Origin of the sequence: Phytopseudomonas argentinensis, from assembly GCF_900113905.1 — a bacterium.
Lineage (GTDB): Bacteria > Pseudomonadota > Gammaproteobacteria > Pseudomonadales > Pseudomonadaceae > Aquipseudomonas > Aquipseudomonas argentinensis.
Genome location: NZ_FORC01000001.1, coordinates 1071887 through 1186949, shown reverse-complemented (window position 1 = coordinate 1186949; position 115063 = coordinate 1071887). Strand labels below are relative to the sequence as shown.

At 63.4% G+C, this 115063-nt stretch carries 102 protein-coding genes, 2 tRNA genes and 1 other RNA gene (2 of these 105 cut by a window edge); 74 read left to right on the top strand and 31 right to left on the bottom strand.

What is annotated here, in order from left to right; genetic code table 11:
• Window positions 1-272 carry the 5' portion of an SsrA-binding protein SmpB gene (gene smpB / locus BM154_RS05400; protein WP_074881333.1) on the bottom strand. It extends 211 nt beyond the left edge of the window, so only the first 272 of its 483 coding nucleotides appear in the window; its start codon is at window positions 270-272; its stop codon lies beyond the left edge, outside the window.
• A gap of 203 nt (window positions 273-475) precedes the next feature.
• Between smpB and BM154_RS05395 the strand changes: the two genes are divergently transcribed.
• Complete coding sequence (locus BM154_RS05395) at window positions 476-913, top strand: type II toxin-antitoxin system RatA family toxin (RefSeq protein WP_074881332.1); 438 nt, start codon at window positions 476-478, stop codon at window positions 911-913.
• A complete protein-coding gene (locus BM154_RS05390) occupies window positions 903-1232 on the top strand; it encodes an RnfH family protein (RefSeq protein WP_074881331.1) in 330 nt (109 codons plus the stop codon). The genes BM154_RS05395 and BM154_RS05390 overlap by 11 nt, the downstream gene beginning before the upstream one ends.
• 73 nt (window positions 1233-1305) lie before the next feature.
• Here BM154_RS05390 and BM154_RS05385 read toward each other — a convergent pair whose 3' ends face one another.
• Window positions 1306-1815: an outer membrane protein assembly factor BamE gene (locus BM154_RS05385; protein ID WP_074881330.1), complete on the bottom strand. Its 510-nt coding sequence runs from the start codon at window positions 1813-1815 to the stop codon at window positions 1306-1308.
• Window positions 1816-1911: 96 nt separating this feature from the next.
• Here BM154_RS05385 and fur point away from each other — a divergent pair, with 96 nt between their 5' ends.
• Window positions 1912-2325 (top strand): ferric iron uptake transcriptional regulator, encoded by a 414-nt coding sequence (gene fur / locus BM154_RS05380; RefSeq protein WP_074881329.1) that lies wholly within the window; start codon window positions 1912-1914, stop codon window positions 2323-2325.
• Window positions 2326-2411: 86 nt separating this feature from the next.
• On the opposite strand, the gene recN is transcribed toward fur, so the two are convergent.
• Window positions 2412-4085 (bottom strand): DNA repair protein RecN, encoded by a 1674-nt coding sequence (gene recN, locus BM154_RS05375; protein ID WP_074881328.1) that lies wholly within the window; start codon window positions 4083-4085, stop codon window positions 2412-2414.
• A gap of 176 nt (window positions 4086-4261) precedes the next feature.
• On the opposite strand from recN, the gene grpE reads away from it, so the two are divergent.
• The 8 genes from grpE to BM154_RS05330 all read left to right on the top strand — a co-directional run bounded on the left by grpE (window position 4262) and on the right by BM154_RS05330 (window position 14742).
• On the top strand, window positions 4262-4828 hold the full coding sequence (gene grpE, locus BM154_RS05370; protein ID WP_074881327.1) for a nucleotide exchange factor GrpE: 567 nt from the start codon (window positions 4262-4264) through the stop codon (window positions 4826-4828).
• A 99-nt stretch (window positions 4829-4927) separates the two neighbouring features.
• Window positions 4928-6853, top strand: coding sequence for a molecular chaperone DnaK (gene dnaK, locus BM154_RS05365; RefSeq protein ID WP_074881326.1), 1926 nt, complete (start codon window positions 4928-4930; stop codon window positions 6851-6853).
• 123 nt (window positions 6854-6976) lie between these two features.
• Window positions 6977-8104 (top strand): molecular chaperone DnaJ, encoded by a 1128-nt coding sequence (gene dnaJ, locus BM154_RS05360; RefSeq protein WP_074881325.1) that lies wholly within the window; start codon window positions 6977-6979, stop codon window positions 8102-8104.
• Between the two features lie 68 nt (window positions 8105-8172).
• Window positions 8173-8973, top strand: a complete 801-nt coding sequence (gene dapB, locus BM154_RS05355) for a 4-hydroxy-tetrahydrodipicolinate reductase (RefSeq protein WP_074881324.1) — start codon at window positions 8173-8175, stop codon at window positions 8971-8973.
• Between the two features lie 329 nt (window positions 8974-9302).
• Window positions 9303-10439, top strand: a complete 1137-nt coding sequence (gene carA, locus BM154_RS05345; RefSeq protein WP_074881322.1) for a glutamine-hydrolyzing carbamoyl-phosphate synthase small subunit — start codon at window positions 9303-9305, stop codon at window positions 10437-10439.
• Window positions 10440-10614: 175 nt separating this feature from the next.
• A complete protein-coding gene (gene carB / locus BM154_RS05340) occupies window positions 10615-13836 on the top strand; it encodes a carbamoyl-phosphate synthase large subunit (protein ID WP_074881321.1) in 3222 nt (1073 codons plus the stop codon).
• Window positions 13833-14309 carry a transcription elongation factor GreA gene (gene greA, locus BM154_RS05335; RefSeq protein ID WP_070884261.1) on the top strand — a complete coding sequence of 159 codons (477 nt, stop codon included), beginning with the start codon at window positions 13833-13835 and terminating at the stop codon, window positions 14307-14309. Before carB ends, greA begins: the two co-directional genes overlap by 4 nt.
• Window positions 14287-14742 carry a DUF4149 domain-containing protein gene (locus BM154_RS05330; protein WP_083414453.1) on the top strand — a complete coding sequence of 152 codons (456 nt, stop codon included), beginning with the start codon at window positions 14287-14289 and terminating at the stop codon, window positions 14740-14742. The genes greA and BM154_RS05330 overlap by 23 nt, the downstream gene beginning before the upstream one ends.
• Window positions 14743-14751: 9 nt before the next feature.
• Here the strand turns inward: BM154_RS05330 and yhbY are convergent, their stop codons facing one another.
• Complete coding sequence (yhbY, locus tag BM154_RS05325; RefSeq protein WP_074881319.1) at window positions 14752-15063, bottom strand: ribosome assembly RNA-binding protein YhbY; 312 nt, start codon at window positions 15061-15063, stop codon at window positions 14752-14754.
• 97 nt (window positions 15064-15160) lie between these two features.
• Between yhbY and rlmE the strand changes: the two genes are divergently transcribed.
• The 16 genes from rlmE to BM154_RS05245 all read left to right on the top strand — a co-directional run bounded on the left by rlmE (window position 15161) and on the right by BM154_RS05245 (window position 31285).
• The gene (rlmE, locus tag BM154_RS05320) at window positions 15161-15793 is read left to right on the top strand and encodes a 23S rRNA (uridine(2552)-2'-O)-methyltransferase RlmE (RefSeq protein ID WP_074881318.1); all 633 of its coding nucleotides are present in this window, start codon (window positions 15161-15163) and stop codon (window positions 15791-15793) included.
• A gap of 178 nt (window positions 15794-15971) precedes the next feature.
• On the top strand, window positions 15972-17897 hold the full coding sequence (gene ftsH, locus BM154_RS05315) for an ATP-dependent zinc metalloprotease FtsH (RefSeq protein ID WP_074881317.1): 1926 nt from the start codon (window positions 15972-15974) through the stop codon (window positions 17895-17897).
• A 9-nt stretch (window positions 17898-17906) separates the two neighbouring features.
• The gene (gene folP, locus BM154_RS05310) at window positions 17907-18758 is read left to right on the top strand and encodes a dihydropteroate synthase (RefSeq protein ID WP_074881316.1); all 852 of its coding nucleotides are present in this window, start codon (window positions 17907-17909) and stop codon (window positions 18756-18758) included.
• A gap of 21 nt (window positions 18759-18779) precedes the next feature.
• Window positions 18780-20117, top strand: a complete 1338-nt coding sequence (gene glmM, locus BM154_RS05305) for a phosphoglucosamine mutase (protein WP_074881315.1) — start codon at window positions 18780-18782, stop codon at window positions 20115-20117.
• Between the two features lie 65 nt (window positions 20118-20182).
• Window positions 20183-20938: a triose-phosphate isomerase gene (tpiA, locus tag BM154_RS05300; RefSeq protein ID WP_074881314.1), complete on the top strand. Its 756-nt coding sequence runs from the start codon at window positions 20183-20185 to the stop codon at window positions 20936-20938.
• 4 nt (window positions 20939-20942) lie between these two features.
• A complete protein-coding gene (secG, locus tag BM154_RS05295; protein ID WP_074881313.1) occupies window positions 20943-21332 on the top strand; it encodes a preprotein translocase subunit SecG in 390 nt (129 codons plus the stop codon).
• Between the two features lie 10 nt (window positions 21333-21342).
• Window positions 21343-21428, top strand: a tRNA-Leu gene (locus BM154_RS05290).
• Window positions 21429-21525: 97 nt separating this feature from the next.
• Window positions 21526-21602, top strand: a tRNA-Met gene (locus BM154_RS05285).
• Between the two features lie 126 nt (window positions 21603-21728).
• Window positions 21729-22187, top strand: a complete 459-nt coding sequence (rimP, locus tag BM154_RS05280) for a ribosome maturation factor RimP (protein ID WP_074881312.1) — start codon at window positions 21729-21731, stop codon at window positions 22185-22187.
• 63 nt (window positions 22188-22250) lie between these two features.
• Window positions 22251-23732: a transcription termination factor NusA gene (gene nusA / locus BM154_RS05275; protein ID WP_074881311.1), complete on the top strand. Its 1482-nt coding sequence runs from the start codon at window positions 22251-22253 to the stop codon at window positions 23730-23732.
• Between the two features lie 26 nt (window positions 23733-23758).
• Window positions 23759-26251, top strand: coding sequence for a translation initiation factor IF-2 (gene infB, locus BM154_RS05270; protein WP_074881310.1), 2493 nt, complete (start codon window positions 23759-23761; stop codon window positions 26249-26251).
• A gap of 109 nt (window positions 26252-26360) precedes the next feature.
• Window positions 26361-26768 (top strand): 30S ribosome-binding factor RbfA, encoded by a 408-nt coding sequence (gene rbfA / locus BM154_RS05265; RefSeq protein ID WP_074881309.1) that lies wholly within the window; start codon window positions 26361-26363, stop codon window positions 26766-26768.
• A gap of 4 nt (window positions 26769-26772) precedes the next feature.
• The gene (gene truB / locus BM154_RS05260; protein ID WP_074881308.1) at window positions 26773-27690 is read left to right on the top strand and encodes a tRNA pseudouridine(55) synthase TruB; all 918 of its coding nucleotides are present in this window, start codon (window positions 26773-26775) and stop codon (window positions 27688-27690) included.
• Window positions 27691-27830: 140 nt separating this feature from the next.
• Window positions 27831-28100, top strand: a complete 270-nt coding sequence (rpsO, locus tag BM154_RS05255; protein ID WP_074881307.1) for a 30S ribosomal protein S15 — start codon at window positions 27831-27833, stop codon at window positions 28098-28100.
• Window positions 28101-28306: 206 nt separating this feature from the next.
• Window positions 28307-30412 (top strand): polyribonucleotide nucleotidyltransferase, encoded by a 2106-nt coding sequence (pnp, locus tag BM154_RS05250; protein WP_074881306.1) that lies wholly within the window; start codon window positions 28307-28309, stop codon window positions 30410-30412.
• Window positions 30413-30529: 117 nt separating this feature from the next.
• Window positions 30530-31285 (top strand): carbon-nitrogen hydrolase family protein, encoded by a 756-nt coding sequence (locus BM154_RS05245; protein WP_074881305.1) that lies wholly within the window; start codon window positions 30530-30532, stop codon window positions 31283-31285.
• Between the two features lie 66 nt (window positions 31286-31351).
• On the opposite strand, the gene BM154_RS05240 is transcribed toward BM154_RS05245, so the two are convergent.
• The 4 genes from BM154_RS05240 to BM154_RS05225 all read right to left on the bottom strand — a co-directional run bounded on the left by BM154_RS05240 (window position 31352) and on the right by BM154_RS05225 (window position 34692).
• Window positions 31352-31885 (bottom strand): BON domain-containing protein, encoded by a 534-nt coding sequence (locus tag BM154_RS05240; RefSeq protein ID WP_074881304.1) that lies wholly within the window; start codon window positions 31883-31885, stop codon window positions 31352-31354.
• Complete coding sequence (locus BM154_RS05235; RefSeq protein WP_013792664.1) at window positions 31882-32475, bottom strand: phosphoheptose isomerase; 594 nt, start codon at window positions 32473-32475, stop codon at window positions 31882-31884. The genes BM154_RS05240 and BM154_RS05235 overlap by 4 nt, the downstream gene beginning before the upstream one ends.
• A 101-nt stretch (window positions 32476-32576) precedes the next feature.
• The gene (locus BM154_RS05230; protein WP_074882389.1) at window positions 32577-32975 is read right to left on the bottom strand and encodes a YraN family protein; all 399 of its coding nucleotides are present in this window, start codon (window positions 32973-32975) and stop codon (window positions 32577-32579) included.
• Window positions 32935-34692: a penicillin-binding protein activator gene (locus BM154_RS05225; protein ID WP_074881303.1), complete on the bottom strand. Its 1758-nt coding sequence runs from the start codon at window positions 34690-34692 to the stop codon at window positions 32935-32937. Before BM154_RS05225 ends, BM154_RS05230 begins: the two co-directional genes overlap by 41 nt.
• Before the next feature lie 185 nt (window positions 34693-34877).
• Here BM154_RS05225 and rsmI point away from each other — a divergent pair, with 185 nt between their 5' ends.
• The 18 genes from rsmI to lpxC all read left to right on the top strand — a co-directional run bounded on the left by rsmI (window position 34878) and on the right by lpxC (window position 54232).
• Window positions 34878-35750 carry a 16S rRNA (cytidine(1402)-2'-O)-methyltransferase gene (gene rsmI, locus BM154_RS05220; RefSeq protein WP_074881302.1) on the top strand — a complete coding sequence of 291 codons (873 nt, stop codon included), beginning with the start codon at window positions 34878-34880 and terminating at the stop codon, window positions 35748-35750.
• Between the two features lie 41 nt (window positions 35751-35791).
• An RNA gene (gene rnpB, locus BM154_RS05215) (RNase P RNA component class A) lies at window positions 35792-36141 on the top strand.
• Window positions 36142-36444: 303 nt separating this feature from the next.
• Entirely contained in the window at window positions 36445-36900 is a 456-nt protein-coding gene (gene mraZ / locus BM154_RS05210; protein ID WP_013792660.1) for a division/cell wall cluster transcriptional repressor MraZ, read from the top strand.
• Window positions 36901-36902: 2 nt separating this feature from the next.
• Entirely contained in the window at window positions 36903-37844 is a 942-nt protein-coding gene (rsmH, locus tag BM154_RS05205) for a 16S rRNA (cytosine(1402)-N(4))-methyltransferase RsmH (RefSeq protein ID WP_139225386.1), read from the top strand.
• On the top strand, window positions 37841-38134 hold the full coding sequence (gene ftsL, locus BM154_RS05200; protein WP_074881300.1) for a cell division protein FtsL: 294 nt from the start codon (window positions 37841-37843) through the stop codon (window positions 38132-38134). Before rsmH ends, ftsL begins: the two co-directional genes overlap by 4 nt.
• Window positions 38131-39873, top strand: coding sequence for a peptidoglycan D,D-transpeptidase FtsI family protein (locus BM154_RS05195; protein ID WP_074881299.1), 1743 nt, complete (start codon window positions 38131-38133; stop codon window positions 39871-39873). Before ftsL ends, BM154_RS05195 begins: the two co-directional genes overlap by 4 nt.
• A complete protein-coding gene (locus BM154_RS05190) occupies window positions 39873-41336 on the top strand; it encodes a UDP-N-acetylmuramoyl-L-alanyl-D-glutamate--2,6-diaminopimelate ligase (RefSeq protein ID WP_074881298.1) in 1464 nt (487 codons plus the stop codon). The genes BM154_RS05195 and BM154_RS05190 overlap by 1 nt, the downstream gene beginning before the upstream one ends.
• Window positions 41329-42708, top strand: a complete 1380-nt coding sequence (locus tag BM154_RS05185; protein ID WP_074881297.1) for a UDP-N-acetylmuramoyl-tripeptide--D-alanyl-D-alanine ligase — start codon at window positions 41329-41331, stop codon at window positions 42706-42708. Before BM154_RS05190 ends, BM154_RS05185 begins: the two co-directional genes overlap by 8 nt.
• The gene (gene mraY, locus BM154_RS05180) at window positions 42709-43791 is read left to right on the top strand and encodes a phospho-N-acetylmuramoyl-pentapeptide-transferase (RefSeq protein WP_074881296.1); all 1083 of its coding nucleotides are present in this window, start codon (window positions 42709-42711) and stop codon (window positions 43789-43791) included. It abuts the gene before it with no gap.
• 7 nt (window positions 43792-43798) lie between these two features.
• A complete protein-coding gene (gene murD / locus BM154_RS05175) occupies window positions 43799-45145 on the top strand; it encodes a UDP-N-acetylmuramoyl-L-alanine--D-glutamate ligase (RefSeq protein WP_074881295.1) in 1347 nt (448 codons plus the stop codon).
• Complete coding sequence (ftsW, locus tag BM154_RS05170; protein ID WP_425272827.1) at window positions 45142-46365, top strand: putative lipid II flippase FtsW; 1224 nt, start codon at window positions 45142-45144, stop codon at window positions 46363-46365. The genes murD and ftsW overlap by 4 nt, the downstream gene beginning before the upstream one ends.
• Window positions 46355-47425 carry an undecaprenyldiphospho-muramoylpentapeptide beta-N-acetylglucosaminyltransferase gene (murG, locus tag BM154_RS05165; RefSeq protein WP_074881293.1) on the top strand — a complete coding sequence of 357 codons (1071 nt, stop codon included), beginning with the start codon at window positions 46355-46357 and terminating at the stop codon, window positions 47423-47425. Before ftsW ends, murG begins: the two co-directional genes overlap by 11 nt.
• The gene (murC, locus tag BM154_RS05160) at window positions 47418-48866 is read left to right on the top strand and encodes a UDP-N-acetylmuramate--L-alanine ligase (protein ID WP_074881292.1); all 1449 of its coding nucleotides are present in this window, start codon (window positions 47418-47420) and stop codon (window positions 48864-48866) included. The genes murG and murC overlap by 8 nt, the downstream gene beginning before the upstream one ends.
• The gene (locus tag BM154_RS05155) at window positions 48863-49813 is read left to right on the top strand and encodes a D-alanine--D-alanine ligase (protein WP_074881291.1); all 951 of its coding nucleotides are present in this window, start codon (window positions 48863-48865) and stop codon (window positions 49811-49813) included. Before murC ends, BM154_RS05155 begins: the two co-directional genes overlap by 4 nt.
• Window positions 49814-49815: 2 nt before the next feature.
• Complete coding sequence (locus BM154_RS05150; RefSeq protein WP_074881290.1) at window positions 49816-50670, top strand: cell division protein FtsQ/DivIB; 855 nt, start codon at window positions 49816-49818, stop codon at window positions 50668-50670.
• Window positions 50671-50692: 22 nt separating this feature from the next.
• The gene (gene ftsA / locus BM154_RS05145; protein ID WP_074881289.1) at window positions 50693-51940 is read left to right on the top strand and encodes a cell division protein FtsA; all 1248 of its coding nucleotides are present in this window, start codon (window positions 50693-50695) and stop codon (window positions 51938-51940) included.
• Between the two features lie 77 nt (window positions 51941-52017).
• Complete coding sequence (ftsZ, locus tag BM154_RS05140; RefSeq protein WP_074881288.1) at window positions 52018-53208, top strand: cell division protein FtsZ; 1191 nt, start codon at window positions 52018-52020, stop codon at window positions 53206-53208.
• Between the two features lie 112 nt (window positions 53209-53320).
• Window positions 53321-54232, top strand: a complete 912-nt coding sequence (gene lpxC, locus BM154_RS05135; RefSeq protein ID WP_074881287.1) for a UDP-3-O-acyl-N-acetylglucosamine deacetylase — start codon at window positions 53321-53323, stop codon at window positions 54230-54232.
• 183 nt (window positions 54233-54415) lie between these two features.
• Here lpxC and BM154_RS05130 read toward each other — a convergent pair whose 3' ends face one another.
• Window positions 54416-54874 carry a DUF721 domain-containing protein gene (locus BM154_RS05130; RefSeq protein WP_074881286.1) on the bottom strand — a complete coding sequence of 153 codons (459 nt, stop codon included), beginning with the start codon at window positions 54872-54874 and terminating at the stop codon, window positions 54416-54418.
• Between the two features lie 89 nt (window positions 54875-54963).
• Here BM154_RS05130 and BM154_RS05125 point away from each other — a divergent pair, with 89 nt between their 5' ends.
• The 7 genes from BM154_RS05125 to BM154_RS05095 all read left to right on the top strand — a co-directional run bounded on the left by BM154_RS05125 (window position 54964) and on the right by BM154_RS05095 (window position 63946).
• Window positions 54964-55890, top strand: a complete 927-nt coding sequence (locus BM154_RS05125) for a M23 family metallopeptidase (protein WP_074882384.1) — start codon at window positions 54964-54966, stop codon at window positions 55888-55890.
• 168 nt (window positions 55891-56058) lie between these two features.
• Entirely contained in the window at window positions 56059-58797 is a 2739-nt protein-coding gene (secA, locus tag BM154_RS05120; protein ID WP_074881285.1) for a preprotein translocase subunit SecA, read from the top strand.
• A 307-nt stretch (window positions 58798-59104) separates the two neighbouring features.
• A complete protein-coding gene (argJ, locus tag BM154_RS05115; RefSeq protein ID WP_074881284.1) occupies window positions 59105-60322 on the top strand; it encodes a bifunctional glutamate N-acetyltransferase/amino-acid acetyltransferase ArgJ in 1218 nt (405 codons plus the stop codon).
• Between the two features lie 139 nt (window positions 60323-60461).
• The gene (locus BM154_RS05110; RefSeq protein ID WP_074881283.1) at window positions 60462-61085 is read left to right on the top strand and encodes a glutathione S-transferase family protein; all 624 of its coding nucleotides are present in this window, start codon (window positions 60462-60464) and stop codon (window positions 61083-61085) included.
• Window positions 61086-61087: 2 nt separating this feature from the next.
• Window positions 61088-62038: a Nudix family hydrolase gene (locus tag BM154_RS05105; protein WP_074881282.1), complete on the top strand. Its 951-nt coding sequence runs from the start codon at window positions 61088-61090 to the stop codon at window positions 62036-62038.
• Between the two features lie 71 nt (window positions 62039-62109).
• Window positions 62110-63039, top strand: coding sequence for an AEC family transporter (locus BM154_RS05100; RefSeq protein ID WP_074881281.1), 930 nt, complete (start codon window positions 62110-62112; stop codon window positions 63037-63039).
• Window positions 63040-63061: 22 nt separating this feature from the next.
• Complete coding sequence (locus BM154_RS05095) at window positions 63062-63946, top strand: RluA family pseudouridine synthase (protein WP_074881280.1); 885 nt, start codon at window positions 63062-63064, stop codon at window positions 63944-63946.
• Here the strand turns inward: BM154_RS05095 and BM154_RS05090 are convergent.
• The 4 genes from BM154_RS05090 to BM154_RS05075 are packed head-to-tail and all read right to left on the bottom strand — an operon-like array spanning window position 63936 to window position 68446.
• Entirely contained in the window at window positions 63936-64511 is a 576-nt protein-coding gene (locus tag BM154_RS05090; protein WP_074881279.1) for a cob(I)yrinic acid a,c-diamide adenosyltransferase, read from the bottom strand. The two genes, BM154_RS05095 and BM154_RS05090, sit on opposite strands and share 11 nt — an antisense overlap.
• Before the next feature lie 14 nt (window positions 64512-64525).
• A complete protein-coding gene (locus tag BM154_RS05085; RefSeq protein WP_074881278.1) occupies window positions 64526-66529 on the bottom strand; it encodes a sensor histidine kinase in 2004 nt (667 codons plus the stop codon).
• Window positions 66530-66575: 46 nt separating this feature from the next.
• Window positions 66576-67487: a putative 2-dehydropantoate 2-reductase gene (locus BM154_RS05080; RefSeq protein ID WP_074881277.1), complete on the bottom strand. Its 912-nt coding sequence runs from the start codon at window positions 67485-67487 to the stop codon at window positions 66576-66578.
• Window positions 67484-68446, bottom strand: a complete 963-nt coding sequence (locus BM154_RS05075) for a GGDEF domain-containing response regulator (protein ID WP_074881276.1) — start codon at window positions 68444-68446, stop codon at window positions 67484-67486. Before BM154_RS05075 ends, BM154_RS05080 begins: the two co-directional genes overlap by 4 nt.
• A 257-nt stretch (window positions 68447-68703) precedes the next feature.
• On the opposite strand from BM154_RS05075, the gene BM154_RS05070 reads away from it, so the two are divergent.
• Window positions 68704-69183 carry a YajQ family cyclic di-GMP-binding protein gene (locus BM154_RS05070; protein ID WP_074881275.1) on the top strand — a complete coding sequence of 160 codons (480 nt, stop codon included), beginning with the start codon at window positions 68704-68706 and terminating at the stop codon, window positions 69181-69183.
• Between the two features lie 115 nt (window positions 69184-69298).
• Complete coding sequence (locus tag BM154_RS05065) at window positions 69299-70135, top strand: mechanosensitive ion channel family protein (protein ID WP_074881274.1); 837 nt, start codon at window positions 69299-69301, stop codon at window positions 70133-70135.
• Window positions 70136-70185: 50 nt separating this feature from the next.
• On the opposite strand, the gene BM154_RS05060 is transcribed toward BM154_RS05065, so the two are convergent.
• Window positions 70186-71730 (bottom strand): AmpG family muropeptide MFS transporter, encoded by a 1545-nt coding sequence (locus BM154_RS05060; protein WP_074881273.1) that lies wholly within the window; start codon window positions 71728-71730, stop codon window positions 70186-70188.
• Between the two features lie 100 nt (window positions 71731-71830).
• A complete protein-coding gene (locus tag BM154_RS05055) occupies window positions 71831-72199 on the bottom strand; it encodes an MGMT family protein (protein ID WP_074881272.1) in 369 nt (122 codons plus the stop codon).
• Between the two features lie 248 nt (window positions 72200-72447).
• On the opposite strand from BM154_RS05055, the gene BM154_RS05050 reads away from it, so the two are divergent.
• Window positions 72448-73452 carry a DUF481 domain-containing protein gene (locus BM154_RS05050; RefSeq protein ID WP_074881271.1) on the top strand — a complete coding sequence of 335 codons (1005 nt, stop codon included), beginning with the start codon at window positions 72448-72450 and terminating at the stop codon, window positions 73450-73452.
• A gap of 822 nt (window positions 73453-74274) precedes the next feature.
• Here the strand turns inward: BM154_RS05050 and BM154_RS05045 are convergent.
• Window positions 74275-75033: an SDR family oxidoreductase gene (locus BM154_RS05045; protein WP_074881270.1), complete on the bottom strand. Its 759-nt coding sequence runs from the start codon at window positions 75031-75033 to the stop codon at window positions 74275-74277.
• Window positions 75034-75351: 318 nt separating this feature from the next.
• Here BM154_RS05045 and BM154_RS05040 point away from each other — a divergent pair, with 318 nt between their 5' ends.
• From BM154_RS05040 to BM154_RS05015, 6 genes are all read left to right on the top strand, one after another.
• Window positions 75352-75810, top strand: a complete 459-nt coding sequence (locus BM154_RS05040) for an FxsA family protein (protein WP_074881269.1) — start codon at window positions 75352-75354, stop codon at window positions 75808-75810.
• 271 nt (window positions 75811-76081) lie between these two features.
• The gene (locus BM154_RS05035) at window positions 76082-76375 is read left to right on the top strand and encodes a co-chaperone GroES (RefSeq protein WP_042554944.1); all 294 of its coding nucleotides are present in this window, start codon (window positions 76082-76084) and stop codon (window positions 76373-76375) included.
• A gap of 48 nt (window positions 76376-76423) precedes the next feature.
• Complete coding sequence (gene groL, locus BM154_RS05030; protein ID WP_074881268.1) at window positions 76424-78064, top strand: chaperonin GroEL; 1641 nt, start codon at window positions 76424-76426, stop codon at window positions 78062-78064.
• A gap of 246 nt (window positions 78065-78310) precedes the next feature.
• Window positions 78311-78532 carry a hypothetical protein gene (locus BM154_RS05025; RefSeq protein WP_074881267.1) on the top strand — a complete coding sequence of 74 codons (222 nt, stop codon included), beginning with the start codon at window positions 78311-78313 and terminating at the stop codon, window positions 78530-78532.
• Between the two features lie 89 nt (window positions 78533-78621).
• Entirely contained in the window at window positions 78622-79452 is an 831-nt protein-coding gene (locus BM154_RS05020) for an isocitrate lyase/PEP mutase family protein (protein WP_074881266.1), read from the top strand.
• Window position 79453: 1 nt separating this feature from the next.
• Entirely contained in the window at window positions 79454-80143 is a 690-nt protein-coding gene (locus BM154_RS05015; RefSeq protein ID WP_074881265.1) for an extensin-like domain-containing protein, read from the top strand.
• A 12-nt stretch (window positions 80144-80155) separates the two neighbouring features.
• On the opposite strand, the gene BM154_RS05010 is transcribed toward BM154_RS05015, so the two are convergent.
• A complete protein-coding gene (locus BM154_RS05010; RefSeq protein ID WP_074881264.1) occupies window positions 80156-80569 on the bottom strand; it encodes a hypothetical protein in 414 nt (137 codons plus the stop codon).
• 110 nt (window positions 80570-80679) lie between these two features.
• On the opposite strand from BM154_RS05010, the gene BM154_RS05005 reads away from it, so the two are divergent.
• The 4 genes from BM154_RS05005 (at window position 80680) to BM154_RS04990 (ending at window position 85453) form a co-directional block, all read left to right on the top strand.
• On the top strand, window positions 80680-81459 hold the full coding sequence (locus BM154_RS05005; RefSeq protein ID WP_074881263.1) for a class I SAM-dependent methyltransferase: 780 nt from the start codon (window positions 80680-80682) through the stop codon (window positions 81457-81459).
• A gap of 306 nt (window positions 81460-81765) precedes the next feature.
• Complete coding sequence (locus tag BM154_RS05000; RefSeq protein ID WP_074881262.1) at window positions 81766-82275, top strand: (2Fe-2S)-binding protein; 510 nt, start codon at window positions 81766-81768, stop codon at window positions 82273-82275.
• On the top strand, window positions 82272-83261 hold the full coding sequence (locus tag BM154_RS04995) for an FAD binding domain-containing protein (protein ID WP_074881261.1): 990 nt from the start codon (window positions 82272-82274) through the stop codon (window positions 83259-83261). Before BM154_RS05000 ends, BM154_RS04995 begins: the two co-directional genes overlap by 4 nt.
• On the top strand, window positions 83258-85453 hold the full coding sequence (locus BM154_RS04990; RefSeq protein WP_074881260.1) for a xanthine dehydrogenase family protein molybdopterin-binding subunit: 2196 nt from the start codon (window positions 83258-83260) through the stop codon (window positions 85451-85453). The genes BM154_RS04995 and BM154_RS04990 overlap by 4 nt, the downstream gene beginning before the upstream one ends.
• Here BM154_RS04990 and BM154_RS04985 read toward each other — a convergent pair.
• The gene (locus BM154_RS04985) at window positions 85431-86396 is read right to left on the bottom strand and encodes a DMT family transporter (protein ID WP_074881259.1); all 966 of its coding nucleotides are present in this window, start codon (window positions 86394-86396) and stop codon (window positions 85431-85433) included. The genes BM154_RS04990 and BM154_RS04985 overlap by 23 nt on opposite strands.
• 98 nt (window positions 86397-86494) lie before the next feature.
• On the opposite strand from BM154_RS04985, the gene BM154_RS04980 reads away from it, so the two are divergent.
• The gene (locus BM154_RS04980) at window positions 86495-87346 is read left to right on the top strand and encodes a LysR family transcriptional regulator (protein ID WP_074881258.1); all 852 of its coding nucleotides are present in this window, start codon (window positions 86495-86497) and stop codon (window positions 87344-87346) included.
• Here BM154_RS04980 and hutC read toward each other — a convergent pair whose 3' ends face one another.
• The 8 genes from hutC to BM154_RS04940 all read right to left on the bottom strand — a co-directional run bounded on the left by hutC (window position 87347) and on the right by BM154_RS04940 (window position 96320).
• Window positions 87347-88057: a histidine utilization repressor gene (gene hutC, locus BM154_RS04975; protein WP_074881257.1), complete on the bottom strand. Its 711-nt coding sequence runs from the start codon at window positions 88055-88057 to the stop codon at window positions 87347-87349.
• 88 nt (window positions 88058-88145) lie between these two features.
• Entirely contained in the window at window positions 88146-89681 is a 1536-nt protein-coding gene (gene hutH, locus BM154_RS04970) for a histidine ammonia-lyase (RefSeq protein WP_074881256.1), read from the bottom strand.
• Between the two features lie 157 nt (window positions 89682-89838).
• Entirely contained in the window at window positions 89839-91500 is a 1662-nt protein-coding gene (gene hutU / locus BM154_RS04965) for a urocanate hydratase (protein WP_074881255.1), read from the bottom strand.
• Between the two features lie 38 nt (window positions 91501-91538).
• Window positions 91539-92864: a YjiH family protein gene (locus BM154_RS04960; RefSeq protein ID WP_074881254.1), complete on the bottom strand. Its 1326-nt coding sequence runs from the start codon at window positions 92862-92864 to the stop codon at window positions 91539-91541.
• Window positions 92865-92944: 80 nt separating this feature from the next.
• On the bottom strand, window positions 92945-93895 hold the full coding sequence (gene hutG / locus BM154_RS04955; protein ID WP_074881253.1) for a formimidoylglutamase: 951 nt from the start codon (window positions 93893-93895) through the stop codon (window positions 92945-92947).
• Window positions 93885-95099 (bottom strand): imidazolonepropionase, encoded by a 1215-nt coding sequence (hutI, locus tag BM154_RS04950; RefSeq protein ID WP_074881252.1) that lies wholly within the window; start codon window positions 95097-95099, stop codon window positions 93885-93887. The genes hutG and hutI overlap by 11 nt, the downstream gene beginning before the upstream one ends.
• Before the next feature lie 155 nt (window positions 95100-95254).
• Complete coding sequence (locus BM154_RS04945; protein ID WP_074881251.1) at window positions 95255-95626, bottom strand: GFA family protein; 372 nt, start codon at window positions 95624-95626, stop codon at window positions 95255-95257.
• A gap of 58 nt (window positions 95627-95684) precedes the next feature.
• Entirely contained in the window at window positions 95685-96320 is a 636-nt protein-coding gene (locus tag BM154_RS04940) for a TetR/AcrR family transcriptional regulator (protein ID WP_074881250.1), read from the bottom strand.
• Window positions 96321-96413: 93 nt separating this feature from the next.
• Between BM154_RS04940 and BM154_RS04935 the strand changes: the two genes are divergently transcribed.
• Together BM154_RS04935 and BM154_RS04930 are read left to right on the top strand one after the other, a co-directional pair.
• The gene (locus tag BM154_RS04935) at window positions 96414-97517 is read left to right on the top strand and encodes an efflux RND transporter periplasmic adaptor subunit (protein ID WP_074881249.1); all 1104 of its coding nucleotides are present in this window, start codon (window positions 96414-96416) and stop codon (window positions 97515-97517) included.
• Window positions 97518-97524: 7 nt separating this feature from the next.
• A complete protein-coding gene (locus BM154_RS04930) occupies window positions 97525-100605 on the top strand; it encodes an efflux RND transporter permease subunit (protein ID WP_074881248.1) in 3081 nt (1026 codons plus the stop codon).
• 623 nt (window positions 100606-101228) lie between these two features.
• On the opposite strand, the gene BM154_RS04925 is transcribed toward BM154_RS04930, so the two are convergent.
• The 3 genes from BM154_RS04925 to plsB form a co-directional block, all read right to left on the bottom strand.
• Window positions 101229-101906 carry a DUF4197 domain-containing protein gene (locus BM154_RS04925; protein WP_074881247.1) on the bottom strand — a complete coding sequence of 226 codons (678 nt, stop codon included), beginning with the start codon at window positions 101904-101906 and terminating at the stop codon, window positions 101229-101231.
• A gap of 132 nt (window positions 101907-102038) precedes the next feature.
• Window positions 102039-103064 carry a peptidoglycan-binding domain-containing protein gene (locus BM154_RS04920; RefSeq protein ID WP_074881246.1) on the bottom strand — a complete coding sequence of 342 codons (1026 nt, stop codon included), beginning with the start codon at window positions 103062-103064 and terminating at the stop codon, window positions 102039-102041.
• 159 nt (window positions 103065-103223) lie between these two features.
• Complete coding sequence (plsB, locus tag BM154_RS04915; RefSeq protein WP_074881245.1) at window positions 103224-105707, bottom strand: glycerol-3-phosphate 1-O-acyltransferase PlsB; 2484 nt, start codon at window positions 105705-105707, stop codon at window positions 103224-103226.
• 386 nt (window positions 105708-106093) lie between these two features.
• Here plsB and BM154_RS23745 point away from each other — a divergent pair, with 386 nt between their 5' ends.
• From BM154_RS23745 to BM154_RS23740, 4 genes are all read left to right on the top strand, one after another.
• Window positions 106094-107269: a hypothetical protein gene (locus BM154_RS23745; protein ID WP_139225384.1), complete on the top strand. Its 1176-nt coding sequence runs from the start codon at window positions 106094-106096 to the stop codon at window positions 107267-107269.
• 708 nt (window positions 107270-107977) lie between these two features.
• A complete protein-coding gene (locus BM154_RS04910) occupies window positions 107978-108604 on the top strand; it encodes a GAD-like domain-containing protein (RefSeq protein WP_074881244.1) in 627 nt (208 codons plus the stop codon).
• Between the two features lie 77 nt (window positions 108605-108681).
• On the top strand, window positions 108682-108858 hold the full coding sequence (locus tag BM154_RS24140) for a hypothetical protein (RefSeq protein WP_167364648.1): 177 nt from the start codon (window positions 108682-108684) through the stop codon (window positions 108856-108858).
• A gap of 362 nt (window positions 108859-109220) precedes the next feature.
• Window positions 109221-110117: a tetratricopeptide repeat protein gene (locus BM154_RS23740; protein ID WP_139225383.1), complete on the top strand. Its 897-nt coding sequence runs from the start codon at window positions 109221-109223 to the stop codon at window positions 110115-110117.
• Between the two features lie 73 nt (window positions 110118-110190).
• On the opposite strand, the gene BM154_RS04905 is transcribed toward BM154_RS23740, so the two are convergent.
• Both BM154_RS04905 and BM154_RS04900 read right to left on the bottom strand, forming a co-directional pair.
• The gene (locus BM154_RS04905; protein ID WP_074882382.1) at window positions 110191-111579 is read right to left on the bottom strand and encodes a M16 family metallopeptidase; all 1389 of its coding nucleotides are present in this window, start codon (window positions 111577-111579) and stop codon (window positions 110191-110193) included.
• A gap of 8 nt (window positions 111580-111587) precedes the next feature.
• Window positions 111588-113231, bottom strand: coding sequence for a Na/Pi cotransporter family protein (locus tag BM154_RS04900; RefSeq protein WP_074881243.1), 1644 nt, complete (start codon window positions 113229-113231; stop codon window positions 111588-111590).
• 398 nt (window positions 113232-113629) lie between these two features.
• Between BM154_RS04900 and BM154_RS04895 the strand changes: the two genes are divergently transcribed.
• Window positions 113630-114766: an RNA ligase RtcB family protein gene (locus BM154_RS04895; protein WP_074881242.1), complete on the top strand. Its 1137-nt coding sequence runs from the start codon at window positions 113630-113632 to the stop codon at window positions 114764-114766.
• Window positions 114766-115063, top strand: partial view of a peptide chain release factor H gene (prfH, locus tag BM154_RS04890; RefSeq protein ID WP_074881241.1) — the beginning only. It continues 323 nt past the right edge of the window; the window shows 298 of its 621 coding nt (coding positions 1-298); the start codon lies at window positions 114766-114768; its stop codon lies beyond the right edge, outside the window. The genes BM154_RS04895 and prfH overlap by 1 nt, the downstream gene beginning before the upstream one ends.

The window sequence follows — 115063 nt, the reverse complement described above, 5'->3', positions numbered from 1 at the left end:
TTGAGCAGGAGCTTGCGCGTGCGGGTCGGGTCGGCGATGACGTGGGTGCTGGCCGTCTTCAGCGGCGTGATGTGACAACCCATCAGCCAGGCTTCGTCATCCTTGAGCAGGACGTAGCTGTCGACCAATTGGGCCTTGCCGGCACGCAGACTCTTCACTTCCCAGCCGGCCAGAGCCAGCCCGGCTTCGAAGCGCGATTCGACGAAATAGTCGTGCATCGCCTTCTTGTTCTGGGCGATGCTGCCTTGCGGATGTTTCTTTTGTTTAGCCATAGGCGGCGCATTATAGGGAGTCTGGCGAGCGGGCGCCATGCATGGGCGTGCTAAAAGCGCTGCGGCAGTGCTGCGCTTGAGCCCTCAGGTCGAATCCTCGACAATATTGGATACTCGCCTTCTGGTTGGTGTCAGTTGTACAGGGCATCACCCCCGTGACATCGCGCTGCTGTGGTGTCGCCAACCGTGGAAATTCAACAGTTATGAGTACACACATTCAGCGCTCGGCCTTGCTCCCCTATCCGGCCCAGGCTCTTTACGACCTGGTCAACGATGTCGAGCGTTATCCCGAGTTTCTGCCCTGGTGTGCGTCGAGCGCCGTCCTTGAGGCCAGCGACACGCACATGGTCGCTACGCTTGAAGTGGCCAAGGCCGGGTTGAGTCAGCGCTTCACCACACGCAACGTGCTGGTGCCGGGGCAGTCGATCGAGCTGAGCCTGGAGGATGGTCCCTTCGAGCACCTGCACGGCCAGTGGACTTTCAAGGCACTGGGTGACAAGGCCTGCAAGATCAGCCTCGATCTGACCTTCGACTATGCCGGGTCGATCATGCGCGCCACCCTCGGGCCGCTGTTCAACCAGGCCGCCAACACCATGGTGGATGCCTTCTGCCAGCGCGCCAAAGAGCTCCATGGCCAGTAAGCAGCTATCCGTGGAGGTGGCCTTCGCCGCGCCGGACCGGCAGATGTTGATCACCTTGCAGCTGCCAGCCGACGCCACGGTTCGCCAGGCCGCCCTGCAGTCGGGCTTGCAGGCGCACTTTCCTGAGCTGGATCTGGCCGCAGCGCCCCTGGGCGTGTTCGGCAAGCTCGTGACGGCTCCCGACACGCAGGTGCTCGAGGAGGGTGACCGGGTGGAAATCTATCGGCCGCTGCTCGCTGATCCCAAGGAAGTGCGCAAGCGTCGCGCTGCCCAGGCGGCAGAGCGGGCCAAGCAGGCCGCAGCCGCTGAGCGAGGCTGAGCCAAGGCGCGTATTTGCATGCTGCAATAAAAAAGCCCCGGCACTGGCCGGGGCTTTTTTTATCGAGCTGAACTTACTGGGGTGAGGTTTCCAGTGGCTCGGGTGTCGGTACCGGTACGGTCTCGACGTTGTCGACGTCGCGCTGGATCTGCTCAAGCAGCGAGCCGGGAGCGGCTGGCTCGTCCTGTTGCTGGGTGGGTGCCTGCTCCGGGGAGCCGTCGCGGCCAAGGATCTGTTCATCGCGGCTGGTGCCGGGCATGAAGTCGCCGGACAGGCTTACCAGTTGATCGTTGCCATCGAAATTGAGCGTCACACGCTCCTGCTGGCGCTGGCTGCCGCCAGCCTGCATGCTGTATAGGTAATCCCAGCGGTTGGCATGGAAGGTATCGGTCAGCAGCGGGTTACCCATGATAAACCGCACTTGGCGCCGGGTCATTCCAGGCCTCAACTGGTCTATCATGTCCTGCGTGACGACATTGCCCTGTTGGATGTCGATTTTATAAACCCCGGGGAATGAGCAACCGGCGAGTGCGATGAGCCCCATGAAGGTGAGGCTGGTCAGCAGGAGTCTGGTTTTTTGCATCGGTGGGCGTCTTCCACTATCTTGGCTGGGCAACGTAAACCCCGATCATACCCGCAATAAGGGAAGCTGCGAAGCGCTTCCGCGAGAAAGCAGACCATGGTTGAAAATAGCGAACTGCGCAAAGCTGGCCTGAAAGTAACCCTGCCACGGGTCAAAATCCTGCAGATGCTGGACTCTGCCGAGCAGCGTCACATGAGTGCAGAGGACGTCTACAAGTCGCTGATGGATGCTGGCGAAGATGTCGGTCTGGCAACTGTTTACCGGGTTCTCACCCAGTTCGAGGCGGCCGGCCTGGTGGTGCGCCACAACTTCGATGGCGGCCATGCCGTGTTCGAATTGGCCGACGGTGGCCATCACGACCATATGGTGTGCGTGGATACCGGTGACGTGATCGAATTCTTCGATGCCGAGATCGAAAAACGCCAGAAGGAGATCGTTCGTGAGCACGGTTTCGAACTGGTCGATCACAACCTGGTGCTGTACGTGCGCCGCAATGCTGCCAAGCCGTAAGGGCATGGTTTGAATGAAAAAGGCGACCTGGGGTCGCCTTTTTCATGTCTGCCGGTTACCGATAGGGTGCACGACTGGCTAGTCGCTCAGTTCTGCGCGTTGCTGACCAGTTTGCGGGCGTGGGCCAGGGATTCGTCGGTAAGGTCGATGCCGCCCAGCATGCGGGCGACCTCCTCGACGCGCTGCGTTTCGCCGAGCTTGCTGACCGCCGTGCGCGTGGCATTGCTGCCGCGCACCTTGTGCACGAACAGGTGCTGGTGACCCTGGGCAGCGACCTGGGGCAGGTGAGTGACGGTCAGTACCTGGCCACGCTCGCCAAGGCGACGCAGCAGTTGCCCCACCACCTCGGCGGTGGGGCCGCCGATACCCACATCCACTTCGTCGAACACCAGGGTTGGCACCCGTGAAGTCTGCGCGGTGATCACCTGGATCGCCAGGCTGATACGCGACAGCTCGCCGCCCGAGGCAACCTTGGCCAGTGCCTTGATCGGTTGCCCGGGGTTGGCGCTGACCAGGAACTCGACCTGCTCCAGGCCATTGGCGTTCGGCTCGCTGCCTTCTATGGGCTGCAGCTGAATGCTGAAGCGCCCACCCGGCATACCCAGGGTCTGCATTTCCTTCTCGACCGCCTTGCCGAGCTTGCCGGCGGCCTTTTGCCGCTTGCTGCTGAGTTCCGCCGCCTTTTCCTGATAGTGACGGCCATAGGCAGCGAGCTCCTCGCCCAGGCGCTCGGCGGCCTGATCATCGGCATTGAGGCTTTCCAGCTCGTCGAACAGCTGCTGCTGCATCGCAGGTAGCTCGCTGGGGTGGATGCGGTGCTTGCGCGCCAGGGTGTAGATGGTGTCCAGGCGTTCTTCGAGTTGCTGCTGGCGCTCGGGGTCGGCGTCGAAGTGGTCGAGGAAGCGATTGAGTTCGCCCACTGCTTCTTCAACCTGGATCTGCGCGCTGGCCAGCAGGTTGGTGGCTTCGTTGAGGGCGCCGGGCTGACCCTGCAGGCCGCTCAGGCGATTGAGGCTGGCGGTGAGTACCGACAGTACGTTGCCGGCATCACTCTCGCTGCATTGGTCGATGACCTGGCGGCAGGCACTGAGCAGGCTCTCCGCGTTGGTCAGGGCTTTGTGATCCTGTTCCAGCTGCTCCAGTTCGTTGTCGCCCAAGCCGAGGTTTTCCAGCTCTTCGAGTTGGTAGCTGAGCAGTTGATGGCGGGCGCGCTGCTCGTCGCCCTGGGAGGTGACGCGCTCGAGTTCGCTGCGGGTCTGTTTCCAGCGTTGTGCTGCCAGCTGTACTTGGCGGGCCAGTTCCTGAACGCCTGCGTATTCGTCGAGCAGTCGGCGGTGGGTGTCGGTCTTGAGCAGCGACTGGTGTTCATGCTGGCTATGGATGTCGATCAGCAGCTCGCCGAGGGCCTTGAGGTCGCCAAGTGGGCAGGGCGTGCCGTTGATGTAGCCGCGCGAGCGGCCTTCGGCGGTAATCACCCGGCGCAGGATGCACGGGCCGTCGTTGTCCAGATCGCGTTCGGCGAGCCAGGCATGGGCCTCGGGAATGTCGCCCAGGTCGAAGCTGGCGAGGATGTCGGCTTTGTCGGCACCGGGGCGGACCACCCCGCTGTCGGCGCGATCGCCCAGGGTCAGGCCGAGGGCGTCGAGCATGATCGATTTACCGGCGCCCGTTTCGCCGCTGATGACGCTCATGCCCCGATCCAGTTCCAGATCCAGGTGTTCGACGATGGCGTAATTGTGAACGGACAGGTGCACCAGCATGGCGAGGCCTCTCAGGGTTTGTCTGGTTATTTATACAGTGGTTTGCCTTGGGGTGGCAATACGCTGACGACTGGCTGCTGGAAAGTGGACATGGCCCTTGAAACCCTACAAATCGTCCTTATATAGCCGGCAGACGCGCGAGTTGAGGCTCGTCGAATCATTCAGAGGAGAAATGCATGGCTGACGAACAGAACCTGGATCCGCAGACTTCCGACGCGCAAGAGAACGATGCTGCGCTGAACGAAGACATGGCTGCTCGCGTGCAAGCGCTCGAAGAGCAACTGGCGGCTGCGCAGGATCAGTCGCTGCGCATGGCTGCCGATCTGCAGAACGTGCGCCGTCGCGCTGAGCAGGATGTCGAGAAGGCGCACAAGTTCGCCCTCGAGAAATTTGCCAATGACCTGCTGCCGGTGGTCGATAGCCTGGAGCGCGGCCTCGAGTTGTCGAGCGCCGATGACGACGCGATCAAGGCGGTGCGCGAGGGCATGGAGCTGACGCTCAAGTTGCTGCTCGACACCCTCAAGCGTCACCAGCTGGAAGCCATCGACCCCCATGGTGCGCCGTTCAACCCGGAGCATCACCAGGCCATGGCGATGCAGGAAAGCACCAATGTGGAGCCCAACAGCGTGCTCAAGGTGTTCCAGAAGGGCTACCTGCTCAATGGTCGCCTGCTGCGCCCGGCCATGGTCGTGGTCAGCAAGGCACCGGCCGAAACGCCGCCATCGATCGATGAGCAGGCTTGAAATCGGCGAGCTGAGCCCCATTTAGTAAGTCAAGCGTATTAGTGCTACCGCAGCGGTCACGACAACGCTGCGGATATATCAAAGTTTCGGGAGAGTGAAATGGGCAAAATCATCGGTATCGACCTGGGGACCACCAACTCCTGTGTCTCCATTCTTGAAAACGGTAACGTCAAGGTCATCGAAAACGCCGAAGGCGCGCGTACCACGCCGTCGATCATCGCGTACGCCAACGATGGCGAGATCCTGGTCGGCCAGTCCGCCAAGCGCCAGGCGGTGACCAACCCGCATAACACCCTGTACGCGGTGAAGCGCCTGATCGGCCGTCGCTTCGACGAAGAAGTCGTGCAGAAAGACATCCAGATGGTGCCGTACAAGATCTCCAAGGCCGACAATGGCGACGCCTGGGTCGAAGTCAACGGCCAGAAGATGGCACCGCCACAGATTTCGGCTGAAATCCTCAAGAAGATGAAGAAGACCGCCGAAGATTACCTCGGCGAGTCGGTGACCGAGGCGGTGATCACCGTTCCGGCCTACTTCAACGACAGCCAGCGTCAGGCTACCAAGGATGCCGGTCGCATCGCCGGCCTGGACGTCAAGCGCATCATCAACGAGCCGACCGCAGCTGCACTGGCTTACGGTATGGACAAGGCCAAGGGCGACCACACCGTGATCGTCTATGACCTGGGCGGCGGTACCTTCGACGTGTCGGTGATCGAGATCGCCGAAGTCGACGGCGAGCACCAGTTCGAAGTGTTGGCCACCAACGGTGACACCTTCCTCGGTGGTGAAGACTTCGACATTCGTCTGATCGACTATCTGGTCGACGAATTCAAGAAAGAAACCGGCATGAACCTCAAGGGTGATCCGCTGGCCATGCAGCGCCTCAAGGAAGCTGCCGAGAAGGCCAAGATCGAGCTGTCGTCCAGTCAGCAGACCGACGTCAACCTGCCGTACATCACTGCAGATGCCACCGGTCCCAAGCACCTGAACGTGAAGATCTCCCGTTCCAAGCTGGAATCGCTGGTCGAAGACCTGGTGCAGCGCACCATCGAGCCGTGCCGCATTGCCCTGAAAGATGCCGGCATCGACGTTGGCGCCATCAACGACGTGATCCTGGTCGGTGGCCAGACCCGCATGCCGCTGGTGCAGAAGACCGTTGCCGACTTCTTCGGCAAGGACGCCCGCAAGGACGTCAACCCGGACGAGGCGGTGGCCATGGGCGCTGCCATTCAGGGTGCGGTACTGGCCGGTGACGTCAAGGACGTGCTGCTGCTGGACGTTTCCCCGCTGACCCTGGGTATCGAAACCATGGGTGGCGTGATGACCCCGCTGATCGAGAAGAACACCACCATCCCGACCAAGAAGTCGCAGGTGTTCTCGACCGCCGACGACAACCAGAGCGCCGTGACCATTCACGTGCTGCAGGGTGAGCGCAAGCAGGCCGCGCAGAACAAGTCCCTGGGCAAGTTCGACCTGGCCGAGATTCCGCCGGCCCCGCGCGGCGTGCCACAGATCGAAGTGACCTTCGACATCGACGCCAATGGCATCCTGCACGTCGGCGCCAAAGACAAGGCCACCGGCAAGCAGCAGTCGATCGTTATCAAGGCCAACTCCGGTCTGTCCGATGACGAGATCGAGCGTATGGTGCGCGACGCCGAGGCCAATGCCGAGGAAGACCGCAAGTTCGAGGAACTGGCCGGCGCGCGCAACCAGGGCGACCAACTGGTGCATGCGACCCGCAAGATGCTTACCGAAGCCGGCGACAAGGCGACTGCCGAAGAGAAGGCCGCCATCGAAACCGCGCTGGGCGAACTGGAAGTAGCCGTTAAGGGCGACGACAAGGCGGTCATCGAGGCGAAGATGAACGCGCTGTCCGAAGCGACCACGCCGCTGGCGCAGAAGATGTACGCCGAACAGCCGCAGCCAGGTGCTGCCGGCGCCGGTGCGGCGGATGCTGGCGATACCAAGGGCTCTGCCGACGATGTGGTCGACGCCGAGTTCGAGGAAGTCAAGGACAACAAGTAAGCCCCGGCTTGCCTGTGTTTACGCCCTGGCGCACCGCGGTGTGATAGGGCGATCCGCCGCGCGGGGGCTTGCTCCCGCGTTGGCGTGTCTGGACGGTACGAATTTTGAGAGTGTTAGAAACCCATGTCTAAACGTGACTACTACGAAGTGCTCGGGGTCGAGCGCGGTGCCAGCGAGGCGGAGCTGAAAAAGGCTTACCGTCGCCTGGCGATGAAGCACCACCCCGACCGCAATCCCGGCGACAAAGCGGCCGAAGATGCCTTCAAGGAAGCCAACGAGGCTTATGAAGTGCTGTCCGATGCCGGCAAACGCAGCGCCTACGATCAGTACGGTCATGCTGGCGTCGATCCGCAGATGGGCGGCGGTGGCGGTTTCGGTGGTGGCGGCGCGAACTTCTCCGACATCTTTGGCGATGTATTCAGCGACTTCTTCGGTGGCCAGCGTGGCGGTCAGCGTGGCGGTGCCCAGCGCGGCAGCGACCTGCGTTACACCCTGGAGCTGGATCTCGAAGAGGCGGTACGTGGCACCACGGTGACCATTCGCGTGCCGACCCTGGTCAACTGCAAGGTCTGTGACGGCTCGGGCGCCAAGAAGGGCACCAGCCCGGTGACCTGTACCACCTGTGGTGGTATCGGTCAGGTGCGCATGCAGCAGGGCTTCTTCTCGGTGCAGCAAACCTGCCCGCGTTGTCATGGCAGCGGCAAGATGATCACCGACCCCTGTGGCGCCTGTCACGGTCATGGCCGTGTCGAGGAGCACAAGACGCTGTCGGTCAAGGTGCCGGCGGGTGTCGATACCGGCGACCGCATCCGGCTTTCCGGTGAGGGCGAGGCCGGTACCCTGGGTGGGCCGGCAGGCGACCTGTACGTGGTGGTCAACGTGCGTGAGCACGCGATCTTCCAGCGGGACGGCAAGCACCTGTACTGCGAAGTGCCGATCAGCATCGTCGATGCGGCCCTGGGTGGCGAGCTGGAAGTGCCGACCCTCGATGGTCGGGTCAAGCTGAAGATTCCGGAAGGCACCCAGACCGGCAAGCTGTTCCGCTTGCGCGGCAAGGGCGTGGCGCCGGTACGCGGCGGTGGTGCGGGCGACCTGATGTGCAAGGTGGCGGTGGAAACCCCGGTCAACCTGGATCGCCGTCAGCGCGAGCTGCTCGAGGAGTTCCGTCAGTCTCTGGCCGGTAACAGCTCCAACTCGCCCAAGGCCAATGGCTGGTTCGAAGGTGTGAAGCGCTTCTTCGGCGACCTTTAACGCGATGATCCGCGGCAGGCAGCTGGTATCGGCCAGCTGCCTGCCGTTTTTGCTTTGGAGTTAAGCATATGCGTATTGCAGTCACGGGCGCCGCCGGGCGTATGGGCAAGAACCTGATCGAGGCGGTTCATCAGGCCGACGGTGGCGTGCTTGGTGCCGCCGTGGCGCGTCCGACCAGCACGCTGCTCGGTGCTGATGCCGGTGAGCTGGCCGGTGTTGGCAAGCTCGGCGTGGCGCTGTCCGGCAGCCTGGAGAGCGTGCTCGACGAGTTCGATGTATTGATCGATTTCACCCATCCCTCGGTGACCCTCGAAAACCTGGAAATCTGCCGCCGTGCCGGCAAGGCCATGGTGATCGGTACCACTGGCTTCAGCGCCGCGGAAAAGCAGCTGCTGGTCGATGCAGGCAAAGAGATTCCCATCGTCTTCGCCGCCAACTTCAGCGTGGGTGTGAACCTTTGCCTGAAGTTGCTCGATACCGCCGCCCGCGTGCTCGGCGACGATGTGGATATCGAGGTCCTCGAGGCTCATCACCGTCACAAGGTCGACGCGCCATCGGGAACCGCGCTGCGCATGGGCGAGGTGGTGGCCAATGCGCTGGGCCGTGATCTGGAAAAGGTCGCGGTCTATGGCCGTGAAGGTCAGACCGGTGCTCGTGCTCGTGAAACCATCGGTTTCGCCACCGTACGTGCTGGTGATGTGGTGGGCGACCACACCGTGCTGTTCGCTGCCGATGGCGAGCGCGTGGAGATCACCCACAAGGCGTCGAGCCGCATGACCTTCGCCAAGGGCGCGGTGCGGGCGGCTTCCTGGCTGCAGGGGCGTTCGCCGAGCCTCTATGACATGCAGAACGTACTGGGCCTGAAATGAGTCATGGCGAGGGCGCAGTGGGCGCCCTCGCCATAGGCGGCATGGCGCTATGCGCTGCAGGGCTCGAGCGGCTTGCCCGCGCTTCGCTTGCGGCTACTTAATCCGGGTCGCTCGGGCTGATACAGGCTCGCTCTGGCCGCCGTGGATCGGATTTCAGGTTTTTGCCCTTGCATGCCTTTCGAAAAAAGCGCTTTTCCTGTAAGCTTTCTGCTTTAGTGTGTCCACTAAAAGTTGCGCAGAATGAATCAATCAAAAAAGCGGGATGACCTTCACACGTCATCCCGCTTTTTTACAATCTGCGTTTGCTCCACGATCTACGGGAGGTCTTCTTGAGTAAGCCAGCCATACTCGCCCTTGCTGACGGCAGCATTTTTCGCGGCGAGGCCATCGGGGCCGACGGCCAAACTGTCGGGGAGGTGGTGTTCAACACTGCCATGACCGGCTATCAGGAAATTCTTACCGATCCGTCTTATGCCCAGCAGATCGTTACCCTGACCTATCCACACATCGGCAATACCGGCACCACGCCGGAGGATGCCGAGTCGAATCGCGTCTGGGCTGCCGGCCTGATCATTCGTGATCTGCCGCTGATTGCCAGCAACTGGCGCAACAAGCAGTCGCTGCCGGACTACCTCAAGGCAAATGGCACCGTTGCCATCGCCGGCATCGATACCCGTCGCCTGACCCGTATTCTGCGCGAGAAGGGTTCGCAGAACGGCTGCATCCTGGTGGGCGCCGATGCCACCGAGGAAAAGGCACTGGAGCTGGCGCGTGGCTTCCCTGGCCTCAAGGGCATGGACCTGGCCAAGGAAGTCAGCTGCACCGAACGTTACGAGTGGCGTTCCAGCGTGTGGAACCTGCAAGACGACAGCCACCCCGAAATCGCGGCCAGTGAGCTGCCTTACCACGTGGTGGCCTACGACTACGGCGTCAAGCTGAACATCCTGCGCATGCTGGTCGAGCGCGGTTGCCGCCTGACCGTGGTGCCGGCACAAACCCCGGCCAGTGACGTGCTGGCGCTCAACCCCGACGGCGTATTCCTGTCCAACGGTCCTGGCGACCCCGAACCGTGCGACTACGCCATCCAGGCGATCAAGGATGTGCTGGAAACCGACATCCCGGTATTCGGCATCTGCCTTGGCCACCAGCTGCTGGCGCTGGCCTCCGGCGCCAAGACCCTGAAGATGGGTCACGGTCACCACGGTGCCAACCACCCGGTACAGGACCTCGACACCGGCGTGGTGATGATCACCAGCCAGAACCACGGTTTTGCCGTGGACGAGAACACTCTGCCAGGCAACCTGCGGCCGATCCACAAGTCGCTGTTCGATGGCACCCTGCAGGGCATCGAGCGTACCGACAAGGACGCCTTCAGCTTCCAGGGTCACCCCGAGGCCAGCCCGGGCCCGAACGATGTCGCCCCGCTGTTCGACCGCTTCATCGAAGCCATGGCCAAGCGCAAATAGACGAGTCGTCTGGAAAGCGTAGCGAGCGCTGTCTGGGCAAGGCGCCCGGCACGCAACGACGAGACAGTACATGTGTTAGTACGGCGAGGAAGTGAGTACCGCGCAACGCAGCCCAGATAGCGCGCAGTAGCTTTCAAGATGACTCGCCGACTGACCTAAGGATTCGAGAGAGAACATGCCAAAACGTACAGACATCAAAAGTATCCTGATCCTCGGCGCCGGCCCCATCGTCATCGGCCAGGCGTGCGAGTTCGACTATTCCGGCGCCCAGGCCTGCAAGGCCCTGCGCGAGGAAGGCTTCCGCGTCATCCTGGTGAACTCCAACCCGGCCACCATCATGACCGATCCGGCCATGGCCGACGCCACCTACATCGAGCCGATCAAGTGGGCCACCGTGGCCAAGATCATCGAGAAGGAGCGCCCGGACGCCCTGCTGCCGACCATGGGCGGCCAGACCGCGCTGAACTGCGCCCTGGATCTGGAACGCCATGGCGTGCTGGAGAAGTTCGGTGTCGAGATGATCGGTGCCAACGCCGACACCATCGACAAGGCCGAAGACCGCTCGCGCTTCGACAAGGCCATGAAGGACATCGGCCTGGCCTGCCCGGTATCGGGCATCGCCCACAGTATGGAAGAAGCCTACGGCGTGCTGGAGAAGGTCGGCTTCCCGTGCATCATCCGGCCGAGCTTCACCATGGGCGGCACCGGTGGCGGTATCGCCTACAACCGTGAGGAATTCGAAGAGATCTGCACCCGTGGTCTGGACCTGTCGCCGACCAACGAGCTGCTGATCGACGAATCGCTGATCGGCTGGAAGGAATACGAGATGGAGGTGGTCCGCGACAAGAAGGACAACTGCATCATCGTCTGCTCCATCGAGAACTTCGACCCGATGGGCGTGCACACCGGCGACTCGATCACTGTGGCCCCGGCCCAGACCCTGACCGACAAGGAATACCAGATTCTGCGTAACGCCTCCCTGGCGGTGCTGCGCGAGATCGGCGTGGAAACCGGCGGCTCCAACGTGCAGTTCGGCATCTGCCCGAACACCGGCCGCATGGTGGTGATCGAGATGAACCCGCGGGTGTCGCGCTCCTCGGCCCTGGCCTCCAAGGCTACCGGCTTCCCGATCGCCAAGATCGCCGCCAAGCTGGCGGTCGGTTACACCCTCGACGAGCTGCAAAACGACATCACCGGTGGTCGCACCCCGGCCTCGTTCGAGCCGGCCATCGATTACGTGGTTACCAAGATCCCGCGTTTCGCCTTCGAGAAATTCCCCAAGGCCGATGCACGCCTGACCACCCAGATGAAATCCGTGGGTGAGGTCATGGCCATCGGCCGGACCTTCCAGGAGTCCCTGCACAAGGCCCTGCGTGGCCTGGAAGTCGGCGTCGCCGGCTTCGATCCGAAGCTCGATCCGGCCGACCCGGAAGCGGAAAGTACCCTCAAGCGCGAGCTGATCGTGCCGGGCGCCGACCGCATCTGGTACGTGGCCGATGCCTTCCGCGCCGGCAAGAGCGTCGAGGAAGTGTTCGAGCTGACCCGCATCGACGAGTGGTTCCTGGTGCAGATCGAAGACCTGATCAAGGACGAGCAGCGCATCCAGACTCTGGGCCTGGCCAGCATCGACCGCGATCTGATGTTCAGCCTCAAGCGCAAGGGCTTCTCCGACGCGCGCCTGGCCGCGCTGCTCGGCGTCACCGAGAAGAACCTGCGCAGCCACCGCCACAAGCTCAAGGTGCTGCCGGTCTACAAGCGCGTCGATACCTGCGCCTCCGAGTTTGCTACCGACACCGCCTACATGTACTCGACCTACGAGGAAGAGTGCGAGGCCAATGCCAGCGGTCGCGACAAGATCATGATTCTCGGCGGTGGCCCGAACCGTATCGGCCAGGGCATCGAGTTCGATTACTGCTGCGTGCACGCGGCGCTGGCCATGCGGGAAGACGGTTACGAGACCATCATGGTCAACTGCAACCCGGAAACCGTGTCCACCGACTACGACACCTCCGATCGCCTGTACTTCGAGCCGGTAACCCTGGAAGACGTACTGGAAATCGTCCGCGTCGAGCAGCCCAAGGGCGTGATCGTCCAATACGGCGGGCAGACCCCGCTGAAGCTGTGCCGTGCCCTGGAAGAAGCCGGCGTGCCGATCATCGGCACCAGCCCGGACGCCATCGACCGCGCCGAAGACCGTGAACGCTTCCAGCAGATGGTGCAGCGCCTCGGCCTGCGTCAGCCGGCCAACGCCACTGCGCGCAGCGAAGAAGAAGCGCTGACCCTGTCCAAGAACATCGGTTATCCGATGGTGGTGCGCCCGTCCTACGTACTGGGCGGCCGGGCGATGGAGATCGTCTACCAGGAAGAAGAGCTCAAGCGCTACATGCGCGAAGCGGTGAAGGTATCCAACGACAGCCCGGTGCTGCTGGATCGCTTCCTCAACTGCGCCATCGAGGTGGACGTGGATGCGGTCAGCGACGGCGAGATCGTGGTGATCGGCGCAATCATGCAGCACATCGAGCAGGCAGGGGTGCACTCCGGTGACTCCGCCTGTTCGCTGCCCCCGTACTCGTTGCCGGCACACATCCAGGACGAGATCCGCGATCAGGTCAAGAAAATGGCCCTGGAGCTGGGTGTGGTCGGCCTGATGAACGTGCAGATGGCCGTGCAGGGCGAAGACATCTACGTGATCGAAGTGAACCCGCGTGCCTCGCGTACCGTACCGTTCGTGTCCAAGTGCATCGGCGAGTCGCTGGCCAAGGTCGCCGCCCGCGTGATGGCGGGCAAGACCCTCACCGAGCTGGGCTTCACCCAGGAAATCATCCCGCCGTTCTTCAGCGTCAAGGAAGCGGTGTTCCCGTTCAACAAGTTCCCGGGCGTCGACCCGATCCTCGGCCCGGAGATGAAATCCACCGGTGAGGTGATGGGCGTCGGTGACAGCTTCGGCGAGGCCTTCGCCAAGGCCCAGCTGGGGGCCAGCGAGATTCTGCCGAACTCCGGTTGCGCATTCATCAGCGTGCGCGAGGACGACAAGCCAGAAGCCGTTCAGGTCGCCCGCGATCTGGTTGCCCTGGGCTTCGAAGTGGTCGCCACCGCCGGTACCGCCAAGGTGATCGAGGCCGCCGGCCTGCCGGTGCGCCGCGTGAACAAGGTAACCGAGGGGCGCCCGCACGTGGTCGACATGATCAAGAATGACGAAGTCACCCTGATCATCAACACCACCGAAGGCCGTCAGTCCATCGCTGACTCCTACTCCATCCGTCGTAACGCTCTGCAGCACAAGATCTACTGCACCACCACCATCGCGGCGGGGCAGGCGGTCTGTGAGGCGCTTAAATTCGGTCCCGAGAAGACCGTGCGCCGTCTGCAGGATCTGCATGCAGGAATCAAGGCATGAACAAGTACCCGATGACCGTCCAGGGCGCCCGCGCCCTGGAAGAAGAACTGGCGCACCTGACCAAGGTGCGTCGTCCGGCCCTCAGCCAGGCGATTGCCGAGGCTCGCGAGCTGGGTGACCTCAAGGAAAACGCCGAATACCATGCCGCCCGCGAGGAGCAGGGCATGGTCGAGGCGCGCGTGCGTGATATCGAGGGGCGCCTGCAGAACGCGGTGATCATCGACGTCACCACCATCGCCCACACCGGCAAGGTGATCTTCGGTACCACCGTGGAGATCGCCAACGTCGAGACCGACGAGAGCGTGACCTACCAGATCGTTGGCGAGGACGAGGCCGACATCAAGCAGGGCAAGCTTTCCGTAGGGTCGCCCATCGCTCGTGCCCTGGTAGGCAAGAGCGAAGGGGATGTGGTCGGGGTCAATACCCCCAGTGGTTTGGTCGAGTACGAGATTGTCGAAGTTCGCCACGTCTGATCGAGTCGCTGCGCCTGACCGCGCAGCCAATGCCTGGGTGCTGCTGCAAACCCTCTGGGTCGGCGGCATCTGGACATTGCATTTTCTGGTGCTGCCGGGCCTGGCCAGTGTTGGCCTGGCACCCTTGCTGATCGAGGAAGTGGCACGCACGCTGGTGCCGCAGATGGTCGGCGTTGCGCTGGGTGCCGCGCTGCTGCAGGTTCTGCTGCTGGTCAGGCAGCGCAGCGCTTCGGCGCTGTGGCGCGAGCGCAGCGGGCAATTGCTGCTCGCGGTGCTGGCCCTTTCGCTGGCCTTTCTGGTTTCCCTGATAGTCTGGCCGCAGGCGCTGCGCTGGCAGCTGTTCAGCTACCTGGTGCTGGCGTTCTTTGGCGTGTTGCTGGTCTTGCAGCCGGTGCCGCGCCGGCCCGTGGCAGCCGACCCGCAGGTCGGCTGAGCAGCAGGATCAGCCCTGGTAGCGGCTGATGTTGGACAGGTTGCGGTTGGCCTTGGGATTCTTGCGGTACAGCAGTGCCATCTTGCCGATGATCTGCGCCAGTTCGGCCTTGCTGGCCTTGCACAGCTCATCGATAACCGCCAAACGGTCGTCGCGCTCGGTGATGCGCACCTGGATCTTGATCAGTTCATGGTCGTTCAGCGCGCGCTCGAGTTCGGCCAGTACGCCTTCGGTAACACCGTTGTCGGCGACGATCAATACCGGTTTCAGGTGGTGGCCGATAGATTTGAACTGTTTCTTCTGCTCTTGAGTGAGCGGCATAATCTGAACCCTGCGTATTAATCTGGGAAAGCGGGCTATTTTAACCGAGCCGCCCGAGACACGCCCAGTTATTCATTCCGTTCTACCGAGGTGTTGTGTGGCCCGTTCCAAGACCAGCCAGCGTTGGCTGAAAGAGCATTTCGACGACCCGTACGTCAAAATGGCGCAAAAGGACGGCTACCGTTCACGTGCCAGTTACAAGCTTTTGGAGGTGCAGGACAAGGATCGCATCCTGCGTCCCGGCATGACCGTGGTCGACCTTGGCGCCGCGCCGGGCGGCTGGTCCCAGGTCACCAGCCGGGTGATCGGCGACAAGGGACGGCTGATCGCCTCCGACATCCTGGAGATGGACAGTATTCCGGATGTCACCTTCATCCAGGGCGATTTCACCGAGGATGCGGTGTTCGCGCGGATTCTCGAGGCCATCGACAATCATCCCGTCGACCTTGTGATTTCCGATATGGCCCCCAATATGAGTGGGGTGAGGGCCGCCGATCAGCCGCGTGCCATGTATCTGTGCGAGCTGGCTCTGGATCTGGCTGGCCGGGTGTTGAAGCCAGGCGGTGATTTTCTGATCAAGATCTTCCAGGGCGAGGGGTTCGACGAGTACCACAAGGAGGTGCGCAGCCTGTTCGACAAGGTGCAGATGCGCAAACCGCTGTCATCGCGTGGGCGCTCCCGCGAGCAATATCTGCTGGCCCGTGGCTTCAAGGGGGCGAAGGCCGAGTAAAACCAATGGCGTGGTTGTCAGTCCAAGCCAAGACGCGCATCGTAATGGGCAGATGTCTCATAAAGGGTTACAGACGGTGTCAGCCATGAGCGGGCGTTTGTAGTAAGTTAGATCGGTTTATAACTGGTCGTCATGCGAGGCACGCTTCAGCAAGGGGCCTGCTTCAGAGGGTAGCTAATTGAACGACATGGCAAAGAATCTGATCCTGTGGCTGATCATCGCCGCCGTCCTCGTCACGGTGATGAACAACTTCTCCAGCCCGAGTGAGACCAACAAGCTCAACTACTCGCAATTCATCGAGCAGGTTCAGAGCGGTGGGGTCAAGCGCGTCACCGTCGATGGGTACATCATCAGCGGCCTGCGTTCCGATGGCAGCTCCTTCGAGACCGTGCGCCCGGCGATCCAGGATAACGGCCTGATCAAGGATCTGATGGACAACAATGTCGAGATCGTTGGCAAGCAGCCCGAGCAGCAGAGCATCTGGACCCAGTTGCTGGTCGCCAGCTTCCCGATCCTGGTGATCATCGCCGTGTTCATGTTCTTCATGCGCCAGATGCAGGGCGGCGCTGGCGGCAAGGGCGGGCCGATGAGCTTTGGCAAGTCCAAGGCGCGACTGCTCTCCGAAGACCAGGTCAAGACCACTTTCGCCGACGTCGCCGGTTGCGACGAGGCCAAGGAAGAAGTCAGCGAGCTGGTCGAATTCCTGCGTGACCCGGGAAAATTCCAGCGCCTCGGCGGCCGTATTCCTCGCGGCGTGCTGATGGTCGGCTCGCCGGGTACTGGCAAAACCTTGCTGGCCAAGGCGGTTGCCGGCGAAGCCAAGGTGCCGTTCTTCACCATCTCCGGCTCCGACTTCGTCGAGATGTTCGTCGGTGTCGGTGCCTCCCGCGTGCGCGACATGTTCGAGCAGGCCAAGAAGCACGCGCCGTGCATCATCTTCATCGACGAGATCGACGCCGTCGGTCGCCACCGTGGCGCTGGCATGGGCGGCGGTCACGACGAGCGCGAACAGACCCTCAACCAGTTGCTGGTCGAGATGGATGGCTTCGAAATGAACGATGGCATCATCGTCATCGCTGCCACCAACCGTCCGGACGTGCTCGATCAGGCCCTGCTGCGCCCGGGTCGTTTCGACCGTCAGGTGGTCGTAGGCCTGCCGGACATCCGCGGCCGCGAGCAGATTCTCAACGTGCACATGCGCAAGATTCCGATGGGCGAAGACGTCAAGGCCTCGGTGATCGCCCGTGGTACGCCTGGCTTCTCCGGTGCCGATCTGGCCAACCTGGTCAACGAGGCCTCGCTGTTCGCCGCCCGGGCCGGCAAACGCCTGGTGGAAATGAAGGAATTCGAGCTGGCCAAAGACAAGATCATGATGGGCGCCGAGCGCAAGACCATGGTCATGTCCGACAAGGAAAAGCTCAACACCGCCTATCACGAGGCAGGCCACGCCATTGTCGGTCGCCTGGTTCCCGAGCACGACCCGGTGTACAAGGTCACCATCATCCCACGCGGTCGTGCCCTGGGTGTGACCATGTTCCTGCCCGAGGAAGACCGCTACAGCCTCAGCAAGCGCGCCTTGACCAGTCAGATCTGCTCGCTGTACGGCGGCCGTATCGCCGAAGAGATGACCCTGGGCTTCGATGGCGTTACCACTGGTGCGTCCAACGACATCATGCGTGCCAGCCAGATCGCGCGCAACATGGTCACCAAGTGGGGCCTGTCCGAGAAGCTGGGCCCGCTGCTATACGCCGAAGATGACGATCAGCCGTTCTTGCGTGGCGGTGGCGGCACCTCCGGTGCCAGTGTTTCCGGTGAAACGGCCAAGTTGATCGATTCCGAAGTGCGGGCGATCATCGACAACTGCTACAACACGGCCAAGCAGATCCTCACCGACAACCGAGACAAGCTCGATGCCATGGCCGAAGCGCTGATGAAGTTCGAGACTATCGATCTCGATCAGATCAACGACATCATGAGTGGTCGCCCGGCCCGTGAACCGAAGGACTGGACTGGCGGTGGCAATGACGCCGGCACGCCGTCTGCCAAGCCCGACGAGGCGGATCGTCCAGAGAAACCCATCGGCGGGCCTGCTGCCGAGGTATAAAACCGTCACATGTCTCTAGTGCAAACAAACAACCGGCTGCCTTGTGGCAGCCGGTTTCTTGATTTAAGCCATCCGCAAGTGATGGGTATCCTCAACGTTACCCCCGACTCCTTTTCCGACGGTGGCCGTTTCGCAATGCGCGATGCGGCGCTGCGCCATGCCGAGGGCATGGTGCGCGCTGGCGCGACGCTGATCGATATTGGCGGCGAGTCGACTCGGCCGGGCGCCGCACCGGTGTCGGCGCAGCAGGAGCTCGAACGTGTCGCGCCGATGGTCGAGGCCGTGGCCGCTGAGCTGGATGTGATCATTTCCGTGGACACCTCGACGCCTGAGGTCATTCGCCAGTCGGCCAGGTTGGGGGCCGGATTTATCAATGACGTGCGCTCGCTGCAGCGTGAGGGCGCGCTGCAGGCGGCGGCCGAGAGTGGATTGCCGGTATGCCTGATGCATATGCGTGGCGAGCCCACGACCATGCAGCACAGCCCTCAGTACGATGACGTGCTGGATGCCGTGGCGGATTTTCTGCGCGAGCGGTTGGCCGTCTGCGCAGCGGCCGGCATACCGGCGCAGCGTATCGTGCTCGACCCGGGTTTCGGCTTTGCCAAGACCCTGGAGCACAACCTCAGCCTGTTCCGGCGCATGCCGGCCCTGCAGGCTTTCGGTCTGCCGCTACTGGTCGGCGTGTCGCGCAAGAGTATGATTGGCGCCGTGCTGGGCCGCGAAGTGGATGGTCGCCTGTATGGCAGTCTGGCCCTGGCAGCCCTGGCGGTCGCCAAGGGGGCGCATATCCTGCGCGTTCACGATGTGGCGGAAACCGTCGACGTGGTGCGCATGGTCGCCGCGGTCGAGGCGGCGCAGTAAATAAACAAAGGAGTTGTCGTTTTGAGTCGCAAGTATTTTGGCACCGACGGTATTCGTGGGCGTGTCGGACATTATCCGATCACCCCCGATTTCATGCTCAAGCTCGGTTGGGCCGCGGGCATGGCCTTCCGCAAACAGGGCAAGTGCCGCATTCTGATCGGCAAGGACACGCGCATTTCCGGCTATATGTTCGAGTCGGCATTGGAAGCCGGTCTTTCTGCTGCCGGTGCTGACGTCATGCTGCTGGGGCCCATGCCGACGCCGGCGATCGCCTACCTGACGCGCACCTTCCACGCCGAGGCCGGTATCGTCATCAGTGCCTCGCACAATCCGCATCACGACAACGGCATCAAGTTCTTCTCGGGGCAGGGCACCAAGCTACCCGATGACGTCGAACTGATGATCGAAGAGCTGCTCGATGCGCCGATGACCGTGGTCGAGTCCGAGCAGCTTGGCAAGGTCTCGCGGATCAACGACGCGGCCGGTCGCTATATCGAATTCTGCAAGAGCAGCGTGCCGACCAGCACCGACTTCGCCGGGCTGAAGATCGTGCTCGATTGTGCCCACGGTGCGGCCTACAAGGTGGCGCCGGCGGTGTTCCAGGAGCTGGGTGCGGAAGTGTCGGTGCTGTCGGCCCAGCCCAATGGACTGAACATCAACGCCGACTGCGGTTCGACCCATATCGAGAACCTGCAGGCCGAAGTGGTGGCGCGCCATGCCGATCTGGGGATCGCCTTCGACGGCGATGCCGATCGTGTGCTGATGGTCGATCATACCGGTGCGGTGGTCGATGGCGACGAGCTGTTGTTCATCATCGCCAGGGACTTGCAGGCCCGCAGCAAGCTGCAGGGCGGTGTGGTCGGTACGCTGATGAGCAACCTGGGTCTCGAGCTCGCGCTGAAGGAGTTGGACATTCCCTTCGTGCGCGCCAATGTGGGCGACCGCTATGTGATCGCCGAACTGCTCGAGCGTGGCTGGCAACTGGGTGGCGAGAACTCCGGGCACCTGGTGTGCTTCCAGCATGTGACCACTGGTGATGCCATCGTCGCGGCGCTGCAGGTGCTGCTGGCTATTCGCCGTCGTGGCCAGAGCCTGGCGGAGGCTCGCCAGGGCCTGCGCAAATGCCCACAGGTGCTGGTCAACGTGCGTTTCGCCGGCGGCATCGATCCGCTCAAGCATCCGGATGTGCAGGCTGCCAGCGATAGCGTAACCGAGCGCATGGCCGGGCGTGGCCGTGTGCTGCTGCGCAAGTCCGGCACCGAGCCCCTGGTGCGGGTGATGGTCGAGGGCGAGGACGAAACCCAGGTTCGGGCTTATGCCAATGAATTGGCTGAAATTGTCTCGCGCGTCTGTGCTTGATTCGGCTTGCCAGTCCACAAGCGGTTGGGTAACATCTGCGCCCTCTTTGACCAACGAGGTAAAGCATGCGTCGCTCAATGGTTGCTGGTAACTGGAAAATGCACGGTACCCGCGCCAGTGTCGCAGAGCTGATCGATGGTCTGAATCGGCAGGCACTGCCTGCCGGTGTCGAGGTTGCGGTGTTTCCTGTCAGTATTCACCTCGCTCAGGTTGTCGAGGGATTGAAGGGTGTTGCGTTGTCGGTAGGCGCGCAGGACTGTGCAATCGAGGCTGGGCAGGGGGCGCTGACCGGAGAGGTATCGAGCGAGCAGTTGCGCGATGCCGGTTGCAAGCTCGTGCTGGTCGGCCATTCCGAGCGACGCCTGATTCTGGGTGACAGCGAGGAGCAGGTGGTACGCAAGTTCGCCGCGGCTCAGGCAGCTGGGCTGATTCCCGTGTTGTGCGTGGGGGAAACCCTGGAACAGCGCGAGGCGGGCGAAACCCTTGCAGTGGTTGCGCGTCTGCTCGACAGCGTGATCGATGCGTTGGGGGTGGCGGTGCTTTCGGCTGCGGTTGTGGCCTATGAGCCAGTCTGGGCCATTGGTACCGGGCTGACGGCCTCGCCTCAGCAGGCTCAGGACGTACATGCGGCCATTCGTGCACGAGTTGCTGCGAAAGATGCAGAAGTGGCAGGTGGCTTGAGAATTCTTTACGGCGGCAGCGTCAAGGCCGCCAATGCAGCCGAGCTTTTCGGCATGCCTGATATCGATGGGGGGCTTGTGGGTGGAGCCTCTCTGAATGCGGATGAGTTCGGCGCGATCTGTCGCGCTGCGGGAAACTAAGAATATGCTGGAAACAGTCGTTGTAGTTCTTCATCTGCTGGGTGCGATCGGTGTGGTTGTGCTGGTTCTGCTGCAGCAGGGTAAGGGTGCCGATGCAGGTGCTTCGTTTGGTGCGGGTGCTTCGAATACCGTGTTCGGTAGTCAAGGAACCACTACCTTTCTGAGTCGAGTTACTGCTATACTCGCCACCGCTTTTTTCATTACCAGCTTGGGGTTAGCGTATTTTGCTAATCAAAAGTCTGATACACTGGGTCAGGCTGGTTTGCCGGATCCGGCAGTGATGGAAGTGCCGCAGGCCAACAAGCCTGCAGAAGATGTACCGGTGCCTGAGCAGCAACAGCAGGCGCCAGCTTCGAGCGAGCAAGATGTACCTCAGGCTCCCGAAGCGCAGTAAGTGTCAAAATGCCGAGGTGGTGGAATTGGTAGACACGCTACCTTGAGGTGGTAGTGGCCATAGGCTGTAGGGGTTCGAGTCCCCTTCTCGGTACCAATTGAACAGGAGAGCCCGCTGCATGCGGGCTTTTCTGTATCTGGGGGTTGGTTGACCCGCAGGGCGGTTCGGTCGTATAATCCGCTCCCAGTTTTGACGCGGGGTGGAGCAGTCCGGTAGCTCGTCGGGCTCATAACCCGAAGGTCGTTGGTTCAAATCCAGCCCCCGCAACCAGTTGTAGCTGAGCCCCTTCCAAGGGGCTTTTTGCTAGCTGGTCGACAGATTTGCCGCCGCGTTGGCGGTCTTGTAGATGGGCGTTTCGCCCATTTTTTATTTGCACAGCATGCGCGAGGGGTTCAGGTGTCGAGCAAGCTAGAACAGTTGCAGGCCTTGGTGGCCCCGGTAGTCGAAGCGCTTGGCTACGAATGCTGGGGTATCGAGTTCCTGTCTCAGGGGCGGCATTCGCTGCTACGTATTTACATCGATCATGCCGACGGCATTCTCATCGACGATTGCGAGAAGGTCAGCCGGCAGATCAGCGGCGTTCTCGACGTCGAGGATCCCATCAGTGCGGAGTACACCCTCGAGGTGTCGTCGCCTGGTATGGATCGGCCACTGTTTACGTTGGCTCAGTTCGCCAGTCACGTCGGCGAACAGGTGAAAATCAAGTTGCGCTCACCGTTCGAGGGTCGCCGCAACTTTCAGGGTCTGCTCCGCGGTGTGGAGGAAGAGGACGTGGTGGTGCAGGTGGATGACCACGAGTTTCTTTTGCCGATCGATTTGATCGACAAGGCCAACATTATCCCCCGATTTGATTGAGACGCGGATCCTGCGGGATCGGAATGCGTGGATCCCAATGGATTGCGAAAGGCGAGGCGTACGATGAGCAAAGAAGTACTGCTGGTTGTTGAGTCGGTATCCAATGAAAAGGGTGTACCGGCCGCTGTGATTTTCGAGGCGCTGGAGTTGGCGCTGGCCACAGCGACCAAGAAACGTTTTGAAGATGAAGTCGAACTGCGTGTGGCGATCAATCGCCAGAGCGGTAGCTACGAGACCTTCCGTTGCTGGACCGTGGTCGACGAGGAAAACTTCGAAGATCCGGCGCACCAGGTAACGACTGACATGCCACGTGCGGTCGAGGCGAACGCCAAGGTCGGTGATGTGCTCGAAGAAAAGATCGAGTCCATCGAGTTCGGCCGTATCGCCGCGCAGACTGCCAAGCAGGTCATCGTGCAGAAAGTGCGCGAGGCCGAACGTGCTCAGGTCGTCGAAGCCTATCGCGAGCGTCTGGGCGAGATCATTGCCGGTACGGTCAAGAAGGTCACCCGCGACAACGTCATCGTCGACCTGGGCGCCAACGCCGAGGCGCTGCTGGCTCGTGAGGACATCATTCCGCGCGAAACCTTCCGTGTCGGTGTGCGCCTGCGTGCACTGCTCAAGGAAATCCGCACCGAGAACCGCGGTCCCCAGCTGATCCTGTCGCGCACCGCGCCGGAAATGCTGATCGAACTGTTCCGTATCGAAGTGCCGGAAATCGCCGAAGGCCTCATCGAGGTCAAGGCCGCCTCCCGTGACCCGGGCTCGCGTGCCAAGATCGCGGTGCGTTCCAAGGACAAGCGCATCGACCCGCAGGGCGCCTGCATCGGTATGCGCGGTTCGCGTGTACAGGCGGTCTCCGGCGAGCTGGTTGGCGAGCGTGTGGACATCGTGCTGTGGGACGACAACCCGGCGCAGTTCGTCATCAACGCCATGTCGCCGGCTGAAGTCGCGGCGATCATCGTTGACGAAGACGCGCACGCCATGGACATCGCCGTAGGCGAAGACAACCTGGCACAAGCGATTGGCCGTGGCGGTCAGAACGTACGCCTGGCCAGCCAGCTGACCGGCTGGACGCTGAACGTGATGACCGAGGCGGACATCCAGGCCAAGCAGCAGGCAGAGACCGGCGATATCCTGCAAGGCTTCATCGACGAGCTGGAAGTCGACGAAGAGCTGGCCCAGGTGCTGGTCGAAGAAGGCTTTACCAGCCTGGAAGAAATCGCCTACGTGCCGATGGAAGAGATGCTCAGCATCGATGGTTTCGACGAAGAAATCGTCAATGAGCTGCGCTCGCGAGCGAAGGATCGTTTGCTGACCAAAGCCATCGCCACGGAAGAAAAACTGGCAGACGCCCAGCCGGCCGAAGACCTCCTCGAACTCGAGGGTATGGACAAAGGCCTGGCGCAGGAGCTGGCAGTGCGCGGTGTGGTTACCCGCGAAGACCTGGCCGAGCAGTCTATTGACGACCTGCTCGACATCGACGGCATCGACCAAGAGCGTGCCGGCAAGCTGATCATGGCCGCCCGAGCCCACTGGTTCGAGTAAGTTTTACGGCCTGAGGAGAGAAGTGCATGACGCAAGTCACGGTGAAAGAACTGGCCCAAGTGGTCGACACACCGGTAGAGCGCCTGCTGCAGCAGATGCGAGAGGCGGGTTTGCCGCACAGCAGTGCCGAGCAAGTTGTCACCGACAATGAGAAGCAGGCCCTGCTTGCTCATCTGAAAAGCAGCCACGGCGAGAAGAAAGCCGAAGCGCCGCGCAAGATTACCTTGCAGCGCAAGACCACGAGCACCTTGCGCGTGGCTGGCAGCAAAACCATCAGCGTTGAGGTGCGCAAGAAGAAGACCTTCGTCGAGCGCAGCAACGAAGAGATCGAAGCCGAGAAGCAGCGCGCGCTCGAAGAGCAACGCGCCGCGGCGGAAGCCGCTCGCCTGAAGGCCGAGGAAGAGGCTAAGCGCAGGGCCGAAGAAGAAGCCAAGCGTCAGGCGCCTTCGCCTGCCAGCGAAGCCTCTGCGCCCGTTGAAGCGGCTCCCGCGCCGGCCAGCATTGCGGTGGCTGCCCCGGCGGTCGAAGAGCGCAAGAAAGACGAGCCACGTCGTCCGGACAAGGCCCGTAATGATGACGCTGATCGCCGTGGTGGTGACCGCAAGACCACTCAGCATCGCCCGACCGTCAAGGAAAAGGCGCCTGCTCCGCGTGTTGCACCGCGTACCACCGACGAAGAAAGCGATGGCTTCCGTCGTGGTGGGCGTGGCAAGGCCAAGCTCAAGAAGCGCAATGTTCACGGCTTCCAGAGCCCGACCGGGCCTATCGTGCGCGAAGTGAAGATCGGCGAGACCATCACCGTGGGCGATCTCGCCCAGCAGATGTCGGTCAAGGCTGCTGAAATCATCAAGTTCATGTTCAAGCTGGGCACCCCGGCCACCATCAACCAGGTACTGGATCAGGAAACTGCCCAGCTGGTCGCTGAAGAACTGGGCCACAAGGTGACCCTGGTCAGTGACACGGCGCTGGAAGATTCCCTGGCCGAGTCGCTGAAGTTCGAGGGTGAAGAGTTCGCTCGCGCTCCGGTGGTCACCGTCATGGGTCACGTCGACCATGGCAAGACCTCGCTGCTCGACTACATCCGTCGTGCCAAGGTCGCTTCCGGTGAGGCGGGTGGTATCACCCAGCACATCGGTGCCTACCACGTGGAAACCGAGCGCGGCATGGTGACCTTCCTCGATACCCCAGGCCACGCCGCGTTCACCGCGATGCGTGCCCGTGGTGCCAAGGCTACCGATATCGTGATCCTGGTGGTTGCCGCCGACGACGGCGTGATGCCGCAGACCGTCGAAGCCGTCCAGCACGCTGTCGCTGCTGGCGTGCCGCTGGTGGTCGCGGTGAACAAGATCGACAAGCCAGGCGCTGACCTCGATCGCATCCGTAGCGAACTGTCGGTACACGGCGTGACTTCGGAAGAGTGGGGCGGTGATACGCCGTTCGTACCGGTTTCGGCCAAGGTCGGTACCGGTGTCGACGAACTGCTCGAAGCCGTTCTGCTGCAAGCCGAAGTGCTTGAGCTCAAGGCAACCCCATCGGCCCCGGGCCGTGGTGTAGTGGTCGAGTCGCGTCTCGACAAGGGCCGTGGTCCGGTGGCTACCGTGCTGGTTCAGGACGGTACCCTGCGTCAGGGCGATATGGTGCTGGTCGGCTCGAACTATGGCCGCATCCGCGCCATGCTCGACGAGAACGGCAAGCCAATCAAAGAAGCCGGTCCAGCGATCCCGGTCGAGATCCTCGGTCTCGACGGTACGCCGGAAGCCGGTGATGACATGACTGTCGTCGCCGACGAGAAGAAGGCCCGTGAAGTCGCGCTGTTCCGTCAGGGCAAGTTCCGCGAAGTGAAACTGGCACGTGCTCACGCCGGCAAGCTGGAAAACATCTTCGAGAACATGGGCCAGGAAGAGAAGAAGACGCTCAACATCGTCCTCAAATCCGACGTCCGTGGTTCCCTGGAAGCGCTGCAGGGCTCGCTCAGCAGCCTGGGCAACGACGAGGTGCAGGTGCGTGTGGTCGGTGGCGGTGTCGGTGGTATCACCGAATCCGATGCCAACCTGGCGCTGGCGTCCAATGCGGTGCTGTTCGGCTTCAACGTCCGTGCTGACGCGGGTGCGCGCAAGATCGTCGAGGCCGAAGGCCTGGACATGCGCTACTACAACGTCATCTACGACATCATCGAAGACGTCAAGAAGGCGCTCACCGGTATGCTCGGCAGTGACGTTCGCGAGAACATCCTGGGTATCGCCGAAGTGCGTGACGTGTTCCGTTCGCCGAAGTTTGGCGCGGTTGCCGGTTGCATGGTGGTCGAGGGTACGGTTTACCGTAACCGTCCGATCCGCGTACTGCGCGACGACGTGGTGATCTTCGAAGGCGAGTTGGAGTCCCTGCGTCGCTTCAAGGACGATATGGCCGAAGTGCGTAATGGCATGGAGTGCGGTATCGCCGTGAAGAGCTACAACGACGTCAAGGTCGGCGACAAGATCGAAGTGTTCGAGAAAGTCCAGGTGGCTCGCAGCCTGTAATCGCGAGTCGCAACACGCAACGCCCGGCCCCGCTTTTGCGCGGCCGGGCGTTTGCCGCTTTTGAGTCCGGTGCTTTTGCAGGCGTCGAGACGAGTGGAAGGTAGCAACGATGGCCAAAGACTATAGCCGTGCCCAGCGCATCGGCGACCAGATTCAACGCGAGTTGGCGCAGCTGATTCGCACCGAAGTCAAAGACCCGCGCCTCGGTGGCCTGGTGACCGTCACCGCGGTGGATGTCAGCCGTGACGCCAGTCATGCCAAGGTGTTCGTCACCGTCATGGGCGCCGAGCCGCAAGAGGGCGTCGACCCCATCGTGCAGAGCCTCAAGGTGCTCAACGATGCCAGCGGCTTCCTGCGCATGCAGTTGGGCAAGGCGATGAAGCTGCGCAGCGTGCCCAATCTGCGCTTCCATTACGACGAGAGCATCGTCCGCGGTGCCCAGTTGTCGGCATTGATCGAGCGCGCGGTAACCGAGGACAGCAAGCACGTCGACAGCGATACCGAGGCCAAGGAGTAAGCGCGTGGCTCAGGTAAAGCGTATCCGTCGCAAGGTCGACGGCATCATCCTGCTCGACAAGCCCAAGGGCTTCAGTTCCAACGCCGCGCTGCAGAAGGTGCGCTGGCTGCTCAATGCCGAAAAGGCCGGGCATACCGGGAGCCTCGACCCGCTGGCCACCGGTGTGCTGCCATTGTGCTTTGGTGAGGCGACCAAGTTCTCCCAGTATCTGCTCGATGCCGACAAGGGCTACGAGACGCTCATGCAGCTGGGCGTCACCACCACCACGGCCGACGCCGAAGGTGAGGTGCTCGAACGCCGTGACGTCAATGTCACCGGCCAGGACATCGAGGCGCTGCTGCCGCGCTTTCGCGGTGATATCAGCCAGGTACCGCCGATGTACTCGGCCCTCAAGCGTGACGGTCAGCCGCTGTACAAGTTGGCGCGGGCCGGAGAAGTAGTGGAGCGCGAGGCGCGTTCTGTTACTATTGCGCGCCTGGAGTTGCTCAGTTGTACGGCCGACCAGGCGCGGCTGGCGGTAGATTGCAGCAAAGGCACCTATATCCGTACGCTGGTCGAGGATATTGGCCATCTTCTGGGTTGTGGCGCGCATGTCGCCGAGCTGCGTCGGGTCAAGGCCGGACCGTTCGGCCTGCTGCAGACCGTGACCCTGGAAGAGCTGGAGCAGGTGCACGCCGATGGTGGCAATGAAGCGGTCGATCGCTTCCTGCACCCGGTGGACAGTGGCCTCGAGCACTGGCCGTTGTTGAGTTTTTCGGAGCATAGCTCGTTCTATTGGCTGCAGGGGCAGCCCGTCCGTGCATCGGACGCGCCGAAGTTCGGCATGGTGCGAGTACAGGATCACAACGGTCGCTTCATCGGTATCGGTGAAGTGAGCGAAGACGGGCGCATTGCGCCGCGTCGTCTGATTCGGTCCGCGTGACCGTGGCAAGCCGCTCCGGCGGCTTGTAACGAGGGTGGCTGTCAATAGGCACGGTCATACCTCCTTTTAAAACACGGGAAGCGATTCCCGGCCTATTGAGATCGCCGTTCGCGACGATCTCCAGATGAGAGGATGCCCACATGGCACTCAGCGTTGAAGAAAAAGCTCAGATCGTTAACGACTACAAGCAAGCCGAAGGCGATACCGGTAGCCCGGAAGTTCAGGTTGCTCTGCTGTCCGCCAACATCAACAAGCTGCAAGGTCACTTCAAGGCCAACGGCAAGGACCACCACTCGCGTCGTGGCCTGATCCGTATGGTCAACCAGCGCCGCAAGCTGCTGGACTACCTGAAGAGTAAAGACACCAGCCGTTACAGCGCCCTGATCGGTCGCCTGGGTCTGCGTCGCTAAGCAATGCTTAGTCGTCGTTGACCGCAAAAGCTGGAAGTGGGCTCGCCCTGCTTCCAGCTTTTGCGTTTATGCTTCACCCGTTTTATGCCGTACCGAAGCCTTAAGTGGCTTCACCTCTGGACAGCGCCGGGCCGATTCCCGAAGCGATTGCCCACGAATTCGCAAGAACCGTTTCCCCCAAAGGCAACAAAGAGAAGGAAAACACCGTGAACCCGGTAATCAAGAAATTTCAATTCGGTCAGTCGACCGTCACCCTCGAGACTGGCCGTATCGCCCGTCAAGCCTCCGGCGCTGTGCTGGTCACCGTCGACAACGATGTCACCGTGCTGGTCGCCGTCACCGGTGCCAAGAGCGCCGACCCGAGCAAGGGCTTCTTCCCCCTCTCGGTCCACTACCAGGAAAAAACCTACGCTGCGGGCAAGATCCCTGGCGGCTTCTTCAAGCGTGAAGCGCGCCCGAGCGAGAAGGAAACCCTGACCTCGCGCCTGATCGATCGCCCGATCCGTCCGCTGTTCCCGGAAGGCTTCCAGAACGAAGTGCAGGTCATCTGCACCGTGGTCTCCACCAGCAAGAAGACCGATCCGGACATCGCTGCGATGATCGGTACCTCGGCTGCCCTGGCGATCTCCGGCATCCCGTTCAACGGCCCGATCGGCGCCGCACGTGTCGCCTTCCACCCGGAAACCGGCTACCTGCTGAACCCGACGTACGAGCAGCTCAAGGCGTCCAGCCTGGACATGGTCGTGGCCGGTACCAAGGACGCCGTGCTGATGGTCGAATCGGAAGCCAAAGAGCTGACCGAAGACCAGATGCTGGGCGCCGTGCTGTTCGCCCATGACGAATTCCAGGCCGTTATCCAGGCCGTTACCGAGCTGGCCGCCGAAGCCGCCAAGCCGACTTGGGACTGGCAGCCAAAAGCCGAGAACACCGCGCTGCTGTCGGCTATCCGCGCCGAGTTCGGTGAGGAGATTTCCCAGGCCTACACCATCACCATCAAGCAGGACCGCTACGCGCGTCTGGGCGAGCTGAAGGATCAGGTGGTTGCCAAGTTCTCCGGCGAAGAAGGCCAGCCGTCCGCGGCTGAAGTCAAAGACGCCTTCGGCGAGATCGAATACCGCACCGTGCGCGAGAACATCGTCAACGGCAAGCCGCGTATCGATGGCCGTGACACCCGTACCGTGCGTGGCCTGAACATCGAAGTCGGGGTGCTGGACAAGACTCACGGTTCGGCGCTGTTCACCCGTGGCGAAACCCAGGCGCTGGTAGTGGCCACCCTCGGTACCGCCCGTGACGCCCAGCTGCTCGACACCCTCGAAGGCGAGAAGAAAGACCCCTTCATGCTGCACTACAACTTCCCGCCGTACTCGGTGGGCGAGTGTGGTCGCATGGGCGCCACCGGCCGTCGTGAAATCGGTCATGGCCGTCTGGCCCGTCGTTCGGTGCAGGCCATGCTGCCGGCCGCTGACGTGTTCCCGTACACCATCCGTGTGGTATCGGAAATCACCGAATCCAACGGTTCGTCTTCGATGGCCTCCGTGTGCGGCGCTTCCCTGGCCCTGATGGATGCGGGCGTACCGATGAAGGCACCGGTTGCCGGTATCGCCATGGGTCTGGTCAAGGAAGGCGAGAAGTTCGCCGTGCTGACCGACATCCTCGGCGACGAAGACCACCTGGGCGACATGGACTTCAAGGTGGCCGGTACCGCCAATGGCGTCACCGCGCTGCAGATGGACATCAAGATCCAGGGCATCACCGAAGAAATCATGGAAATCGCCCTGGGCCAGGCCCTGGAAGCGCGCCTGAATATCCTCGGCCAGATGAATCAGGTCATTGCTCAATCGCGTAGCGAACTGTCGGAAAACGCACCGACCATGATCGCCATGAAGATCGACCAGGACAAGATTCGCGACGTCATCGGTAAAGGCGGCGCCACCATTCGCGCCATCTGCGAAGAGACCAAGGCGTCGATCGATATCGAAGACGACGGCTCGATCAAGATCTTCGGCGAAACCAAGGACGCTGCCGAGGCTGCCAAGCAGCGCGTGCTGGCGATCACCGCCGAGGCCGAGATCGGCAAGATCTACGTCGGCAAGGTTGAGCGCATCGTCGACTTCGGTGCCTTCGTCAACATCCTGCCGGGCAAGGACGGTCTGGTGCACATCTCCATGCTCAGCGATGCGCGCGTCGAGAAGGTCACCGACATCCTGAAAGAAGGCGAGGAAGTCGAAGTGCTGGTACTGGACGTCGACAACCGCGGTCGTATCAAGCTGTCCATCAAGGACGTTGCCGCTGCCAAGGCCTCGGGTGTCTGATCCGGGCTAAGGCCGCTGTTACAGAAAGCCAGTCAGGGTGACCTGACTGGCTTTTTTATTGCCCATCATTTTTGTCTGGCACGTTGGGTTAGAGTTGCGTCTTTTGCGGAGGGGCCCATGTCGTCACCTGTTCTGGTAGCGGCTCAATGCGCGGTGCAGGCTGGCGATCTCTCCGCCAACCTGGTCTTGCACCTGGCTTTCATGCGCCGTGCCGCCGAGCTGGGCGCGCGGCTGATCGTCTTTCCCGAGCTGTCGCTCAGTGGCTATGAGCCGGCTCTGGCCAGTGCACTGGCGCAGCATGCCGACAGTCCGTTGCTCGAGCCGTTGTGCGCTCAGGCCTTGGCAGCCGGAATGACGGCGGTTGTCGGTTTGCCGCTGCGGGTACCCGGGCACGACAAGCCGCAAATCGGGGCCTGCATTCTTCGCCCTGATGGCTCGCGTGCCATCTACACCAAGCAGTATCTGCATGCGGGTGAGGAAAGGTTTTTCAGCGTTGGCCAGGGTGGTGAGTTGCTAGTTGTCGAGGGTACGTCCGTGGCGTTATCGGTGTGTGCAGACTTCGCTCATGCCGAGCATCCCGCAGGGGCAGCAAAGCGTGGCGCCCAGGTGTATGCGGCCAGCGTGCTAATTGGCGAGGGCGGCTATCCCCACGACAGCTCGCTGTTGCAGGGCCATGCGCAGCATCACGGTTTGGCGGTATTGATGGCCAACCATGGCGGCCCTACGGGCGGTTGGGTTGCGGCAGGGCGCAGCGCGTTGTGGGATGAGCAGGGGCGTTGCATCGCCTCGACGGCGGCAGTGGGCAATCGTCTGCTGGTGGTTTCCAGGCAGCCGGATGGCTGGCTGGGAAGCGATATTGCGCTGTCTACCTAAGCGGCAGGTATAAAAAACGCCAGTCAGGGCAGGCCTGCTGGCGTTTTCCGTTACGGCGTCTAATGATCAGTCGGTGTACTGGAACAGCTTGACGATCTTCTGCACGCCGGATGTGCTCTGTACCACGTTGCTCGCGGCATTGGCTTCCTGGCGGCTGACCACGCCGAGCAGGTAGACGATACCGTTCTCGGTGATCACCTTGATGCGGCTGCCGGGCACGCCACTGTCGGCGAGCATCTGGGTCTTGATCTTGGTGGTCAGCAGCGAATCGTTGCTGCGTGCCAGGAGTGAGGTAGGCTGCTGGACCTGCAGTTCGTTATGCACCTTGCGCACACCTTGTACGGTGCGTGCGGCCTGCTCGGCAGTGCTCTTCAGTTCGGCGCGCGGCGTCTGCCCGGCGATCAGGATAACCCCGTTGTAGCTGGTCACCACAATGCGCGAGGTGGGGCTGGCGAGGTCGGCATGGGCACGGCTGATGGCGTTGGCTACGTCGGGGCCGACGAACTGGTCGTCGATCTTGTTGCCAATGCTGCGGCTGCCGCAACCACCCAGGATCAGGCTGAGGGCCAAGGCGGCGAAGATCAGTGGTGAACGGGTCATTCTTCACTCCCAAACAGTTGACTGTCGATAAGGTCGCACAAGCAGTGGATGGCCAACAAATGAACTTCCTGGATGCGTGCCGTGACCTTTGACGGCACGCGGATCTCGACGTCTTCGGGGAGCAGCAGCGAGGCCATGCCGCCACCGTCACGGCCGGTCAGGGCCACCACGGTCATTTCCCGGTCGTGGGCGGCCTGAATGGCCTGGATCACGTTGGCCGAGTTGCCGCTGGTGGAAATGGCCAGCAACACGTCGCCCGGTTGGCCGAGGGCGCGGATCTGCTTGGAGAAGACTTCGTTGTAGCTGTAGTCGTTGGCGATCGAGGTGATCGTCGAGCTGTCGGTGGTCAGGGCGATCGCCGGCAGGCTGGGGCGCTCGCGCTCGAAGCGGTTGAGCAGCTCCGAAGAGAAGTGCTGCGCGTCGCCCGCCGAGCCGCCGTTGCCGCAGGAGAGGATCTTGCCTTCACTGAGCAGTGCCTGGACCATTACCTGGCTGGCATGCTCGATAAAGGGCGGCAGTACTTCCATCGCGTGGTGCTTGGTTTCGATGCTGGCTTGGAACAGCTGGCGAATACGGGCTTGCATATCCATGTAGAGCTATGACCTTGACTGTAACGAGGCGTTGGCCTGTGGGCAGGTGGCGCCGTCGTTGGAAATGGCGGTGAATCAGGGTGTCGCAGCGAGCCTTTGTCTCAACTGTCGAATGCGTTTCTGATCCATTCCAGTGATGCGGATTTGCCATGGCCTACGGCTATGACATCGAAACGGCAGGGATGTTTGGCCCAGCGCTTCTCCTGTTGCAGAAATTGCATGGCCGTGGCGATCAGCTTGTCACGCTTGCGTCTGTCGACGCTTTCGACTGCGCCACCCCAGGCACTGTGCTTGCGGTAGCGCACTTCGGCGAATACTACTGTATCGCCATCTAGCATGACCAGATCGAGTTCGCCGCGTGGGCCGCGCCAGTTCTGGCAGATCAGCTGCAGGCCATGGCTCTGCAGGTGCGCCTGGGCAAGGGCCTCGGCCGCTCGCCCGCTAACGTGGCGTGGATCGTCACTCAATGCCGGTCTCAGGCAGGCGCTCAACCTGGCCATTGCTGAATTGCGCCCAGGGCAGGCGACGCTCGACACGCTGCGAGGCGTTCAGGCTCAGGTTGCCGGACAGGCCGTCGACACGGCTGTCGGGCAGGGTCTTGAGCTGATCGAGGCGCGGTGCCAGGCGGAAGGCGTCGACGCCCATGGCGTACAGGCGACCCAGGCTGCCGCCGGCCTGTGGCCACTGGCTGTTGACCTGCTGGCGCAGTGGGTCGTTGGCGTCCAGCAGCCAAGGGGTTTCGCAGAAACGGATGCCGTCCAGGTCGCGGTACTGGGCTGCGCTCATGCTGCCGCTGAACAGGTGCGAAGTGGCGTACACCGGCACGTCGCCGGCGTACTGGTAGGCCAGCGTCGGCTTGATCTGCTGCGCCTGCTGCGGGGTGGCGGCCAGGAAGATGAAGTCGACGTCCTGACGGCGCGAGGTGCCGCTGACCTGCAGCAGGCGGGCGACCTGGCTGGCCATGTCCACCGGCTGATCGATCTGCTCGGCGCCCAGGAAGGTGCCGCCGGCGGCCTGCCAGCTCTGGCGGAAGGCGTCCAGCACGCGGTTGCCCCAGTCGCCCTTGGGCACCAGGGCGACGGCGCTGCGCTTGCCATCGGCCCAGGCGCGACGTGCGACCTCGCGGGCTTCGTCCTCGGCGGCCAGGCCGAACTGGAACAGCTGGGCCGGGTTCTTGGCGCCCGGGTCGGCGTAGTTCAGCGCCAGGGTGGTGATCGGCAACTGCTCGCGATTGCCCAGTTGCGTCACCAGATTCTTCTCCAGCGGGCCGATCACCAGTTCTACACCGTCGGCCTGGGCCTGACGGTAGAAATCGTCCAGCGAGGTGAGGCGGGCGCTGTCGTACAGCTGAATCTGCGGCGGCTGCTCGCCGGCCTGCTGGGCCTGGTAATGGGCGGCCAGGAAGCCATCGCGCAGGGCGCGTGACACCGAGGCCAGCTGGCCTTCCTGGGGCAGCAGCAGGGCGATCTTCGCCAATGGCTTGCTCGACAGCGCGCGCAGGTCGGCGAGCGCCTTGGGCAGTTGCTGGGCGGCCGGATGGCTCGGGTGCTGGGCCAGCCAGCTGTCGATGGCGTCCTGCTGCTGCTTGAGCGTGCCGACGGTTTTCGCCACCTGGGCCAGCGACAGCCAGCCGGCCAGATCGGCGTCCTCGGTGCCTGGGGCGGGCTCTGCCGGCAGGCTGGTAACCAGGCTCCAGATATGCTCGTGGTTAGCCTGCGCCTGCTCGCCACTGAGCAGCGGAGCGATGAACACGCGCTCGCGGGCGGCGGCGAGGATCTGGCCGTCTTTCTCGAGAGCATTGGCGCGCGCCAGCTGGGTACGTGCCTGCTGCTCGACCGGCAGCTCGCCAAGGCGTTCGATGCTTGGGTGGGAGAGGGCCGTGAGGGCCGCCTTGGCATCATTACGTGCCAGGGCCAGCTCGGCCTTGAGGGTACTGGCGTAGATCTGCTGCGCCGGCTTGAGCAATTGCAGGTCGACCTGCTTGAGAATGCTCTCGGCACGCTGCGCGTTGCCCTGCTTGGCAGCCAGGTCGGCGGCCGACAGGCGCAGCAGCTGGGCGTCCTCGCTTTGGCTGGCGCCGGCCTTCTGGAGCATCTGCTCCACGCTGGCCTGGGGCGTGCGGGGCAGTTCGCCGAGGTTCGAGGAAGGCGAGCTGCTGCAGGCAACGAGCAGGCCGGCAAGGCAGAGTGCAGAGAGCGGACGCAGGCAGGCAATCATGTAAGCGATTCCGGTTCTTGAGCAAATTGAACGCGGGATTGTACCCAAGGCACCGCCTTGACGCGACGACGAAGGTGTTAACCGGTACGCAGAGGTCGCAGGCGCTCGGGTTGGCGGTGCGATTCCGCCCAGGCGCTTGCCTCGCGTTACAATGACCGTTTTACAGCTATTAAAGAGGCATTGCCGTGATCGCTAGTGAAGCACCCCGGTCCGCCACGGGCACCCTGTTCGTGGTGGCGACGCCCATTGGCAATCTCGACGATCTCAGTGCCCGGGCCCTGAAGGTGCTCGGCGCCGTCAGCCTGATCGCCGCCGAGGACACCCGGCACTCGGCGCGGCTGATGCAGCATTTCGGCATCGGCACGCCGCTGGCGGCCTGTCATGAGCATAACGAGCGTGACGAGGGCAATCGCTTCATCGAGCGTCTGTTGGCCGGCGATGACGTTGCGCTGATTTCCGATGCCGGCACGCCGCTGATTTCCGACCCCGGCTATCATCTGGTGCGCCAGGCCCGTGCGGCAGGCGTACGGGTGGTGCCGGTACCCGGTGCCTGTGCGTTGATCGCCGCCTTGTCGGCGGCGGGGCTGCCCTCGGATCGCTTCGTTTTCGAGGGGTTCCTGCCGGCCAAGACCGTTGGGCGGCGGGCGCGTCTCGAGCTGGTTCGCGAGGAACCGCGCACCTTGATCTTCTACGAGGCGCCGCATCGCATCCTCGAGTGCCTGCAGGACATGCGTGAGGTCTTTGGCGGTGAGCGCCAGGCGTTGCTGGCGCGCGAGCTGACCAAGACCTTCGAGACCTTGCAGGGCATGCCGCTCGACCAGTTGTGCGAATGGGTGGCAGGCGATGCCAATCAGCAGCGTGGAGAGTGCGTGGTGCTGGTCGCCGGCTGGCAGGCGCCCGTGGACGAAGCGGCGGTAAGTGTCGAGGCGCTGCGCGTGCTCGACCTGCTGCTCGCCGAAATGCCGCTCAAACGGGCGGCAGCGCTGGCCGCGCAGATCACCGGGGTGCGCAAGAACCTGCTTTACCAGGCCGCGTTGGAGCGCCAGCAGGACGTTTGAACTTGTTCTCGTCATGTCCCAGCGGTTACCCTAGGCGGCGGAGAGTCGATCGGACAGTCGCTGCCTTCCATCTGGGAGGGGGAGGAAAGTCCGGGCTCCATAGGGCAGAGTGCCAGGTAATGCCTGGGGGGCGTGAGCCTACGGAAAGTGCCACAGAAAATAACCGCCTAAGCGCTTCGGCGCCGGTAAGGGTGAAAAGGTGCGGTAAGAGCGCACCGCGCGGCTGGTAACAGTCCGTGGCTAGGCAAACCCCACTCGGAGCAAGACCAAATAGGGTTCCATTGGCGTGGCCCGCGCTGGAACCGGGTAGGTTGCTAAAGACGTGCAGTGATGTACGTCGTAGAGGAATGGCTGTCCTCGACAGAACCCGGCTTATAGATCGACTCTCCGCCTTCCTTCTGCTTTGCGCTACATCCCCTCATTTCTAATACCGAAAAAATCTTACTCTTAACAAACTACTTTAAGTTCGTTGGGTAGGTCTCGGTATGTGTTTGTTTTTTAGCCATCTTTCCCGCTTCAAGCGCTCGCTTTACCTCTCCTTTATTCGCTAAATCTCCGTTCTATAAGGAATTTTCCGTTCTGGCCCGCCTTGACGGTGGGGCATGCGCGTTCCTATAGTGTGCCCCGGTGGTGAAAAGTGGCATGAAGTGGGTTTTTTTGGATGCAGATGGCTGATTAAAGGGGAAACGCGATCGTGTTTCGCGGAGCTAACGCCATAAGTCTTGACGCCAAGGGGCGGCTCGCGATGCCTAGTCGGTATCGGGACGAGCTCGTTTCGCGTTCGGCCGGCCAGCTCATCGTCACCATTGATGCCATCGATCCCTGCCTTTGTGTCTACCCGCTGCCGGAGTGGGAAATCATCGAGAACAAGCTGCGCGAGCTGGCTTCCTTTCGGGAAGAGAACCGTCGCCTGCAACGTCTGCTGATTGGTAATGCCGTCGACCTCGAGCTGGACGGTAGTGGTCGTTTCCTGGTTCCACCGCGGTTGCGCGAATACGCCAAGCTGGACAAGCGCGCGATGTTGGTGGGGCAGCTAAACAAATTTCAATTGTGGGATGAGGATTCCTGGAATGCCGTGGCCGATGCCGATCTGGCCGCCATCAAGCAACCGGGTGCTCTTTCCGATGACCTTCGTGACCTGATTCTGTGAACATGACCGCTACCTACCGCCATATCACCGTGTTGCTTGAGGAGGCCGTTGCGGCGCTCTCATTGCGCGCCGATGGCTGCTATGTGGATGGCACGTTCGGGCGGGGCGGGCACAGCCGGTTGATCCTCGAGCGGATCGGGCCAGGCGGTCGCTTGCTGGGGTTCGACAAGGACCCTCTCGCAATCGCGACTGGAAATACGCTGGCGGCCGAAGACGGCCGCTTTGTCGTTGTGCAGCGCAGCTTTGCGGAACTCGGTGACGAACTCGCTGTCCGCGGCCTCGCTGGCAAGGTCAGCGGCATCCTGCTGGATCTGGGCGTGTCGTCGCCGCAGCTGGATGACGCCGAGCGCGGCTTCAGCTTTCTCAATGACGGCCCCCTGGACATGCGCATGGATCCCTCTCGTGGCGTCAGTGCCGCGCAGTTCATCGCCAGCGCCGATGAAGAGGAAATCGCCCGGGTATTCAAGGAATACGGTGAAGAGCGCTTCGCCAGACGCATGGCCCGTGCCGTGGTAGCGCGCCGCCAGGAGCAGCCTTTCGAGCGCACCGCCGACCTGGCGCAGGTGCTGACCGTGGCCAACCCCGCCTGGGAAAAGGGCAAGAACCCGGCGACCCGCGCCTTCCAGGGCCTGCGCATTCATGTGAACAACGAGCTGGGCGACCTTGAGCGTGGTCTCGACGCCGCGCTGGAAAACCTGGAAGTGGGCGGCCGTCTGGTGGTGATCAGCTTCCACTCCCTGGAAGACCGCATCGTCAAGCAGTTCATGCGCAAGCATGCCAAGGGCGAGATGGACAAGCTGCCCCGTGACCTGCCGATCATCCCGAAAGCCTTCGAGCCGCGCCTGAAGCTGATCGGTAAACCGCAGTTCGCCAGCGAAGCCGAACTCAAGGCCAACCCACGCTCGCGCAGCGCGGTCATGCGTGTCGCGGAGAAACTGCGATGAGCGGCCAGGGCATCAAGCGCTTTCCCAAGGGCAGCCTGCTGATGCTGGTGCTGTTTGTCGGCGTGCTCGGCTCCGCGCTGGCGGTGTCCTACAGCGCGCACTGGAATCGCCAGTTGCTCAACAGCCTGTATGGCGAACTCAGTGTGCGTGACAAGGCGCAGGCCGAATGGGGCCGGCTGATCCTCGAGCAAAGCACCTGGACGGCCCACAACCGTATCGAGACCCTGGCCAGCGAACAGCTGAAGATGCGCATCCCTGACGCCGCCGAAGTGCGCATGGTGGCGCCATGATGAAGCTCGAGGGGGCTCTGTACCCATGGCGCTTCCGCCTGGTCATGCTGCTGCTGGCGCTGATGGTCGCGGCCATTGCGGCGCGCATCTTCGAACTGCACGTATTCGACCATGACTTCCTCAAGGCCCATGGCGACGCACGCAGCGTGCGGCATATCCCGATCCCGGCGCACCGCGGCCTGATCACCGACCGTAACGGCGAGCCGCTGGCGGTCAGCACCCCGGTTACCACCCTGTGGGCCAACGGCAAGGAGCTGCAAGCTGGCAAGGCGCAGTGGCCGGTGCTGGCGGCTGCCCTCGGCCAGGAGCCCAACGCCTTCGCCCAGCGCCTGCAGGCCAACGCCGAACGCGAATTCATGTACCTGGTGCGTGGCCTGACCCCCGAGCAGGGCCAGCGGGTGCTCGATCTCAAGGTGCCGGGCGTTTACTCCATCGAGGAGTTTCGTCGTTTCTACCCGGCTGGCGAAGTGACCGCCCATATGGTCGGCTTCACCGACATTGATGACCGTGGCCGTGAGGGCGTCGAGCTGGCGTTCGAGGACTGGCTGGCCGGCGTCCCAGGCAAGCGTCAGGTGCTCAAGGACCGTCGCGGTCGTCTGATCCGTGATGTGCAGGTGACCCAGAACGCCAAGGCCGGCAAGGCGCTGGCGCTGTCCATCGACCTGCGCCTGCAGTACCTGGCGCACCGCGAACTGCGCAACGCGCTGGTCGAGTTCGGCGCCAAGGCCGGCAGCCTGGTGATGCTCGACGTGAAGACCGGCGAGATCCTCGCCATGGTCAACCAGCCGACCTACAACCCGAACAACCGTCGCAACCTGCAGCCGGCGGCCATGCGTAACCGCGCCATGATCGACGTGTTCGAGCCGGGCTCGACCATGAAGCCGTTCTCCATGAGCGCCGCCCTGGAAACCGGGCGCTGGAAGCCCACCGACAAGGTCGACGTGCAGGGCGGTACGCTGCAGATCGGCCGTTACACCATCAAGGACGTATCCCGTGCGCCGGATGGCGTGCTCGACCTGACCGGCATTCTGATCAAGTCCAGTAACGTGGGCATGAGCAAGGTCGCCTTCGATATTGGCGGCGCAGCTATTTATGACGTGATGCAGCAGGTCGGCCTGGGCCAGGACACCGGCCTGAGCTTCCCGGGCGAGCGCGTCGGTAACCTGCCCAACCACCGTGAGTGGCGCAAGGCGGAAACGGCGACCCTTTCCTATGGTTATGGCCTGTCGGTGACCGCCGTGCAGCTGGCCCATGCCTATGCCGTACTGGGCAACAGCGGGCGCAGCGTGCCGATGTCGCTGACCCGCACCGACCGCGTGCGCGACAGCGTGCAGGTGATCCCCGAAGACGTTGCCCATACCCTCCAGGGCATGCTGCAGCAGGTCATCGAAGCGCCGGGCGGGGTGTTCCGTGCCCAGGTGCCGGGTTATCACGTGGCCGGCAAGAGCGGCACCGCGCGCAAGACCGCATCCGGTACCAAGGGCTACCAGGCCAACGCCTACCGGTCGCTGTTCGCCGGCTTCGCACCGGCGAGCAATCCGCGCATCGCCATGGCCGTGGTCATCGACGAGCCGAGCAAGAGTGGTTACTACGGCGGCCTGGTGTCGGCCCCGGTATTCAGTCGTGTCATGGCTGGCGGCCTGCGCCTGATGAACATCACCCCGGACAACCTGCCGCAGACCACGGCGGCGCAAGTCGATGCGCCGGCAGCGGCCACCCACAATGGAGGGCGCGGCTGATGCCCATGCCATTGAATCAACTGTTGCCCCAGGCCAGCAGCGGCGTGCTGATCCGCGAGCTGACCCTCGATAGCCGCCAGGTACGCCCTGGCGATCTGTTCCTGGCCGTGCCCGGCACTCGCCAGGACGGTCGCGTGCATATTGCCGACGCGATTTCCCGTGGCGCCGCCGCGGTTGCCTATGAAGTCGATGGCGCGCTACCGATGACCGCCGAGAGTGCCGAACTGGTCGCCATCAAAGGCCTGGCCGGGCAATTGTCGGCCATTGCCGGTCGCTTCTATGGCGAGCCGAGCCGTGGTCTGCACATGGTCGGCATCACCGGCACCAACGGCAAGACCAGCGTCAGCCAGCTGCTGGCCCAGGCTCTGGACCTGCTCGGCGAGCCTTGCGGTATCGTCGGCACCCTCGGCAACGGTTTCTATGGCGCCCTGGCCCAGAGCCTGCACACCACGCCGGATCCGATCGGCGTGCAGGCGACCCTGGCCGGTCTGAAGAAGAGCGGCGCACGAGCCATCGCCATGGAAGTCTCGTCCCATGGCCTGCATCAGGGCCGGGTGGCGGCATTGGATTTCGACGTGGCGGTGTTCACCAACCTGTCCCGCGATCACCTCGACTATCACGGCTCGATGGACGCCTACCAGGCCGCCAAGGCGGCGCTGTTCGCCTGGCCGAGCCTGCGTGCCCGGGTCATCAACCTGGATGACGCCACGGGCCGCCAGTTGGCCGCCCAGGAGCGCGACTCGCGCCTGATCGGCTACAGCCTGGAGGATCAGAGCGCCTACCTGTTCTGCCGGGATATTCACTTCGATGATCAGGGCGTGCGAGCCACCCTGGTCACCCCCCGTGGCGAAGGCAACCTGCGCAGCTCGTTGCTGGGGCGCTTCAACCTCAGCAACCTGCTGGCCGTGGTAGGTGCCCTGGTGGCCATGGATTACCCGCTGGACGAAATTCTCAAGGCGCTGCCGCGCCTGCAAGGGCCGATTGGCCGCATGCAGCGTCTCGGCGGGCAACAGGCGCCGCTGGTGGTGGTCGACTACGCCCATACCCCGGACGCACTGGAGCAGGTACTGGGTGCGCTGCGCCCCCACGTCACGGGTCGTCTGCTGTGCCTGTTTGGCTGCGGTGGCGACCGTGATCGCGGCAAACGGCCGCTGATGGCCGAAGTGGTCGAGCGCCTTGCCGACGCTGCGCTGGTCACCGATGACAACCCGCGTAGCGAGTCGCCCGAGCAGATCTTCGAGGATATTCGCGCCGGTTTCGGCAACGTCGGGCAGGTGCGCTTCATGCACGGCCGCGGTGATGCCATCGCCCAGCTGATCGGCGAGGCCCAGGTGGGCGACGTGGTGGTGCTGGCCGGCAAGGGCCATGAGGATTACCAGGAAATCGACGGCGTGCGCCAGCCGTTCTCCGATCTGCAGGAAGCCGGTCGTGCACTGGCAGCATGGGAGGCGGCACATGCTTAAGGCATTGCGGTTGAGTGAAGTGGCTGGTGCCCTGAACGGCCGCGTGATCGGTGAAGACTGCGCCTTCGCGGCGGTCAGCACCGACAGCCGCAGCATTGTGCCGGGCCAGCTGTTCGTCGCCCTCAGCGGTCCGCGCTTCGATGGTCACGATTACCTGGCCCAGGTCGCGGCCAAGGGCGCCGTCGCCGCGCTGGTGGCGCGTGAAGTCGCGGACGTCGACCTGCCGCAGCTGGTTGTGGCCGATACCACCCTGGCCCTCGGCCAGCTGGGCGCGCTCAACCGCCAGGCCTACGGTGGCCTGCTGGCAGCGGTGACCGGCTCCAGCGGCAAGACCACCGTCAAGGAAATGCTTGCGGCCATCCTGCGCGCCTCTTGCGTTGAAGATGGCGGCGCCGTGCTGGCGACCCGAGGCAACCTGAACAACCAGCTGGGCGTCCCCTTGACCCTGCTGGAACTGGGCCCGGAGCATACCGGCGCAGTCATCGAACTGGGCGCCTCGGGTATCGGCGAGATCGCCTACACCGTCGGCCTGACCAGGCCGCAAGTGGCCATTATCACCAACGCGGGCAGTGCCCATGTTGGCGAGTTCGGCGGTCCCGAGAACATCGTGCTGGCCAAGGGCGAAATCCTCGAAGGCCTGGGCGAAACCGGTGTTGCCGTGCTCAACCGCGATGACGTGGCGTTCGAGCGCTGGGTCAAGCGTGCCGCCGGCCGTCGGGTACTGAGCTTCGCCCTGCGTGACGCCCGCGCCGACTTCCATGCCAGCGAGCTGAGCCGCGACCCGCGTGGCTGCCCGGCATTCACGCTGTTCTGCCACGAGGGCCAGGCCCGCGTGCAGCTGAATCTGCTCGGTGAGCACAACGTGGCCAACGCACTGGCCGCCGCCGCCGCGGCTCACGCCCTGGCGGTGCCGCTGGTGGCCATCAAGAACGGTCTGGAAAGCCTGCTGCCGGTCAAGGGCCGTGCCGTGGCGCAACTGGCGCGCAACGGCGCCCGGGTGATCGACGACACCTATAACGCCAACCCCGCTTCGATCTGTGCAGCCATCGACATCCTCGCCGGCTTCTCCGGCCGCAAGGTGCTGGTGCTCGGCGATATCGGTGAGCTGGGCGCCTGGTCCGAGCAGGGCCATCGCGAAGTCGGCGAGTACGCGATCGGCAAGGCCGACGTGCTCTATGCGGTTGGCCCCCAGATGAAACATGCCGTGCAGGCCTTTGGCGCCAATGGCCGGCATTTCGCCGACCAGGCCGCGCTGATCGATGCGGTACGCGCCGAGCCCGGCGACAGCACCATTCTAATTAAAGGTTCACGCAGCGCCGCGATGGAAAACGTCGTCGTCGCATTGTGTGACGACAGTGGGGAGAGTCACTAAATGCTGCTGCTGCTGGCAGAGTATCTGCAACAGTTCCACAAGGGCTTCGCGGTCTTTCAGTACCTGACCCTGCGCGGGATTCTCGGCGTGCTGACGGCGCTCGCGCTGGCGCTGTTCCTGGGCCCCTGGATGATCCGTACCCTGCAGATCCGCCAGATCGGCCAGGCAGTGCGTAACGATGGTCCGCAATCGCACCTGTCGAAGAAGGGCACGCCGACCATGGGTGGCGCGTTGATTCTCTCGGCCATCGCCGTCAGTACCCTGCTGTGGGCCGACCTGAGCAACCGCTACGTATGGGTGGTGCTGATCGTCACCCTGCTGTTCGGCGCCATTGGCTGGGTCGATGACTACCGCAAGGTGATCGAGAAGAACTCGCGCGGCCTGCCGAGCCGCTGGAAGTATTTCTGGCAGTCGGTATTCGGAATCGGCGCGGCCACCTTCCTTTATATGACCGCCCAGACGCCGGTCGAAACCACCCTGATCGTGCCGCTGCTCAAGGATGTGAGCATTCCGCTGGGCATCGGCTTCGTGGTGCTGACCTATTTCGTCATCGTCGGCTCCAGCAACGCGGTGAACCTCACCGACGGCCTCGACGGCCTGGCGATCCTGCCCACCGTGATGGTCGGTGGCGCCCTGGGCATCTTCTGCTACCTGTCGGGCAACGTGAATTTCTCCGAGTACCTGCTGATTCCCTACGTCCCGGGGGCTGGCGAGCTGATCGTGTTCTGCGGCGCGCTGATCGGCGCCGGCCTGGGCTTCCTTTGGTTCAACACCTACCCGGCGCAGGTGTTCATGGGCGACGTCGGCGCGCTGGCGCTGGGCGCCGCACTGGGCACCATCGCCGTGATCGTGCGCCAGGAAATCGTGCTGTTCATCATGGGCGGCGTGTTCGTCATGGAAACCCTGTCGGTGATCATCCAGGTCGCCAGCTTCAAGCTGACCGGCAAGCGGGTGTTCCGCATGGCACCGATTCACCACCATTTCGAGTTGAAGGGTTGGCCCGAGCCACGGGTCATCGTTCGTTTCTGGATCATCACCGTCATTCTGGTGTTGATCGGCCTCGCTACTTTGAAACTGCGTTGAGGACAGCATGAGCCTGATCGCTTCCGACCAATTCCGCATCGTTGTCGGCCTCGGCAAGAGCGGCATGTCCCTGGTGCGCTACCTAGCGCGCCAGGGCGTGCGCTTCGCCGTGGTCGATACCCGTGCCAATCCGCCGGAGCTCAGCACCTTGCGTGAACTGTTCCCGCAGGTCGAAGTGCGTTGTGGCGAGCTGGACGTGGACTTCCTCGCCCGGGCCAGCGAGCTGCTGATCAGTCCCGGCTTGGCCGTGGCCACCCCGGCCCTGCAGGAAGCGGCCAAGCGTGGCGCCAAATTGTCCGGCGATATCGATCTGTTCGCTCGCGAAGCGAAGGCGCCGATCGTGGCCATCACCGGCTCCAACGCCAAGAGCACCGTGACCACCCTGGTCGGCGAGATGGCGGCAGCCGCCGGTCGCAAGGTTGCCGTGGGCGGCAACCTTGGCACGCCGGCGCTGGACCTGCTGGCCGATGACGTCGAGCTGTACGTGATCGAGCTGTCCAGCTTCCAGTTGGAAACCACCGAACTGCTCAACGCCGAAGTGGCCACCTGCCTGAACGTCAGCGAAGACCACATGGATCGCTATGCAGATCTGCCGGCCTATCACCTGGCCAAACACCGCATCTTCCGAGGCGCGCGGCAGGTGGTGGTGAACCGTGACGATCCGCTGTCGCGGCCGATGATCGCCGACCAGGTGCCATGCTGGAGCTTTGGTCTCGGCAAGCCGGACTTCAAGCGTTTCGGCCTGCTCGAGGAAAATGGCGAGAAATACCTGGCCTATCAGTTCGAGGCGCTGCTGCCGGTGCGCGAGCTGAAGGTGCGGGGCGCGCACAATCAGTCCAACGCCCTGGCGGCGCTGGCGCTCGGTCACGCCGTGGGCCTGCCGATGGCAGCCATGCTCGATACCCTCAAGGCCTTCACCGGCTTGGCGCATCGCTGCCAGTGGGTCGGCGAGCGCGGCGGGGTGAGCTATTACGATGATTCCAAAGCCACCAACGTCGGGGCTGCCCTGGCGGCCATCGAAGGCCTTGGCGCCGACATCACCGGCAAGCTGGTGTTGATCGCCGGTGGCGACGGCAAGGGCGCCGACTTCTCCAGCCTGCGCCAGCCGGTCGCGGCCCATTGCCGCGCGGTGGTGCTGCTTGGCCGTGATGCCGACAAACTGGCCGCGGTATTCGATGGCGCCGTGGATATTGTCCGCGTCGACAGCCTGCAGGCCGCAGTGCAGCAGGCTGCCGCCGTTGCCCAGAGCGGCGACGCGGTGCTGCTGTCGCCGGCCTGCGCGAGCCTTGACATGTTCAAGAACTTCGAAGAACGCGGGCGCCTGTTCGCCCAGGCCGTGGAGGCGCTCGTCTGATGCTGTCCTTCCTGCGCCCTTATCCGTCCCCGTTGTTCAGTCGTCGCGGCCTGGACATGGATTTCCCGATGCTCGCCGGTTGCCTGGCGCTGCTCGGCCTCGGCCTGGTGATGATTTCCTCGGCCTCCACCGAGGTGGCGGCGGTTAACACCGGCAGCCCGCTGTACTACATGATTCGCCACCTGGTGTACCTGGCCATCGGCCTGGGCGCCGCTGGCGTGGTGCTGATGATTCCGCTGGCCACCTGGCAGCGCCACAGCTGGTTGCTGCTGCTGGTGGCCGTCGCCCTGCTGGTATTGGTGCTGCTGCCCGGCATTGGCCGTGAGGTCAACGGTGCCAAGCGCTGGATCGGTTTCGGTGCCTTCAACATCCAGCCTTCGGAGATCGCCAAGGTTTTCGTGGTGCTGTATCTGGCCGGCTATCTGGTGCGTCGCCAGGAAGAAGTGCGCGAGAGCTGGGCGGGCTTCTTCAAGCCTTTCGTGGTGCTGCTGCCGATGGCCTTCCTGCTGCTGCTCGAGCCCGACTTCGGCGCTACGGTGGTAATGATGGGCGCGGCCATGGCCATGCTGTTTCTCGGCGGCGTTGGCCTGTTCCGTTTCCTGCTGATGGTCGCCCTGGCGGTTGGTGCGGTGTTCGTCCTGGTGCAGAGCCAGGAGTATCGCCTGCAGCGTCTGATCACCTTTACCGACCCCTGGGCCGATCAGTACGGCTCCGGCTACCAGTTGACCCAGGCGTTGATCGCCTTTGGTCGCGGCGAGTGGCTGGGCGTAGGCCTGGGCAACAGTATCCAGAAGCAGTTCTACCTGCCCGAAGCGCACACCGACTTCGTGTTCTCGGTACTGGCTGAAGAGCTGGGCCTGGTCGGCGCGCTGGCCACCGTTGGCCTGTTCGTGTTCGTCAGTGTTCGCGCCCTGTATATCGGCCTGTGGGCAGAAAAGGCCAAGCAGTTCTTCTCCGCCTACGTGGCCTTCGGCCTGGGCTTCCTGTGGATCGGCCAGTTCCTGATCAATATCGGTGTGAACATCGGCCTGCTGCCCACCAAGGGCCTGACCCTGCCGTTCCTCAGTTACGGCGGCAGCTCCCTGGTGATCTGCTGCGTCAGCCTGGCGCTGTTGTTGCGCATCGAGTGGGAAACGCGCAATGGCCTGGGCAATGAGGACATCGAGTTCGATGAGGCCGACTTCCCCGAGCCCGAACGGGAGGTGCAGCATGGCCGGTAACGTACTGATCATGGCTGGCGGCACCGGTGGCCATGTGTTCCCGGCATTGGCCTGTGCGCGCGAGTTCCAGGCGCGCGGCTACCGTGTGCACTGGCTGGGCACGCCGCGCGGCATCGAGAACGAACTGGTGCCGGCTGCCGGTCTGCCGTTGCACCTGATCAACGTCACTGGCCTGCGCGGCAAGAGCAAGCTGTCGCTGCTCAAGGCGCCGCTGCAGTTGATCAAAGCGCTGTTCCAGGCGCGCAAGGTGGTGCGCGAGCTGCAGCCGCTCTGCGTGCTCGGCATGGGCGGCTACGTGACCGGCCCCGGCGGCCTGGCGGCCAAGCTGGCCGGCGTGCCGCTGATCATTCACGAGCAGAATGCCGTGGCCGGTACCGCCAATCGCAGCCTGGTGGCATTCGCCAGCCGGGTCTGCGAGGCTTTCCCCGACACCTTCGCCGCGTCCGACAAGCGTCGTACCACCGGCAACCCGGTGCGCGAGGAGCTGTTCCTGGAAACGCCCCGCGATGCGCTGACCGGTCGTCGGCCACGCCTGCTGATTCTCGGTGGCAGCCTGGGGGCCGAGCCGTTGAACAAATTGCTGCCGGAGGCGCTGGCGCAGGTATCTGCCGAGCTGCGCCCGGAAGTCTTTCATCAGGCGGGCAAGCAGCACGCCACGGTGACCGGCGAACGTTACAGCGCTGTGGGCGTCGAAGCGCAAGTCGCCCCGTTCATCAGCGACATGGCCCGCGCCTACGCCTGGGCCGACCTGGTGGTCTGCCGCTCCGGCGCGCTGACCGTCAGTGAACTGGCTGCCGCCGGCCTGCCGGCTTTCCTGGTGCCGTTGCCCCACGCGATCGACGACCACCAGACGCGCAACGCCAGCTATCTCGCGAAAGACGGCGCCGCCGTCCTTCTGCCACAACGCTCCACTGACGCTGCCGATCTGGCAGCGCAGCTGACCGAGGTCTTGATGCACCCCGAACGACTCAAACAAATGGCCAGCACTGCACGTCGCCTGGCCAAGCCCGATGCCACCCGTACCGTCGTCGATGTCTGCCTGGAGGTGGCCCGTGGCTAAGTCTCCTGCAGCGGTCAAGGCCGAAGTGCGGCGCATGCGTCGTATCCGCCGTATTCATTTCGTCGGTATCGGCGGCGCCGGCATGTGCGGCATCGCCGAAGTGCTGCTCAACCTGGGTTACGAGGTATCCGGCTCCGACCTGAAAACTTCGCCGGTGACCGAGCGCCTGGAAAACTTCGGCGCGCGGATATTTATCGGCCACCGCGCCGAGAACGCCGAAAGCGCCGATGTGCTGGTGGTTTCCAGCGCCATCAATACCTCCAACCCGGAAGTGGCGACCGCACTCGAACTGCGTATCCCGGTGGTACCCCGTGCCGAAATGCTCGCCGAGCTGATGCGCTACCGCCACGGCATCGCCGTGGCCGGCACCCACGGCAAGACCACCACCACCAGCCTGCTGGCCTCGGTGTTCGCTGCCGGTGGCCTGGATCCGACCTTCGTGATCGGCGGTCGCCTGAACGCCGCGGGCACCAATGCCCAGCTGGGTTCGAGCCGCTACCTGATCGCCGAAGCGGACGAGAGCGACGCCAGCTTCCTGCACCTGCAGCCCATGGTGTCGGTGGTGACCAACATCGACATGGACCACATGAGCACCTATGAAGGCGACTTCAATAAACTGAAGAAGACCTTCATCGAGTTCCTCCACAACCTGCCGTTCTATGGGCTGGCGGTGCTCTGCGTGGACGATCCGGTGGTGCGCGAGATCCTTTCCCAGGTCGGCCGCCCGACGGTCACCTATGGCTTCAGCGAAGACGCCGACGTGCGCGCCATCAACGTGCGCCAGCAGGGCATGCAGACCTTTTTCACCGTACTGCGCCCGGACTGCGAGCCGCTCGACGTGTCGGTGAACATGCCGGGCAACCACAATGTGCTCAATGCCCTGGCGACCATCTGCATCGCCAGCGACGAAGGCATCAGTGACGAGGCCATCGTCCAGGGGCTGTCGCAGTTCCAGGGCGTCGGTCGGCGCTTCCAGGTCTACGGTCAGCTGCCGGTCGACGGCGGTGAAGTGATGCTGGTCGACGACTATGGCCATCACCCGCGTGAAGTCGCGGCGGTGATCAAGGCCGTGCGTGGCGGCTGGCCGGAGCGTCGTCTGGTGATGGTCTATCAGCCGCATCGTTACAGCCGTACCCGTGATCTGTACGACGATTTCGTCCAGGTACTGGCCGATGCCAACGTGTTGCTGCTGATGGAGGTCTATCCGGCCGGCGAAGAGCCGATTCCCGGTGCCGACAGCCGTCAGCTGTGCCACAGCATTCGCCAGCGTGGTCAGCTGGATCCCATCTATATCGAACGCGGCGCCGACCTGGCGCCGCTGATCAAGCCGCTGCTGCGCGCTGGCGACATCCTGCTGTGCCAGGGCGCCGGTGACATTGGCGGCGTAGCCCCACAACTGCTGCAGAGCCCGCTGTTCAGCGCGCAAGGTCAAGGGAAATGAGTGCCGAAAGCCTGAAATCTCAACTGCCGGTCTCGGCGTTCGGTCGTGTGGCCGTGCTGTTCGGTGGCAAGAGCGCTGAGCGCGAGGTATCGCTCAAGTCCGGCAATGCCGTGCTGAGCGCGCTGCAGAGCGCTGGCGTGGACGCCTTTGGTATCGATGTGGGCGATGACTTCCTTGCGCGCCTTACGGGCGAGAAGATCGACCGCGCCTTTATCGTTCTCCACGGTCGTGGTGGCGAAGACGGCAGCATGCAGGGTCTGCTCGAATGCGCCGGTATTCCCTACACCGGCAGCGGCATCCTCGCTTCGGCCCTGGCCATGGACAAGCTGCGCACCAAGCAGGTGTGGCAGAGCCTGGGTCTGTCGACGCCGCGCCACGCCGTACTGGCCAGCGCCGACGACTGCCGCCGCGCCGCTGACGAGCTGGGCTTCCCGCTGATCGTCAAGCCGGCCCATGAAGGCTCGAGCATCGGCATGGCCAAGGTTGGCGATGTGAATGCGCTGGTCGCCGCCTGGCAAGACGCCGCCTGCTATGACAGCCAGGTGCTGGTCGAGCAGTGGATCCATGGCCCGGAGTTCACCATCGCCATGCTGCGCGGTGAAGTGCTGCCACCGATCGCCCTGGGCACCTCGCACAGCTTCTACGACTACGATGCCAAGTACCTGGCCAATGACACCCAGTACCGCGTGCCCTGTGGCCTGTCGGCCGAGAAAGAGGCCGAACTGAAAACCTTGACCGCCCGCGCTTGCGAAGCCGTGGGCACCCAGGGCTGGGCGCGCGCCGACGTGATGCAGGACGAGCAGGGTCGCTTCTGGCTGCTGGAGGTGAACACCGTTCCGGGCATGACCGACCACAGCCTGGTGCCGATGGCGGCGCAGGCGGCCGGTCTGGATTTCCAACAGCTGGTGTTGGCGATTCTCGCTGACAGCGTCGAGGCTCGGGGGTAAGCATGGGCGCCGTCCTTCGTCATCAGCCCGGTTCAGGCACGCCGCTGCGCGGCAAGGCCGTGCCGCGTGGCGCCAGCCGCCTGGTGGCCAAGGAGCCGATCAGCGTGCGTTTGCCGCGGCCGAATTTCAGCCTGTTCAAGCGCCTGACCTGGCCGGTGCTGCTGCTGGTGCTGGGCTTCGGTGCCTACGAACTGGCGCTGCGTCTGCTGCCCTATGCCGACCGGCCGATCGCCAAGATCAGCGTGGAGGGCGACCTGAGCTACATCAGCCAGCAATCGGTGCAGCAACGCATTGAACCTTTTGTCAGTGCGAGCTTCTTCAGTGTCGACCTTGTCGGTATGCGTCACGAACTGGAGCAGATGCCATGGATCGCCCACGCCGAAGTTCGCCGCGTGTGGCCCGATCAGGTGATGGTCCGGCTCGAGGAGCAACTGCCGATCGCCCGCTGGGGCAACGAAGCGCTGCTCAACAACCAGGGCCAGGCGTTCGCGCCCAAGGAGCTGGCCCATTACGAGAATTTGCCGCAGCTCGACGGCCCGAAGCGGGCCCAGCAACAAGTGATGCAGCAGTATCAGGTGCTGAGCCAGATGCTGCGCCCCATGGGCTTCACCGTGGCACGCCTGGAACTGCGTGAGCGTGGTAGCTGGTTCCTGTCCACCGGGCAGGGGATCGAAGTGCTGCTGGGGCGCGACCATCTGGTGGAAAAAATACGTCGTTTCGGCGCCATCTACAGCAAGGCGCTGAAGGACCAGAAAGACAATATCGCGCGGGTCGATCTGCGTTACGCCAACGGCCTGGCCGTTGCGTGGCGCGAGCCGCCGGCACCCGTGGCGGTCGATACCGCTGCGGTGCAATGAATCAGGAGAGAAGGCAAGAGTCATGGCAAACGTGCAGAGCGGCAAGATGATCGTCGGTCTCGACATCGGTACCTCCAAGGTGGTGGCGCTGGTGGGCGAAGTGACGGCCGATGGCCAACTGGAAATCGTCGGCATCGGCACCCACCCATCACGCGGCCTGAAGAAGGGCGTGGTGGTCAATATCGAGTCCACGGTGGCGTCGATCCAGCGTGCGGTCGAGGAAGCCCAGCTGATGGCCGGCTGCCGTATCCATTCGGCGTTCGTCGGCGTGGCCGGCAACCACATCCGCAGCCTCAACAGCCACGGCATCGTCGCGATCCGCGATCGCGAAGTCAGCGGCGCCGACCTGGAGCGCGTGCTCGATGCCGCCCAGGCCGTCGCCATTCCGGCTGACCAGCGTGTGCTGCACACCCTGCCGCAGGATTACGTGATCGATAACCAGGAAGGCGTTCGCGAGCCCCTGGGCATGTCCGGGGTACGCCTGGAGGCCAAGGTGCACGTGGTGACCTGCGCGGTGAACGCGGCGCAGAACATCGAGAAGTGCGTGCGCCGATGCGGCCTGGAAGTCGACGACATCATCCTCGAGCAACTGGCGTCGGCCTATGCGGTGCTCACCGACGACGAGAAAGAGCTGGGCGTGTGCCTGGTCGATATCGGCGGCGGCACCACCGACATCTGCATCTTCACCGAAGGTGCGATTCGCCACACCGCGGTGATTCCGATCGCCGGCGACCAGGTCACCAACGACATCGCCATGGCGCTGCGTACCCCGACCCAGTACGCCGAAGAGATCAAGATCCGTTACGCCTGCGCCCTGGCCAAGCTGGCCGGTGCTGGCGAAACCATCAAGGTGCCGAGCGTCGGTGATCGCCCGCCGCGCGACCTGTCGCGTCAGTCCCTGGCCGAGGTGGTCGAGCCGCGTTACGACGAACTGTTCACCCTGATCCAGGCCGAACTGCGCCGTAGCGGCTACGAAGATTTGATCCCGGCGGGCATCGTGCTCACCGGTGGCACGGCAAAGATGGAAGGCGCGGTCGAACTGGCCGAGGAAATCTTCCACATGCCGGTACGCCTCGGTGTGCCCCATAGCGTCAAGGGGCTCAGCGATGTGGTACGCAACCCGATTTACTCGACGGGCGTTGGCCTGTTGATGTATGGCCTGCGCAAGCAGTCCGACGACATCCCGATGCCCGGTAATGGCGGCTACGGTGATGAAACCAAGGCACCCGTTCTGGAACGGCTCAAACGCTGGATTCAGGGCAATTTCTAATGTGAGTGACGCGGCACGGGCGTGTGCAGCGTTGCTGGCAGTAGGCGTTAAAAACTAGAAAATACAGGAGAGAGACCATGTTTGAACTCGTAGACAACCTTCCGCAGAGCGCGGTCATCAAGGTTATCGGTGTCGGTGGCGGCGGCGGTAACGCGGTCAACCACATGGCCAAGAGCAACATCGAAGGCGTCGAATTCATCTGCGCCAACACCGATGCTCAGGCCCTCAAGAACATCGGCGCCCGTACCGTGCTGCAACTGGGTACCGGCGTCACCAAGGGTCTTGGCGCTGGCGCCAACCCGGAAGTCGGCCGTCAGGCCGCCATCGAAGACCGTGAGCGCATCGCCGAAGTGCTGCAGGGCTGCGACATGGTGTTCATCACCACCGGCATGGGCGGTGGTACCGGTACCGGTGCTGCGCCGGTAATCGCCGAAGTGGCCAAGGAGCTGGGCATCCTCACCGTCGCGGTGGTGACCCGTCCGTTCCCGTTCGAAGGCCGCAAGCGCATGCAGATCGCCGACGAAGGCATCCGCGCGCTGCAGGAAAGCGTCGACTCGCTGATCACCATCCCCAACGAGAAGCTGCTGACCATCCTCGGTAAGGACGCCAGCCTGCTGTCCGCCTTCTCCAAGGCTGACGACGTGCTCAGCGGTGCCGTGCGTGGCATCTCCGACATCATCAAGCGTCCGGGCATGATCAACGTCGACTTCGCCGACGTGAAAACCGTGATGAGCGAAATGGGCATGGCGATGATGGGCACTGGCTGCGCCAGCGGTCCGAACCGTGCACGTGAAGCCACCGAAGCGGCGATCCGCAACCCGCTGCTCGAAGACGTCAACCTGCAGGGTGCTCGCGGCATCCTGGTGAACATCACCGCCGGCCCGGATCTGTCCCTGGGTGAGTACTCCGACGTGGGTAACATCATTGAACAATTCGCCTCCGAGCACGCCACCGTCAAGGTCGGCACCGTGATCGATCCGGACATGCGCGACGAACTGCACGTGACCGTGGTTGCCACCGGTCTGGGTGCGCGCATGGAGAAGCCGGTCAAGGTCGTCGACAATACCGTTCAGGTTGCCGCTGCCCAGTCCGTAGCCCCTGTGGCTGCTCCGGCGCGCGCCGAGCAGAACGTCAACTACAAGGACTACGAACGTCCTACCGTACAGCGTCAGAGCCACGGCGGCGCGGCTACCGCGGCGAAAATGAATCCGCAGGATGACCTGGATTACCTGGACATTCCGGCCTTCCTGCGTCGTCAGGCGGATTAATGAAATCTATCAGGAGTATAAAGGTGATTGGTGTTCAGCAAAGGTCGGTTCTGCTATTATCGCCAGCCTTTGTTGAAAACAATTCGCACCTAGCGCAATAGCGGCCAGACCCATGATCAGACAACGCACCCTGAAGAACATCATCCGCGCCACGGGTATCGGCCTGCACTCCGGGGAGAAGGTTTACCTGACCCTGAAGCCGGCTCCGGTGGATACCGGCATCGTGTTCCGTCGTACCGACCTCGACCCTGTGGTGGAGGTGAGGGGGCACGCCCTGAACGTCGGTGAGACCACCATGTCGACCACCCTGGTCAATGGTGATGTCAAGGTGGATACGGTAGAGCACCTGCTTTCGGCCATGGCTGGCCTGGGCATCGATAACGCCTACGTCGAGCTCTCTGCCTGTGAAGTACCGATCATGGATGGTAGTGCGGGCCCCTTTGTTTTCCTGATTCAGTCGGCTGGTCTGCAAGAGCAGGACGCCCCCAAGAAGTTCATCCGCATCACCCGTGAAGTGACCGTGACGGACGGCGACAAGCGCGCCACCTTCGTTCCGTTCGATGGCTTCAAGGTAAGTTTCGAGATCGACTTCGATCACCCGGTATTCCACGACCGTACCAAGACCGCGAGTGTGGATTTTTCCAGCACTTCGTTCGTCAAGGAAGTCAGCCGTGCCCGCACCTTCGGTTTCATGCGTGATATCGAATTCCTGCGTTCGCACAACCTGGCGCGCGGCGGCAGCGTGGACAATGCCATCGTGGTGGACGAAGACGGCGTGCTCAACGAAGACGGCCTGCGTTACGAGGACGAATTCGTCAGGCACAAGATTCTCGATGCGATCGGTGACCTCTATCTGCTCGGCAACAGCCTGATCGGCGAGTTCCGCGGCTACAAATCCGGCCATGGCCTGAACAACCGTCTGCTGCGAGCCTTGATCGCACAGCCGGATGCCTGGGAAATGGTGACGTTCGAAGACGCCGACACTGCTCCGATCTCTTACATGCGCCCGGCTGCGGCGGTGTAAGGCACACTCTCTCTGCTTTTATGTACTTCAGGGCCACCTTCGGGTGGCCTTTTTTTTATTCCAGTTGTTTTCACCCGACAAACGGCCGCCAGCCGCCAGGCCGTTTGGCATCAGCCGCTTGGCTAGATAGGGTCGTCATTTTTATGGCGGCTATGGTTGGCGCTCGTAACGGGCTGCCAGACTTTACGAATCGCTGCGCCGGCGATGGCTCGCCAGGCGCTCGAGTGCCGCCTTTAGACGTGGGTCGCTGACCCCATCGGCGGTTTCCTGAATGCTGTCGGCGGCACTCTCGGATAGCTCGAATGGCCTTGCGACCTCGCGTTTCTCGCCGCTTGGAGGTTGCACCTTGAAGAGGATTTTCGTTAAGGTCGCGAACGTTTCGAGCGCCTGCAACTGCCTTTGCAGGCGTCTTTGCTGATAGCGCAGCCGCGTGGCCCAGTGGCCATCGGTGACGATCAGCAGCAGGCAGCCCTCACGCCACGATGCCACGCGACAGTGTTCACGGGCGGCGGGTTGTAGCTGGCTTTCCACCACCTGTTGCAAGTGGTCGATGCGTTGAGCCTGGTTGAACAGGGCTTTCAGCGGCTTCGCCTCGCGCAGGAGTACGGCGGGCGCCTTGGCCGGCAAGGGACGAAAACTCATGGCAGGAAGCCTGCAACGTTTTGGGGACCGCCATGGTAGCAGAACCTCTGCTGGCCACCCCGGTTCCACTTTTTTCAGATGGGGATGTCATGCACATCATTTTGCTCAGCCGACGCCATGGCGCCGCGCGCTCGCTCAGCCTCGATCTGCGCTGGCTGTTGGCCGGCCTGGCACTGTTGACCGTGCTGGCGGTCGGCGGCGGCGCGGCGCTGGGCGCGTGGATGGCGCCGCATTCGGTACCGGTGCTCGACAGCGCGGTGGTCAGCCAGGCGCTCGATGCCCAGCGTGATGAAGTCGGCGCAGTGCGCATCCACGCTCAGCGCCAGCTCGACGCCTTCGCCGCCCATGTCGCCGAATTGCAAGCGCGCCTGACCCGCCTCGATGCCCTGGGTGAACGGCTCACCGAGCTGGCCGAGCTGGATGCCAGCGAATTCGATTTCTCCCTGGGGGTAGGGCAGGGTGGGCCCGAAGAGCCCATCGGCGGTGCGGCCTATGCGCCGCCACCGTTCATGAGCACCCTGGACGAACTGGCCCTGCGCATGGACAGCCGCGAGCAGCAGCTCGAAGTACTCGAACAATTGCTCGCCGACCGGCGTCTCGACGAGGCGACCATGCTCTCTGGCCACCCGGTGCTGCAGGGCTACGTATCATCACCCTTCGGTCGGCGGGTCGACCCCCTGACCGGCCGTATCAGCGTGCACAAGGGCGTGGATTTCGCCGCCAAGGCGGGTAGCGACGTAGTAGCGGTGGGGGCGGGGGTGGTGACCTTCGCCGGGCGGCGCAACGGCTACGGCAACACGGTTGAAATCAGCCATGCCGATGGCTACGTCACCCTGTATGCGCACAACCGCAGCAACAGCGTGCAGGTTGGCGACCTGGTCCAGCGTGGCCAGGTGATCGCCACTGTCGGCAGCACCGGGCGCTCGACCGGCAATCATGTGCACTTCGAAGTCAGCCGTAACGGTGAACTGGTCAATCCCCACAGCTACATCGCACGCGTCAGCGACCAGCCCTGACGGAGCCGGCCCAGACCGGCCCGAACCCTGCCGATGGCCCTGTGCCAATCGCGCTGCTTTCTTCAATTCCGTTTCCGGGTAGAATGCCCCCTTCGCACGCAGCCATAAGGGCTGCATGGGCGACTCACGGGGCCGCCCTCCATTCATAGCGTGGAAGATCCTGTCGATATGTTTGCGCCTTTGTTGAAAAAACTCTTTGGAAGCAAGAACGAGCGTGAAGTCAAACGCATGCTCAAGGCGGTTCAGGCCGTCAATGCATTCGAGGAGCAGATGCTCGCGCTCTCCGATGAGCAACTGCGTGCCAAGACCGAAGAATTCAAGGCCCGCCTGGCCAAAGGCGAAACCCTGGATCAACTGCTGCCCGAAGCCTTCGCCGTGGCCCGTGAGGCCGGCAAGCGGGTGATGGGCATGCGCCACTTCGACGTCCAGCTGATTGGCGGCATGACCCTGCACGAAGGCAAGATCGCCGAGATGCGTACCGGTGAGGGCAAGACCCTGGTCGGTACCCTGGCGGTCTACCTCAATGCCCTGGAAGGCAAGGGCGTGCACGTGGTGACGGTCAACGACTACCTGGCTCGCCGCGACGCCAACTGGATGCGCCCGCTGTATGAGTTCCTTGGCCTGTCGGTGGGTATCGTCACGCCGTTCATGCCGCCGGAAGAGAAGCGTGCGGCCTATGCCGCCGACATCACCTACGGCACCAACAACGAATTCGGCTTCGACTACCTGCGCGACAACATGGCGTTCAGCGTCGAAGAGAAATTCCAGCGCGAGCTGAATTTCGCGGTGATCGACGAAGTCGACTCGATCCTTATCGACGAAGCCCGTACCCCGCTGATCATCTCCGGCCAGGCCGAAGACAGCTCGAAGATGTACACCGAGATCAACAAGCTGATTCCTCGCCTCAAGCAGCACATCGAGGAAGAGGAAGGCGTGGTCACTCAGGAAGGCCACTACAAGGTCGACGAGAAGAGCCGCCAGGTCGAACTCAACGAGGAAGGTCACCAGATCATCGAGGACATGCTCACCCAGGCCGGCCTGCTGGCTGAAGGCGAGAGCCTCTACTCGGCGCACAATCTGGGCCTGCTGACCCATGTGTATGCCGGCCTGCGTGCCCACACCCTGTTCCATCGCAACGTCGAGTACATCGTGCAGAACGGCCAGGTGATCCTGATCGACGAGCACACCGGGCGTACCATGCAGGGTCGTCGCCTGTCCGAAGGCCTGCACCAGGCCATCGAAGCGAAGGAAGGCGTGCAGATCCAGGCCGAGAGCCAGACCCTGGCCTCGACCACCTTCCAGAACTACTTCCGCCTGTACAACAAGCTGGCCGGTATGACCGGTACCGCGGATACCGAGGCCTTCGAATTCCACCAGATCTACGGTCTGGACGTGATGGTCATCCCGACCAACAAGCCCATCGCGCGTAAGGACTTCAACGACCTGGTCTACCTGACCCAGGAAGAGAAGTACGCGGCGATCATCAATGACATCAAGGAGTGCCAGGCCCAGGGCCGGCCCGTGCTGGTCGGTACCGCGACCATCGAGACCTCCGAGTACATGTCGCGCCTGCTCGAGCAGGAAGGCATCGAGCACAAGGTGCTCAACGCCAAGTTCCACGAAAAGGAAGCCGAGATCATCGCCCAGGCCGGTCGCCCGGGTGCGCTGACCATCGCCACCAACATGGCCGGTCGTGGTACCGACATCCTGCTCGGCGGCAACTGGGAAGTGGAAGTCGCGGCGCTGGAAAACCCAAGCGACGAGCAGATCGCGCAGATCAAGGCCGACTGGCAGAAGCGTCACCAGCAGGTGCTGGAGTCCGGCGGTTTGCACGTGATCGCCTCCGAGCGTCACGAATCCCGGCGTATCGACAACCAGTTGCGTGGCCGTGCCGGCCGCCAGGGCGATGCCGGTTCGAGCCGCTTCTACCTGTCGCTGGAAGACAGCCTGATGCGCATCTTCGCCTCCGATCGGGTGAAGAATTTCATGAAGGCCCTGGGCATGCAGCCGGGCGAGGCCATCGAGCATCGCATGGTCACCAATGCCATCGAGAAGGCGCAGCGTAAGGTCGAAGGTCGCAACTTCGACATGCGCAAGCAGTTGCTCGAATACGATGACGTGGCCAACGAGCAGCGCAAGGTTATCTACCACATGCGCAACACCTTGCTGACCGCCGACAACGTGGGCGAGACCATCGAGGACTTCCGCAAGGAAGTGTTGGACAGCACCATCAATGCCCACATGCCGCCGCAGTCGCTGCCCGAGCAATGGGACATCGCCGGCCTGGAGGAGGCGCTGTACGCCGGCTTCAACCTGCGCCTGCCGATCCAGCAATGGCTCGACGAAGACTCCAAACTGTACGAAGACACCCTGCGCGAGCGCATCCTCAAGGAACTGGTGGACGCCTACAACGAGAAGGAAACCCAGGCCAGCGCCGAAGCCCTGCGGACCTTCGAGAAGCAGATCCTGCTGCGTGTGCTCGACGACCTGTGGAAAGACCACCTGTCGACCATGGACCACCTGCGCCACGGCATCCACCTGCGCGGCTACGCCCAGAAGAACCCGAAGCAGGAGTACAAGCGCGAGTCGTTCACCCTGTTCCAGGAACTGCTGGACTCGATCAAGCGCGACGCCATCCGCGTGCTCTCCCACGTGCAGGTGCGCCGCGAAGACCCAGCCGAAGAAGAAGCGCGCCTGCGTCGCGATGCCGAGGCACTGGCCCAGCGCATGCAGTTCCAGCACGAAGAGGTTTCCGCGCTCGAAGAGCCTGATGCCGACGGCCAGGAAAACGGTGATGTCGCCGTGGCCGCTACGCCGGTAAGGGCTGAGCAGAAAGTCGGTCGCAATGAGCTGTGCCCATGCGGGTCTGGCAAGAAGTACAAGCACTGCCACGGTCAGATCAACTGAGAACCTGCCCACGACTGGCTGCGCGTCGGCCCTGCCGGATTGGAAACAGCCCGGTCGGAAAGCCGCTTGCGGCTAACGCACCTGGTGCGGCCGCGACGGGGCGAATGAAGCGAGCAATGCTCATGTACAGCCGTACACTCCGCGTCCTCGCCTGTGTTGGCTTTGCAGGGCTCTAGCTCGCAAGGTCGTGAACTGGTTCTGATCCTGAGCTTGCTGTAACGTCCAAACGCCGCGAAGGGTTCAGCCTTTCGCGGCGTTTTCGCATCGAACATGCTGTGCACATCAACCTAATTCGAGGAGCTCTCCCATGGCTGTTGGTCTTGGCCCGCTGTCTACCCTGCATCCGGTTCCAGGTTTCGAGCTGGGCATCGCCTCTGCCGGCATCAAGCGCCCAGGGCGCAAGGATGTGGTGGTGATGCGCTGCGCCGAAGGCAGCAGTGTGGCCGGCGTGTTCACCCTCAATGCGTTCTGCGCGGCGCCGGTGATCCTGGCCAAGAAACGCGCCTCCGGCAGCGTGCGTTACCTGCTGACCAATACCGGCAATGCCAATGCCGGCACCGGCGAGCCAGGCCTGCACAATGCCATGCGCACCTGTGCCAGCCTGGCCCGCCTGGCGGGTGTGGAGGAAACCGAAGTGCTGCCGTTCTCCACCGGGGTGATCGGCGAGCCGCTGCCGGTCGAGAAGATCGAAGGTGCGTTGCAGGCTGCGCTGGACAACCTCGCCGAAGACAACTGGGCCGATGCCGCCACCGGCATCATGACCACCGATACCCTGCCCAAGGGCGCCAGCCGCCAATTCACCCATGAGGGCGTGACGGTAACCGTGACCGGCATCAGCAAGGGCGCTGGCATGATCAAGCCAAACATGGCCACCATGCTCGGCTACATCGCCACCGACGCCAAGGTCGCCCAGGGCGTGTTGCAGGACCTGTTGCGCGACGCGGCGAACAAGTCGTTCAACCGCATCACCATCGATGGCGACACCTCCACCAACGATTGCTGCATGCTGATCGCCACCGGCCAGGTAGCCCTGCCGGAAATCACCCAGGCCAGTGGCGCACTGTTCGCGGCGCTCAAGCAGGCGGTGTTCGAGGTGTGCATGGAGGTGGCCCAGGCCATCGTGCGTGACGGTGAAGGCGCCACCAAGTTCGTCACCGTGCAGGTCAACGGCGGTGCGACCCACCAAGAGTGCCTGGACGTCGGCTATGCGGTGGCCCATTCGCCGTTGATCAAGACTGCGCTGTTCGCCTCCGACCCCAACTGGGGGCGCATCCTCGCCGCTGTCGGCCGTGCCGGCGTGGCACAACTGGATGTCAGCAAGATCGACGTGTTCCTGGGCGAGGTGTGCATCGCCAGCAAGGGCTGTCGTGCTGCCAGCTACACCGAGGAGCAGGGCGCAACGGTGATGGCCGAGGAGGAAATCACCATCCGCATCGAGTTGGGCCGTGGTACCTGCAGCGAGACCATCTGGACCACCGACCTGTCCCACGAATACGTGAAGATCAACGCCGAATACCGCACCTGATGCTGCCGGCCGCTACCACGGCGGCTGGCCGGTATCGTCCATTCCGCTCGCGCATGGCCCCATGAGCGAGCGGAATTTGCCTTGCCGGCAGCCAACGGCGAAGCTGTCGCTCTGTTCCTTCTGACCGCTGGAGAAATAGATGTCGCTCGAATTGGTGATAGGCAACAAGAACTACTCGTCTTGGTCGTTGCGCGGCTGGCTGCTGGTCGAGCTGAGCGGTGCGGCTTACCAGGAGACCCTGGTGCCGCTGTTTCGTGCCGACACCCACGCGCGCTTGCTGGAACACTCGCCGACCGCCAAGGTGCCGGTGCTCAAGTGGGATGCCGGGGTGATCTGGGATTCCCTGGCGATCGCCGAGTACCTGGCCGAGCGCTTTCCTGAAGCCGCCATGTGGCCGCGTGATGTCGCGGCACGCGCCATGGCCCGCTCGGTGTGTGCGGAAATGCACAGCGGTTTCGGCGCACTGCGCAGCCACATGCCGATGGACATGCAGCGTAATGCGCCACTGGCCAGCGTGACGGATGACGTCAAGCATGACATCCAGCGCATCGTCGCCATCTGGACAGGCTGCCGCGAGCGCTTCGGCCAGGGCGGCCCCTATCTGTTCGGGGAGGTCAGCATCGCCGATGCCTACTTTGCCCCGGTGGCCAGTCGGCTGCGCAGCTACGGCGTGCAACTTCCGGCAGAGGCCGCGGCCTACGTGGAGACCATTTTTCAATGGCCGGCGTTCCAGCGCTGGCTGCAGGCAGCCTTGAAGGAGTGAATGTGAAGCGCGTGCACGTAGCGGCAGCGGTAATCCGCGGTGAAGATGGCCGGATCCTGATCGCCAGGCGCCCGGATGACAAACACCAGGGCGGGCTCTGGGAGTTTCCCGGCGGCAAGGTGGAGGAGGGCGAGGCCGTCCTCGCGGCGCTGTCGCGCGAACTGCACGAGGAGCTGGGCATCATCGTGAGCGCTGCGCGACCGCTGATTCAGGTGCGTCACGACTACGCCGACAAGCACGTGCTACTGGATGTCTGGGAAGTCAGCCGCTTCACCGGCGAGCCCCACGGCGCCGAAGGTCAGCCGCTGGCCTGGGTCGGTCCACGGCAATTGAGCGACTATGAATTTCCTGCCGCCAACCGCCCGATCGTCGCGGCTGCTCGGCTGCCCGAGCATTACCTGATCACCCCGGAAGGCTTGGACGGCCCCGAGCTGCTGGCTGGGGTGCGTGCTGCCGTCGCCAATGGCATCCGCCTCATTCAACTGCGGGCGCCGGCGATGTTCGATGCCCAGTACCGCGACATCGCCGTGGACGTGCAGGGGCTCTGCGCCGGCAAGGCGCAACTGATGCTCAAGGGCCCCCTGGAGTGGCTGGGCGACTTCCCGGCTGCCGGCTGGCACCTGACCGCCGAGCAGCTGCGCAAGTACGCGGGCAACGGCCGTCCGTTGCCCGAAGGGCGCTGGCTGGCCGCCTCCTGCCATAGTGCCGAAGAACTCGAACTGGCCACCCGGATCGGCGCCGACTTCGTCACTCTGTCGCCACTGCAGGCCACCGAAACTCATCCCCAGGCCCAGCCATTGGGCTGGGAGCGGGCGAGCGAACTGCTGCAGGGCTTCAACCAGCCGTGCTATCTGCTCGGCGGCGTCGGCCCGCAGCACCTTGAGCAGGCCTGGCAGGCCGGTGCCCAGGGCGTTGCCGGGATTCGCGCATTCTGGCCCGAGCGGCAGCGCTGACCCCCCGCGCTTGTATGGCCACGCCGTAGCGCCTACCCTGCGGCGTCCTGTTTTCGAGTGATATAAGGCCCATGGCCTCGGTTCTGAATGTCATCCTGCCAGTTTTCGCGCTGATTCTCGCCGGCTTCGCCTGCCGGCGCCTGGGTCTGCTCGGCGCCACCGCTGCCTCCGAGATCAACCGTATGGTGGTTTGGCTGTGTCTGCCGGCGCTGCTGTTCGAGGCGATGGCCACCGTGGTGTGGGACGAGATCTGGCAGCCCGGGTTCATCCTCGCCTATGGCATCGCCACCCTGGGGCTCTTCGCCCTGGTGCTGCTCGGCTGCCTGCGCCGCACCGGCAGCCTGGCCGACGCCAGCGTGCGCGGGCTGAGCGCCTCCTATGCCAATACCGGCTATATGGGCATTCCGCTGTGCCTGCTGGTGTTCGGCGATGCCGGCATGGAGCCGGCGCTGATCGCCTGCCTGATCGTCATCTGCGTGCTGTTCGCCCTGGCGGTGGTGTGCATCGAAGTGGGCCTGCAGAACGAAAAGAGCGTGCTGGCCGCGGTGCGCAAGGTTCTGCTCGCGCTATTGAAGAACCCCATCGTCATGGCGCCGCTGCTCGGCGGCCTATGGGCGGCGACGGCGCAGCCACTGCCGGCGCCCCTGCACCAGTTCCTCAAATTGCTCGCTGCCGCCACCGGGCCCTGCGCATTGATCGCCTTGGGGCTGTTTCTGGCCCATAAGCAACCCGGACCCAGATCGCACGGTACCGGCCTGGTACTGATCAAGCTGGTCGCTCATCCGTTGATCACCTGGGCATTGGCCGTCTACGTGTTTCGCCTGCCGCCGATGTGGGCGCACGCCGCATTGCTGCTCAGCGCATTGCCGACCGGTACCGGGCCCTTCATGCTCGCCGAGTTCTATCGCCGCGATGGCGCCGAGGTGTCGAGCACCATTCTGTTGTCGACGCTGGGCTCGCTGCTGACGCTGTCGATCTGCCTCTACCTGATCGCGCCCTGAGCGCCGCGCCTGGAGCCTCCCTATGCCACCATCCGATCAGCCGACCCTGCGCCCCAGCACCCTGCACCTGCCGGCCGGCGATTGGACGAGCGTGCTCGACTGCCTGTGCGCGCACTTCCCGGCGATTTCACGGGATGTCTGGCTCGAGCGTATGGCCCGCGGTCGGGTGTTGGATGCCGATGGCGCACCGATCGGTGTCGATCACCCCTATCGGGTCGGCCTGCGCGTGCATTATTTCCGTGAGGTGCCCGCCGAGCCGACGATCCCCTTCGAGGAAGCCATCCTGCACCTCGACGAGCACCTGCTGGTCGCCGACAAGCCGCATTTCCTGTCGGTGATGCCGGCCGGCGCCTATGTCGAGCAGACCCTGCTGGCTCGGCTGGTCAGGCGCACCGGCAATGCCGACCTGGTGCCCTTGCACCGCATCGACCGGCATACCGCCGGGCTGGTGCTGTTTTCCAGCAACCCCCAGACCCGCGGGCGCTACCAGGCAATGTTTCGCGAGCGCGCCATCGACAAGCGCTACGAGGCGCTGGCGGCGCCTTTACCGAATCTGCAGTTTCCCGTCGTGCGTGAGACGCGCTTCGAGGCGGGGGAGCCGTTCTTTCGCATGCGCGAGATGCCGGGCGTAGCCAACACCTGTACGCGTATCGAGGTGATCGAGAAGCGCGGCGAGCACTGGTTGTATGGTCTCGAACCGGTCACCGGCAAGAAGCACCAGCTGCGCGTGCATATGGCCGCGCTTGGCGCGGCGATTCTCAATGACCCGTTCTATCCCGAGGTGAGTTGCGCCGAGGGTGAGCCTGACGACTACCAGCGTCCGCTCAAGTTGCTGGCACGTGGGCTGACGTTCAGCGACCCGCTGACAGGCGAGCCGAGATCTTTCGAGAGCCGCCTCAGCCTTTGACGGCGGCCTGCCAGAGCACTTCGTCGATGCCCTGGCGCATGGCGATCAACCTGGCAGCCACGAACAGCAGGTCGGACAGCCGATTGATATAGGCCAGCAGCTCGCCGCGCAGTGGCTCGCTGGCATGCAGCTGGCCGCAGCGCCGCTCGGCGGTACGCGCGCTGCTGCGGCACAGGTGGGCCTGGGCGATCAGCTTTGATCCCCCAGGCAGGATGAAGTTGGTGAGCGGGCCGACTTCCTCGTTCCAGCGGTCGATGACCGCCTCCAGGCGCTCGATCTCGGCAGCCTGCAGGGCGTGGTATTCAGGCATGGCCAGCTCACCGCCGAGGTCGAACAGGCGGTGCTGACAGGGCGCGAGCACCTCGACCAGCTCGCCAAGGCCCGGGCAGCCCGCCCGCTCCTCGGCCAGGCAGGCGATCAGCAGGCCGAGCTGGCTGTTGAGCGTATCCACTTCGCCGATGGCTTCGATGCGTGGGTGATCCTTGGCGACCCGGCGGCCGTCGGCCAGGCCGGTTTGCCCGGCATCGCCGGTGCGTGTGTAGATTTTCGAGAGTCGGTAGCCCATGGGGTCTCCGGTAATCAGTTGCCCACACCCAGCGGCAGGCGCAGGGTGAAGCAGGTGCCCTGGCCGGTGCGCGAGTGCACCTCCATCTGGCCCTTGTGGTTGTTGGTGACGATGAAGTACGACACGGAAAGCCCCAGGCCGGTGCCCTGGCCGACTTCCTTGGTGGTGAAGAACGGCTCGAAGATGCGCTTGCGCACCGCTTCCGGAATGCCCACGCCGTTGTCCTCGACCTGCACCTCGGCCCAGGGCGGCGCCAGGCGGGTGCGCAGGATCAGCTTGCCGGGCTGGCTTTCGTCATCGCGCAAGTGGATGGCCTGGGCGGCGTTCTTCAACAGGTTGAGCAGCACCTGTTCCAGTTCGTTGGCGATGCCGGGAACCGGCCCCAGCTGCGGGTCGAACTCGCGCTGGATCAGCAGGCTCTTGAAGTCGAAGCTTTCGGTCAGGTCGAAGTCGTTGCTGGCGATCTCCACCGCCTGGTCGATCAGCGCCGGCAGCTGGCAGGGCGCCAGTTGGCGGTTGCTCAGGCGGCTGAAACTGAGCATGTGGGTGACGATCTTCGAGGCCCGCGCGCCGGCCTGCTGGATGCCGTCGAGCAGCATGGGAATTTCCCGGGCGCTCAGGTAGCGGTCGATGGCCGGCAGGCTGACGCCGGCCAGTTCGGCTTGCTCCTGGTTGCGCGGCAGCTCCGGCGACAGGCGCCGGCGGATGTTCTGCACGTTGTGCAGGATGGCGCCCAGCGGGTTGTTGATCTCGTGCGCCATGCCGGCCGCCAGGCCGCCCACGGAAAGCATCTTCTCGGACTGCACCATGACCTCTTCGAGATTCAGGCGCTGGGTGATGTCGTCGATTCGGATCACCACACCACGGCCGATGCTGCCGATCAGCGGATAGAAGGTCAGGGCGTAGTGGTGGGGCTCGTCATCGCGAATCCAGGTGACGCGTTCGATCTTCTCGACCCGGTGCTGCTCGGCTGTGCGCTTGAGCTTGGACAGGTAGGGCTTGAGCAGCGGAAAGGCGAGAAACACCGGCTGGTTCACCGCTTCGTCGATGGAGGTGCCAGACAGTGCGCTGGCCTCCTGATTCCACTGCGCAACATAGAGCTGCTCGTCCAGGGCGATCAGCGCCGAGGGCATGGAGTCAATGATGCTGTTGAGGTAGTTCTGGAAGCCCGTGAGCTTCTTCTCGATCTTGCTGCGTACCTGCACTTCGAGTTCCAGCTTGCGGTTCGACAGGCGGGTTTCCTCGGCCAGACCGCGGGCCTGGTTGTAGGCTTCTTCGGAGTCGTCGCGGGCGCGTTTGAGCTGCTGCTCGCGGGCCTCGATGCGTTCGAGCATGGTATTGAACGCTTCGGCCAGGCTGCCGATTTCATCGCGGTTGCCGCGCCGCGCGCGCAGTGAGTAGTTCTCTTCGCGAGTGACCTGGCGGGTGAGTTCCTCGAGGCGTTTGATCGGGCTGGTGACCAGGCGGCGGATCTGCCGCGCCACCAGCAGCCAGAGCACCAGACTGAAGCCGAGAATCACCAGGCTGGCGGTGACGGTGCCGGTGTAGAAGGCGCCCGGCAGTTCGCTGGAGGCGACCAGCAGCAGGTGCCCGGGCGGAGCCTCGCCCTGGGGCAGCTCGATCAGCTGGTTGGCGCGAAATTCGCCGATGCGCCAGTGGTCCAGGGCATCGACCTGGGTGGGCAGCTCGAGTTTTTCGCCGCGCTGCAGCTGCGCCAGGCTGTTGCCCTCGGCGTCGTAGATCACCGCGGCGCGCAAGGGGGCGTAGCCATCCAGGCGTTTGAGCAGCTCATGGGCTGCCTCGGGCGAGCGCAGGGCTTCGCGGCTCAGCGCCGGGGTGGCGATCAGCCGGCCGAGGGTCTGCAGCGCCTGGGGCGCAACGCTCTCCTGGGAAATCCAGTAGGCCGCACTGATGAAGGTCATGTTGGCGACGATCAGCACGGCTGTCAGCAGGACCAGCAGGGCGGCGAGCAGCTTTCGGCCAACGGGCAGGTTCTTCAGGCGGTGGCGCAGGCGCATTGGCGTTTGTCGTGGTGGCAGGTGAGGGCGCAGGTTAGCGCGTGACTCAATAGCGCGGCAATCCGTGGCGGTCCAGGTGGGCGAGCAGGCGCCGCTGCACGGCCTGCAGATGCGCCATCGGCAGGCCGGTACCCTCAGCCGCCGCGCAGGCATAGCCGAGCAGGTAGCTGATTTCGGTGCGCCGGCCAGCGGTCACGTCCTGGTACATGGACGAGTAGTTGGCCGCCGTGGCCTCGATCACCCGCCACACCTCGTGGTGCAGGTCTTGCGCTGCTTCGGGCTGGCCACAGGCGGTCAGCAACGTGACCAGCTCGTCGCAAAGCGCCTCGACTTCTTCGCGGTGCGCCGCCAGTTCGCCATTGCGGCAGCCATACAGCACGGTCAACGGGTTGATGGCGCAGTTGAGCGCCAGCTTGCGCCACAGCCGCGCCAGAATGTCCGGGCTCCAGGTATGTGGGATCTGGCTGCGTTGCAGCTCGTCCAGCCAGGCTGGGGGCGTGGCATCGAGTGGATCGCCAAGCCAGGTATGACCCTGACCGGCGAACACCACGCGCCAGTCGCCATCGCGAAAGGCTCCCTCGGTGCTGGAGGCCGGCAGGCAGCGTTGGTCGGGTAGCTGCCGCGCGACTTCGTCCTGGCTACCGAGGCCGTTCTGCAACAGGATCACCTCTGCCCCCGGTGCCAGGCGATGGGCGACGGCGGCAATCGCTTCGGCGGCGTCATAGGCCTTGCAGGCCAGCAGCAGGCGGGCGATGGGCGCCGGGTCGTCCAAGTCGCTGGCGGCGATGGCGTGCAGGGTGGTCTGGCCCCCTTCGACCAGGGTCAGGCCGCCTGCCTGGCGGTAGGCGGCCAGGCGCTGCGGGGTGCGCAGAATCAGCTGTACCGGCACGCCGGCGCGCAACAGACGGACCGCCCACAGGCTGCCCAGGCTGCCGGCACCGAGTACGTGCCAGCTCATGGTCGGGGCAGGCGCACCGCAGTGACGCGGCCACTGGCGTGGGCCTCGGGAAGCAGGCGGCTGGCCAGATCGACCAGTTGCTGCTGTTCCATCGGCATGGCCTTGCTGTCCAGGCCGACCACGGCAATGCCGGCCTTGAGGCTGATGAAGCCCTCGCTGGTCTTGAAGGCCTTGAGGTTGAGCCCCTCGTGCAGGCGCTTGAAACTGCTTGGCGAGCACTCCTGCAGGTCATCGAGCAGGGTGATCAGCGCGAAGTGGCGGTCGTCCAGGCTGACCAGCACGTCCAATGGGCGCACCAGCTGCTGCAGGCGACGGGCCACGCTGCGTAGCAGCTCGTTATAAAAGGTCTTGCCGTGGCGGGTGCCCAGTTCGTCGGCGCCCTGCAGGCCGATCAGCAGGTAGCACAGCGCGCCTCCGCGCGATTCCACCTGGCGCAGGCTGTCCGCCATCTTCTGCCTCAGGTAGCGGGTGTTGCCCAGGCCGGTCAGCGGGTCGACCAGGTTGCGCTCTTCCAGGCTGGCGATGTTCTGCACCAGCAGGGCGTTTTCCTGGAGCAGGCGCTGCAGGGTGCTGCACAGGCGTTCGGCGGCGAACACGCGTGGCAGCAGCTGCTCATTCATGGCCGATTTGCTGATGAAGTCATCGACGCCGCGGTCGAAGGCTTCATTGAGCACGTTCTCGCCTTCCTTGCCGGTGAGCAGAATGATGTAGGTGTAGTGCTCGGCCGCCTCGTCAAGCTGGCGCACCCGTCCGGTCAGCTCCAGGCCGTCCATTTCGGGCATCAGCCAGTCGGCCAGCAGCACGCTGGCCGGGCGTTGTTCGAGGTTGCTGATGGCTTCGGCAGCACTGCTGGCGAAGCGTACATCCTGATATCCAGCCTGGCTCAGCGCACGGCCGATCATGGCGCTGGAGAACTTGGCGTCGTCCACCACCAGAATACTGAGATGGGGGTTGGGCATTTATGGCACTCGCTGGCAAGAAAACGGGTCGAGGGAGGGGAGTAACCAATACAACGCCGAGCGGTCTGTATCAGAGCGGATATAATGATCGCGCCAATTTTATCGTCAAGCCATCCGCGCGATTTGCGCAGAACTTATTCACGATGTCGCGAACTGGCGCCCAGCACGATGCGGTTCGCATCGCTGCACTGGTGGCTGCCGGCAAGCGAATCGCGAAGCGGTGCTGCCCGGTCGCGCTTTATATCAGGAGCAATTGCATGCCCTCGTTCGACGTGGTGTCGGAGCTGGACAAACACGAACTCACCAATGCCCTGGATAACGCCGGCAAGGAGCTGGAACGGCGTTTCGACCTGCGCGGCAAGTGCAGTTTCGAAACCAAGGACAAGGCGGTGACGCTGACCGCCGAAGCGGATTTCATGCTCGAGCAGATGCTCGACATCATTCGGGGTTGCCTGATCAAGCGCAAGATCGACAGTCAGTGCATGGAGACCAAGGACCCCTACGCTTCCGGCAAGGTGGTCAAGCAGGAGGTCGAGTTCCGCGAAGGTATCGACAAGGAGCTGGCCAAGAAGATTGTCGCCCATATCAAGGACGCCAAGCTCAAGGTGCAGGCCGCCATCCAGGGCGAGCAGGTGCGGGTCACTGGCAAGAAGCGCGACGACCTGCAGGAGTGCATCGCCTCACTGCGTGGCAAGGATTTCGGCATGCCCCTGCAGTACAACAACTTCCGCGACTGATGCAGCGGGGTTTATTGAACCCCAGGGAAACCCCGGCGTCGCAATTTGTAACCGCCCGTGCAAACGCCATGGCCCGCCATGGCGTTTTCGTTTGAATTGCTAGAAGGAATACCTGATGGATATGAGCATCGACCAACTGGTCGTCATGTCGCAGGCCTGGATCCCGGTATTGCTGCAGTACAGCGGCAAGCTGGCCCTGGCCATCGTCACCCTGCTGATTGGCTGGTGGCTGATCAGCAAGCTGACCAGCAAGGTCAGTGCGCTGATGGATGGTCGCAGGGTCGACCGTGCGCTGAGCAGCTTTATCGGCAGCCTGGCGAGCATCGTGCTCAAGGTGCTGCTGATCATCAGCGTGGCATCCATGATCGGCGTGGAAACCACCTCGTTTATCGCGGTAATCGGTGCGGCCGGCCTGGCCATCGGCCTGGCGTTGCAGGGCAGCCTGGCGAACTTCGCCGGCGGCGTGCTGATCATGCTGTTCCGCCCGTTCAAGGCGGGAGACTTCATCGAGGCCCAGGGCGTTTCCGGCTCGGTGGACTACATCCAGATCTTCCACACCGTGCTGCGCACCGGCGACAACAAGGTGGTGATCGTGCCCAACGGCACGCTGTCCAACGGCATCATCACCAACCATTCGCGACAGAACACCCGCCAGGTGCTGTACGACGTGAAGCTCGATTACGACGCCGATCTGGCCAAGGCCCGCGAGGTCCTGCTGGAACTCTCCAAGGACGCCCGCGTGCATCAGGAGCCGGCCCCGGTGGTGGTGGTGGCCAACCTGGCTGAAACCTCGATCAACCTGTCGCTGCGCATGTGGACGGCCGCCGGCGATTACTGGCCGGTGATCTTCATGCTCAACGAAAACGTGCGTGATCGCCTGCGTGCCGTCGGCGTGGAGCTGGCGCAGCCGCCGCGCATGGTGCAGATGGTGCAGCAGGGCAAGGCGGGCTGAGCCTTCGCAAGCCATGAAAAAGCCGACGTGAGTCGGCTTTTTCATGGGCATCATTCCTGTTTCGGCGGCTCGTCGACGGGTAGCGCAGCGGCCCGGTTGCCCTGGCGATGCCACTGCAACAGGATCAGCAGCAGGGTCGGTACCCCCATCAGGGCGGTGATCAGGAAGAAGTCCGCATAGCCGAACTTCTCCACCAGCACGCCGGAATAGCCACCGATCAGGCGCGGCAGCAGCAGCATGATGGAGCTGAGCAAGGCGTACTGGGTGGCCGAGAACTTCAGATTGGTGAGGCTCGACAGGTAGGCCACGAAGGCTGCCGTGGCCAGGCCGGAGCTGAAGTTGTCCGCCGAAATGGTGAAGATCAGCATCTGCAGGTTGGCGCCCATGCCGGCGAGCGCCATGAACAGCAGGTTGGTGGCCGCCGAGGCTGCACCGCCGATGAACAGGATCGGCATGATGCCGAAGCGCACGATCAACAGGCCGCCGGCGCCGGCACCGACCAGGGTCATGATCAGCCCGAACAGCTTGCTGACGCTGGCGATCTGATCCTTGGTGAAGCCCTGATCAATGTAGAACACGTTGGCCATCACGCCCATCACCGTGTCGGACATGCGGTAGGTGGCGATCAGCCCGAGCAACAGCAGCGCCTGCCAGCGATAGCGCAGGATGAAGTCGTTGACCGGCGTGAGCACCGGCGCCAGGCCGCGGCGGCCCATGGATGACAGGCACAGTGTGGTGAGGATGGTGTAGAGGATGGCGCGCAGAAAGGCACGGTCCTCGAGCAGCAGATCCAGCAGGGTGGCCTCGCCGGTCACCAGGCTGGGGAAGTCGGTGTTGTAAAGCTGGGTGAACATAGCCGGTACCGACACCAGCAGGACGATCAGCACCAGCACCGAAGCGATCTGGTGACTGAAGCCATACTTGGCGGCGGCCAGCTGGGTCTTCATGGACACCGCCGGCTCTTTCATCCACAGGCTGGTCAACAGGCCCGGCAGCATCAGCAGCGCGAACAACAGATAGGTGCCGGCCCAGGCGGCGTGCTGGTAGAGCAGAGTGGTCGACCCCAGCCCCTCGGCGACGTACAGCGCACCGGCGGTGGCCAGCAGCGCGGCAACCCGGTAGCCGGCCATGTAGCTGGCGGCGAGGGCGGCCTGACGGGTGTCGTCGACGATCTCCAGGCGGTAGGCGTCGACGGCGATATCCTGGGTGGCCGAGGCAAAGGCCACCAGCACGGCCAGGGCGATCAGCCAGGTCAGGTGGGTGTGCGGGTCGCACAACGCCATGCCGGCCAGGCCGATGGCGATCAGGATCTGCGACAGCACCAGCCAGGAGCGCCGCCTGCCGAGCTTGCCCAGCAGCGGCAGGCGCCATTGATCGAGCAGCGGCGACCACACCCACTTGAAGGCGTAGGCCAGGCCGATCAGGCTGGCGAAACCGATGGTTTCCCGCGCCACGCCGGCTTCGCGCAGCCACACCGACAGGGTCGAGAACACCAACATGTAGGGCAGGCCGGCGGCGAACCCAAGCACCAGAAGAACCAGTGTCGAGGGGCTGGAGTAGGCGGCGATCGCGTCGCGCCAGCTTTTACGATGCATTGAAGGGGGTCGGCCTGGAGGGAGAAAGCATGAACAAGTGGCGCACTCTAGGGGCTAGGGTCGGGTCAGTGCAAGCCGGTTGCGCCAGGCGCGTCGAGTCTCATGCCTCGTGCTCCAGGGGCCGCCAGCCGTGACGTCGGATATCCACCCGACCATTGTGGGATAGCACCCCTTCGACGCGCAATCGGGCACGTTGTTCAACCCCGCTCGGCGAGTCGGCCGCCAGGCTCAAGCGGCCGCCGGAGGCGACCACGCGATGCCAGGGCAGGGCGGTGCCATCGGGTAGCTGGCCGAGGGTGCGACCCACCCAACGCGCGGCGCGGCCCAGGCCCGCCAGTGCGGCCAGCTCGCCATAGGTGACCACCTTGCCGGGCGGCACCTGGGCCAGCGCCAGGTACAGCGCGTCACGGCGAGCCTGCTGGTCAACTTCGGCCAGCGGGGCGCTGTAATCGGATTGTCGTGTTGGCATGGCAGGCTCCTGGCTCCGCGCGGTTAGCAGGCCGCTAAAACATTATCTACGTTGCCGGCGCGTCGTTAAAAACAACCTCGCGTGCGAGCCCCGGGCTAGGCGCCCCCGCCCAGGCCTCGCCGACGTTTTGCAACGGCCTGCTAGGGCCTCGATGAACTAGAAGCATTTCCGTCGGTCATTTCTTGCTCAAATATTGGGTATGCGGATAATGCCCGATTTCCTGCGAACCGGAGCGATAGCGTCCGCTTATGTTTACTCGTACCTTGTTGTGCCTGGGCCTCAGCGTGGCAGCCACGCCGTTGATGGCCGATACCGTGTGGATGAAGAACGGCGACCGCCTGACCGGAACCATCAAGGTTCTCGACGGTGGCAAGCTTCTGCTGGAAACCGATTACGGTGGTTCCATTCCGCTGGACTGGAAAAAGATCGCCACCCTCGACAGTGATCGCGAGCTGCTGGTCAAGGAGAACGACATTACCGGTGAGCGCGCCAAGTCACTGCAGGCCGCCGAAGCCGGCAAGGTGATTCTGGCCAATGGCGATGCGCCGAAGACCGTCGAACTGGCCAGCATCAAGCAGATCATGAAGCCCAAGCCCTTTGTCGAAGACTTCATGTGGAAGGGCAACGTCGACGTGGCGATGGATTACAAGCGCGCCGAGAGCGACACCGATGACTACGATGTCGACCTCAAGACCCAGGCCCGGCATGGCAAGTGGCGTCACAATGCGACGGTCGACTACAACCGTGAACTGCGCAACGACGTGGTCAGCACCGACAACTGGGGCACCGAATACGCGCTGGACCGCTTTCTGGATGAGCAATGGTTCTGGCAGGGGCGCCTGGAGTACAAGCGCGACAAGATCGAAGACCTCGAGCGTCAGCGCACCATCGGTACCGGTCCGGGTTACCAGTTCTGGGATAACGAGCTGGGTGCATTTTCGGTGGCCGGCCTGCTCAACCGATCCGATTACCAGTACGCCAACGGTGAGAAAGACAACTTTTATGCCATCAGTATGCGCTGGGACTACAACCGTTACCTGATCGGCAAGACCTTCGAGCTGTTCAGCACCGGTGAGCTGGGCAAGCCGCTGGCCAGCGCCGCCGACTACGCGCTGGATGCCGAAGTGGGCCTGCGCTACAAGGTCACCGACTGGGCTTCGTTGAACATGAAGGCTTCCAAGGACCAAGTCAGTGGTTCGGAAGGCGACAAGGATGAAACCCGCTACACCATAGGTTTTGGGGTGGGTTGGTAACCCGGGTTATTGCAACGCTGAAATGAGCCCCGCCTGCGTGCGGGGCTTTTTTATGGCCGCATGGTTTGGGGAGAGTGTGGATTGACACCGGACTGGCAAGTTTGTGTGAGCCGTCGATAACTCGGCACCTTCCATTAGCGCGCTGCCTGGCCGGATGGGTTTCGCCCCTTACGGGCGACTCACTTTCTTTGCTTGTGCAAAGAAAGTAAGCAAAGAAACACACCCCTACATACGGCCCCGGCTGCGCCGAGGTTCCCTCGCTCCATCACCACTCCAGGGGCCCGCTGCGAAGGGCCATCCCTGGCCCATCGCAGCTCTCGCGACATCCATGTCGCTCAACCCCTTACGCGGCGATTCCACTCGGCCTCCTGAAGGGGACTTGGGCGTCGCCTGTTCGATCGCAACTCGAGAGCAAAGCAAAAACAGACGCCGCTGAGCTTGAGCCCGTGGAAATCTTGCAAGCTCGCGCTCCGGTCCCGTCAGGAGGCCGAGTGGAGGTGTTGCGTAGGGGAGCGAGCCGCATGGATGCGGCGAGAGGCTTAATGGGCCAGGGACGGCCCATGTAAGCCGGCCCCCGGAGCGGCGCCGGAGCGAGGGGAGTTTCGCGCAGCGAAACCCGGATGTCGGGGTGCCCTTCTTTGGCACACCTTTCTTGGGCAAGCAAGAAAGGTGTGGCGCCCGTAAGGGGCGCAACACAAAGGGTCAGTAGACGCGGTAATGGAGAGTGCCAAGCCAGTAAGTGATACGCACACAAACTTGCCAGTCCGGCGTCAAGCCTATCCTCCCCGCGAAAATGCGAAGAGTCTTTTTATCGCCGGCGTGCTACAGGCGCACGCCGCCGTCGAGTTCGAGAATGCGCCCGGTGAAGTACTCGTTCTCCAGCAGGAAGGCGATGGCGTGGGCGATCTCCTCAGGTTTGCCTAGGCGCTTGAGCGGAATCACCTCGGCCATCCGCTGCAGCGCCTCGGGCTTCATGCTGGCGACCATCTCGGTCTCGATGAAGCCGGGGGCCACGCCGGCCACGCGGATGCCGTAACGCGCCAGCTCGCGGGCCCAGACCACGGTGTCGGCGGCCACCGCAGCCTTGGCGGCCGAGTAGTTGGCCTGGCCGACATTGCCGGCCCGGGAAACCGAGGAAATATTGATGATTGCGCCGGTGTTCTGCAGCTCGATCATCTTCGCCGCCACCTCGCGAGTGCACAGGAACACCCCGGTCAGGTTGACGTCGATCACCGACTGCCACTGGGCCAGGCTCATCTTGCTCATTTCGCCGTCTTTGACCTTGATGGTCAGGCCGTCGCGCAGGATGCCGGCGTTATTGACCAGGCCGTTGATCGAGCCGAAATCCTCGGCGATCTGCGTGATGGTCTGGGTCACCTGCTCCTCGTTGGCCACGTTGCACAGGTAGGTGCGTGCCTGCACGCCCAGTGCGCGGCAGGCGGCAGCGGTTTCATCGAGCTTTTCCTGATTCAGGTCGACCAGTGCCAGGCGCACCCGGCGCTCGGCGAGGTATTCGGCCATGGCCCGACCAAGGCCTTGGCCACCACCGGTGATGATGATGACTTTATCGTGGAGTTGCATGCCAGTTCCCTTGCTTGAGAGTCGAACGGGATAGGCCGCCCGCCTGTAGTGATGCCGGTTCGTCAGGCGGTCGGTTGCGTACAGGCAGCAGCATAGAGTGCGACCAGGGCTGCGCACCAGCACGCTGTGGCCCGTTGCTCGGGTGGCGCAGGCGCTTTTCCAATATCCTGTAACAGCCTTGTGCCGTTCTTGAAAGCCGCGTGGCGTCTGCTGCGGAACGTGCCCGGCGTGGGCGAAGTCCAAGCTTCAGCTTGAATTAAGCGCAACACCCCATATTTCTCTCCTACTGGAAGGTGTTCTTCCGTCAAGGAAACCGCGATGCGCATTTTCATGTTGTTGTTCCTGCTGTTCCCGATCCTCGAGTTGGCCGTGCTGATCTCGGTGGGCAGCGCCATCGGCGTGCTGCCGACCATCGGCCTGGTGATCCTCACCTCGATCTTCGGTGGCCTGATGCTGCGCATCGCCGGTATCACCACCGCCTGGCGCGCCCGCGAGCGGCTGGCGCGTGGCGAAATGCCGGATCAGGAAGTGCTGCAGGGGCTGATGATGGCGGTCGGCGGTGGCCTGCTGTTGCTGCCGGGCTTTATCAGCGATGCCATCGGCATCCTCTGCCTGTTGCCGTTCACCCGCCGTTGGTTGGTCGAGCGCGTGCGCCAGCGCGCCGCCGAGCAGGCAGCGCGGCAACGGGCCTTCGCCGATGACCTGGCGGCGCGCAATGGCCAGCCCGGTTCGACCAAGCCGAACGTGCTCGAAGGCGAATACGAACGTCGCGACTGAGCGCCCTAGCGCCCTAGCGCCACGACCCCGGTCAGTCCCGTCTGGCCGGGGTTGTGCGTTTCTGACGGAAGGGTTTGTCGCGCGGTGGGCGTAAAAAATTTTCCTGCCCCGCCCTTGAATTGCGGTTAGACGACCTTATGTAGCGGTCACCGCAAGGTTTTTCAGCGTTTGCGCGCTGAAACAAATTTCGGCGTTACGTGTAATGCGCAGCGCCATGATCCTGCCGGTGAGAGCACCGGTTGATGTCAACAACTATTGGGAGAGATCGACAATGAAGCTTCGTCCTTTGCATGACCGCGTCGTGATCCGTCGCAGCGAAGAAGAAACCAAAACCGCTGGCGGTATCGTGCTGCCGGGCTCGGCTGCTGAAAAGCCGAATCAGGGCGAAATCGTTGCCGTGGGTACTGGCCGTGTTCTGGACAGCGGTGAAGTCCGTGCCCTGGCCGTCAAGGTCGGTGACAAGGTGGTATTCGGCCCATATTCGGGCAGCAACACCGTCAAGGTTGACGGCGAAGACCTGCTGGTTATGAGCGAGAACGAAATCCTCGCCGTCGTCGAAGCCTGATTGCCCGCGAATTTCCGTTTAATCGTCAAGAATTGAGGACCAAATAACATGGCAGCTAAAGACGTAAAATTCGGCGACGCCGCTCGCAAGAAACTGCTGACTGGTGTCAACGTTCTGGCCGACGCCGTCAAGGCCACCCTCGGCCCGAAAGGCCGTAACGTGGTTCTGGAGCGCAGCTTCGGCGCGCCGCTGATCACCAAGGACGGCGTTTCCGTCGCCAAAGAGATCGAGCTCAAGGACAAGATCGAAAACATCGGCGCCCAACTGGTGAAAGACGTTGCTTCCAAGGCCAACGACGCTGCCGGTGACGGCACCACCACCGCTACCGTTCTGGCTCAAGCCATCGTCACCGAAGGTCTGAAGTCGGTCGCTGCCGGCCTGAACCCGATGGACCTGAAGCGCGGCATCGACAAGGCCACCGCTGCCATCGTCGCCGAGCTGAAGAACCTGTCCAAGCCGTGCACCGACAGCAAGGCCATTGCCCAGGTTGGCACCATCTCCGCCAACTCCGACGAGTCCATCGGCAACATCATTGCCGAAGCCATGGAAAAAGTCGGTAAAGAAGGCGTTATCACCGTTGAAGAAGGCTCGGGCCTGGAAAACGAACTGTCCGTCGTAGAGGGCATGCAGTTCGACCGCGGCTACCTGTCGCCGTACTTCATCAACAAGCCGGACACCATGGTGGCCGAGCTGGACAGCCCGCTGCTGCTGCTGGTCGACAAGAAGATCAGCAACATCCGCGAACTGCTGCCGGTTCTGGAAGCCGTTGCCAAGGCTGGCCGTCCGCTGCTGATCGTTGCCGAAGACGTCGAGGGCGAAGCCCTGGCCACTCTGGTCGTCAACAACATGCGCGGTATCGTCAAGGTCGCTGCTGTCAAGGCGCCGGGCTTCGGTGATCGCCGCAAGGCCATGCTGCAGGATATCGCCGTGCTGACTGGTGGTACCGTCATCTCCGAAGAGATCGGCCTGAGCCTGGAAAGCACCACTATGGAGCACCTGGGTCAAGCCAAGCGTGTGGTCCTGAACAAGGAAAACACCACCATCATCGACGGCGCTGGCCAGCAAGTGGACATCGAGTCCCGCGTTGCGCAGATCCGCAAGCAGGTCGAAGACACCTCTTCGGACTACGACAAGGAGAAGCTGCAGGAGCGTCTGGCCAAACTGGCTGGCGGTGTTGCGGTGATCAAGGTTGGCGCTGCCACCGAAGTCGAGATGAAAGAGAAGAAAGCCCGCGTTGAAGACGCCCTGCACGCAACCCGCGCAGCCGTCGAAGAAGGCGTGGTACCTGGCGGTGGTGTTGCCCTGGTGCGCGCCCAGTCCGCTCTGGACGGTCTCAAAGGCATCAACCTGGAACAGGACGCCGGTATCAACATCCTGCGCCGTGCCATCGAAGCGCCGCTGCGTCAGATCGTCAGCAACGCTGGTGACGAGGCGTCCGTGGTTCTCGACAAGGTCAAGCAAGGTACCGGTAACTACGGTTACAACGCTGCCAATGGCGAGTACGGCGACCTGATCGAGTTCGGCATCATCGACCCGGCCAAAGTGACCCGTAGCGCCCTGCAAGCTGCCGCTTCCATCGCTGGCCTGCTGATCACCACCGAGGCGATCGTTGCAGAGCTGCCGGAAGACAAGGCTGCTCCGGCCATGCCGGACATGGGCGGCATGGGTGGCATGGGCGGCATGATGTAAGCCACCCGGCACCTGAGCTGTACCAAGAACCCCGCGCCCTGGCGCGGGGTTTTTTTTGCCGCTGGTTTATCCACGGACGAATGTTCTGCGGGCCTCTAGTCGACGGGTGTGCGACGCGAAAGCGCGGCCAGCGAGACAGCTATGGTCGCAAAGCGTTTTGACCGTTCGTCTTGTCGTAATCAGTCTGCAGTGATCGTGATCTAGTGTTAGCGAACGCGTTAGCAGCACTATCAAGAGGTTGCGATCATGAGCTTAGGGGTAATCAGAGGTTTGTTTCTTGTCGCGGCGCTCAGCGTCTCGGCACTGGCGGCCGCCTCCTGGTACGAGCCAAGTCCCGGCGTGATCAGCAGCAATGGCCGCAGCTACTGCCTGAGTCCCGAACTCAAGCGCGGCGAGGCGCCTGTTTCGGCGCAGGCCAACCAGAACCTGTTGCTGCTGGTAATGGGCCTGTCTCAGGGCTTTCGCTGACCGGTTGCTGCCTGCTGGAACAGTGAATTTCTACCTTTGCTGCGGACTCCGATACCCTGAGCGAACATTCGACGCAGGGGAAGCAGCAGATGTCCATTTACCGTGAGCGTGGCGAACGCCTTCGATCCTTACACCAGCAGAGTGAATTGCTGGTTCTGCCGAACCCCTGGGATGCCGGGTCGGCGAAGATGCTCGCGGCGCTCGGCTTCCAGGCCCTGGCCACCACCAGCGCCGGGCTGGCCTTTTCCTTGGGCCGGCGCGATGCCGAAGGCGCGGTAAGTCGTGACGAGGCACTGGCCAACGCCAGGGCAATCGTCGAAGCGACGGCGTTGCCGGTGGTCGCCGATCTGGAAAATGGCTACGGCAATACCCCCGAGGATTGCGCCGCGACCGTACGGCTGGCGGCGCAGATCGGCCTGGTCGGCGGCTCCATCGAAGATGCCACTGGCCACGCGGACGCGCCTATCTATCCCTTTGAGCTTGCGGTAGCGCGCATTCGCGCTTCGGTAGCGGCCGCTCGGGCGCTGGATATCCCCTTTACCTTTACGGCCCGTGCGGAAAACTTCCTGCATGGCCGCGCCGACCTGGACGACACCATTCGCCGCCTGGTGGCTTACGCCGAAGCCGGCGCGGACGTGCTCTACGCGCCTGGGCTGACCACCCGTGAGCAGATCCGGGCGGTGGTCGAGGCCGTGGCGCCCAAGCCGGTCAACGTGCTGGTCGGCTCGCCGAGTCTGAGGCTGTCGCTGGACGAGCTGGCGCAGCTGGGCGTCAAGCGCGTGAGCCTGGGTTCCAACCTGGCCCGCGCCGCCTATGGCGCCTTCCTGCAGGCGGCCACCGGGCTGGCCGAACGCGGCGACCTGAGCGGCGCCCGGCAGGCGCCGCCGTTCGATACCATCAACGACCTGTTCAAGGGCTAGCGTGCGGCAGTTCCTGATCGCGCTGTTGATCTTCGTGGTGGTCGGCGGCCCGCTGGCGCTGTATCGCCAGTGGATCGACGTGCCACCGCGCTGGAACCCCTGGGCACCGCTCGACCTGCGCGATACGCCCAACTGGCTGACTGCCTACAAGCTGCGCCGTTTGCAGGGTGATGGCGAGTTATGCCGCACGGTGCTCGACACCTCGGCGCTGCGCTACGTTGCGCTGCCCGACAGCAGGCCCGCCGCCGACTGCCCGCTGACCAACACGGTGCGGGTGCAGGGCAGCGAGGTGCGCCTGAGCAGCAGCTTTATCGCCACCTGCCCGGTGGCCGCGGCCTTTGCCCTGTTCGAACGCCATGGCCTGCAACCGGCGGCCGAACAGCGTTTCGGCCAGCGGGTGGTGCAGGTCGACCATGTCGGTAGCTTCGCCTGCCGCACCATTGCCGGCAGTCAACGGCGCAGCCAGCACGCCACGGCCAATGCCCTGGATATCGTCGGCTTTCGCCTGGCCGACGGCCGGCGCATCAGCGTGCTGCGCGACTGGCCGGGCGAGGATGACAAGTCGCTGTTTCTGCGCCAGGTAAAAGAGGCGGCCTGTTCCAGCTTCAACACCACCCTGGGGCCGGATTACAACGCGGCGCACCGCGATCACTTTCATCTGGATATGGGCGGCTTTCGTATGTGCCGCTGAGCTGCCCTGGGTTTATCGAGCCAGGCGCTGTTGCAGCGCCAAGCGGCCCATCAGCAATTCCCAAGGCGCCAGCGACTCCTGCAGCAACGGGTTGCTCGCCGCGTTCTCGGCTGCACCGCGGGGCGCCAGCAGTTGCTGCTGCAGTGCCAGCTCTTCGAGGGGCAGGGCGGCATCGATATCGTTCAGCGTGCAGACGAACTGGCGCTGCATCATCACGTCTTCCAGGGTGCGCATGCCGTGCATGGGCGCTTCGTCTGCGGGGGAGGTCGGATCCGGTGCTGCGGGTGCTGCCAGGGCGCTTTCCATCTCGCGCAACACGCTGCGCAGAATCTGGTCGTACAGCGCCACGCTGGCGCTCGATGGCGTACCGGCTTTCTGGGCGGCTACCCGGGTGTCACCGGGAATATGGGAGATGACCTCGAACATCAGGCGGCTGGCTCTGGCAAACTATCGCTTTCCGGGGTATCGGCTGTTGCCGGCCCGAGTTGAGCCAACGGCCGATCAAATCCTGCCGCCTAATCGATGGACGATTCGCAATGACTGAAATACAGCCCGACGTGCGCATTCGCATGGAGGCCCTGGCGGCGCATCTGCAAGCCGGCGCACAGCAGTGGGCGCAGCGCCTTGGCCTGCCGTTGGAAGGCGAAGCCGGCTATGCGCTGCAGCTGGGAGAGAGCGGTTTGCAACTGGTCGAACTGGGCCCCCAGGCGCCAGGCCCGGTGCGGGTGGATTTCGTCGAAGGTGCGGTGGCGCACCGTCGTCAGTTCGGCGGCGGCGCCGGGCAGATGATCGCCAAGGCGGTCGGCATCGCCCAGGGCATTCGCCCGCGGGTGCTGGATGCCACCGCCGGGCTGGGCCGCGATGCCTTCGTGTTGGCCAGCCTGGGCTGCCAGGTAGACCTGATCGAGCGTCAGCCGCTGATCGGGGCACTGCTCGAAGACGGCCTGCAGCGGGCGTCCAGCGACGCAGAGGTGGCGAGCATCGTCGCGCGTATGCGCCTGCTGCAGGGCAACGCCATCGAGCTGATGGGTGTTTGGCAGGGCGAGGCGCCGCAAGTGATCTACCTCGACCCGATGTTTCCCCATCGCGACAAGAGCGCCCTGGTTAAGAAGGAGATGCGCCTGTTCCGCCCCTTCGTCGGTGATGACCTGGATGCCCCTGCACTGCTCCAAGCCGCTCTCCGGCTTGCCAGCCATCGCGTGGTGGTCAAGCGCCCGCGCAAGGCTCCGATCATCGACGGCGCCAAGCCGGGCTATGCCCTGGAGGGCAAGTCCAGCCGTTACGATATCTACCCGCTGAAGAAGCTCACGCCTTAGCGCCTGTTCACGATCGTTCGGCTCTGCTTTAGCGCTTTGCCTGCAAAGTTGACGGAAGCGGTCATTCCCCCCTATCCCGTGGGAACGGGCCATGCCCGTGATTTTTCGCGGGCATGGCCCGCGCCCACAATGAGCCAGCGACGACCGCTTCTGCCTTGTAGCAGTCTCCTTAATGTTGCCTAAGAAGATCGTGAACAGGTTTAAACGAATCGCTCTGCGGTCGACATCCAACCTGAACGTTTTACCGGTACCTACCTCAGATTTTGAACGGATGCACGAGACATCCACGCAAACCGAGGTAGCCCCATGAGCGAGACCATCACAGACGGCGCCGAGCGCCGGACGATTTCCCTGTCGTTGAACGGCAGCCCTACCCAGGTCGAGGTGTACCCGTGGATCACGGCCCTCGATCTGCTTCGTGAACAGCTCGACCTGGTCGGCACCAAGAAAGGCTGCGACCACGGCCAGTGTGGCGCCTGCACGGTGCTGGTGGACGGCCAGCGGGTCAACGCCTGCCTGACCCTGGCAGTGATGCTCGACGGCCGCGAGCTGACCACCATCGAAGGCCTGGCCGCGGGTGATGAGCTGCACCCCATGCAGCGCGCCTTCGTCAAGCACGACGCCTTCCAGTGCGGCTATTGCACGCCCGGGCAGATCTGCTCGGCGGTCGGCCTGGCCAACGAAGGGCGAGTCGGCGACGCCGCCGATATCCGCGAGCGCATGAGCGGCAACCTGTGCCGCTGCGGCGCCTACAGCAATATCCTGGCAGCCATCGAAGAAGCACTGCCCGAAACCGAACAGGCGGTGCGCCCATGACCCCCTTCGCCTACAGCAAGCCTGCGGCCATCGACGAAGCGGTGCGCCTGGCCGGGCCCGACAGCCTGTTCATTGCCGGTGGCACCAACCTGGTCGACCTGATGAAGGAAAACCTGGTGCGCCCCAAGCGCCTTATCGACATCAACGCGCTGCCGCTGCGTGAGGTGACCGCCACCGCCGACGGCGGCCTGCGCATCGGCGCCCTGGTCGGCAACGCCGAGCTGGCCTGGCACCCGGAGATCGAACGGCGTTATCCACTGCTTGCCCAGGCGCTGCTCTCCGGCGCCTCGCCCCAGGTACGCAACATGGCCAGCGCCGGCGGCAACCTGCTGCAGCGCACCCGCTGCCATTACTTCTACGACAGCCAGGTACCGTGCAACAAGCGCGAACCTGGCAGCGGCTGCCCGGCCCGCGAAGGGCTGAACCGCAACCATGCGCTGTTCGGTGCCAGCGAGCTCTGCGTGGCCGTGCACCCATCGGACTTCTGCGTGGCCCTGGCCGCCCTGGATGCCCAGGTGGTGATCACCGGCCCGCAGGGCGAGCGCCGCGTGCCGATGAGCGACTTCCATCGTTTGCCTGGCGATACCCCAGAGCGCGACACCGTGCTAGAGGCAGGCGAATTGATCCTCGCCATCGAGCTGCCGGCCGCAGGCTTCGCCGGTCATCACGCCTACCTCAAGTTGCGTGATCGCGCTTCGTTCGCCTTCGCCCTGGTGTCGGTAGCCGCGGCACTCGAGCTGGACGAGGGCGGGCAGATCCGCCAGGCGCGTATCGCCCTGGGCGGCGTCGCCCACAAGCCATGGCGCCGAGCGGACGTGGAAGCCAGCCTGGTCGGCCAGCCCGCCACGCCCGAGCACTTCGCGGCCGCTGCCGAGCTGCTGGTCAAGGATGCCCAGCCGCTGGCCCACAATTCCTTCAAGGTCGAACTGGCGCGCCGCGCCGTGGTTCGGGCCCTGACCACCGCCGCAGAAGGAGCCCGCCCATGAATGCGCGAACCCTCGGCCAACCGCTGGACCGCGTCGACGGCCCGCTGAAAGTCAGCGGCCGGGCGCGTTATGCCGCCGAACATCCGGCCGATGACCTGCTCCATGGCAGCGTGATCTGCAGCGTGATCGCCCGTGGCCGCATCACCGCCATCGACGCCTCGGCTGCCCTGGCGCTGCCCGGTGTGAAACTGGTGCTCAGCCACCTCAATCGTCCGCCCATGGCTCAGGACGACGAGAGCTACGAAGACGACGATGCCGCCGATGGCTCGCCGTTCCGCCCGCTGTTCAACGAACGGATCCGCTACAGCGGCCAGCCGGTGGCCCTGGTGGTCGCCGATACCCTGGAGTTGGCCCGTCACGCCGGCTCGCTGGTGCGTATCAGCTACGAGCAGCAGCCCCATGCTACAGATCTGCGCGAAGCCCTGAGTGCGGCACATGCCGCGCCGGCCGAGCTGCCCAAGCCACGTGGCGACGCCGATGGGGTGATCGCCGGGGCGCCCGTGCGTCTGGAGCTGGAATACGAGCTGCCCTGTGAATATCATCACCCCATGGAGCCCCATGCCTCGACGGTGATCTATCAGGCCGACGGCAGTCTGCTGGTGCACGACAAGACCCAGGGTCCGCAGAACAGCCAGCGTTACCTGGCCGAGGTGCTCAAGCTCGAACCGGATCGCGTGCGGATCAAGTCTTCCTTCGTGGGTGGCGCCTTCGGCTCCGGCCTGCGCCCGCAGTACCAGTTGCCACTGGCGGCCATGGCCGCGCTGAAGTTGCAGCAGTCGGTGCGCGTGACCCTGACCCGCCAGCAGATGTTCACCTTCGGCTATCGACCGCGGGCGGTGCAGCATCTGCAACTCGGCGCCGATGAAAATGGCAAGTTGCAGGGCCTGGTGCACGAGGTGATCGCCCAGACCTCGCGCTTCGAGGACTTCACCGAGCACGTCGCCGAATGGTCGGGGATGCTCTACCACTGCGATCACGTGCGCCTGGCCTACCGGCTGGCGCCGCTGGATGTCTACACGCCGCTGGACATGCGCGCGCCGGGCGCTGCTACCGGCGTTTACGCGTTGGAGTCGGCAATGGACGAACTGGCCTGGGCAGCAGGGGTAGACCCGGTGCAACTGCGCCTGACCAACTACGCCGAAACCAACCAGAACGAAGGCAAACCCTATTCCAGCAAGGAGCTGCGCGCCTGCTATCAGCAGGGTGCCGATGCCTTCGGCTGGAGCAAGCGCAGCCCGCAGCCGCGCAGCATGCGTGAGGGCGATCAGTTGATCGGCTACGGCATGGCCACCGGCGTGTGGGAAGCCATGCAGATGCCGGCCAGTGCCCGTGCCAGTTTTTCCGCCGATGGCCGCCTGATCGTCGCCAGCGCTACCTGTGACATCGGCCCGGGCACCGCCACCGTGATGACCCAGATCGCCGCCGATGTGCTGGGCCTGGAGCCGTCCCAGGTGGAATTCCGCCTTGGCGATTCCAGCCTGCCCCAGGCGCCGTTGCAGGGCGGCTCTTTCACCGTATCGTCGGTGGGCAGTGCGGTACGCGAAGCCTGCCTGGCCCTGGCCGAGAAACTCTGCGAGGCGGCGCGGCAATGGCCGGAGGCGCCGTTCAGCGATGGTGCGGCGCTGCGTTTCAGCGCTGGCCGCGTGCAGCAGGGCGAGGATGCCAGTCGTGCGGTCGAGCTGAGCGCGCTACTCGCTCGGCACGGTAGTCTGGAGGCCGAGGTGCAGGCGCAGCCCGGCAAACAGCGCGAGCGTTACGCCAGTGCCAGCCACTCGGCGGTATTCGTCGAAGTGCAGGTGGATGAGGCGCTGGGTACGGTAAGGGTCACCCGGGTGGTCAGCGCCATCGCCGCCGGCCGGGTGATCAATCCGAAAACCGCGCGCAGCCAGATTCTCGGTGGCGTGGTGTGGGGCATCGGCATGGCCTTGCACGAGGAGGCGATGATCGACCATGACCTTGGGCGCTGCATGAACCACAACCTGGCTGACTACCATGTGCCGGTGCACGCCGATATCGGTGCTATCGAGGTGATCTTCGTCGAGGAGAACGACAGCATCATCAACCCGCTGGGCTCTAAGGGCGTGGGCGAGATCGGTATCGTCGGGGTTGCCGCGGCGGTCGCCAATGCGGTCTACCACGCTACCGGCAAGCGCATTCGCCAGTTGCCGATCACCCTCGACAAGCTGCTTTGACGGTTGTCGATGACGGGTTCGCCGAGGCGCGCCCGTCATCGTTCTGTCTCGGTTCGTTGCGTATCACCAGCCAGATCCCCAACCCCGAAATGACCGTGCCCAGGCCCATCAGCCAGGACAGCGGCTCGCCGAACATCGCCCAGGCCCACACCAGGGTCAGCGCCGGGCTCAGGTACAGCACGCTGGCCACCCGCGTCGGTGTCGAGCGCTTCAGGCACAGCCAGTACAAGCCGTAGCCGCCTATGGTGGAAACACTCGTCCACAGCACGCTCAGGGCGAAGCCGCTTGAGGGCACCGGCATCAGGCTGCCGTCCATGGCGGCCAGCAGTGCGAACGGCACGCAGCAGATGCAGCATTGCAGCCACAGGTTGCCGAGCAGGTCGAGGGACGCCGCGGCCTTGGTGCGTTTCTGCCACAGGGTGGCGACCGCCAGCGAGAGCATGCCGAGGAGCGGCAAGCCGTAGACCCACAATGGCGCATCGCCCCAGGCCAGTGCATCGGAGGTGGCCAGCACCACGCCGGTCAGGCCGGTGATCAGGCCGAGCCAGGTACGCCAGCCCAGGCGCTGCTGGAGCACCAGCACGCTGAGCAGTGCGACGCCGATGGGCAGCAGGTCGGCCAGCAGGGCGGCGAGCCCGGCCGGCACGCCGAGGGCGATGCCCTGAACCACGCCAGCGAGGTAACCGCCCATCGCCAGCAGACCGATACCGGCATGGCGCAGCAGCGTGGCAGGCGACGCATGGCGCAGGCGCGGCAATGCCCAGGGCGCCAGCAGCAACACGAACAGCAGGCTGCGCCAGAACACCACCAGCATGGCCGGCGCATGGTCGATGGAGAAGCGCGCGCCAATAAAGCCCGAACTCCAGATCACCACCAGGGCCGCTTCGAGCACCAGCAGCGGAATGGCGATGGGCCAGAGGCGAGCGGTATGGGTAACGGACATGAGGGATGACCGGATAAAGGGTGTAGGTGCAGGCTACGAAAGCGGGGTAATCTAATAAATCAAAATATATTTAATCAGTGGTTCGGAATTATTGAACGATGAATGCCGTACTCGACATCGAGCTGATCCGCACCTTCCATGCTGTGGCGCGCAGCGGGCGCTTCAAGGCGGCTGCCGAACAGCTGCACAAGAGCCCGGCGGCGATCAGCGTTCATATCCAACGCTTGGAGACGGTCGCCGGTGGCCGGCTGTTCGACCGCGACAACCAGTCGGTGGCGCTGACGGTGCTGGGCAAGCGGCTGCTGCGCTCGACCAGCGAACTGCTCAGCACTCACGATCGGGTGCTCGCCGAGTTGCAGGGCCCGCGACTGGTCGGGCGCATCCGCCTGGGGATACCCGACGAATACGCCGCCCATGTGATCCGCGACATCCTGCCTATTTTCGCGGCGGCCTGGCCCAACGTGGTACTGGAGGTGAAGACCGCGCCCAGTTATACGCTGCGCGAGCAGGTGCAGGCCGGCAAGCTGCACGGCGCGGTGCTCACCCTGCCGCTGGGGCAGCGCGAGGGGGCTCAGGTGCTGGTCGCCACCACGCCGGTATGGGTCGCAGCGGCATCCCGTCCGCAGGCGGCAAAGGGCATCATCCCGCTGGCCATTCACGCGGCCGACTGCCCGTACCGCAGCCTGATGCTGGAGTCGCTGAAAGCGGCCGGCTACAGCTGGCGGGTAGTGCTCGACAGCCCGTCCAGCCAGGCTATCAGGGCCTGCGTCGAGTCGGGGCTGGCGATCACCCTGATGGACCGCGCGAAGATGAGTAGCCTCATGCGTATCGTCGAGGAGCTGCCCCAGGCCGCCGAGCATGAGGTGATGTTCCTGCGCTCGGCCCAGGCACAGCACGACGAGGCCCTGGAGCTATTGGCTCAGGCCATTCATCAGCACTTTCGCCTGTGATCAGCGGTGTTTGGTGCTCGAGCGCAGCTTGTAGCGTTCGCCCGGGTGAATCAGCCGCACGTAGCTGATCAGGTGCTCGTTCGACCAGGTGCGGCGGATCATCGACAGACAGGCGGCGCCCGGTGCGATGTCCAGCCATTCGGCAGTACGGGCGTCGGCGTGCACGGCCTCGACTACATGCTCCACGTCGCTGATCGGGCAACTGGCGACTAGCACTTCGTTGGGTGTCTGCTTCGAGAAGTCGCTGCTCAGGTAATGGGGCACCCAGCGCGGATTGACGAAGCGATCCTCGAGCTGGATCGGCACGCCGTCTTCCAGGTGCACGAGGATGCTGTGAAATACCTCGGCGCCGATGCGCAGGCCCAAACGCAACGCCACCTCGTCATCGGCGGCCAGCGCTTCGCTGCGCAGGATGCGGTTGGAATAGGTATGGCCGCGGGCGCGCACCTCGGCGGCGATGTTCATCACCTCGTGCAGCGAGGACTCGGATTTGCGGTCGGTAACGAAGGTGCCCAGGCCCGCCTGGCGAATCAGGTAGCCCTGTTGCACCAGATTGTTGATGGCCTTGTTGGCGGTCATGCGGCTGACCGAGAAATCCCTGGCCAGCTGTTCTTCGGGGGGAATCTGGTGATGCAGCGGGTAGTCACCGTTGCCGATGCGCTCGAGCAGAAAATCCTCGATGGCCTTGTAGCGCGGGGTGGGACTGGTCACGGCAACTCCTTGGTAATGCCCGGTGCGCGGATGATAGCGGAGCTGGCGCCACGCTCCCACTTGCGGGAGCGGGCGCGAGCCAGGCGCATCAGCCTACCGAAGGCAACATGCCGGCCGGCAGCAACGGCGTCAGCACCCGTTCGGCCAGCAGCTCGTCGGCGACGGCGATGTCCGGGGCGAAGAAACGGTCCTCGACGTAGTACGGCACCTTGGCGCGCAACACCTGGCGCGCCTGCTCCAGCGCTGGCGTGCTCTGCAGGCCCTCGCGGAAGTCCAGGCCCTGGCAAGCGCCCAGCCACTCCACGGCCAGTACGCCACGGGTGTTGGCCGCCATGTCCCAGAGGCGCTTGCCGGCAGCCGGGGCCATGGACACGTGGTCTTCCTGGTTGGCCGAAGTCGGCAGGCTGTCGACGCTGTGCGGATGGGCCAGTGCCTTGTTCTCGCTGGCCAGGGCTGCCGCCGTTACCTGGGCGATCATAAAGCCGGAATTCACGCCTCCGTTGGCCACCAGAAACGGCGGCAGCTGCGACATATGCTTGTCCATCATCAGCGAGATACGCCGCTCGGACAGCGCGCCGATCTCGGCGATGGCCAGGGCGAGGTTGTCGGCGGCCATGGCCACCGGCTCGGCGTGGAAGTTGCCACCGGAAATCACCTCGCCTTCGGCGGCGAATACCAGCGGGTTGTCGGAGACCGCGTTGGCTTCCACTGCCAGCACATCCGCGGCCTGGCGCAGCTGGGTCAGGCAGGCGCCCATGACCTGGGGCTGGCAGCGCAGGGAATAGGGATCCTGCACCTTGTCGCAGGCGGCGTGGGAGCGGCCGATCTCACTGCTGTCGCCGAGCAGGTGACGGAAGGCGGCCGCCGCGTCGATCTGCCCGCGCTGGCCGCGGGCGGCATGGATGCGCGCATCGAAGGGCGAGCGCGAACCCAGCAGCGCCTCGACGCTCAACGCGCCGCAGACGCTGGCCGCGGCGTACAGGTCCTCACCCTCGAACAGGCCGCGCAGGGCGTAGGCGGTGGACACCTGGGTGCCGTTGAGCAGGGCCAGGCCCTCCTTGGCGGCCAGGGTCATTGGCTCCAGGCCGGCGATGGCCAGCGCCTCGCTGGCCGGCAACCACTGGCTCTGGTGCCGCGCCTGGCTTTCACCGAGCAGCACCAGCGACATATGCGCCAGCGGCGCCAGGTCACCGGAGGCGCCGACCGAGCCTTTCAGTGGGATATGCGGGTAGACCTCGGCGTTGACCAGGGCGATCAGCGCGTCGATCACCTGGCGGCGGATGCCCGAGAAGCCGCGCGCCAGGCTGTTGATCTTCAGCAGCATGATCAGCCGCACCATGGCGTCGCTCAGCGGCTCGCCGATGCCGGCGGCATGGGACAGCACCAGCGAGCGCTGCAGCTTTTCCAGGTCGGTATTGGCGATGCGCGTGGAGGCCAGCAGGCCGAAGCCGGTGTTGATGCCGTAGGCGGTGCGGCCCTCGGCGATGATCCGGTTGACGCAGGCGACGCTGGCGTCGATGGCCTCGTGGGCGCTGGCGTCCAGGCTCAGGTGCACGGGAGCCTGGTAGGCGGCGCGCAGGTCGGCCAGGGTCAGTTGGCCGGGTTTCAGGTTCAGGGTGGTCATGAGGTGTGTGTCCAAAGAGCGTGTTCAAAGTCTCGCGAGCTAGAGCCAAACGGTGGCGCAAATGGCTGAGGACGCGGAGTTTACGAGCTGTAAATGAGCAGTCCGAAGTCGTTTGCAACGCCGTTTGGCCGACGCGCAGCAGACTGTGGACATGCTCTCAGCCGATCATCGGCAGATTCAAACCCTGCTCACGGGCGCAATCGATGGCGATCTGGTAGCCAGCATCGGCATGACGCATCACCCCGGTGCCCGGGTCGTTGGACAGTACGCGGGCAATGCGCGCGGCTGCTTCATCGCTGCCATCGCAGACGATGACCATACCCGAATGCTGGGAGAAACCCATGCCGACGCCGCCGCCGTGGTGCAGCGACACCCAGGTGGCGCCGCTGGCGGTGTTGAGCAGGGCATTGAGCAGCGGCCAGTCGGACACCGCATCGGAGCCGTCCTGCATGGCCTCGGTCTCGCGGTTGGGGCTGGCCACCGAGCCTGAGTCCAGGTGGTCGCGGCCGATCACCACCGGCGCGCTCAGCTCGCCCGAGCGCACCATCTCGTTGAAGGCCAGGCCGAGCTTGGCGCGCTGCCCCAGGCCGACCCAGCAGATACGCGCCGGCAGGCCCTGAAAGGCGATGCGCTCGCGGGCCATGTCCAGCCAGCGGTGCAGGTGGGCGTCGTCCGGAATCAGTTCCTTGACCTTGGCGTCGGTCTTGTAGATGTCCTCGGGGTTGCCGGACAGCGCCGCCCAGCGGAACGGGCCGATGCCGCGGCAGAACAGCGGGCGGATATAGGCCGGCACGAAGCCGGGGAAGTCGAAGGCATTGCTCACGCCTTCTTCCTTGGCCATCTGGCGGATGTTGTTGCCGTAGTCGAAGGTCGGCACGCCCATCTTCCGGAAGTCGAGCATGGCCTGCACGTGCACGGCCATGGACTGCTTGGCAGCCTTGACCACGCCAGCCGGATCGGTGGCTGCACGATCCCTGTATTCGGCCCAGCTCCAGCCAATCGGCAGGTAACCGTTGAGCGGGTCGTGGGCGCTGGTCTGGTCGGTGACCATATCCGGGCGTACGCCACGACGTACCAGCTCCGGGAGGATTTCGGCGGCGTTGCCCTGCAGCGCTACGGAGATGGCCTTGCCTTCAGCGGTGTACTTAGCGATGCGCGCCAGGGCGTCGTCCAGATCGGTGGCCTGCTCGTCGACGTAACGGCTGCGCAGGCGGAAATCGATGCTGCTCTGCTGGCATTCGATATTCAGCGAGCAGGCGCCGGCCAGGGTGGCGGCCAGCGGCTGGGCACCGCCCATGCCACCCAGGCCTGCGGTCAGCACCCAGCGGCCCTTGAGGTTGCCGGCGTAGTGCTGGCGACCGGCCTCGACGAAAGTCTCGTAGGTGCCCTGGACGATGCCCTGGCTGCCGATGTAGATCCAGCTGCCGGCGGTCATCTGGCCGTACATGGCCAGGCCCTTGGCATCCAGCTCGTTGAAGTGCTCCCAGCTCGCCCAGTGCGGCACCAGGTTGGAGTTGGCGATCAGCACGCGCGGTGCATTGGCGTGGGTCTTGAACACGCCGACCGGCTTGCCGGACTGCACCAGCAGGGTCTCGTCGTCATTCAGGTTGGTCAGGCTCTCGACGATCTTGTCATAGCACTCCCAGTTACGCGCGGCACGGCCGATGCCGCCGTAGACCACCAGCTCCCTGGGGTTCTCGGCCACGTCCGGGTCGAGGTTGTTCATCAGCATGCGCAGCGGCGCTTCGGTCAGCCAGCTCTTGGCGGTAAGCGTGGTGCCGCGCGGGGCGCGGATTTCGGTGTCGCGGAACTTGGTCATGGTGCGGGCTCCTGTGGGAACGGATCAAGGGTGGGCGGTCAGAGCCAACCCAGAAATCGGGCGAGGTAGGCCAGGGGGATGGCCAGCAGCAGGCTGAGCAGGGTGCGCTGCAGCCAGATCAGCAGCAGGTGCCCCAGGCTCAGGGGAATCCGCGTGGCCAGCACGCAGGGAATCGAGGCGGAGAGAAACAGCACGCTGCTGACCGAGACGACGGCGGTGACGAACTTCACCAGCACGTCGGCGTCCTTGAGCAGCATCGCCGGCAGGAACATCTCCGCCAGGCCGGCGGACAGGGCGCGAGCCACCTGCATGGGTTCTTCCAGGCCGAACAGCCAGGTCAGCGGGTAGAGCAGCAGGCCGAGGGCGTCGAACAGCGGCGTGTACTTGGCGGCGAGCAGCCCGAGCAGGCCGACGGCGAGAATGCTCGGCAGGATGGCGGCGGTCATGCGCAGGCCATCGACGAAGGTTTCGCGCAGCGCCGCGCCCAGCGACGGTGCGATGCTGGCCTGCTGCATGCCGGCGCGCCAGGCGCTGCCCAGGCGGCTTTCACCGGGTTGCAGTTGCGCCTCGGGCGTGGACTCGGATGGCAGCCGCGACAGCGGGTAGATCCGCGCGCTCAGCGCCGTCACGGTGAAGGTCACGGCCATGGTGCCCCAGAAGTACAGGTTCCACTGCTCCATCAGGCCCAGGGTCTTGGCGATGATCACCATGAACGGCGCCGACACCGTGGAGAAGCCGGTAGCGATGATCGCCGCCTCGCGCACGCTGTAATGGCCCTGCTGGTACATGCGGTCAGTGATCAGCAGGCCCACCGAGTAGCTGCCGACGAAGGAGGCCACGGCGTCGATGGCCGACTTGCCCGGCGTGCGCCAGATCGGCCGCATCACCGGCTGCATCAGCACGCCGATCAGCTCCAGCAGGCCGAAGCCGATCAGGAACACCAGGGCCAGCGAACCCAGCGGCACGATCAGCGCCAGGCTGAGCACCAGCTTCTCGAACAGGAATGGCAGCATGTTCGGCTGGTACAGCGCCTGCGGGCCGAGCTGCAGCAGGTAGGCGGCGCCGATCAGCAGGCCGCACACCTTGAGCACACTGAATACGCTGTGGGTCAGGCTGCGCCGCCAACTGCCGTCCAGCCAGGGCGCCAGCGCGCCGTAGAGCATGAACAACAGCGCCAGGCCGATCACCAGCGGCCGCACGTGCAGTTGCAGGGCGCTGGCGGCATGATCGAGGAGGATGGTCGAACGCCCGGCGATCTCGAGCGGCACGAAGAACAGCACTAGGCCGATCAGGCTGTAGCCCAGCAAGCGCGCCAGGGCGCGCGGGCGGGACACGCGGGCGTTCAAGGGCAGCGGCTCAGACATGGCGCGGCTCCTGGCCGCGGCGGGCGGTGGTGAACATCGGGGTTTCCTCGTAATTGTTGTTGTGCGGGAAAGCGTCAGGCTCAGAGGCTGAGCAGATGAATCAGCCGCGCCGCCACCTTGGCGGTGCGGTTGTCGATGTCGTAGTCGGGGTTGAGCTCGGCCAGGTCGGCCAGGCGCAGCTTGCCGCTGGCCTTGAGCCGTTCAAGCAGCGGTTCCAGCACTTCCAGACGCACGCCACGGGCGGCCGGCGCACTGACTCCCGGCGCTTCGCAAGCCGGCAGCACGTCGATATCGAGGGTCAGGTAGAGCGCGTCGCACTCGGCGGCGAAGGCCTCCAGCTCGGCGCCGATGTATTCCAGAGTCGATTCACGGATCTCGTGATCCTCGCGCACCAGCACGTTCAACTCGGCGGCGCGGGCGAACAGTGCGCGGGTGTTGCTGGCGCGGCTGACACCGAGGCAGGCGTAGCGGAACGGCCAGCCGCGTGCGGCGCACTGCTCGGCGATCTGCGCGAAGGGCGTGCCCGAGGAATGCACATGGGTCGGATCACGCAGGTCGAAATGGGCGTCGAAATTGATGATGCCGATACGTGGGGCGGCCATCCGTGGAGCGGCTTGGCCGCTGAGGTGCTCGGCCAGGCCCGACCAACTGCCGAACGCCACTTCATGGCCGCCGCCGATCACCAGCGGCAGATGACCGGCGTCCAGCAGGGCGCAGACGTTGTGGGCGAGACGCGCCTGCGCGGCTTCCAGGTCAGCGTCCTCGCAGGTCACGTCACCGGCGTCATAGGCCGGCGCCTGGCGATGCCAGGCCAGGTTGGCCAGCGCCTTGCGCACGCTTTGCGGCGCAGCGGCAGCACCGACGCGACCCTGGTTGCGGCGCACGCCTTCGTCGCAGGCAAAACCCAACAGCGCCAGGCCCGGCTGGCTGTCTTCGGCCAGCGCCTGGATGCGTTGGTGCCAGCGCGCGCTGTCGGCTTCGGGGTCGGTGCGACCGCTCCAGGCGGCCATGCTGTGACGATCAGCGAGCATAAGCCACCTCTCCGTTGAACACGCGCTGGCGCAGGCGGCCGGCCTGCACCGCGTAGGCCAGTTCGCCCGGTTGCTGGATATCCCACAGGCACAGGTCGGCCGGCGCGCCGACGGCGATGCGGCCGAGCCCCAGCCCGAGGGCGCGAGCGCCATGGGCGGTCATGCCGGCCAGGGCTTCGCGCGGGGTCAAACGAAACAGGGTGCAGGCCAGATTGGCCATCAGCGTCGGCATGCAGATCGGTGAGGTGCCGGGGTTGGCGTCGCTGGCCACGGCCATGGGCACTCCGTACCGGCGCAGCAGTTCGATAGGTGGCAACTGGGTTTCGCGCAGTACATGAAAGGCCCCGGGCAGCAGCACGGCGACCGTGCCGGCCTCGGCCATGGCTTGCACACCGGCTTCATCCAGGTATTCGATATGGTCGGCCGACAGCGCGCCGTAACTTGCGGCCAGGGCGCTGCCGCCAAGGTTGGACAATTGCTCGGCATGGGCCTTGATCGCCAGGCCATGGCGCTGCGCAGCCTGGAAAACCCGCTCGCACTGGGCCGGGGAGAAGGCGATGCCTTCGCAGAACACATCCACTGCATCGGCCAAGCCTTCACGGGCAGCAGCCGGGATCATCGCGTCGCAGACCAGGCTTACGTAATCGTCGGCGCGGCCGGCATATTCCGGCGGCAAGGCATGGGCACCGAGCAGGCTGGTGAGCACCCGGACCGGGCGCAGCTCGCCGAGGCGGCGGGCCACGCGCAGCATCTTCAATTCGTCGGCAACGGTCAGACCATAGCCGGACTTGATCTCCAGCGTGGTCACGCCATCGGCCAGCAGGGCATCGAGACGCGGCAGGCTGGCGGCGATCAGTTCATCCTCGCTGGCCGCACGGGTGGCGCGCACGCTGCTGAGGATGCCGCCGCCATTGCGGGCGATGGTTTCGTAGCTGACGCCTTCCAGACGCTGCTCGAATTCACCGGCTCGATCACCGGCGTAAACCAGGTGGGTATGGCAGTCGACCAGCCCCGGCGTCATCACGCCGCCGCTGGCGGCTTCCTTGGCGCCGCGGGCCAGGCTCGGGTCGAAGCCGCTTTCCGGCCACAGGCCAGCCACGCGGCCCTGTTCGACCAGAACGACCATTGGTTCGGGAAGCTGTTCGAGCCCGTCGAACAACGTGACGTTGCGCCAGAGCCAGCGGGTGGTTTGAGAAGAAGCCATTGCAGATCGCCCTTTCTTGTAATGTATATACAATTAAGGGAAAGGCCAGAAATGGTCAAGTGCCTGACCATCAAAAGGTCAGCGGGGCATGAGTGCCGGTCTGTTTATGTATATACATTTGAGGGCTGCAGCATGGCCGGCAGCGGGTTGGCGGCTCAGGAACGATCCTTGGGATAGCGCTTGCTGACGGCAAAGGCCGGCAGCCAGGCTTCACGCCGGCTCGTCCAGCACTCATAGGTCGGTTGCAGCTGATCGGGCGCGTCGAGAGCGCCCAAATGCACTTCGATTTCCTCGCCGCTGCGGGCGAATACCGATGAGCCGCAGCGTGGGCAGAAGTGGCGCCCGGCGTAGCTGCTGGTTGCGCCGCTGACCGTCACGGCGTGCTGGGGATAGATGGCAGCTGCATAGAACAGCGCACCGTGATGCTTGCGACAGTCGAGGCAATGGCAGATGCCGACTCGCTCAGGCTGCCCCAGTGCCTCGATGCGTACCTGTCCGCACAGACAACCGCCGCCGAATCGATCCATATCGCACCTCCTGCAGGCTCATGGCAGAAACCATAGCAGCAGGTGAGCGCTCGGCGACTCAGGGGCGATAGGCGCGCAGGAACATCTCGACGGTGGCACGGGCGTGCTGCTCCTGCTGCGCCTCGGTTTCCGGCTCGCCACAGCCGATCAGCAGGCGAAAGTTGGCGCAGCTCTTGAGCAGGGAAAAGAACTGATCGGCAGCGACCTTCGGCGACTCAATACGCAACTGGCCGCTCTGGTCCATCTGGCCTAGCAAGCGCTCCATTTCGCTGAGCAGGCGCTGTGGCCCCGCCTCGTAGAAGATTTTCGCCAGTTGCGGATCCTGGGCGCCAAGGCTGGTCATCAGACGGTGCAGGTCGACTGATTCGCTGCTGTTGATGAGCTGGATGAAGCCACGGGCAATGTTCAGCAGCACGCTATGCACGGTTGCGCCGGCGGGAAATTCGAAGAACAGCTCGGGTAGCTGTTCCTCGCACCTGGCCTTCACCGCCGCGCAGAACAGCGTCTCCTTGTCGGTGAAGTGGCTGTACACCGTGAGCTTGGAAACCCCGGCGTGGGCAGCGATGGCGTCCATGCTGCTGCCGGCGTAGCCATGGCGCAGGAACAGGCATTTGGCCGCTTCGAGAATGGCTTCGCGCTTGGCAAGATCCTTGGGGCGGCCAGGGCCGCTGGGGGGCAATGAAATGTCTGACATCAGGCGATTTTAATACTGGACTGCCGAGTACGCTATTTTTAATATACCCGGCAGTACAAATATTAAAAAGTTCCCGCTGAAAGGACGCTCATCATGTCTCGCCATGCTCTGTCTCGCCTTGCGCCCCTGTGCCTGGCCCTGTCTCTGGTTGCCTGCAGCGATACCCAGGCGCCGCAGCCAGGCATTCGCCCAGCCATGGTGGCGCAGCCGCAGTTGGCGGCGGAGCAGGTGGACTCCTACCCAGGCGAGATAAGAGCGCGGCTGGAGCCGGAACTGGCGTTCCGCATCGGCGGCAAGGTGACCCGGCGGCTGGTCGAGGTGGGCCAGCGGGTCGACAAGGATGCGCCACTGGCCGAACTGGACCCGCAGGACGTACGCCTGCAGCTCGACGCCTCCCGGGCCCAGCTGCAATCGGCCGAATCCAACCTGCAGTTGGCGCGCGCCGAGCGCGACCGTTATCGCACCCTGCAACAGCGCGGGATGATCAGCAAATCCCTGGCCGACAACGCCGAAAACACCTATCGCGCTGCCGAAGCGCGCCTGCGCCAGGTACGCGCCGAGCTCAACGTCGCCGACAACCAGGCTGGCTATGCCGTGTTGAAAGCGCCGCAGAGTGGGGTGATCGTGCAGCGCCGTGCCGAGGTCGGGCAGGTGGTGGCGGCCGGGCAGACGGTGTTCGTGCTGGCTGCCGACGGCGAGCGCGAGGTGGCGATCGACCTGCCCGAGCAGGCGATCGGAAACCTCGCCATCGGCCAGGAGGTGGCCGTGGAGCTGTGGTCGCAGCCCGGCCAGCAGCTGGCCGGGCGCGTGCGTGAGCTGTCACCGGCAGCCGATTCACGCTCGCGCACCTACGCGGCGCGCATCGCCTTGCAACAGTCGTACGCTCAGGTCGAGCTTGGGCAGAGCGCCCGAGTCTTTATCGCCCGCAATGGCGACGTGCCGCTGGCGGTACCGTTGTCGGCGCTGAGTGCGGAACAGGGCCAGCCCTATGTCTGGGTGGTCGACCCACAGACGTCCAAGCTCAAGCGCACCAGTGTGCGGGTCGGTGCCTATGGCGAGAAGAGCGTGCCGGTGCTCGACGGCCTGACGGCCAGCGACTGGGTGGTGGTGGCCGGTGTGCAGGTGCTGCTGGATGGGCAGCAGGTGCGCCCGGTGGACCGGCAGAACCGCGCCGTCGACCTGGCTGCCAAGGAGTAAGCGCCCGATGTCGTTCAACCTCTCCGCTTGGGCGCTGCAGCACCGCCAGATCGTGCTCTACCTGATGTTGCTGCTCGGTGTCGTCGGTGCGCTGTCCTACACCAAGCTGGGGCAGAGCGAGGACCCGCCGTTCACCTTCAAGGCCATGGTGGTGAAGACCAACTGGCCCGGAGCCACCGCCGAGCAGGTCGCGCGCCAGGTCACCGAGCGCATCGAGAAGAAGCTGATGGAAACCGGCGAGTACGAGCGCATCGTGTCGTTCTCGCGGCCCGGCGAGTCCCAGGTCACCTTCATGGCTCGCGACTCGATGCACTCCGACGAAATTCCCGAACTCTGGTACCAGCTGCGCAAGAAGATCGGCGACATCCGCCATACCCTGCCCGCCGGTATCCAGGGGCCGTTCTTCAACGACGAGTTCGGTACCACCTTCGGCAATATCTACGCGCTGACCGGCAACGGTTTCGACTACGCGGTGCTCAAGGATTACGCCGACCGCGTGCAACTGCAGCTGCAGCGCGTGAAGGATGTCGGCAAGGTCGAACTGATCGGCCTGCAGGACGAGAAGATCTGGATCGAGCTGTCCAACACCAAGCTGGCCACCCTCGGTTTGCCGCTTACCGCCGTACAGCAGGCCCTCGAACAGCAGAACGCCATGCCCGTGGCGGGCTTCTTCGAGACCGGCTCCGACCGCGTGCAACTGCGGGTCAGCGGCAATTTCGAGACGGTCGAGCAGATTCGCGATTTCCCCATCCGTGTGGCCGATCGCACCTTCCGCATCGGCGATGTGGCCGAGGTCAGCCGTGGCTTCAACGACCCACCGGCGCCGCGCATGCGCTTCATGGGCGAGGACGCCATCGGCCTGGCGGTCTCCATGAAGCCCGGCGGCGACATCCTGGTGCTCGGCAAGGCGCTGGAGGGCGAGTTCACCCGCCTGCAGAACAACCTGCCGGCGGGCATGCAGCTGCGCAAGGTGTCGGACCAGCCGGCGGCGGTGAAGACCGGCGTCGGCGAATTCGTCAAGGTGCTCACCGAGGCGCTGATCATCGTGCTGCTGGTCAGCTTCTTTTCCCTCGGGCTGCGCACCGGGCTGGTGGTGGCGCTGTCGATTCCGCTGGTACTGGCGATGACCTTCGCCGCCATGTACTACCTGAACATCGGCCTGCACAAGATTTCCCTCGGCGCCCTGGTGCTGGCCCTGGGCCTGCTGGTGGACGACGCGATCATTGCCGTGGAGATCATGGCGATCAAGATGGAGCAGGGCTACGACCGCCTCAAGGCGGCGAGCTTCGCCTGGACCAGCACGGCATTCCCGATGCTCACCGGCACCCTGATCACCGCGGCGGGCTTTCTGCCGATTGCCACCGCGCAGTCGGGCACCGGCGAATACACCCGCTCGATCTTCCAGGTGGTGACCATTGCCCTGCTGATGTCCTGGGTGGCGGCGGTGATGTTCGTGCCGTACCTAGGCGCGCGCCTGCTGCCGGATCTGGCCAAGCGCGCTGCCCTCAAGCATGGCGGCACGGGCGGGCATGACCCTTATTCGACGCCTTTCTATCAGCGCGTTCGGCGTCTGGTGGATTGGTGCGTGCGCTGGCGCAAGACGGTCATCGTGCTGACCCTGGCGCTGTTCGTCGGCTCGATCTTTCTGTTCCGCTTCGTGCCGCAGCAATTCTTTCCCGCTTCGGGGCGCCTGGAGCTGATGGTCGATTTCAAGCTGGCCGAAGGCGCATCGCTGATCGCCACCGAGGCCGAGGTGCGCCGCCTGGAAGCGCGCCTGGCCGGTCACCCGGGTGTGGACAACTACGTGGCCTATGTCGGCACCGGGTCGCCGCGCTTCTACCTGCCGCTGGATCAGCAGTTGCCGGCCACCAGCTTCGCGCAGATCGTGGTGCTGGCCACCTCCATCGAGGAACGCGAAGCCGTACGCGCCTGGCTGATCGGCGTACTGCATGACGACTTCCCGAGCCTACGCACGCGTATCTCCCGGCTGGAGAACGGCCCGCCGGTGGGCTACCCGGTGCAGTTCCGGGTCTCCGGCGAGCATATCGACGAAGTGCGCGCCCTGGCCCGCCAGGTCGCCGACAAGGTGCGTGACAACCCCCATGTGGTCAATGTGCACCTGGATTGGCAGGAGCCGAGCAAGGTGGTGTACCTGAACATCGACCAGGAGCGTGCCCGCGCGTTGGGCGTGAGCACCGCCGAGGTGGCCAGGTTCCTGCGCAGCTCTCTCAATGGCTCGTCGGTCAGCGATTACCGCGAGGACAACGAGCTGATCGAAATCCTCCTGCGCGGCACCTCGGCCGAGCGCCAGGCGCTGCAACTGCTGCCAAGCCTGGCAGTGCCCACCGACAGCGGCAAGAGCGTGGCGCTGGCGCAGATCGCCACCCTGGAATACGGCTTCGAAGAGGGCGTGATCTGGCATCGCAACCGCCTGCCGACGGTCACGGTGCGCGCCGATATCTACGGGCCTCAGCAGCCGGCTACCTTGACCCAACAGATTCTTCCGACCCTGGCCGATATCCGCGCCAGCCTGCCCGATGGCTACCTGCTGGAAGTGGGCGGCTCGGTGGAGGATTCCTCCAAGGGCCAGGCCTCGGTGGCGGCCGGCGTGCCCTTGTTCGTGGTGGTGGTGCTGACCCTGCTGATGCTGCAGCTCAAGAGCTTCTCGCGCATGACCATGGTATTTCTTACCGCGCCACTGGGGCTGATCGGCGTGACCCTGTTCCTGCTGCTGTTCGGCCAGCCGTTCGGTTTCGTGGCGATGCTCGGCACCATCGCGCTGTCGGGCATGATCATGCGCAACTCGGTGATTCTGGTCGACCAGATCGAGCAGGACCGCGAAGCGGGGCTGGACAGTTGGAACGCCATAGTCGAAGCCACCGTGCGGCGCTTCCGGCCCATCGTGCTGACCGCGTTGGCCGCGGTACTGGCGATGATTCCGCTGTCGCGTAGCGTGTTCTTCGGGCCGATGGCGGTGGCGATCATGGGCGGGCTGGTGGTGGCCACGGCGCTGACCCTGCTGTTCTTGCCGGCGCTGTATGCGGCGTGGTTTCGGGTCAAACCGAGCGACACGGCAGGCTGCGGGTAACCGCCAAAAAGCACGGGTCATGATTTTTTGGGGCCGGAAACGTCTCGTCCCGTGTCAGCAATAAGGCAGAAGCGGACGGTGAGTAAAGCTATTGTGGGAGAGGCTTTAGCCTCGAGTTTTCTGGACAGCTCGCTGCGCATGCTTGAGCAGTGGTTTGCCATCGTTATCGCATTGCTCTTTTGTTCGGTTCCGCTCTGTCGAGCGGGTTTCTTTTGGCATCGCCCGGATGGCCGGCCCCGCCAAAAGAAACCAAAAGGTCTAGCCCCGACATCCGGCCCCAGCTTCGCTGGGGTTCCCTCGTTCCATCATTGTTCCGGGGGCCGGCCTGGAAGGGCCATCCATGGCCCATCAGGCCTCTCGCCGCATCCATGCGGCTCGCCCCCCTGCACAATGATTCCACTCGGCCTCCTGAAGGGGCGCTTGGTAGCGCCTGATAATTCTGTGGCATGAGGAGCACCCAAAAGCCAAAGCGGCCGAACGGCCGCTTCCGCCACTTTGCAGCCATTCCAGTCGTAAGGTGGATGACGCTTTATTCGTCCGTCCACCAACCCCGCGCTCACAACGCAGAATAAAAAAGGGGCTGGCACATAACGCGCCAGCCCCTTTTGCGTACAGCTCGCCGCTTAGAGCGCGCCAAACACCTTCTTCGCCAGGCTGGTAGCCGCCGCGGCCGGGTTTTCGCGGATGCTGGCTTCCTGCTTGGCGATCATGTCGAACAGGCCGTCGAGGGCCTGCTCGGTCACGTAGCTTTCGATATTCGCGCTCTTGGCGTCGAGCACGCCGAAGGTCGCCGCCTGGCTGGCGAAGCCGTTGTATTGCTTGGCCAGGCCGACCTGGTCGGTGGCCTGTTTGACGATAGGCAGGAACTTGGCGCGGATCTGCTCGCGGCTGCTCTTGTTCAGGTACTGGGTAGCCGAGTCCTGAGGGCCGGAGAGGATGCTCTTGGCATCCTGCACGCTCATCTTCTTCACCGCGTCGACCAGCAGCGCCTGGGCCTGCGGCACGGCAGCCTCGGCAGCCTTGTTCATGCTGGTTTCCAGCTGCTCGACCTGGGCGCCCATGCCCATCATCTTCATGGTCTTGGCGGCCTTGCCGAGTTTGCCGGGCAGCTCGATGCGCACTTCGGGGTTGTTGCTGAAGCCGCCTGGCTTGCCGAGCTGCTGCACGGCCACCTTGGCGCCCTGGGTGAGGGCATCCTTGAGGCCGCCGCTGGCGTCCTGCTGGCTGAGGTCGGAAAGCGACAGGGCGAACACGTTGGCAGACAGCAACAGGCCGGCGACGAGAGCGGAGATGCGGAGCATGGCGGTAACCTTCGAGCGGTGGAGATAAGCAGCGAGCTTAGCAGGCTGGCGCGCTGATCGGCGAAGGTTGAGCGCAGCAGGGGGATGCAGCGGGGATGACGGCACGCCCTTGGCAGGCGTGCCGGTTCGGCGTTACTGGACTTCCAGGGCGGTCAGGCTTTCCAGGGTCAGGGCACCGACGGCCAGGCCGTTGGCGGTCTGGAACTCGGTCAGCGCATCGAGGGTGCGCTTGCCGAGCTTGCCGTCGACACGGCCCGGGTTGAAGCCTCGCTTGACCAGGCTCTGCTGCAGGCGGGTGACCAGGTCGTCATTGATGTCCGGGTCGCAAATGGTCTGCCGCGAGACGATACGTGCGGTGCCCTCGAAGCGGGTGACCTGCAGCTGGCGCTTCTCTTCCGGCAGGATGATCTGGTTGGCTTCCACCGGCCGCACCACTTCGGTGGAGGCGACCTTGGTGTATTCCGGATCCAGGGTGACTTCCACGGCCTGGGCCGGCTTGTCGACGATCCAGCGGGTCACGCTCTTGTACTGCGCGGGGTCGGTTTCCACCCGCACGGTTTCCGGCGACACCAGCTTCTTGACCTTGACCACTTCCTGCTTGGCCGGCACCTGGCGGGCGCAGAAGGACATGGCGCCGGTGCCGCTCGAATAGCGGGTACCGGCGGCGCGGCACTGGTCGAGTACGGTCTTGGCTTCTTCGAGGGTCACGGTTTCCTTGACGTCTTCGTAAACGGCCGGCACCACGATGTAGCGCTTCACTTCCGGGCGAATCTTCACCTGCTCGGACACTACCCGGTAGGTCGGCGGCTCGATGCGATAGGTCTTGGTGCCTTCACGGGTGACCACCTGCTTGAAGCCCTTCTCCAGCTCGGCGGGGGTGACGGTGATCTTGTTGACCGAGTCCTTGACCACCACTTCCTGGGTGCTCTGCACCGGGCGCGGGCGAACCTGGGCATGCACCCAGCACTGGCCAGGCTGGATTTCGTATTCCTGGGGCTCGCGGGTCACTGGCGTGGCGGCGGGCGCCTCACTCGGCGTAGCGGCGGCAACCGGCTGCGGCGCGGGTTGCGCGCTGGCGGGTGCGGCGGCGGTCTGTTCTGCGACGGGAGCCGGTTGCGCCGGCTTTTCTTCTTGAGAGGTCGATGCGGTCGGTTGCATGACGCAACCGGAAACCACGATCGCCAGTGATCCTAAAATGGTGTGATAACGCACGAAAATCCCTGCCCTAAGTGGCCCCAACGACGCATATTAGGGGCTGTGGCGGCAAACCTCAATAACGCCCGGCGCACTCGGCGCCTTCATGGGATGGCCGGCGTGTCAGAGCCCGTCGATCAGCTCCTCGCTGCGATCCATGGTCACCTGGCGGATCGACAGGCGAATCTCGGCCGGCAGCACGCGCTTGGCGGCGCCTTCGGCCAGTTCGGCGAAGGCCGGCGGGTGGCTGAGCTTGCCGGCTTCGTCCTTGCGCAGCACGCCCTGGTCGAGCAGCGTCTGGATGAAATGACGGAACAGGCTCTTGTCGAAGAACTCCGGCGCGTTGAGCCCATGCAGGATCGACAGGCGCTGGGCCATGACCGTGCACAGCTCCTCCAGTTCCTCGGCGCTGATGGTGTTCTGCCCGGCGTTGAGCAGCAGGGCGCTGGCCATGTAGAAGCGCTGCAGGGTCTGGGCGATGGCACGCGACAGCAGGGTCAGCAGCACGAAGTTGCGCGAGCTGGGCGCCGGGCGCACATAGAGATCGTTCTCCCGCTTGAGCAGGCCCTGCTCGACGAAGGCTTCGAGCCACTGGTCGACCACCTCGTCGAGCTCCTTGTCGGCCCAGCGGATGTACAGCTCGGACTGCAGGTACGGGTACAACGCGTGGACGAAGCGCAGGATCTGCTCACGGCTCATCCGCCCGCTGCTCTGGAAGAAGCTGGCGATCAGCCCGGGCAGGGCGAAGATGTGCAGCACGTTGTTGCGGTAGTAGGTCATCAGCACCGCGTTCTGCTCATCCAGATAAAGGATGCGACCCAGGGCATCCTTCTGCTCGGAGAGCAATTCCATGCCGCGCACGTGCTCGATCAGCGCCAGGCCGTCGCCTTCCGGCACGGTGGTGTGCGGCGAGTAGGGCACGCGGCGCAGCAGGCTCTGATACAGGTCGAGAATGCGCACCAGGGCGCGTTCGTCCAGCGCCAGCTTGCTGGTCGACAGCAACGCCAGGGCCACCAGGTTGACCGGGTTGATCGCCGCGGCCTCGTTGAGGCGCTGAGCCACCCGCTCGCCGAGACGGTTGGTGGTGTCGTTCAGCCAGGCCGGGCGATAATCCGGGCCCAAATTCTGCTCACGCCAGTCGGGCTGCTGGGCATCGAGAAAGGCGTCGAGCTTGATCGGCTCACCGAAGTTGACCCAGACGTGACCGAAGCGCTGCTTGAGTGCGCCAATGACCTTGAAGATATCGAAGATCGATTCCTTCTTCTTGCTCGCCCCGCGCAGCTCGCCCAGGTAGGTGCGGCCCTCCAGCACCCGTTCGTAGCCGATGTACACCGGCACGAACACCACCGGCAGGCGATGGCTCTGCAGGTAGCTGCGCAGGGTGATGGCGAGCATGCCGGTCTTCGGCCGCAGCATGCGCCCGGTACGTGAGCGACCACCCTCGACGAAGTATTCCACCGGGTAACCCTTGCTGATCAGGGTGTGCAGGTATTCGTTGAACACCGCGGTGTACAGCGGGTTGCCCTTGAAGGTGCGGCGCATGAAGAAGGCACCGCCGCGGCGCAGCAGGCCGCCGATGATCGGCATGTTGAGGTTGATGCCAGCGGCGATGTGCGGCGGTGTCAGGCCGTTGCGAAACAGCAGGTAGGACAGCAGCAGGTAGTCGATGTGGCTGCGGTGGCAGGGCACGTAGATCACTTCGTGACCCTGGGCGATGTCCTGCACGCCTTCTATATGGTTGACCTTGATGCCGTCGTAGATCTTGTTCCAGAACCACGACAGGATCAGCTCGAGAAAACGGATCGCCGTGTAGGTGTAGTCCGAGGCGATCTCGTTGCCATAACGCAGGGCCAGGGCCTCGGCTTTCTCGACGGAGAACTTCTCGCGCTCGGCTTCGTCGGCAATCGCCTGGCGCACCTGGGGACCATGCACCAGGCCCTTGACCAGGTTGCGACGGTGCGACACGTCCGGGCCGATGACCGCCGCCTTCTGGTTGCGAAAGTGCACCCGCAGGATGCGGTGCACCATGCGCAGGGTGCGTTCCTGGCCCTTGTTCTGCTCGATCAGCTCGCGCAGCTGGATCGGTGTGGAGAACTGCACACGGGTGGTGCGACCCAGAATCAGGATACTCACCAGCCGGCGCAGGCGGCCGGTGACCGCCCAGCTGTCGGCGAACAAGAGCTTCCAGGGGCTGGTTTCGCGGTTCGGCGATTGGCCCCAGAACACGCTGACCGGAATGATCTGCGCCTGCTCGGCGGCCTGTTCGCTGAGGGCGCCGACCATGCGCTGCAGGGTCGGCGAGATGCCGCGCTTGTCCTGACGGCCGATCCAGTCGGGCTCCGGCGTCAGGTAGAAGAACGCCGCCGGTTCGACCAGCTCGCCTACCGCCACGGGCAGCACCGGGCGCGGCAGGTTGGCCTTGGTGCACTCGTGATCGAGCACCGCCAGGTCGCTCACCGACGGCTGCTGCAGCACGTAGAACACCGGCTTGCTGCGGTCGAGCTTGAGGGTGAAGGCCGACTGGTTGATGGTTTCCGAGCGCACCCACAGATACAGCAGGCGGCGCAGGGTACCGAAGGCAAGGCGGCGAAGCGGGGAGCGGGTCATACGAAATCTGGCTGCGGCGACGAGCCGAAGCTCGGGGCCGCTAGTGTGCCGGATCGCCGCCCTGTCGGCAAAATCTTGTAAAAGTTGCCGTTTCGTTGCGAAAAGGGCGGTTGCGGGTGCTTACTGCGCAGAAAGTTTCCGCCTGCATCCGTGTTAAGGCAGCTTTAGCGCATAGACGGCTTACTGGCAGTATTCGGATGATCCGGCGGCGCGCACATTGGGGCCCTGTTTAGCGTGACCAGCTTGTTTGGCGAGCGCAGTCCGCACAGCAATTTTGCGTGTGTCTCCTGCAAGCCTTCGGCGCCTGACAGTGCGGATGCACAGATACGTGACATTATAATCAAGCCAACACTGCTCGATAGTCAGGGTGATTTTAGGAGGCTTGAATGAGTAAATATTTCTTAACTTTGGGCTTTCTGCTGATATTGCTAAGCGGTTGCAGAAGTTATCAAATGGAATATGGGGTGGTGGAAAATGGAGTGGTTTTTTATCCTCTGTGCGAAAGAGCAAAGCAACGCATCACCGATATGCAGCGTATCAGTTTTCAATTGCCGCTCTTATTCAGGCAGGCCTCCTGTCGTAATTGGCCTGACTATAGCTATAACTCTCGAATCGACAGTGTATCTGTAGAGGTTCCCAGTGTTATTGCCAACGAATCGCAGATGTCTGTGGGCGGTGTCTACTCTATGCTCTTTCGCGCGGGGCACGCGCGCACAGAATACTATTTGCCGCCTGACAAATTTTTTGAGGATTACAAAGAATACCTCAGTGAGCGAAGTCATATTTCCCGTTTGGTTACCGCAAGTTGGGTGGACTGGCAAGGTGGGCGCTGTGCACGTTTCTACTCGGATAGCGATACTGGACTTTTTCTTCGCAGGGTGCTCGACTACTTCTGCTGGGAGTCAGTTAGCGGCTCGAATTTCCCCATCCATATTGGTGCTAGCGAGAGGCTACCGCCAGACCACGCTCCAACCAACCTAGATAGGGAATTCATTGAGCCGGTACTGGCCAGCTTACAGATCAATCCTGTTCCAAAACAGCGTTTAGCTCTGTGGGACAGTTATCGTGCTGATTTTTGTAAGAGGTTGAAGGAGAGTTACGATAATAAGACAGCTATGCGCAGATTTCGTGACGGTCTCAATCGGCAGCGCGCTATACTATTTTTGCGCGAATGCGGTTATCAAATGCCCGATCCGATTGGGCCGGGAAGTTGGGGTGAGCTTTTGAGGCCCAATGGACAATTGATTGGCAGAGCCGATGGAGAGCGAAAGCTGCGCAAAGTAACTCATGCGCAGTTTGCAGAGCTTGAGGTCAGATTAATGTCCTTGCAACTCAAACCGGGTGAACGCCCAGAAATCCGATCTTCTCGCCTGGCAAAAGACGGCAGCATTTTGGTAGAAAACTACAGGGCTACTGATCCATACGCTGGTGATTGGTATTGGGTTCCACCGTCTTATAGCAAGCAGAACGGAATTGGTATTCGTAATGATCCGGTATTGGGTCGGGTAATAGATGTGCACCTAATGGACTTTCCTACAGGATTTAGGGTTGTAGGTGAGTAAAATTGTGATTGCAGAGGCTGACATTAGTAGTCTCTTTACTGGATCGAATGAGTGGCTTTTAAATTTTAGAAGCCTTGAATCGATGGCTTCAGAGTCATTGAGCGAGCTGTGCTCATGCAGCATGCCTACCGGCAAAACGGAAAAGGGGACACCCATTAGCCGGCCTCGCGAAGACTCAAAGCCATCCGCTTTAAGGGCAGAGTTTTCCAACGCCGAACCTGATGGGTTGATCCGGTCGAGCCCGTTTCCTCGTTCTTGGCTGCGACCGAGTCGCGCCAGTCAACCATATGGATCAAGCGGTAGCTAACGACCAGCACGGCCCTGGCGGGAAACCTCCCAGAGAAACGTTGGTGCCGCCAATGTGTCCAAACCGTTTCACAGAACCGCGGCTCGTATAAGAACTATACGTCCAGTCTCTTCTGGCTCACTTGGCAGGCAACTCGGATCAGCACACTCAGACGGTGGCAGCAGGTCTCCACTCAGACTCGCTGGCTCGCATCCAGTCCTTTTTCCGGCTGACCTGCTGCCACCTTCACTAGCCTCAGGCGAAACAGCGGTTTACATCAAATGGCTGTTTCTCCTTGAGCATGTGATAGCTCGTAGGGCAGATTCAGGAGTGAAGCGAGTAGTCCGCCAAATCATATCGATCCTGACACAACGGCGTACTGATTCGCGAGTACGCCCTACCACGTTTCGAGGGAGCTGAAAGTGAGAGACGAATTTTTTCAGTCGTTTATTGATAATTTGGGTGAAGCAAACTCACATCGACAGGTGCCCGGTTCTAGTGTCGAAAAATATCGTTCTAGATTGCCCGGTTCCCTGCTGGGTTACTGGCGCGAGGAGGGCTGGTGTTCTTATGCGGATGGACTGTTTTGGATCGTAAATCCTGATTCTTATAAGGCCACGCTTGATAGTTGGTTGCAAGGAAGCGTTCTGGCCGAGATCGATAATTACCATGTTATTGCTAGGGATGCGTTCGGCTCACTATATGCCTGGGGTGAGCGCTATCAGCGCAAGATCACGATATCGAGCTTAGCTGGCGGTATCGTTGCTCTTAAGAGTCAGCTTCAGAAACCCAACCCCCAACCGGATCGAGCCTTAGGTATTTTTCTCGGGTCCATTAGTCGGGAAAGCCTCGATTTTGAAGATAATCAAGGCAAGCCGTTGTTCAGGCGCGCGCTAATGAAACTGGGGCCGTTGGAGGAGAATGAAATGTACGCGTTCGAGCCTGCGCTGTGTATTGGCGGAAAGGCTGATCTCGGGCATATGGTAAAGCTGAATATGGATGTGCATTTGACGATTCTTGAGCAGCTGCGGCGGTGGTCCGAGCAGTAATGGCAGTGTTATAGCGATAGGGAATGCACAAGGGGGATCTGTCTCCTTTCGATGGGTGTCGTAATATGGAGGCCGTGATGTCGGTAAGTTACTATCTGGTCTGTATGCATTGTAAAAGTGGCTTGCTGCTTGGTAAAACAATTCCGGTGGAATACTATGGCAATGACTGCTTTGGTTTTTCCCAGATGTTTGAGGCAGATGATTTGCGTGATCTGCAGCAGTTTCTAGTAGCTCATAGGCTGCATGAGTTATGAGTTCTTCCTGGTAATGCAGAAAAATTTGCATCTGGTATAGGTTTGTCTTATAGCTTTCCTGGGAGTGATGAAGATGGGCTTAAGGAACGAGAGCTTTTGGCTGAAATGACTAGGGAACCTGCAAATCCAGACTTGGATATTGAGCAAATAGATGGTCTAGTAATAGAGAAGTTGAAGGGATTTTGATTGATGAATTGAACGGTTGGGTCACGATCATTGCTAACAATGGGGGGCAGGGTCATGATTCATGCGTGCAGCTAAATCAATGACTCTGATATCTGTTGATATGGCTTCATTAATGTTTCGTGCTTTTCCTTAATGCTATTTTGAGTTTTTGCCTTGTAGGTAGTGGTCTTTACTATATGTCTATAGTTAAGTTGTTTTTTCTTTTGTTCGTTTTCCTTTTTGTAGGCGCCTGTAAAAGCCCTACGCCACATAGCTACTACAAAATTTCGCCAGTTGAGGGTGCTGAGTGCTTGAGGTATCTGGAACGGGCGGATATTACTGCTGATGAATTTATGGAAGTCAACAGTTTTGCAAATACTGGAAACTACCTTTGCCGGGTGCTGCTCGCTAGTTGGTATGAGCGAGGGGTTTCCGTGCCTATTGATTATGATAAAGCAAGAGAGGTGTACCAGGCTGCTGCAGAGGCTAACCCCGCAGCGTACTTAGCACTTGGGCGAATGGCTAAGCTGGGACGCGGGCAAGAGGTTGACTATGTGCTGGCAAGGCAGCTCTACAAGCGCGCATCGGATGCGGGTTCACTACAAGCTACTACCGAGCTTGGTAAATTGATGGAGGGTGGAAAGGGGGGAGCGGTAGACCCGAAAGCCGCTCTGGATCTCTATATATCGAAATCCAAAAAGTATGGCGACGAGGCGTGGATTGAGATGAGACGCTTGCGTAGCGAAGGTATAACGCTTGAATTGGCGCAGGAGGCTAAATATAACCAACTTTGGCTTCAAGGTTTGAAAGACGCTATCGGCAGTCGAATATATAAAGATAAACTTTGGCGGCTATCAGTCGGTGTGACCTCGCCAGCAACGGCAAAAATTCGCCTAGTCTCTCGAATTGGCAGAAGTATGCCTGAAGTGTCAGTCGAAGAAAGCAGTGGCGATCCCAGTATTGATGAGCAAATACTTGCCTCCATGTCACTATTAAGAATGGCGGATGAATTTATTTATCCTGAGGGGGAGGTGTTTCAGGTAATAGTTGCTCCTGTCGTTATTTCTAGAGGAGAAAAAATACCGCGAGAATAGTGCGAAATCGCTGGGGTCAGAGATCATTGATCTGGGCATGCAGCTAAATCAGTGAACCTGACCCATTAATTCCTTAGCGGCGGCGCAGCAAACTGACCAGGCCGACCAGGGCCAACAGCAGTACCAACGCGGCCACTGCGCCCACCCCATACAGGCCGCTGGTGCTCAGCAGCGGTTGCTCGACGCGCAGATAGCTCGGCTGCTTGAGCAGCAGGTTAAGCGCCGCATCGAGCTGGGCGGTGTGGATCTTGCGTAGTTCCGGCGCCGGGTCGGCGAAGCGGCCCTCTTCATAACTGCCCAGGGAGCTCCAGTAGGTATCGGCCAGGGCGCTGTTGCCTTGCGCCATCCAGTTCTGGCGGGCGAGGGCGACGCTGCGCAGGCGTTCCAGCGTGACGTCGTCCAGGCCGTCCTTGGCAAGGTGCTGGAGCAATTCATGCAGGCGCTGCTGGGCTTGCGCCACATCCTTGCGCGCCACCTCGGCGTTGATGCTGAAGAAGCTGCTGCTGCCGTAGGCGCTGCGCTCCACGCTGGGGCTGTAAGCCAGGCCTTGTTCCAGGCGCAGGTCGCGGTACACCGCCCATTGCAGGTAGTCGCGCAGCAGCTGCCAGGTGCCCTGGTCGAGCTCGCCGACCCAGGGCTCGGTGAAGATCAGGTTGACCTGCGCGGTATCGCCGACCAGCCCGGTTGTCATTGTGCGCTCGGGCGCGGCGTGACCAGTGCTTTCCGGCAGTTCACGCAGCTCGGGCATCGGGCCTGGCGGAAGCTCGCCGAAGCGCCGCTCCAGGTAGGCGGGCAGGCGGCGATCCAGGTCGCCGACCATGATCAGGGTCATGTTGTTGGCCACGTACCACTGTTCGTGTACACGCTCCAGGGTGGCAGCGTCCAGGCGCTCCAGCGAATCCTGTTCGGCGCAGGCCTGGCCCAGCTCCGCGGCAACCTGTTCGGTGGCGTCGTTGCGCTTGCTCGAAGCGCCCAGCAGGCGCTGCCAGGCAGCGGGGTGTTCGCCATTTTCGTGAACGATCACTTGCTTGGCCGCCTCGACACGTTCGGGCGTGAACTCGGTGTTGAACAGTGCGGCGAGCAGCAGGTCCAGCGCCGCACGCTGGTTGGCGGCGGGCACCTCAAGGACGAAGGTGGTGTCGCTGTCGCGGGTGAAGGCATTCCAGTCGCCACCCAGGGCCTGCATGCGCTCTTCCAGCCCGGCTTCGCCGCTGGCGTCGATGCCGCTGAACAGCAGGTGTTCGAGCAGGTGGGGTAATTCTTTCTGGTCGCAGTCGAACTGGTCGAAGCCGACCCCGACCACCAGGCGAATCGACACGTGGCCGCGCTCGGCGGTGGGCTTGAGGATCAGCTGCAGGCCGTTGTCCAGCGGGTAGCCCTCGACCTTCAGGCGGTCGGCGGCCCATAGCTGGCTGCACAGCATCAGCATCAGCCCCAGCAGCAGCGTCAGTGAGCGGGCCATGGCCCGCACTATTCGCCACCTTCTTCGGCGAGCAGGGCACCGGTTTCGTGGCTGCCGAGTACGGCATAGGCGCTTGCGCAGAACAGTGAGTTGAGGCGTTTCATGTCGTCGATCAGTTCCAGGTGCAGTGAGCTGGTTTCCAGACTCTTGACCACCTGCCTATGCAGACGTTCGACATGTAAATGGGTGAGCCGGCGCTCCTGGATGCGGAAGCGGCGTTTTTCGCGGAGCAATTGCCGGGCGGCATCGGCGTCGGCGGAGAAGAACACCGACAGGCCCAGGCGCAGGTTGCCCAGCAGGCGTTCGTGCAGCGCACTGAGCTCCTCCAGGCCGCTTTCGGAAAAGGCATGGCGCTGGGCGGTCTTCTCGTCTTGGATCTTGCCGAGCATGCGCTCGATGATGTCGCCGGCCCGTTCCAGATTCGAGGAGAACTCGATGATCTCGGCCCAGCGCCGGCTGTCCGTTTCGCTCAGGTCTTCCTGCTGAACCTGGGCCAGATACAGCTTCACGGCGGTGTACAGGGCATCGATGTCGTCGTCGATGCGGCGCAGGTCCTTGGCAAGAATCGGCTGGCTGCCGCGCAGGGCATCCTGCAGATGGCCGAGCATGCTGTCGACCAGGTCGCCGATGCGCAGGGTCTCGCGCGTTGCGTTGGACAGCGCCAGGCTCGGCGTGGAAATCGCTGTGGGATCGAGGTGGCGGGCCTTGGCGACGGCGTTGACGTCCGGGCGATCAGGCAGCAGCCAGTTGCAGAAGCGCGCCATCAGCCCCAGGGTTGGCAGCATCAGCAGGCAGCGCAGGCTGTTGTAGAGCACGTGGAAGGCGATCACCAGCTCGGCGGGGTGCCATTTCAGGCTGTCCAGCCAGTGCGCCAGTGGGTCGAGCACCGGGATCACCAGAACCAGACCGATCAGCTTGTAGAGCAGGCTGCCCAGGGCCACGCGGCGGCCGGCCTGGCTCTGCATGCTGGCGTTGAGAAAGGCCAGCACGCCGCTGCCGATATTGGCGCCGATCACCAGGCCAATGGCCACCGGCAGGCCGATCACGCCAGAGCCGGTCAGGGTGGCGGTGAGCAGCACCGCGGCCAGGCTGGAGTAGGAAATCAGCGCGAACAGTGCGCCGACCACCGCATCGAGCAGCACGTCACCGGTCAGCGAGGCGAACAGCACGTGGATGCCCTTGGCCTCGGTGATCGGTGTGGCGGCGGTGACGATCAGTTGCAGGGCTAGGATCATCAGCCCCAGGCCGATGCCCACGCGGCCGAGCTGGCCGGCGCGGGTCTGCTTGCGCGACAGGAAGAACACCACGCCGAGAAAGATCAGCAGCGGCGACAGCCAGCTGAGATCGAAGGTCAGCACCCGTGCCATCAGCGCGGTGCCGACATCGGCGCCGAGCATGATCGCCAGTGCCGGGGTCAGCGCCATCAGGCCCTGGCCGACGAAGGAGGTGACCAGCAGCGCGGTGGCGTTGCTGCTCTGCACCAGTGCGGTGACCGCAATGCCGGCGACGAACGCCATTGGCCGCTTGCCGACGTTGTGGCTGAGCACGCGGCGCAGCTGCGAGCCGTACACCCTCAGGATGCCGGTACGCACGATATGGGTGCCCCAGATGAGCAGGGCAATGGCGGACAACAGATTGAGCAGCGTCAACATCACGCATCTCCCTAATATGCGGATTCGATCCCGGGTGCTTGGGATACTGCCGATGACGGCGTTCGTTGAGGTGTGGTCACCAACACCGCTGTCTCTTACAAGCTGTAGTTGTAGAAGCGCGGGTTGCCAAGCAAGGAATGGAATGCTGTTTGGCCGGCAGGTTGTGCGGTGCGCCACGTAATCGCGGTGCTCTGTTGCAAGCAGCCGCCAATACGCCTAGCATGCGCGCCTTCTCTCAACCGACAGCAAAGGAGGTACATCATGCAGCAGCTGATCACCCTTTGCAGGTCGCGCCTGGCTTGATCGCATTCGCCGCTACTTGTTAGCGGTGCCGCAACGCCCGGCCTCTGGCCTGCCAATCCGAATATCTTTCTGTTTCAACCCATCAGGATTGGACTATGGGCACTTGCATTCGCAATTTGTCCGACAGCGCCGTATTGGTCGCTGCGGACGACACCTGGATCGAAGGAAAAGCGATCCAGCAACTCGAAACCACCGCTCGTCTGGCGGGCATGCATCGGGTGGCCGGCATGCCGGATCTACACCCGGGGCGTGGCTACCCGGTCGGCGCGGCATTCTTTTCCGTAGGGCGCTTTTACCCGGCGCTGGTCGGTAACGACATCGGCTGCGGCATGGCGCTGTGGCGCACGGACATACCGACCGCCAAGCTGCATCTGGACAAGCTGGAGAAGCGTCTCGGCAACCTCGACCTGCCGCTCGACGAGAGCTGGCAGGGGGCAGTCGCCGGCCTCGAGCTGCCGACCACGGGCCACGAGCGCTCTCTCGGCACCATCGGCGGTGGCAACCATTTCGCCGAGCTGCAGCAGCTCGATGAAAGCTACGACGATGCCGCACTGGCAGCCTTGAACATCGAGCACAAACACCTGCTGTTGCTGGTGCACAGCGGCTCGCGCGGCCTGGGCGAAGCGATCCTGCGTGAGCAGGTCGACCTGTTCGGTCATCAGGGTCTGGAGGCGGGCAGCGATGCCAGCAGCCATTACCTGAGCCGACACGACGGCGCGCTGCGTTTCGCCGAAGCCAACCGCCAGCTGATCGCCCGGCGCATGCTCGAACGCTTGCGTGCCGACGGCGAGAGGCTACTCGACATCAACCACAACCTGGTCTCGCCGGCACGTGTCGATGGCCTCGATGGCTGGCTGCACCGCAAGGGCGCCACGCCGTCGGATCAGGGCGCGGTGGTGATCCCCGGTTCGCGCGGCGACTACAGCTACCTGGTGCAGCCGATCGCCGATGAGCGCAGCCTGCTGTCCCTGGCCCATGGCGCCGGGCGCAAATGGATGCGCAGCGAGTGCAAGGATCGCCTCGCCGCGCGCTACAGCGTCGAGCAGCTGAGCCGCACCGCGCTCGGCAGCCGGGTGATCTGCGCTGACCGTGCGCTGATCTACGAGGAGGCGCCCGAGGCCTACAAGGCCATCGACTCGGTGGTCGGTGCCTTGCGTGAGGCGGGACTGGTTCGCGTGCTGGCGCGATTTAAACCGGTGCTCACCTACAAGACGCGCGGAGGATGCTGCTAATGATCCTTCTGCAACTTACCGCGGCCCAGGGGCCGGATGAGTGCGCATTGGCAGTGGCCAGGGCAGTGCCCAGGCTACAGGCCGAAGCGGAGGGCCTTGGTGTGACGGTACGGGTGCTCGAAGAGGAACAGGGGCCGCGGCGCGGCACCTTGCGTTCGATATTGCTGGCGCTGGAGGGTGAGCAGGCCGAGCGGCTGGTGGGTGACTGGACGGGCTCGCTGCAATGGACCTGCCCCAGCCCGTACCGGCCGGGGCATGCCCGCAAGAACTGGTTCTTCGGTGGTGCGCGTTTCGCCG

Bases quoted from the DNA above. Each gene is read 5' to 3' on its own strand.
- BM154_RS05395 (WP_074881332.1), top strand. From the start codon at position 476: ATGAGTACACACATTCAGCGCTCGGCCTTGCTCCCCTATCCGGCCCAG.
- BM154_RS05390 (WP_074881331.1), top strand. From the start codon at position 903: ATGGCCAGTAAGCAGCTATCCGTGGAGGTGGCCTTCGCCGCGCCGGAC.
- BM154_RS05385 (WP_074881330.1), bottom strand. From the start codon at position 1,815: ATGCAAAAAACCAGACTCCTGCTGACCAGCCTCACCTTCATGGGGCTC.
- fur (WP_074881329.1), top strand. From the start codon at position 1,912: ATGGTTGAAAATAGCGAACTGCGCAAAGCTGGCCTGAAAGTAACCCTG.
- recN (WP_074881328.1), bottom strand. From the start codon at position 4,085: ATGCTGGTGCACCTGTCCGTTCACAATTACGCCATCGTCGAACACCTG.
- grpE (WP_074881327.1), top strand. From the start codon at position 4,262: ATGGCTGACGAACAGAACCTGGATCCGCAGACTTCCGACGCGCAAGAG.
- dnaK (WP_074881326.1), top strand. From the start codon at position 4,928: ATGGGCAAAATCATCGGTATCGACCTGGGGACCACCAACTCCTGTGTC.
- dnaJ (WP_074881325.1), top strand. From the start codon at position 6,977: ATGTCTAAACGTGACTACTACGAAGTGCTCGGGGTCGAGCGCGGTGCC.
- dapB (WP_074881324.1), top strand. From the start codon at position 8,173: ATGCGTATTGCAGTCACGGGCGCCGCCGGGCGTATGGGCAAGAACCTG.
- carB (WP_074881321.1), top strand. From the start codon at position 10,615: ATGCCAAAACGTACAGACATCAAAAGTATCCTGATCCTCGGCGCCGGC.
- greA (WP_070884261.1), top strand. From the start codon at position 13,833: ATGAACAAGTACCCGATGACCGTCCAGGGCGCCCGCGCCCTGGAAGAA.
- yhbY (WP_074881319.1), bottom strand. From the start codon at position 15,063: ATGCCGCTCACTCAAGAGCAGAAGAAACAGTTCAAATCTATCGGCCAC.
- folP (WP_074881316.1), top strand. From the start codon at position 17,907: ATGTCTCTAGTGCAAACAAACAACCGGCTGCCTTGTGGCAGCCGGTTT.
- tpiA (WP_074881314.1), top strand. From the start codon at position 20,183: ATGCGTCGCTCAATGGTTGCTGGTAACTGGAAAATGCACGGTACCCGC.
- secG (WP_074881313.1), top strand. From the start codon at position 20,943: ATGCTGGAAACAGTCGTTGTAGTTCTTCATCTGCTGGGTGCGATCGGT.
- nusA (WP_074881311.1), top strand. From the start codon at position 22,251: ATGAGCAAAGAAGTACTGCTGGTTGTTGAGTCGGTATCCAATGAAAAG.
- infB (WP_074881310.1), top strand. From the start codon at position 23,759: ATGACGCAAGTCACGGTGAAAGAACTGGCCCAAGTGGTCGACACACCG.
- rbfA (WP_074881309.1), top strand. From the start codon at position 26,361: ATGGCCAAAGACTATAGCCGTGCCCAGCGCATCGGCGACCAGATTCAA.
- rpsO (WP_074881307.1), top strand. From the start codon at position 27,831: ATGGCACTCAGCGTTGAAGAAAAAGCTCAGATCGTTAACGACTACAAG.
- BM154_RS05245 (WP_074881305.1), top strand. From the start codon at position 30,530: ATGTCGTCACCTGTTCTGGTAGCGGCTCAATGCGCGGTGCAGGCTGGC.
- BM154_RS05240 (WP_074881304.1), bottom strand. From the start codon at position 31,885: ATGACCCGTTCACCACTGATCTTCGCCGCCTTGGCCCTCAGCCTGATC.
- BM154_RS05235 (WP_013792664.1), bottom strand. From the start codon at position 32,475: ATGGATATGCAAGCCCGTATTCGCCAGCTGTTCCAAGCCAGCATCGAA.
- BM154_RS05230 (WP_074882389.1), bottom strand. From the start codon at position 32,975: ATGGCCAGGTTGAGCGCCTGCCTGAGACCGGCATTGAGTGACGATCCA.
- BM154_RS05225 (WP_074881303.1), bottom strand. From the start codon at position 34,692: ATGATTGCCTGCCTGCGTCCGCTCTCTGCACTCTGCCTTGCCGGCCTG.
- rsmH (WP_139225386.1), top strand. From the start codon at position 36,903: ATGACCGCTACCTACCGCCATATCACCGTGTTGCTTGAGGAGGCCGTT.
- ftsL (WP_074881300.1), top strand. From the start codon at position 37,841: ATGAGCGGCCAGGGCATCAAGCGCTTTCCCAAGGGCAGCCTGCTGATG.
- BM154_RS05195 (WP_074881299.1), top strand. From the start codon at position 38,131: ATGATGAAGCTCGAGGGGGCTCTGTACCCATGGCGCTTCCGCCTGGTC.
- BM154_RS05190 (WP_074881298.1), top strand. From the start codon at position 39,873: ATGCCCATGCCATTGAATCAACTGTTGCCCCAGGCCAGCAGCGGCGTG.
- BM154_RS05185 (WP_074881297.1), top strand. From the start codon at position 41,329: ATGCTTAAGGCATTGCGGTTGAGTGAAGTGGCTGGTGCCCTGAACGGC.
- mraY (WP_074881296.1), top strand. From the start codon at position 42,709: ATGCTGCTGCTGCTGGCAGAGTATCTGCAACAGTTCCACAAGGGCTTC.
- murD (WP_074881295.1), top strand. From the start codon at position 43,799: ATGAGCCTGATCGCTTCCGACCAATTCCGCATCGTTGTCGGCCTCGGC.
- murG (WP_074881293.1), top strand. From the start codon at position 46,355: ATGGCCGGTAACGTACTGATCATGGCTGGCGGCACCGGTGGCCATGTG.
- BM154_RS05155 (WP_074881291.1), top strand. From the start codon at position 48,863: ATGAGTGCCGAAAGCCTGAAATCTCAACTGCCGGTCTCGGCGTTCGGT.
- BM154_RS05150 (WP_074881290.1), top strand. From the start codon at position 49,816: ATGGGCGCCGTCCTTCGTCATCAGCCCGGTTCAGGCACGCCGCTGCGC.
- ftsA (WP_074881289.1), top strand. From the start codon at position 50,693: ATGGCAAACGTGCAGAGCGGCAAGATGATCGTCGGTCTCGACATCGGT.
- ftsZ (WP_074881288.1), top strand. From the start codon at position 52,018: ATGTTTGAACTCGTAGACAACCTTCCGCAGAGCGCGGTCATCAAGGTT.
- lpxC (WP_074881287.1), top strand. From the start codon at position 53,321: ATGATCAGACAACGCACCCTGAAGAACATCATCCGCGCCACGGGTATC.
- BM154_RS05130 (WP_074881286.1), bottom strand. From the start codon at position 54,874: ATGAGTTTTCGTCCCTTGCCGGCCAAGGCGCCCGCCGTACTCCTGCGC.
- BM154_RS05125 (WP_074882384.1), top strand. From the start codon at position 54,964: ATGCACATCATTTTGCTCAGCCGACGCCATGGCGCCGCGCGCTCGCTC.
- secA (WP_074881285.1), top strand. From the start codon at position 56,059: ATGTTTGCGCCTTTGTTGAAAAAACTCTTTGGAAGCAAGAACGAGCGT.
- argJ (WP_074881284.1), top strand. From the start codon at position 59,105: ATGGCTGTTGGTCTTGGCCCGCTGTCTACCCTGCATCCGGTTCCAGGT.
- BM154_RS05110 (WP_074881283.1), top strand. From the start codon at position 60,462: ATGTCGCTCGAATTGGTGATAGGCAACAAGAACTACTCGTCTTGGTCG.
- BM154_RS05100 (WP_074881281.1), top strand. From the start codon at position 62,110: ATGGCCTCGGTTCTGAATGTCATCCTGCCAGTTTTCGCGCTGATTCTC.
- BM154_RS05095 (WP_074881280.1), top strand. From the start codon at position 63,062: ATGCCACCATCCGATCAGCCGACCCTGCGCCCCAGCACCCTGCACCTG.
- BM154_RS05090 (WP_074881279.1), bottom strand. From the start codon at position 64,511: ATGGGCTACCGACTCTCGAAAATCTACACACGCACCGGCGATGCCGGG.
- BM154_RS05085 (WP_074881278.1), bottom strand. From the start codon at position 66,529: ATGCGCCTGCGCCACCGCCTGAAGAACCTGCCCGTTGGCCGAAAGCTG.
- BM154_RS05080 (WP_074881277.1), bottom strand. From the start codon at position 67,487: ATGAGCTGGCACGTACTCGGTGCCGGCAGCCTGGGCAGCCTGTGGGCG.
- BM154_RS05075 (WP_074881276.1), bottom strand. From the start codon at position 68,446: ATGCCCAACCCCCATCTCAGTATTCTGGTGGTGGACGACGCCAAGTTC.
- BM154_RS05070 (WP_074881275.1), top strand. From the start codon at position 68,704: ATGCCCTCGTTCGACGTGGTGTCGGAGCTGGACAAACACGAACTCACC.
- BM154_RS05065 (WP_074881274.1), top strand. From the start codon at position 69,299: ATGGATATGAGCATCGACCAACTGGTCGTCATGTCGCAGGCCTGGATC.
- BM154_RS05060 (WP_074881273.1), bottom strand. From the start codon at position 71,730: ATGCATCGTAAAAGCTGGCGCGACGCGATCGCCGCCTACTCCAGCCCC.
- BM154_RS05055 (WP_074881272.1), bottom strand. From the start codon at position 72,199: ATGCCAACACGACAATCCGATTACAGCGCCCCGCTGGCCGAAGTTGAC.
- BM154_RS05050 (WP_074881271.1), top strand. From the start codon at position 72,448: ATGTTTACTCGTACCTTGTTGTGCCTGGGCCTCAGCGTGGCAGCCACG.
- BM154_RS05045 (WP_074881270.1), bottom strand. From the start codon at position 75,033: ATGCAACTCCACGATAAAGTCATCATCATCACCGGTGGTGGCCAAGGC.
- BM154_RS05040 (WP_074881269.1), top strand. From the start codon at position 75,352: ATGCGCATTTTCATGTTGTTGTTCCTGCTGTTCCCGATCCTCGAGTTG.
- BM154_RS05035 (WP_042554944.1), top strand. From the start codon at position 76,082: ATGAAGCTTCGTCCTTTGCATGACCGCGTCGTGATCCGTCGCAGCGAA.
- groL (WP_074881268.1), top strand. From the start codon at position 76,424: ATGGCAGCTAAAGACGTAAAATTCGGCGACGCCGCTCGCAAGAAACTG.
- BM154_RS05025 (WP_074881267.1), top strand. From the start codon at position 78,311: ATGAGCTTAGGGGTAATCAGAGGTTTGTTTCTTGTCGCGGCGCTCAGC.
- BM154_RS05020 (WP_074881266.1), top strand. From the start codon at position 78,622: ATGTCCATTTACCGTGAGCGTGGCGAACGCCTTCGATCCTTACACCAG.
- BM154_RS05010 (WP_074881264.1), bottom strand. From the start codon at position 80,569: ATGTTCGAGGTCATCTCCCATATTCCCGGTGACACCCGGGTAGCCGCC.
- BM154_RS05005 (WP_074881263.1), top strand. From the start codon at position 80,680: ATGACTGAAATACAGCCCGACGTGCGCATTCGCATGGAGGCCCTGGCG.
- BM154_RS05000 (WP_074881262.1), top strand. From the start codon at position 81,766: ATGAGCGAGACCATCACAGACGGCGCCGAGCGCCGGACGATTTCCCTG.
- BM154_RS04995 (WP_074881261.1), top strand. From the start codon at position 82,272: ATGACCCCCTTCGCCTACAGCAAGCCTGCGGCCATCGACGAAGCGGTG.
- BM154_RS04990 (WP_074881260.1), top strand. From the start codon at position 83,258: ATGAATGCGCGAACCCTCGGCCAACCGCTGGACCGCGTCGACGGCCCG.
- BM154_RS04985 (WP_074881259.1), bottom strand. From the start codon at position 86,396: ATGTCCGTTACCCATACCGCTCGCCTCTGGCCCATCGCCATTCCGCTG.
- BM154_RS04980 (WP_074881258.1), top strand. From the start codon at position 86,495: ATGAATGCCGTACTCGACATCGAGCTGATCCGCACCTTCCATGCTGTG.
- hutH (WP_074881256.1), bottom strand. From the start codon at position 89,681: ATGACCACCCTGAACCTGAAACCCGGCCAACTGACCCTGGCCGACCTG.
- hutU (WP_074881255.1), bottom strand. From the start codon at position 91,500: ATGACCAAGTTCCGCGACACCGAAATCCGCGCCCCGCGCGGCACCACG.
- BM154_RS04960 (WP_074881254.1), bottom strand. From the start codon at position 92,864: ATGTCTGAGCCGCTGCCCTTGAACGCCCGCGTGTCCCGCCCGCGCGCC.
- hutG (WP_074881253.1), bottom strand. From the start codon at position 93,895: ATGCTCGCTGATCGTCACAGCATGGCCGCCTGGAGCGGTCGCACCGAC.
- hutI (WP_074881252.1), bottom strand. From the start codon at position 95,099: ATGGCTTCTTCTCAAACCACCCGCTGGCTCTGGCGCAACGTCACGTTG.
- BM154_RS04945 (WP_074881251.1), bottom strand. From the start codon at position 95,626: ATGGATCGATTCGGCGGCGGTTGTCTGTGCGGACAGGTACGCATCGAG.
- BM154_RS04940 (WP_074881250.1), bottom strand. From the start codon at position 96,320: ATGTCAGACATTTCATTGCCCCCCAGCGGCCCTGGCCGCCCCAAGGAT.
- BM154_RS04935 (WP_074881249.1), top strand. From the start codon at position 96,414: ATGTCTCGCCATGCTCTGTCTCGCCTTGCGCCCCTGTGCCTGGCCCTG.
- BM154_RS04930 (WP_074881248.1), top strand. From the start codon at position 97,525: ATGTCGTTCAACCTCTCCGCTTGGGCGCTGCAGCACCGCCAGATCGTG.
- BM154_RS04925 (WP_074881247.1), bottom strand. From the start codon at position 101,906: ATGCTCCGCATCTCCGCTCTCGTCGCCGGCCTGTTGCTGTCTGCCAAC.
- BM154_RS04920 (WP_074881246.1), bottom strand. From the start codon at position 103,064: ATGCAACCGACCGCATCGACCTCTCAAGAAGAAAAGCCGGCGCAACCG.
- plsB (WP_074881245.1), bottom strand. From the start codon at position 105,707: ATGACCCGCTCCCCGCTTCGCCGCCTTGCCTTCGGTACCCTGCGCCGC.
- BM154_RS23745 (WP_139225384.1), top strand. From the start codon at position 106,094: ATGAGTAAATATTTCTTAACTTTGGGCTTTCTGCTGATATTGCTAAGC.
- BM154_RS24140 (WP_167364648.1), top strand. From the start codon at position 108,682: ATGTCGGTAAGTTACTATCTGGTCTGTATGCATTGTAAAAGTGGCTTG.
- BM154_RS23740 (WP_139225383.1), top strand. From the start codon at position 109,221: ATGTCTATAGTTAAGTTGTTTTTTCTTTTGTTCGTTTTCCTTTTTGTA.
- BM154_RS04905 (WP_074882382.1), bottom strand. From the start codon at position 111,579: ATGGCCCGCTCACTGACGCTGCTGCTGGGGCTGATGCTGATGCTGTGC.
- BM154_RS04900 (WP_074881243.1), bottom strand. From the start codon at position 113,231: ATGTTGACGCTGCTCAATCTGTTGTCCGCCATTGCCCTGCTCATCTGG.
- BM154_RS04895 (WP_074881242.1), top strand. From the start codon at position 113,630: ATGGGCACTTGCATTCGCAATTTGTCCGACAGCGCCGTATTGGTCGCT.